The 113,213-nt window shown below is 73.4% G+C and carries 102 protein-coding genes, 3 tRNA genes and 2 pseudogenes (2 of these 107 cut by a window edge); 67 read left to right on the top strand and 40 right to left on the bottom strand.

Annotated features, from left to right (window positions below):
• On the bottom strand, window positions 1-928 hold the 5' portion of the coding sequence (locus B5Y66_RS02645; protein WP_079571720.1) for an NAD(P)/FAD-dependent oxidoreductase. The gene continues 437 nt to the left of window position 1, outside the view; 928 of the gene's 1,365 nt are visible here — the first part of the coding sequence; its start codon is at window positions 926-928; the stop codon falls past the left edge of the window.
• Between the two features lie 157 nt (window positions 929-1,085).
• Here B5Y66_RS02645 and B5Y66_RS02640 point away from each other — a divergent pair, with 157 nt between their 5' ends.
• Window positions 1,086-1,889, top strand: a complete 804-nt coding sequence (locus tag B5Y66_RS02640; protein ID WP_079570549.1) for a thymidylate synthase — start codon at window positions 1,086-1,088, stop codon at window positions 1,887-1,889.
• Between the two features lie 18 nt (window positions 1,890-1,907).
• Window positions 1,908-2,483: a dihydrofolate reductase gene (locus B5Y66_RS02635; RefSeq protein ID WP_079570546.1), complete on the top strand. Its 576-nt coding sequence runs from the start codon at window positions 1,908-1,910 to the stop codon at window positions 2,481-2,483.
• Here B5Y66_RS02635 and B5Y66_RS02630 read toward each other — a convergent pair.
• A complete protein-coding gene (locus B5Y66_RS02630) occupies window positions 2,473-2,904 on the bottom strand; it encodes a DUF6463 family protein (RefSeq protein WP_079570543.1) in 432 nt (143 codons plus the stop codon). The genes B5Y66_RS02635 and B5Y66_RS02630 overlap by 11 nt on opposite strands.
• Before the next feature lie 256 nt (window positions 2,905-3,160).
• Between B5Y66_RS02630 and B5Y66_RS02625 the strand changes: the two genes are divergently transcribed.
• From B5Y66_RS02625 to B5Y66_RS02595, 7 genes are all read left to right on the top strand, one after another.
• A complete protein-coding gene (locus B5Y66_RS02625; RefSeq protein ID WP_079570541.1) occupies window positions 3,161-4,141 on the top strand; it encodes an ABC transporter permease in 981 nt (326 codons plus the stop codon).
• On the top strand, window positions 4,141-4,812 hold the full coding sequence (locus B5Y66_RS02620; RefSeq protein ID WP_079570538.1) for a YesL family protein: 672 nt from the start codon (window positions 4,141-4,143) through the stop codon (window positions 4,810-4,812). The genes B5Y66_RS02625 and B5Y66_RS02620 overlap by 1 nt, the downstream gene beginning before the upstream one ends.
• Window positions 4,813-4,829: 17 nt before the next feature.
• Complete coding sequence (locus tag B5Y66_RS02615; RefSeq protein WP_079570535.1) at window positions 4,830-6,338, top strand: extracellular solute-binding protein; 1,509 nt, start codon at window positions 4,830-4,832, stop codon at window positions 6,336-6,338.
• Window positions 6,339-6,431: 93 nt separating this feature from the next.
• Window positions 6,432-7,712, top strand: coding sequence for a glycoside hydrolase family 28 protein (locus tag B5Y66_RS02610; protein ID WP_079570532.1), 1,281 nt, complete (start codon window positions 6,432-6,434; stop codon window positions 7,710-7,712).
• Window positions 7,690-8,223, top strand: coding sequence for a hypothetical protein (locus B5Y66_RS02605; RefSeq protein WP_079570529.1), 534 nt, complete (start codon window positions 7,690-7,692; stop codon window positions 8,221-8,223). Before B5Y66_RS02610 ends, B5Y66_RS02605 begins: the two co-directional genes overlap by 23 nt.
• Entirely contained in the window at window positions 8,220-9,146 is a 927-nt protein-coding gene (locus tag B5Y66_RS02600) for a carbohydrate ABC transporter permease (protein WP_079570527.1), read from the top strand. The genes B5Y66_RS02605 and B5Y66_RS02600 overlap by 4 nt, the downstream gene beginning before the upstream one ends.
• A 71-nt stretch (window positions 9,147-9,217) precedes the next feature.
• A complete protein-coding gene (locus B5Y66_RS02595; RefSeq protein ID WP_079571717.1) occupies window positions 9,218-10,750 on the top strand; it encodes an extracellular solute-binding protein in 1,533 nt (510 codons plus the stop codon).
• Window positions 10,751-10,842: 92 nt separating this feature from the next.
• Here the strand turns inward: B5Y66_RS02595 and B5Y66_RS02590 are convergent, their stop codons facing one another.
• The 3 genes from B5Y66_RS02590 to xylA form a co-directional block, all read right to left on the bottom strand.
• Window positions 10,843-12,261, bottom strand: a complete 1,419-nt coding sequence (locus B5Y66_RS02590) for a serine hydrolase domain-containing protein (RefSeq protein ID WP_079570524.1) — start codon at window positions 12,259-12,261, stop codon at window positions 10,843-10,845.
• Window positions 12,262-12,265: 4 nt separating this feature from the next.
• Complete coding sequence (locus B5Y66_RS02585) at window positions 12,266-13,774, bottom strand: FGGY family carbohydrate kinase (protein WP_079570522.1); 1,509 nt, start codon at window positions 13,772-13,774, stop codon at window positions 12,266-12,268.
• Between the two features lie 93 nt (window positions 13,775-13,867).
• Entirely contained in the window at window positions 13,868-15,034 is a 1,167-nt protein-coding gene (xylA, locus tag B5Y66_RS02580; RefSeq protein WP_079570521.1) for a xylose isomerase, read from the bottom strand.
• Between the two features lie 141 nt (window positions 15,035-15,175).
• Between xylA and B5Y66_RS02575 the strand changes: the two genes are divergently transcribed.
• From B5Y66_RS02575 to B5Y66_RS02565, 3 genes are all read left to right on the top strand, one after another.
• Window positions 15,176-16,405 carry an ROK family transcriptional regulator gene (locus B5Y66_RS02575; RefSeq protein WP_245806881.1) on the top strand — a complete coding sequence of 410 codons (1,230 nt, stop codon included), beginning with the start codon at window positions 15,176-15,178 and terminating at the stop codon, window positions 16,403-16,405.
• A gap of 163 nt (window positions 16,406-16,568) precedes the next feature.
• Window positions 16,569-16,641 (top strand) — tRNA-Arg (locus B5Y66_RS02570).
• 80 nt (window positions 16,642-16,721) lie between these two features.
• Window positions 16,722-17,258, top strand: a complete 537-nt coding sequence (locus tag B5Y66_RS02565) for a DinB family protein (RefSeq protein ID WP_079570520.1) — start codon at window positions 16,722-16,724, stop codon at window positions 17,256-17,258.
• Here the strand turns inward: B5Y66_RS02565 and B5Y66_RS02560 are convergent, their stop codons facing one another.
• On the bottom strand, window positions 17,259-18,503 hold the full coding sequence (locus B5Y66_RS02560; RefSeq protein ID WP_245806880.1) for an MFS transporter: 1,245 nt from the start codon (window positions 18,501-18,503) through the stop codon (window positions 17,259-17,261).
• 322 nt (window positions 18,504-18,825) lie between these two features.
• On the opposite strand from B5Y66_RS02560, the gene B5Y66_RS02555 reads away from it, so the two are divergent.
• Both B5Y66_RS02555 and B5Y66_RS22120 read left to right on the top strand, forming a co-directional pair.
• Window positions 18,826-23,409: a hypothetical protein gene (locus B5Y66_RS02555; RefSeq protein ID WP_245806879.1), complete on the top strand. Its 4,584-nt coding sequence runs from the start codon at window positions 18,826-18,828 to the stop codon at window positions 23,407-23,409.
• A 48-nt stretch (window positions 23,410-23,457) separates the two neighbouring features.
• Window positions 23,458-23,661 (top strand): transcriptional regulator, encoded by a 204-nt coding sequence (locus B5Y66_RS22120; protein WP_139820681.1) that lies wholly within the window; start codon window positions 23,458-23,460, stop codon window positions 23,659-23,661.
• Between the two features lie 132 nt (window positions 23,662-23,793).
• On the opposite strand, the gene mscL is transcribed toward B5Y66_RS22120, so the two are convergent.
• Both mscL and B5Y66_RS02545 read right to left on the bottom strand, forming a co-directional pair.
• On the bottom strand, window positions 23,794-24,204 hold the full coding sequence (gene mscL / locus B5Y66_RS02550) for a large conductance mechanosensitive channel protein MscL (protein ID WP_245806878.1): 411 nt from the start codon (window positions 24,202-24,204) through the stop codon (window positions 23,794-23,796).
• 103 nt (window positions 24,205-24,307) lie between these two features.
• A complete protein-coding gene (locus B5Y66_RS02545) occupies window positions 24,308-25,081 on the bottom strand; it encodes an SAF domain-containing protein (RefSeq protein WP_079570515.1) in 774 nt (257 codons plus the stop codon).
• A gap of 159 nt (window positions 25,082-25,240) precedes the next feature.
• On the opposite strand from B5Y66_RS02545, the gene B5Y66_RS23220 reads away from it, so the two are divergent.
• Window positions 25,241-25,420, top strand: a complete 180-nt coding sequence (locus B5Y66_RS23220; RefSeq protein WP_322788689.1) for a hypothetical protein — start codon at window positions 25,241-25,243, stop codon at window positions 25,418-25,420.
• 14 nt (window positions 25,421-25,434) lie between these two features.
• Here B5Y66_RS23220 and B5Y66_RS23215 read toward each other — a convergent pair.
• Window positions 25,435-25,575: pseudogene (locus tag B5Y66_RS23215) on the bottom strand (FmdB family zinc ribbon protein); the annotation flags it as partial.
• 241 nt (window positions 25,576-25,816) lie between these two features.
• On the opposite strand from B5Y66_RS23215, the gene B5Y66_RS02535 reads away from it, so the two are divergent.
• Together B5Y66_RS02535 and B5Y66_RS02530 are read left to right on the top strand one after the other, a co-directional pair.
• Complete coding sequence (locus B5Y66_RS02535; protein ID WP_322788688.1) at window positions 25,817-28,411, top strand: penicillin acylase family protein; 2,595 nt, start codon at window positions 25,817-25,819, stop codon at window positions 28,409-28,411.
• A gap of 83 nt (window positions 28,412-28,494) precedes the next feature.
• Window positions 28,495-28,590, top strand: a pseudogene (locus B5Y66_RS02530) (CGNR zinc finger domain-containing protein); the annotation flags it as partial.
• A 3-nt stretch (window positions 28,591-28,593) separates the two neighbouring features.
• On the opposite strand, the gene B5Y66_RS02525 reads toward B5Y66_RS02530, so the two are convergent.
• A complete protein-coding gene (locus B5Y66_RS02525; RefSeq protein ID WP_079570507.1) occupies window positions 28,594-29,262 on the bottom strand; it encodes a 5-formyltetrahydrofolate cyclo-ligase in 669 nt (222 codons plus the stop codon).
• A 112-nt stretch (window positions 29,263-29,374) separates the two neighbouring features.
• On the opposite strand from B5Y66_RS02525, the gene B5Y66_RS02520 reads away from it, so the two are divergent.
• The 3 genes from B5Y66_RS02520 to B5Y66_RS02510 all read left to right on the top strand — a co-directional run bounded on the left by B5Y66_RS02520 (window position 29,375) and on the right by B5Y66_RS02510 (window position 31,545).
• Complete coding sequence (locus B5Y66_RS02520; RefSeq protein WP_079570503.1) at window positions 29,375-30,016, top strand: GNAT family N-acetyltransferase; 642 nt, start codon at window positions 29,375-29,377, stop codon at window positions 30,014-30,016.
• Window positions 30,017-30,117: 101 nt separating this feature from the next.
• On the top strand, window positions 30,118-31,422 hold the full coding sequence (locus B5Y66_RS02515; RefSeq protein ID WP_139820680.1) for a hypothetical protein: 1,305 nt from the start codon (window positions 30,118-30,120) through the stop codon (window positions 31,420-31,422).
• A 50-nt stretch (window positions 31,423-31,472) separates the two neighbouring features.
• A tRNA-Ala gene (locus B5Y66_RS02510) sits at window positions 31,473-31,545 on the top strand.
• A gap of 76 nt (window positions 31,546-31,621) precedes the next feature.
• Here B5Y66_RS02510 and B5Y66_RS02505 read toward each other — a convergent pair.
• Genes B5Y66_RS02505 through B5Y66_RS02480 form a run of 6 tightly spaced genes read right to left on the bottom strand, consistent with a single transcriptional unit; the run spans window position 31,622 to window position 34,333 of the window.
• The gene (locus B5Y66_RS02505) at window positions 31,622-32,209 is read right to left on the bottom strand and encodes an Asp23/Gls24 family envelope stress response protein (RefSeq protein ID WP_079570496.1); all 588 of its coding nucleotides are present in this window, start codon (window positions 32,207-32,209) and stop codon (window positions 31,622-31,624) included.
• Window positions 32,206-32,766, bottom strand: coding sequence for a DUF6286 domain-containing protein (locus B5Y66_RS02500; RefSeq protein ID WP_139820679.1), 561 nt, complete (start codon window positions 32,764-32,766; stop codon window positions 32,206-32,208). The genes B5Y66_RS02505 and B5Y66_RS02500 overlap by 4 nt, the downstream gene beginning before the upstream one ends.
• Window positions 32,763-33,212: an Asp23/Gls24 family envelope stress response protein gene (locus B5Y66_RS02495; RefSeq protein WP_079570491.1), complete on the bottom strand. Its 450-nt coding sequence runs from the start codon at window positions 33,210-33,212 to the stop codon at window positions 32,763-32,765. The genes B5Y66_RS02500 and B5Y66_RS02495 overlap by 4 nt, the downstream gene beginning before the upstream one ends.
• The gene (locus B5Y66_RS02490; protein ID WP_079570488.1) at window positions 33,205-33,384 is read right to left on the bottom strand and encodes a DUF2273 domain-containing protein; all 180 of its coding nucleotides are present in this window, start codon (window positions 33,382-33,384) and stop codon (window positions 33,205-33,207) included. The genes B5Y66_RS02495 and B5Y66_RS02490 overlap by 8 nt, the downstream gene beginning before the upstream one ends.
• 8 nt (window positions 33,385-33,392) lie before the next feature.
• A complete protein-coding gene (locus B5Y66_RS02485) occupies window positions 33,393-33,779 on the bottom strand; it encodes an Asp23/Gls24 family envelope stress response protein (protein WP_079570485.1) in 387 nt (128 codons plus the stop codon).
• Window positions 33,776-34,333 (bottom strand): Asp23/Gls24 family envelope stress response protein, encoded by a 558-nt coding sequence (locus B5Y66_RS02480; RefSeq protein WP_245806877.1) that lies wholly within the window; start codon window positions 34,331-34,333, stop codon window positions 33,776-33,778. The genes B5Y66_RS02485 and B5Y66_RS02480 overlap by 4 nt, the downstream gene beginning before the upstream one ends.
• Window positions 34,334-34,498: 165 nt before the next feature.
• Here B5Y66_RS02480 and B5Y66_RS02475 point away from each other — a divergent pair, with 165 nt between their 5' ends.
• The gene (locus B5Y66_RS02475; RefSeq protein WP_079570483.1) at window positions 34,499-35,059 is read left to right on the top strand and encodes an RNA polymerase sigma factor; all 561 of its coding nucleotides are present in this window, start codon (window positions 34,499-34,501) and stop codon (window positions 35,057-35,059) included.
• An 80-nt stretch (window positions 35,060-35,139) separates the two neighbouring features.
• Window positions 35,140-35,520, top strand: a complete 381-nt coding sequence (locus B5Y66_RS02470; RefSeq protein ID WP_139820678.1) for a hypothetical protein — start codon at window positions 35,140-35,142, stop codon at window positions 35,518-35,520.
• 47 nt (window positions 35,521-35,567) lie between these two features.
• Here B5Y66_RS02470 and B5Y66_RS02465 read toward each other — a convergent pair whose 3' ends face one another.
• The 3 genes from B5Y66_RS02465 to B5Y66_RS02455 all read right to left on the bottom strand — a co-directional run bounded on the left by B5Y66_RS02465 (window position 35,568) and on the right by B5Y66_RS02455 (window position 37,539).
• On the bottom strand, window positions 35,568-36,212 hold the full coding sequence (locus B5Y66_RS02465) for a YrhK family protein (RefSeq protein WP_245806876.1): 645 nt from the start codon (window positions 36,210-36,212) through the stop codon (window positions 35,568-35,570).
• Window positions 36,213-36,298: 86 nt separating this feature from the next.
• Complete coding sequence (locus tag B5Y66_RS02460; protein WP_079570474.1) at window positions 36,299-36,841, bottom strand: sugar O-acetyltransferase; 543 nt, start codon at window positions 36,839-36,841, stop codon at window positions 36,299-36,301.
• Between the two features lie 35 nt (window positions 36,842-36,876).
• Entirely contained in the window at window positions 36,877-37,539 is a 663-nt protein-coding gene (locus B5Y66_RS02455) for a hypothetical protein (protein ID WP_139820677.1), read from the bottom strand.
• A gap of 87 nt (window positions 37,540-37,626) precedes the next feature.
• On the opposite strand from B5Y66_RS02455, the gene B5Y66_RS02450 reads away from it, so the two are divergent.
• The 3 genes from B5Y66_RS02450 (at window position 37,627) to B5Y66_RS02440 (ending at window position 41,450) form a co-directional block, all read left to right on the top strand.
• Window positions 37,627-38,079, top strand: a complete 453-nt coding sequence (locus tag B5Y66_RS02450) for a MarR family winged helix-turn-helix transcriptional regulator (protein WP_079570468.1) — start codon at window positions 37,627-37,629, stop codon at window positions 38,077-38,079.
• Window positions 38,080-38,179: 100 nt separating this feature from the next.
• Window positions 38,180-39,883 (top strand): hypothetical protein, encoded by a 1,704-nt coding sequence (locus tag B5Y66_RS02445; RefSeq protein ID WP_079570465.1) that lies wholly within the window; start codon window positions 38,180-38,182, stop codon window positions 39,881-39,883.
• Between the two features lie 121 nt (window positions 39,884-40,004).
• Window positions 40,005-41,450 (top strand): family 20 glycosylhydrolase, encoded by a 1,446-nt coding sequence (locus B5Y66_RS02440; protein WP_245806875.1) that lies wholly within the window; start codon window positions 40,005-40,007, stop codon window positions 41,448-41,450.
• A 71-nt stretch (window positions 41,451-41,521) separates the two neighbouring features.
• Here B5Y66_RS02440 and B5Y66_RS02435 read toward each other — a convergent pair whose 3' ends face one another.
• Window positions 41,522-42,526, bottom strand: coding sequence for an NAD(P)-dependent alcohol dehydrogenase (locus tag B5Y66_RS02435; RefSeq protein ID WP_079570459.1), 1,005 nt, complete (start codon window positions 42,524-42,526; stop codon window positions 41,522-41,524).
• Between the two features lie 94 nt (window positions 42,527-42,620).
• Complete coding sequence (locus B5Y66_RS02430; protein WP_079570456.1) at window positions 42,621-43,361, bottom strand: HAD-IA family hydrolase; 741 nt, start codon at window positions 43,359-43,361, stop codon at window positions 42,621-42,623.
• 107 nt (window positions 43,362-43,468) lie between these two features.
• On the opposite strand from B5Y66_RS02430, the gene B5Y66_RS02425 reads away from it, so the two are divergent.
• A complete protein-coding gene (locus tag B5Y66_RS02425; protein WP_079570454.1) occupies window positions 43,469-44,404 on the top strand; it encodes a sugar-binding transcriptional regulator in 936 nt (311 codons plus the stop codon).
• Window positions 44,405-44,455: 51 nt separating this feature from the next.
• On the opposite strand, the gene B5Y66_RS02420 is transcribed toward B5Y66_RS02425, so the two are convergent.
• From B5Y66_RS02420 to B5Y66_RS02405, 4 genes are all read right to left on the bottom strand, one after another.
• The gene (locus tag B5Y66_RS02420; protein WP_217700705.1) at window positions 44,456-45,166 is read right to left on the bottom strand and encodes a glycerophosphodiester phosphodiesterase; all 711 of its coding nucleotides are present in this window, start codon (window positions 45,164-45,166) and stop codon (window positions 44,456-44,458) included.
• A gap of 34 nt (window positions 45,167-45,200) precedes the next feature.
• Window positions 45,201-46,544, bottom strand: a complete 1,344-nt coding sequence (locus B5Y66_RS02415) for an ABC transporter substrate-binding protein (protein ID WP_079570448.1) — start codon at window positions 46,542-46,544, stop codon at window positions 45,201-45,203.
• Window positions 46,545-46,628: 84 nt separating this feature from the next.
• The gene (locus B5Y66_RS02410) at window positions 46,629-47,555 is read right to left on the bottom strand and encodes a carbohydrate ABC transporter permease (protein WP_079570445.1); all 927 of its coding nucleotides are present in this window, start codon (window positions 47,553-47,555) and stop codon (window positions 46,629-46,631) included.
• Complete coding sequence (locus B5Y66_RS02405) at window positions 47,555-48,481, bottom strand: carbohydrate ABC transporter permease (RefSeq protein WP_217700704.1); 927 nt, start codon at window positions 48,479-48,481, stop codon at window positions 47,555-47,557. The genes B5Y66_RS02410 and B5Y66_RS02405 overlap by 1 nt, the downstream gene beginning before the upstream one ends.
• A gap of 220 nt (window positions 48,482-48,701) precedes the next feature.
• Here B5Y66_RS02405 and B5Y66_RS02400 point away from each other — a divergent pair, with 220 nt between their 5' ends.
• Entirely contained in the window at window positions 48,702-49,433 is a 732-nt protein-coding gene (locus B5Y66_RS02400; RefSeq protein ID WP_079570439.1) for an MgtC/SapB family protein, read from the top strand.
• A 99-nt stretch (window positions 49,434-49,532) separates the two neighbouring features.
• Here the strand turns inward: B5Y66_RS02400 and B5Y66_RS02395 are convergent, their stop codons facing one another.
• The gene (locus tag B5Y66_RS02395; protein ID WP_245806874.1) at window positions 49,533-51,344 is read right to left on the bottom strand and encodes a dolichyl-phosphate-mannose--protein mannosyltransferase; all 1,812 of its coding nucleotides are present in this window, start codon (window positions 51,342-51,344) and stop codon (window positions 49,533-49,535) included.
• Between the two features lie 35 nt (window positions 51,345-51,379).
• On the opposite strand from B5Y66_RS02395, the gene rsmI reads away from it, so the two are divergent.
• On the top strand, window positions 51,380-52,273 hold the full coding sequence (gene rsmI, locus B5Y66_RS02390) for a 16S rRNA (cytidine(1402)-2'-O)-methyltransferase (RefSeq protein ID WP_079570437.1): 894 nt from the start codon (window positions 51,380-51,382) through the stop codon (window positions 52,271-52,273).
• Window positions 52,274-52,348: 75 nt separating this feature from the next.
• Here the strand turns inward: rsmI and B5Y66_RS02385 are convergent, their stop codons facing one another.
• Entirely contained in the window at window positions 52,349-52,948 is a 600-nt protein-coding gene (locus B5Y66_RS02385; protein ID WP_079570435.1) for an isochorismatase family protein, read from the bottom strand.
• A 332-nt stretch (window positions 52,949-53,280) separates the two neighbouring features.
• Between B5Y66_RS02385 and B5Y66_RS02380 the strand changes: the two genes are divergently transcribed.
• From B5Y66_RS02380 to B5Y66_RS02360, 5 genes are read left to right on the top strand one after another with little or no spacing between them, the layout of a single operon-like run.
• Complete coding sequence (locus B5Y66_RS02380) at window positions 53,281-54,603, top strand: ABC transporter substrate-binding protein (RefSeq protein ID WP_245806873.1); 1,323 nt, start codon at window positions 53,281-53,283, stop codon at window positions 54,601-54,603.
• Between the two features lies 1 nt (window position 54,604).
• Entirely contained in the window at window positions 54,605-55,585 is a 981-nt protein-coding gene (locus tag B5Y66_RS02375; protein WP_079570429.1) for a carbohydrate ABC transporter permease, read from the top strand.
• A gap of 1 nt (window position 55,586) precedes the next feature.
• Window positions 55,587-56,471 carry a carbohydrate ABC transporter permease gene (locus tag B5Y66_RS02370; RefSeq protein WP_079570426.1) on the top strand — a complete coding sequence of 295 codons (885 nt, stop codon included), beginning with the start codon at window positions 55,587-55,589 and terminating at the stop codon, window positions 56,469-56,471.
• A gap of 27 nt (window positions 56,472-56,498) precedes the next feature.
• Window positions 56,499-57,305 carry an IclR family transcriptional regulator gene (locus B5Y66_RS02365; RefSeq protein ID WP_079570423.1) on the top strand — a complete coding sequence of 269 codons (807 nt, stop codon included), beginning with the start codon at window positions 56,499-56,501 and terminating at the stop codon, window positions 57,303-57,305.
• 27 nt (window positions 57,306-57,332) lie between these two features.
• Window positions 57,333-58,439 carry a mandelate racemase/muconate lactonizing enzyme family protein gene (locus B5Y66_RS02360; protein ID WP_079570420.1) on the top strand — a complete coding sequence of 369 codons (1,107 nt, stop codon included), beginning with the start codon at window positions 57,333-57,335 and terminating at the stop codon, window positions 58,437-58,439.
• A 25-nt stretch (window positions 58,440-58,464) separates the two neighbouring features.
• Here the strand turns inward: B5Y66_RS02360 and B5Y66_RS02355 are convergent, their stop codons facing one another.
• Entirely contained in the window at window positions 58,465-58,644 is a 180-nt protein-coding gene (locus tag B5Y66_RS02355; protein WP_079570417.1) for a hypothetical protein, read from the bottom strand.
• A gap of 105 nt (window positions 58,645-58,749) precedes the next feature.
• Here B5Y66_RS02355 and B5Y66_RS02350 point away from each other — a divergent pair, with 105 nt between their 5' ends.
• The 8 genes from B5Y66_RS02350 (at window position 58,750) to B5Y66_RS02310 (ending at window position 69,240) form a co-directional block, all read left to right on the top strand.
• Window positions 58,750-60,000 carry a PQQ-dependent sugar dehydrogenase gene (locus B5Y66_RS02350; RefSeq protein ID WP_079570414.1) on the top strand — a complete coding sequence of 417 codons (1,251 nt, stop codon included), beginning with the start codon at window positions 58,750-58,752 and terminating at the stop codon, window positions 59,998-60,000.
• Window positions 60,001-60,067: 67 nt separating this feature from the next.
• Complete coding sequence (gene metG, locus B5Y66_RS02345; RefSeq protein ID WP_079570411.1) at window positions 60,068-61,852, top strand: methionine--tRNA ligase; 1,785 nt, start codon at window positions 60,068-60,070, stop codon at window positions 61,850-61,852.
• A 2-nt stretch (window positions 61,853-61,854) separates the two neighbouring features.
• Window positions 61,855-62,766: a TatD family hydrolase gene (locus tag B5Y66_RS02340; RefSeq protein WP_079570408.1), complete on the top strand. Its 912-nt coding sequence runs from the start codon at window positions 61,855-61,857 to the stop codon at window positions 62,764-62,766.
• Between the two features lie 61 nt (window positions 62,767-62,827).
• The gene (locus tag B5Y66_RS02335) at window positions 62,828-64,120 is read left to right on the top strand and encodes an aggregation-promoting factor C-terminal-like domain-containing protein (RefSeq protein WP_079571697.1); all 1,293 of its coding nucleotides are present in this window, start codon (window positions 62,828-62,830) and stop codon (window positions 64,118-64,120) included.
• A 191-nt stretch (window positions 64,121-64,311) separates the two neighbouring features.
• Window positions 64,312-65,631: a resuscitation-promoting factor gene (locus B5Y66_RS02325; RefSeq protein ID WP_245806872.1), complete on the top strand. Its 1,320-nt coding sequence runs from the start codon at window positions 64,312-64,314 to the stop codon at window positions 65,629-65,631.
• 400 nt (window positions 65,632-66,031) lie between these two features.
• A complete protein-coding gene (locus tag B5Y66_RS02320) occupies window positions 66,032-67,375 on the top strand; it encodes an aggregation-promoting factor C-terminal-like domain-containing protein (RefSeq protein ID WP_245806871.1) in 1,344 nt (447 codons plus the stop codon).
• A 54-nt stretch (window positions 67,376-67,429) separates the two neighbouring features.
• Window positions 67,430-68,302 (top strand): 16S rRNA (adenine(1518)-N(6)/adenine(1519)-N(6))-dimethyltransferase RsmA, encoded by an 873-nt coding sequence (gene rsmA, locus B5Y66_RS02315; protein ID WP_079570397.1) that lies wholly within the window; start codon window positions 67,430-67,432, stop codon window positions 68,300-68,302.
• Window positions 68,299-69,240 carry a 4-(cytidine 5'-diphospho)-2-C-methyl-D-erythritol kinase gene (locus tag B5Y66_RS02310; protein ID WP_079570394.1) on the top strand — a complete coding sequence of 314 codons (942 nt, stop codon included), beginning with the start codon at window positions 68,299-68,301 and terminating at the stop codon, window positions 69,238-69,240. Before rsmA ends, B5Y66_RS02310 begins: the two co-directional genes overlap by 4 nt.
• 68 nt (window positions 69,241-69,308) lie before the next feature.
• On the opposite strand, the gene B5Y66_RS02305 is transcribed toward B5Y66_RS02310, so the two are convergent.
• Window positions 69,309-70,304: an acetylxylan esterase gene (locus tag B5Y66_RS02305; RefSeq protein ID WP_079570391.1), complete on the bottom strand. Its 996-nt coding sequence runs from the start codon at window positions 70,302-70,304 to the stop codon at window positions 69,309-69,311.
• Window positions 70,305-70,440: 136 nt separating this feature from the next.
• Here B5Y66_RS02305 and B5Y66_RS02300 point away from each other — a divergent pair, with 136 nt between their 5' ends.
• From B5Y66_RS02300 to B5Y66_RS02255, 10 genes are all read left to right on the top strand, one after another.
• On the top strand, window positions 70,441-71,688 hold the full coding sequence (locus B5Y66_RS02300; protein ID WP_079570388.1) for an ROK family transcriptional regulator: 1,248 nt from the start codon (window positions 70,441-70,443) through the stop codon (window positions 71,686-71,688).
• A gap of 146 nt (window positions 71,689-71,834) precedes the next feature.
• Window positions 71,835-73,196, top strand: coding sequence for an ABC transporter substrate-binding protein (locus B5Y66_RS02295; RefSeq protein ID WP_079570385.1), 1,362 nt, complete (start codon window positions 71,835-71,837; stop codon window positions 73,194-73,196).
• A 4-nt stretch (window positions 73,197-73,200) separates the two neighbouring features.
• Complete coding sequence (locus B5Y66_RS02290) at window positions 73,201-74,139, top strand: carbohydrate ABC transporter permease (protein WP_079570382.1); 939 nt, start codon at window positions 73,201-73,203, stop codon at window positions 74,137-74,139.
• Window positions 74,139-75,050, top strand: a complete 912-nt coding sequence (locus B5Y66_RS02285) for a carbohydrate ABC transporter permease (protein ID WP_079570379.1) — start codon at window positions 74,139-74,141, stop codon at window positions 75,048-75,050. Before B5Y66_RS02290 ends, B5Y66_RS02285 begins: the two co-directional genes overlap by 1 nt.
• A 48-nt stretch (window positions 75,051-75,098) precedes the next feature.
• Window positions 75,099-78,158, top strand: coding sequence for an alpha-mannosidase (locus B5Y66_RS02280; protein ID WP_079570376.1), 3,060 nt, complete (start codon window positions 75,099-75,101; stop codon window positions 78,156-78,158).
• A 99-nt stretch (window positions 78,159-78,257) separates the two neighbouring features.
• Window positions 78,258-79,451, top strand: coding sequence for a glycoside hydrolase family 76 protein (locus B5Y66_RS02275; protein WP_079570371.1), 1,194 nt, complete (start codon window positions 78,258-78,260; stop codon window positions 79,449-79,451).
• Window positions 79,452-79,536: 85 nt separating this feature from the next.
• Complete coding sequence (locus tag B5Y66_RS02270) at window positions 79,537-81,393, top strand: ABC-F family ATP-binding cassette domain-containing protein (protein ID WP_079570368.1); 1,857 nt, start codon at window positions 79,537-79,539, stop codon at window positions 81,391-81,393.
• Between the two features lie 7 nt (window positions 81,394-81,400).
• Window positions 81,401-81,856 carry an Lrp/AsnC family transcriptional regulator gene (locus tag B5Y66_RS02265; RefSeq protein ID WP_079570365.1) on the top strand — a complete coding sequence of 152 codons (456 nt, stop codon included), beginning with the start codon at window positions 81,401-81,403 and terminating at the stop codon, window positions 81,854-81,856.
• A 58-nt stretch (window positions 81,857-81,914) separates the two neighbouring features.
• The gene (gene lat / locus B5Y66_RS02260) at window positions 81,915-83,279 is read left to right on the top strand and encodes an L-lysine 6-transaminase (RefSeq protein WP_079570362.1); all 1,365 of its coding nucleotides are present in this window, start codon (window positions 81,915-81,917) and stop codon (window positions 83,277-83,279) included.
• A 199-nt stretch (window positions 83,280-83,478) separates the two neighbouring features.
• The gene (locus B5Y66_RS02255) at window positions 83,479-84,075 is read left to right on the top strand and encodes an alpha/beta hydrolase (protein ID WP_139820676.1); all 597 of its coding nucleotides are present in this window, start codon (window positions 83,479-83,481) and stop codon (window positions 84,073-84,075) included.
• Window positions 84,076-84,098: 23 nt separating this feature from the next.
• Here B5Y66_RS02255 and B5Y66_RS02250 read toward each other — a convergent pair whose 3' ends face one another.
• The 3 genes from B5Y66_RS02250 to B5Y66_RS02240 are packed head-to-tail and all read right to left on the bottom strand — an operon-like array spanning window position 84,099 to window position 88,188.
• Window positions 84,099-86,825 (bottom strand): ABC transporter permease, encoded by a 2,727-nt coding sequence (locus B5Y66_RS02250; protein WP_079570356.1) that lies wholly within the window; start codon window positions 86,823-86,825, stop codon window positions 84,099-84,101.
• The gene (locus tag B5Y66_RS02245; protein WP_079570353.1) at window positions 86,822-87,553 is read right to left on the bottom strand and encodes an ABC transporter ATP-binding protein; all 732 of its coding nucleotides are present in this window, start codon (window positions 87,551-87,553) and stop codon (window positions 86,822-86,824) included. The genes B5Y66_RS02250 and B5Y66_RS02245 overlap by 4 nt, the downstream gene beginning before the upstream one ends.
• Window positions 87,550-88,188, bottom strand: a complete 639-nt coding sequence (locus B5Y66_RS02240) for a PadR family transcriptional regulator (RefSeq protein WP_079571694.1) — start codon at window positions 88,186-88,188, stop codon at window positions 87,550-87,552. Before B5Y66_RS02240 ends, B5Y66_RS02245 begins: the two co-directional genes overlap by 4 nt.
• Before the next feature lie 204 nt (window positions 88,189-88,392).
• On the opposite strand from B5Y66_RS02240, the gene B5Y66_RS02235 reads away from it, so the two are divergent.
• From B5Y66_RS02235 to B5Y66_RS02205, 7 genes are all read left to right on the top strand, one after another.
• On the top strand, window positions 88,393-90,159 hold the full coding sequence (locus B5Y66_RS02235) for a peptide ABC transporter substrate-binding protein (protein WP_079570350.1): 1,767 nt from the start codon (window positions 88,393-88,395) through the stop codon (window positions 90,157-90,159).
• 92 nt (window positions 90,160-90,251) lie between these two features.
• On the top strand, window positions 90,252-91,256 hold the full coding sequence (locus tag B5Y66_RS02230; RefSeq protein WP_079570348.1) for an ABC transporter permease: 1,005 nt from the start codon (window positions 90,252-90,254) through the stop codon (window positions 91,254-91,256).
• Window positions 91,249-92,181, top strand: coding sequence for an ABC transporter permease (locus B5Y66_RS02225; RefSeq protein WP_079570345.1), 933 nt, complete (start codon window positions 91,249-91,251; stop codon window positions 92,179-92,181). The genes B5Y66_RS02230 and B5Y66_RS02225 overlap by 8 nt, the downstream gene beginning before the upstream one ends.
• A 14-nt stretch (window positions 92,182-92,195) precedes the next feature.
• Entirely contained in the window at window positions 92,196-93,272 is a 1,077-nt protein-coding gene (locus B5Y66_RS02220) for an ABC transporter ATP-binding protein (RefSeq protein ID WP_079570342.1), read from the top strand.
• Complete coding sequence (locus tag B5Y66_RS02215; protein ID WP_079570339.1) at window positions 93,265-94,587, top strand: ABC transporter ATP-binding protein; 1,323 nt, start codon at window positions 93,265-93,267, stop codon at window positions 94,585-94,587. The genes B5Y66_RS02220 and B5Y66_RS02215 overlap by 8 nt, the downstream gene beginning before the upstream one ends.
• A 2-nt stretch (window positions 94,588-94,589) precedes the next feature.
• Window positions 94,590-95,426, top strand: coding sequence for a type 1 glutamine amidotransferase (locus B5Y66_RS02210; protein WP_079570337.1), 837 nt, complete (start codon window positions 94,590-94,592; stop codon window positions 95,424-95,426).
• A complete protein-coding gene (locus B5Y66_RS02205; RefSeq protein ID WP_079570334.1) occupies window positions 95,426-96,223 on the top strand; it encodes a serine hydrolase in 798 nt (265 codons plus the stop codon). Before B5Y66_RS02210 ends, B5Y66_RS02205 begins: the two co-directional genes overlap by 1 nt.
• Here B5Y66_RS02205 and B5Y66_RS02200 read toward each other — a convergent pair.
• From B5Y66_RS02200 to B5Y66_RS02190, 3 genes are read right to left on the bottom strand one after another with little or no spacing between them, the layout of a single operon-like run.
• Window positions 96,220-97,467 carry an MFS transporter gene (locus B5Y66_RS02200; RefSeq protein ID WP_079570331.1) on the bottom strand — a complete coding sequence of 416 codons (1,248 nt, stop codon included), beginning with the start codon at window positions 97,465-97,467 and terminating at the stop codon, window positions 96,220-96,222. The genes B5Y66_RS02205 and B5Y66_RS02200 overlap by 4 nt on opposite strands.
• Before the next feature lie 19 nt (window positions 97,468-97,486).
• Window positions 97,487-97,990 (bottom strand): MarR family winged helix-turn-helix transcriptional regulator, encoded by a 504-nt coding sequence (locus B5Y66_RS02195; protein ID WP_079570328.1) that lies wholly within the window; start codon window positions 97,988-97,990, stop codon window positions 97,487-97,489.
• Window positions 97,991-98,048: 58 nt separating this feature from the next.
• Window positions 98,049-99,581 (bottom strand): MFS transporter, encoded by a 1,533-nt coding sequence (locus tag B5Y66_RS02190; protein ID WP_176168756.1) that lies wholly within the window; start codon window positions 99,579-99,581, stop codon window positions 98,049-98,051.
• 124 nt (window positions 99,582-99,705) lie between these two features.
• Here B5Y66_RS02190 and B5Y66_RS02185 point away from each other — a divergent pair, with 124 nt between their 5' ends.
• A complete protein-coding gene (locus B5Y66_RS02185) occupies window positions 99,706-100,200 on the top strand; it encodes a MarR family winged helix-turn-helix transcriptional regulator (RefSeq protein ID WP_079570323.1) in 495 nt (164 codons plus the stop codon).
• A gap of 90 nt (window positions 100,201-100,290) precedes the next feature.
• On the opposite strand, the gene B5Y66_RS02180 is transcribed toward B5Y66_RS02185, so the two are convergent.
• Window positions 100,291-102,606, bottom strand: a complete 2,316-nt coding sequence (locus tag B5Y66_RS02180; protein ID WP_079570320.1) for an FdhF/YdeP family oxidoreductase — start codon at window positions 102,604-102,606, stop codon at window positions 100,291-100,293.
• The gene (gene fdhD / locus B5Y66_RS02175; RefSeq protein ID WP_079570317.1) at window positions 102,603-103,520 is read right to left on the bottom strand and encodes a formate dehydrogenase accessory sulfurtransferase FdhD; all 918 of its coding nucleotides are present in this window, start codon (window positions 103,518-103,520) and stop codon (window positions 102,603-102,605) included. The genes B5Y66_RS02180 and fdhD overlap by 4 nt, the downstream gene beginning before the upstream one ends.
• 146 nt (window positions 103,521-103,666) lie before the next feature.
• Here fdhD and fdhA point away from each other — a divergent pair, with 146 nt between their 5' ends.
• Window positions 103,667-104,890 (top strand): formaldehyde dehydrogenase, glutathione-independent, encoded by a 1,224-nt coding sequence (gene fdhA, locus B5Y66_RS02170; protein ID WP_079570314.1) that lies wholly within the window; start codon window positions 103,667-103,669, stop codon window positions 104,888-104,890.
• Between the two features lie 48 nt (window positions 104,891-104,938).
• On the opposite strand, the gene B5Y66_RS02165 is transcribed toward fdhA, so the two are convergent.
• A complete protein-coding gene (locus B5Y66_RS02165) occupies window positions 104,939-105,808 on the bottom strand; it encodes an alpha/beta fold hydrolase (protein ID WP_079570311.1) in 870 nt (289 codons plus the stop codon).
• 98 nt (window positions 105,809-105,906) lie between these two features.
• On the opposite strand from B5Y66_RS02165, the gene B5Y66_RS02160 reads away from it, so the two are divergent.
• Window positions 105,907-106,527 (top strand): TetR/AcrR family transcriptional regulator, encoded by a 621-nt coding sequence (locus B5Y66_RS02160; protein ID WP_079570308.1) that lies wholly within the window; start codon window positions 105,907-105,909, stop codon window positions 106,525-106,527.
• Here B5Y66_RS02160 and B5Y66_RS02155 read toward each other — a convergent pair.
• Window positions 106,511-107,110 carry a TetR/AcrR family transcriptional regulator gene (locus B5Y66_RS02155; RefSeq protein ID WP_176168782.1) on the bottom strand — a complete coding sequence of 200 codons (600 nt, stop codon included), beginning with the start codon at window positions 107,108-107,110 and terminating at the stop codon, window positions 106,511-106,513. The two genes, B5Y66_RS02160 and B5Y66_RS02155, sit on opposite strands and share 17 nt — an antisense overlap.
• 347 nt (window positions 107,111-107,457) lie before the next feature.
• Complete coding sequence (locus B5Y66_RS02150; protein ID WP_079570305.1) at window positions 107,458-107,946, bottom strand: DM13 domain-containing protein; 489 nt, start codon at window positions 107,944-107,946, stop codon at window positions 107,458-107,460.
• A 156-nt stretch (window positions 107,947-108,102) separates the two neighbouring features.
• Between B5Y66_RS02150 and B5Y66_RS02145 the strand changes: the two genes are divergently transcribed.
• The 6 genes from B5Y66_RS02145 to B5Y66_RS02120 form a co-directional block, all read left to right on the top strand.
• Window positions 108,103-108,798 carry a response regulator transcription factor gene (locus tag B5Y66_RS02145; protein WP_245806870.1) on the top strand — a complete coding sequence of 232 codons (696 nt, stop codon included), beginning with the start codon at window positions 108,103-108,105 and terminating at the stop codon, window positions 108,796-108,798.
• Window positions 108,798-110,003 carry a sensor histidine kinase gene (locus B5Y66_RS02140; protein ID WP_245806869.1) on the top strand — a complete coding sequence of 402 codons (1,206 nt, stop codon included), beginning with the start codon at window positions 108,798-108,800 and terminating at the stop codon, window positions 110,001-110,003. Before B5Y66_RS02145 ends, B5Y66_RS02140 begins: the two co-directional genes overlap by 1 nt.
• A gap of 143 nt (window positions 110,004-110,146) precedes the next feature.
• Window positions 110,147-110,218, top strand: a tRNA-Gln gene (locus B5Y66_RS02135).
• 132 nt (window positions 110,219-110,350) lie between these two features.
• A complete protein-coding gene (glmU, locus tag B5Y66_RS02130; RefSeq protein WP_079571686.1) occupies window positions 110,351-111,979 on the top strand; it encodes a bifunctional UDP-N-acetylglucosamine diphosphorylase/glucosamine-1-phosphate N-acetyltransferase GlmU in 1,629 nt (542 codons plus the stop codon).
• Window positions 111,976-112,959, top strand: coding sequence for a ribose-phosphate diphosphokinase (locus B5Y66_RS02125; protein ID WP_079570302.1), 984 nt, complete (start codon window positions 111,976-111,978; stop codon window positions 112,957-112,959). Before glmU ends, B5Y66_RS02125 begins: the two co-directional genes overlap by 4 nt.
• 62 nt (window positions 112,960-113,021) lie before the next feature.
• A protein-coding gene (locus B5Y66_RS02120; RefSeq protein ID WP_245806868.1) for a glycosyltransferase crosses the window boundary here: on the top strand, window positions 113,022-113,213 show its beginning. 963 nt of this gene lie beyond the right edge of the window; the window shows 192 of its 1,155 coding nt (coding positions 1-192); the start codon lies at window positions 113,022-113,024; its stop codon lies beyond the right edge, outside the window.

The following is a 113,213-nucleotide window of genomic DNA, read 5'->3' as shown; positions in this document are numbered from 1 at the left end:
CGGCGGCCCACGCGTCGTCCACCGGCGTGTCGTCGGTGCCCACCCGCAGGTCGGGGCGCACGACGACGTACCCGCGGGTGTCGACCGGCAGGTCGGTGTGCGTCGCGACCACGGGGTTCGCGGCGTTGCCCGCGGTCCACACGAGCAGGCCCGACGCGAACGACTCGCCGCTCGAGAGGGTCACGACGCCGCCCGCGGCGGACGTGAGCGCGGTGCCGAGGTGCACGTGCGCGCCGCGCCGCTCCAGCTGCCGCACCACCCAGCGGCCGGGGCGCTCCGTCACCTCCGGCAGGATGCGGTCGCCGACCTCGACGAGGTGGAACCGCAGCTCGGCGGCGTCGATCTCCGGGTAGCGGGGGAGCAGGTCGTGCGCGAGCGACAACAGCTCGGCGAAACCCTCGACGCCGGAGAACCCGCCGCCGACGAACGTCACCGTGAGCAGCCGCTCCCGCTCCGGACCGCGCGGCAGGCTCGCCGCCCGGTCGAACGACGTCAGCAGCCGGTCGCGGATGGCCACCGCCTCCTCGACGTGCTTCATCCCGATGGCGTGCTCCGCGACGCCGGGTACCGGGAAGACGCGCGTCACCGCGCCCGCGGTGACCACCACGACGTCGTAGCGCAGGCGATACGGGGCGCCCGACCGGGGCCGCACGACGACCGCACGGTCCGCGTGGTCGACCCGCGTCACGGACCCGTCCACCAGGCGCGTGCGGCGCAGGTGACGACGGTGCGACACCGCCGCGTGCCGGGCCTCGACCGACCCCGCCAGCACCTCCGGCAGGAACGGCTGGTAGGTCATGTACGGGCGCGGGTCGACCATGACCAGCTCGACCTCGCCCCGCCGCAGCTCCCGTCGCAGGCGCTTCTCCAGCTCACGGGCCGCCGTGAAGCCCGCGTAGCCACCACCGACGATCACGATGCGTCGCATCATTGCCTCCTGTGCCGCGCCCGTCGAGCGCTCTCACCACGTCGACCACGCGGCGTGCCGCTCCGTGACAGCCGCCGGGTGTGACGTCGGAGACGTCGGCGCGGCGACCGCGTCGCGTCTCGCGTCGCGGGCGTCGGCAGGGTCGTAGGGTGGCCGCATGGCCGCGATCCCCACCCCCTACGAGGACCTCCTGCGCGACGTGCTGGAGCACGGCACGCACAAGGAGGACCGCACCGGGACGGGCACGCGCAGCGTGTTCGGCCGCCAGCTGCGGTACGACCTGCAGCAGGGCTTCCCGCTGGTCACGACGAAGCGGGTGCACCTCAAGTCGATCGCATACGAGCTGCTGTGGTTCCTGCGCGGGGACTCCAACGTGCGCTGGCTGCAGGAGCACGGCGTGACGATCTGGGACGAGTGGGCCTCCCCGGAGGGCGAGCTCGGGCCGGTGTACGGCGTCCAGTGGCGATCGTGGCCGACCCCGGACGGCCAGCACGTGGACCAGATCGCGGGCGTGATCGACCAGATCAAGGTCAACCCGGACTCGCGCCGCCTCATCGTCAGCGCCTGGAACGTGGCCGAGCTGGCCGACATGGCGCTGCCGCCCTGTCACCTGCTCTTCCAGTTCTACGTGGCCGACGGGAAGCTCAGCTGCCAGCTGTACCAGCGCTCCGCCGACCTGTTCCTGGGCGTGCCGTTCAACATCGCCTCGTACGCGCTGCTCACCCACATGGTCGCCGCGCAGACCGGGCTCGAGGTGGGCGACTTCGTCTGGACCGGCGGCGACTGCCACGTCTACGACAACCACACCGCGCAGGTGCGCACCCAGCTGGAGCGCGACCCGTACCCCTACCCGACCCTGCGCCTCGCGCCGCGCGACTCGATCCTCGACTACACGTACGAGGACATCGAGGTGCTCGGCTACCAGCACCACCCGGGCATCAAGGCCCCGGTCGCCGTCTGACGGCGCGGTCGAGCTGACGTGATCGGACTGATCTGGGCCCAGGCGCGCGACGCCGCGGGCCGGCCCGTCATCGGCGCCGCCGGCACCATCCCCTGGCGCGTCCCCGAGGACTTCGCGCACTTCAAGGCGACCACCGCCGGCCACCCCGTGGTCATGGGCCGCCGCACCTGGGAGTCGCTGCCGCGCCGGCCCCTGCCCGGGCGGACCAACGTGGTCGTGACGCGGCGCCCCGGCTGGTCGGACCCTTCGACAAGCTCAGGGGGGACCGGACCGGTGGTGGCCGCGTCCGTCGACGAGGCGCTGGCGCTCGCCGCCGCCGCCCCCGGCGGGGACGAGGTGTGGGTGATGGGCGGCGGCGAGGTCTACGCCGCGACACTTCCGCTCGCCGACCGCCTCGTCGTCACCGAGATCGACCTCGACGTCGAGGGCGACGCGTTCGCCCCCGACATCGACGGCGGCTTGTGGGAGGTCGACGACGACCCTTCGGCGGGCTCCGGAGGGACCGGCGCGTGGGCGACGTCGTCCGGCCCGGGCGGCCTGCGTCACCGCGTGCTGACCTACCGCCCGACGCCGGGGCGCGACCTCACCCGCTGACGGCGACGCGGTCGGGCGCTGCCGTCCGACGGGCCGCGCGCCGACCGCGCAGGTCGGCCACGACCAGCAGCGCGACGGGCACGAGGACGAGGGTGAACCCGCTCCCCGGCCCGACGAGCGCGATGCACAGCGCCACCCAGGCGAGCAGCGCCCACGCGACGTAGCCGGGCAGCAGCGCGCCGCGCCGCGCGGCGCCGACCGCGAGCAGCCCCAGGAGCAGCGTGGCCACGCCGAACCCGGCCGGCTGGGACCAGAAGACGGCCACGGACTCGGCGCTCGCGGACCTGTCGCGGAGCTCGCCGGCGAGCCACCTGGGCCAGTGCCTCATGGTGGTGGCGAGGAGGTGCAGCAGGGAGACGGCGACCAGGAGGAAGCCGCCGGTGCGCGCGAGGCCGGTGCCGGGGGAGCGTGTGGTGTCCATGGCCTCGAGCCTCCGCGAGCGGCCCGCTCCGGCGCCTCCCCGGCACGGGTGAACCGCCTCCTCCGGCCGGGGGAGCAGGCCGTCACGTCACGATCTCGACACCGATCTGTGGAAGGCGCTTGCCGTTGGGCGTACCTGTCCGGTACGTTTCCGAGAAACCGGTTACCGGCGCGTTTCACCAGGAGCGCGGACAGCTCGAGGAAGAGCAGAGGGGCACGCCAATGGTGGTTGTGATGAACGACGAGGGGCTCGCGCGATGAGCGCGGTCACCGCCGCGGAGACCGCGGCACCGACGACGCCGACGACCGGCTCTGCCACGCCGTCGCGCCCGCGCCGGAAGCGGGCGTCGGCGCTGTGGAAGCACAAGGCGCTCTACCTCATGGCCGTGCCGGGGATCCTGTACTTCCTGGCCTTCAAGTACGCGCCCATGGGTGGCCTGGTCATCGCGTTCCAGGACTACATGCCGTTCCTCGGCATCGGCGGCAGCCCGTGGGTCGGCTTCGACCACTTCGTGCGGTTCTTCACCGAGGACACGTTCCTGGTGCTGCTGCGCAACACCGTGGTGATCTCGCTGCTGCTGCTGGTCTTCGCGTTCCCGGTGCCGATCATCCTGGCGCTGCTGCTCAACGAGGTCCGCACCAAGGTCTTCCAGCGCAGCGTGCAGACGGTCATCTACCTGCCGCACTTCATGTCGTGGGTCATCGTGGCGTCGATCTTCTACGTGCTGCTCTCGACCGACGGCGGGGCGGTCAACAACCTCATCGTCGAGTGGGGCGGCCAGCCGATCCCGTTCCTCACCGACCCGGACTGGCTCCGGCCGCTGTACGTGGGGCAGGAGATCTGGAAGGGCGCCGGCTGGGGCACCATCGTCTACCTCGCCGCGATGACGGCGGTGGACACGCAGCTCTACGAGGCCGCGGAGCTCGACGGCGCCGGGCGGATGCGCCAGACCTGGCACATCACGCTCCCGGCCATCCGGCCCACCATCATCGTGATGTTCATCCTCGCCATCGGCGACTTCCTGGAGCTCGGTTTCGAGCACATGTTCCTGGTGATGAACTCGCTCAACCGCTCGGTGGGCGACATCTTCGACACCTACGTGTACACGACGGGTATCGAGAACGGGCAGCTCAGCTACGCCGCCGCGGTGGGGCTCTTCAAGGGCCTGGTCGGCCTGGTCCTGGTGATCATGGCGAACCGCCTCGCGAAGAGGTTCGGCGAAGAGGGCGTCTACTGATGTTCTCCTTCGAGGGCTTCGTCCGGATCAACACGTTCCTGACCGGCGTGTACCGGTTCGCCTACCTCAACGTGCTCTGGATCGCGACGACCGTCCTCGGGCTCGGCCTGTTCGGCGCCGGCCCGGCGTCGTACTCCCTCGCGCGGTACGTGGACGGCTGGTTCCGGCGCGGGGAGACACCGCCGGTCGCGCGGACCTTCGTGGCCGGCGTCCGGGAGCAGCCGTGGCGCGCGATGGTCGTCAGCTGGATCCTCGCGGGCGCGGGCGCCGTCATCGTCACCAACGTCTTCGGCGCCTCCAGCTGGACCGTGCAGGCGCTGAACGTCGTCGCGCTCGTGGTCCTCGGCGTCGCCGCCGCGTACGTGTTCCCGGTGATGGTCGCGACAGACGTCGCACCGGTTCACCGGCAGCTCGCGAGCGCACTGCTGATCGGCTTCGGCTCGCTGCACTGGACGATCCTCGGCTCCACCGCCGTCGCCCTCACCGGGTGGTTGCTGTGGCAGTTCGCGTCGCCGCTCCTCGTCCTCTTCGGGGTGGGGATCCCGGCCTGCGCGGTCGGCGTCGTCACCCGCATCGTCTTCCGTCCCCTGGCGCAGGCCCCGGAGCAGCCGGGCACCCTCGCGCCGCACCGCAGTTCCATCGACGCACCTGCGACGGAGCAGGTGGCATGACACGAAGGAGTCACACCATGAGGACAGGCATGTTCGTCAAGGGCGCGGCGGTGGCGGCGGTCGCCGCCCTCGCCCTGACCGCCTGCGGCAACGGGGGATCCGGCGAGGAGGCCGAGGTCGACGACGGCCCCATCAGCTGGATGGCGATGCTCCACACGCCGACGACGCCGGAGAAGGACGGCGTCATCGAGTCGGCCCTCGAGGAGTACACCGGCCAGGAGTTCGACATGCAGTGGGTGCCGGACGCCTCGAAGGAGGAGAAGATCAACTCCGCCCTGGCGTCGGGCAAGCTCGCCGACATCGTCTCCCTCACGATGGGCGACAGCACGCAGGTGCGCCAGGCGCTCGGTTCCGGCCAGTTCTGGGACGTCGAGAAGTATCTGGCCGACTATCCGAACCTCGCGAAGATCGACCCCGAGACGCTCGAGGCGGCGAAGCTGGACGGCAAGCTCTACGGCGTGCCGTTCCAGAAGATCAAGGCGCGCTACGGCGTGCTGGTCCGCCAGGACTGGCTGGACAAGCTCGGCCTCGAGACCCCGCACACGATCGAGGACCTGACCAAGGTCGCCGAGGCGTTCGCCACGCAGGACCCGGACGGCAACGGCAAGGACGACACCACCGGGTTCATCGACCGGGAGGAGAGCTTCCTGGTCGGCTTCCGGTCGCTCACCGGCTACTTCGGCGCCGGGGACAAGTTCGAGGTCACCGGCGACGGCCAGGTCGTGCCCGCGTTCACCACCGACGCCTTCAAGGAGGCGATGGAGTGGTACCGCGGCGTGTACGAGAAGGGCGCCGTGAACCAGGAGTTCGTCACCGTGCAGAAGACGAACCAGCAGGACGCCATCGCGCAGGGCAAGGGCGGCATCGTCGTCACCGGCCTGTTCGAGGCGAAGAACTACCAGGCCCTCGCCGAGAGCGCGAACCCGAAGACCCCCATGAAGTGGGCGCTGGTCAACGACATGAAGACCGCCGACGTCGACCACCGCATCCTCACGGACACGGGCGGCGGCATGGGCGGCTGGCTCGCCTTCCCCAAGAACGAGGTGAAGTCCGAGGCCGAGCTGAAGAAGGTGCTGACCTTCATCGACAAGCTGATGGACGAGGAGGCCTTCGGCCTCATGACCAACGGCGTCGAGGACACGCACTACACGATCGACGGCGACGGCGTCGTGACGATCACCGACCAGACCGCCTGGGAGCAGGAGGTGCAGCCGTACGCGTCCTCGCGGCCGTCGGAGAAGGTCGTGATGTACAAGAGCACGTCGCCGTACGTCGACGAGGCGAACGAGAAGATGGCGGAGCAGGAGCCCGACGTCGTCATCAACCCGGCCCAGTCGCTGTCCTCGGACACGTTCGACCGGCAGTGGTCGACCATCGAGGAGCAGGTGAACGACGCCTACAACCAGTACATCACCGGGCAGATCGAGATGGCCGACTACGACGCCGTGATCGAAGGGCTCCGCAGCCAGGGCCTCGACCAGATCATCGAGGAGTACACCGCGGCGTACGCCAAGGTGAACGGCTGACCTTCCCCGCCGACCCGCCGGTCGAGCTTGTCGGGACCCGTAGCGGTCTCGACAAGCTCGACCGGCGGACCCGACCGACCCGAGAGGCGACACGTGCACACCCTCGACGACACCCTGGCCACGGCCACCCTGCAGGCCGCGATCGACGACGCCGCGGCGACGGGCGGCGGCACCGTGGTCGTGCCCGCCGGCACCCACCGCACCGGGGCGTTGCGCCTGCGCTCGCACGTGGAGCTGCACCTCGAGGCGGGCGCCGTGCTCCAGTTCGTGCCCGACCCGGCGCTGTACCCGCCGGTCGACGCCCGCTGGGAGGGTGCCCCGGCCACGATCCACTCCCCGTGCCTGTACGCGGCGGGGGAGACGGACGTGGCGATCACCGGGTTCGGCACGATCGACGGCGGCGGCGCCCCTTGGTGGGACACGTTCCGGAACGACCGGGCGTCGCTGGCCCACCCCCGGCCCACGCTGGTGGGCCTGCACGACTGCGAGCGGGTCACGATCCGCGACGTGCGGCTGACCAACTCGCCGAGCTGGACGGTGCACCCCCTGCGGTGCGACGGCGTCACCATCACGAACGTCGTCATCGTCAACCCGCCGGACTCGCCCAACACCGACGGGATCGACCCCGAGTCGTGCCGCAACGTGCGGATCAGCGACTGCCACATCGACGTCGGCGACGACTGTGTCGTCATCAAGGCCGGCACCGAGCACGACCCCGAGCGCATCCCTTGCGAGAACATCGCCATTACCAACTGCACGATGGTGCACGGCCACGGCGGTGTCGTCATCGGCTCGGAGATGAGCGGCGGGGTGCGCGACGTCGTCATCAGCAACTGCGTCTTCGAGGGCACCGACCGCGGCATCCGCATCAAGGCGCGACGCGGTCGCGGCGGGGTGGTCGAGGACGTCCGGGTGACGAACGTCGTGATGCGGGGTGTGATGACCCCGTTCGTGATCAACCCCTACTACTTCTGCGGGCCGGACGGCAAGGAGCCGCACGTCGCCGACCGCAACCCGCACCCGGTGGGCGACACGACGCCGGTCTTCCGCCGCATCCACCTGGCGCACATCACGGCGCGCGACGTGCACGCCGCCGCCGGGCACCTCTACGGGCTGCCCGAGCAGCCGCTGACGGACGTCACGCTCGACGACATCACGATCTCCTACGCCGCCGACGCCGTCCCCGGCGTCCCCGCGATGGCGGACGGCGTCCCCGAGATGCGGCGGGCGGGCCTCCACCTCGGCTTCGTCGTCGACTCCGACCTCTCGCGTGTGCGCATCGAGGGCTGCGAGGGGCCCGGCGTCGTCGTCGAGGAGAGCCCCACGCTGCGGCTGACGGAGGTGAGGGTCGATGGCGACCGTCTCGATGCGTGACCACGGGCAGGGCGTGCGCGCCGGTGCGGTGCGGGCCCGTGCGGACGCCGTGCCCACGATCCGCCGCACCGCAGAGACGTGGCTCGCGGTCGTGGGCATGGTCGCCTCGGCGGTGTTCCTCGGCGGCTTCGCGCTCGTGATGAACCGGACCGACGAGCAGGCGTTCCTCGACACCCTGTACCCCGCGATGACGGACGCGGGCGTCGCGGTCGCGTCCGCCGACGCCTACGACGCCGCCCGCACGCTGGCCGCCTGGTTCGGCCTCACGCTCGTCGTCGTGCTGCTCGTCTCCGCGGCCGGGATCTACGTCGCGCGCCGCCGCCCCGTCCGCCGCTCCACCGGCTGGTGGTTCCTCGGGGCCGGGCTCGTGTGCCTGTTCGGCAGCCAGCTCGTGCTGTACCCGATCGCTTTCCTCTTCTTCGTCGCCGCGGGTCTGTTCGCCCTGCGGCGGCCCGACCCGACCGTCGGCCAGACGCCCGACCCCACGTCCGAGACCGGGAGCACCTCATGAGCAAGACCCTCGCAGCGCCGCGAGCGGACCGCGCCACCCGCGAGCCGAGCCGGATCCACCGCCCCACCACGGGGCAGCGCGTCTTCCGCGTGGTGAACGTGATCGTCCTGACCGGCTTCGCGCTGATCTGCGTGCTGCCGTTCGTCAACGTGCTGGGCAGCTCGCTCGCGACGCCGGGCGAGCTCGCGACCCGCCCGTTCGTGCTGATCCCGCAGACGTTCTCGCTGGACGCCTACCGGTACATCCTGTCGACGTCGACGATCTTCCGGGCCATGGGCGTCTCGGTGTTCGTCACCGCCGTCGGCACGTTCGTCAGCCTGCTGCTGACGTCGCTCATGGCGTACGCGCTGTCGAAGCGGTACCTCCGGGGCCGCCGGGTCATCAACTTCCTCGTGGTGTTCACGATGCTCTTCAGCGGCGGCATGATCCCCACGTTCATCGTGGTGAACAGCCTCGGGCTCATCGACTCGCTGTGGTCGCTGATCCTCCCGGTGGCCATCAACGCGTTCAACTTCGTGATCATGCGCAGCTTCTTCCAGGGCATCCCGGACAGCCTGGAGGAGGCCGCGAGGATCGACGGCTGCTCCGACCTGGGCGTGTTCGTGCGGATCGTGCTGCCGCTGGCGCTGGCGTCGATCGCCACCATCGGCCTCTTCTACGCCGTCTTCTACTGGAACACGTACCAGAACGCGATCCTCTACATCAACGACTCCACGAAGTGGCCGATCCAGGTGCTGCTGCGCCAGATCGTCATCGTCGCGAGCGGTATGAACGCCGACGAGAGCGCGGTGGACGTCGTGCCGCCGGCACAGTCGGTCAAGATGGCGGTCATCTTCATCGCGACCCTGCCGATGCTGATCGTCTACCCGTTCGTCCAGCGGTTCTTCGTCAAGGGCGCGCTCATCGGATCGGTCAAGGGCTGACGCCCCGGGCACCGCACGCCCACCCACCCCACGACCTGCGACGAGGCAGGTGCGACGAGAGGAGACGCATGATGCGACGAGTCCAGGGACGAGGCACCAGGAGGTCCGGTCGGGCCGGCGCGGTCGGGGCGGTGGTGGTCGCGGCCCTCGCGCTCACCGCCTGCGGCGGCGGGTCGGGCGAGGGAGGCGAGGAGAGCGCCGACGGTCCGATCACCTGGATGGCCACGCTCCACACGCCGACGACGCCGGAGGCGGACGGCCCGATCGAGTCGGCGCTGGAGGAGCACACCGGCGAGGAGCTCGAGGTGAGCTGGGTGCCGGCGGCGTCGTCGGCGGAGAAGCTCAACTCGGCCCTGTCCACGGGCAACCTGGCCGACATCGTGTCGATGGCCCCCGCAGACAGCGCGACCGTGCGCCAGTCGCTGAAGTCGGGGATGTTCTGGGACGTCGAGAAGTACCTGGCGGACTACCCGAACCTGGCGACGATCGACGAGCAGACCGTGGCGTCCGCCCGGATCGACGGCCACCTGTACGGCGTGCCGGTGCAGAAGAACAAGGCGCGCTACGGCGTGCTGGTGCGGCAGGACTGGCTGGACAACCTGGGCCTGGAGGTGCCGCACACGATCGAGGACCTGACCGAGGTGGCCGAGGCGTTCGCCACGCAGGACCCGGACGGGAACGGCAAGGACGACACGACCGGGTTCCTCGACCGTGAGGAGAGCTTCGACCTGGGCTTCCGCTCGCTGAGCGGCTACTTCGGGGCGGGCGACGACTTCACGGTCGACGACGCCGGCCAGGTGCACGCGGTGTTCGCCAGCGACGAGTTCAAGCGCGCGATGGAGTGGTACCGCGGCGTGTACGAGTCCGGCGCCGTGAACCAGGAGTTCGTCACCATGCAGAAGACGAACCAACTGGACGCGATCGCCCAGGGCAAGGGCGGCATCGTCGTCACGGGCCTGTTCGAGGCGAAGGGCTATCTCGCGACCGCGCAGGACAGCGACCCCGAGACGCCGATGAAGTGGGCGCTCGTCAACGACATGACGTCCGCTGACGTGCCGCGCCGCATCCTCACCGACACGGGCGGGGGCATGGGCGGCTGGCTCGCGTTCCCCAAGGAGTACGTGAAGTCCGAGGCGGAGCTGAAGAAGGTGCTCGGGTTCGTCGACAAGCTGCTGGACGAGGAGGCCTACGGCCTCATGACCAACGGCATCGAGGGCACGCACTACGAGGTCGACGGCGACGGCGCCGTCTCCATCACCGACCAGACCCTCTGGGAGCAGGAGGTGCAGCCGTACGCGTCGTCGCGGCCGTCGGAGAAGGTCGTGACGTACAAGAGCTCCGAGCCGTACGTCGACGAGGGGAACGAGAAGATGGCGGAGAACGAGGAGTATTCCGTCGTCAACCCGACGCAGTCGTTGACCTCGGAGACGTACGACCGGCAGTGGACCACGCTCTACGGCGAGGCCAAGGACGCCTACAACCAGTACCTCGTGGGACAGATCGACATGGCGGGGTACGAGGCCGTCATCGACGGGCTGGGCGGCCAGGGGCTCGACCAGATCCTCGAGGAGTTCACCGCGTCTCACGCCGCGGCGAACGGCTGACCGCACCCGACGGCCGGGCCTGTCGAGACCCCGAGCCGGGTCTCGACAGGCTCGACCACCGATCCGAGGGTGGAGCCTGTCGAAACCCCGGCTCAGCCGGCGGCCGGCGCGAAGGCGGCGTGGAACGTCCAGCGCGGTTCGAGCGTCTCGCCGAAGCCCTGCGACTGGACGGCGAGAGTGCCGTCGTCCGCCAGCGCGAGGCGCAGCCGGATCGTGGCCAGCTCGTCGCCGTGCGCGCCCACGCGGACGTCGAGGGTGCCCGGGCCGGACCAGCCCGCGGTGACGATCGCCGGCTCGCCGTGCACGCTCGTGGCGCGCGCGCCCGCCGTGGCGAGCGCGATCGACCAGCCGTCGGACGACGCGATCGTCCCCCCGGCGGCGTCGACGTCGAGGGTGAGCCTGTCCGGGCCGGAGTCGGGGGTGCGCGTAGCCCAGGTGCCGGTCAGGGGGCGCGCGTGCGCGGCGTCGTGCCGCGGCGCGGGCCAGGCGAGATCCGTGACGGTGGGTGCGGCGTTGGCGCGGGCGTCCCGTGCGAGCGCGCGCGCGGGCTCGACGAGGTGGTCGAGGACGAGGTCGAGCAGCTTCTGGTCACCGCTCGCCGCCGCCTGGGAGTCGGCCGTGACGACGACGGTGACCTGCAGCTCCGGGTCGCCGTAGACGATCTGCCCGCCGAGGCCGAACATCAGCCAGCCGCCTGCGGGCGGCAGCCACAGCTGGTATCCGTACGCCGACCGGAAGGGGCCGCCCCACGTCTGGGTGGCCGGGTCGGACTGCGGCGACGTCGCGGCCCCGAGATAGTCCGCCGGGAGCAGCCGCGCGCCGTCGTGCACGCCGCCGTCGTTCAGCAGGCGGGCCAGCCGGGCCAGGTCGTCGGGAGTGCAGATCAGGCCGGAGCCGCCGTGGCTGAAGCCGTCCGGGCCGGGCAGGAAGCGCAGACCGGGGCTGACGCCGATCGGGTCGAGGACCCGCGGGCGCAGGTAGTCGGCGAGAGCGCCGCCGGTGGTCCGCTCCACGAGCGCGGCCAGCGTGTACGACGCGCTGGTGTCGTAGGTGAACAGCGTGCCCGGCGGGTGCGTGGGCGGCACGCGGAAGTACGACTCGAGCCAGCCGCCCTCGCGCACCTTGTACGTCGTCGAGCGGTGCGGGCCCACCATCGCGAGCATGTGGTGCAACGTCGTGGCCTCGAGCCACGGGTGCGCCGGGACGTCCGCGACGAGGTCGGGGAAGTGCCGGACGACCGGGTCGTCGAGGCTCAGCGCGCCCTCGGCCGCGAGCAGGCCGACGGCGAGACCCGTGATCGTCTTGGACACCGAGTACATCCGCTGCGGGACGTCGTGGCCGCGCGTCGTGGCCCCGGCGGCGAGCAGCCGCTCGCCTCCCGCGCGCACGTCGACGGTGTGCACGGCGACGTCGAGCTCGTGCGCGCGGGCGACGACCGTCGCGAGGCCGTCCGCGAGGACGGGGTGGGCGGGCCGCGCCGTGATGGCGGCGCCGGTCATGGGCTCGGCCACCGGCTCAGACCAGGTCGCGGACGGCGGCGTACTGCTGGCGGACGACGGGCCGGGGGTCGGCGTCCAGCGTGGTCGCGATCGTCGTCGACCATGCCGGCGCGGCGGCGCCCGGGTCGCCCGCGGCTGCGAGCACCCACGCCGCCTGGCGCGCGGCGCCGTCGGCCACGTACTCGCCCGGCTCGGGGACGCCGATCGCGAGCCCGAAGACCTGCGTGGCCACCTGCTGCACCGCGGGGGACTGCGCCGCGCCGCCGATGAGCATGACGCGCTCGATCGGCACCCCCTGGGCGCGCAGGGCGTCGAGCCCGTCGGCCAGGCCGCAGAGCATGCCCTCGACGTAGGCGCGGGCCAGGTGCTCGCGGGTCGACGTCGCCAGCCGGACGCCGTGCAGCGTGCCGGTGGCGTCGGGGCGGTTGGGGGTGCGTTCGCCCTCGAGGTACGGCACGAGCACGAGGCCGTCCGAGCCCGGCGGGGCGGCGAGCGCGAGGTCGGCGAGCTCGTGCACGTCGACGTCGAGCACCGCGCGGGCCGCGTCGAGCACGCGGGCGGCGTTGAGGGTGACGGCGAGCATGAGCGCGTTGCCGGTGGCGTCGGCGAAGCCGTTGATCGCGCCCGAGCCGTCGGCCGTGCGCGCCGGCGCCACCGCGGACACCACGCCGGACGTGCCGATCGAGATCGCGATGTCGCCGGGGGTCATGCCGAGCGCGAGCGCGGCCGCGGCGTTGTCGCCGGCCCCCGGGCCGAGCAGGGCGCCGCCGGAGACGTCCGCGCCGGCGACCGACGCGTGGGCGACGCCGCCGGAGTCCGCCGGGCCGAGCACGCGGGGGAGCGCGACGTCGTCGCGCCCCAGGGCCAGCTTCAGCAGGTCGGGCCGGTACGCACCGGCCCCTCCGTCGGCCTCGGCGTCGTAGTACCCGGTGCCGGACGCGTCGGAGCGGTCGGTGAACAGCGCGTCGAGCCGCGGGCCGAGCGGCGACTCGCCCTCGGGTCCGTACCCGGCGATCCGCCAGCTCAGCCAGTCGTGGGGGAGCGCGACGGCGGCGACGCGCGCGGCGTTCTCGGGCTCGGCGTCGCGCAGCCAGCGCAGCTTGGTGACGGTGAGGGAGGCGACGAGCACCGACCCGACGGCGTCGGCCCAGGCCTGGGCACCCGCGGCGCGGCGGTGTCCTGAGCCTGTCGCAGGGTCGCCGTCGCCGAGCTCGTCGATCAGGTCCTCGGCCGCGGCGGCGGAGCGGGTGTCGTTCCACAGGATCGCGTCGCGGATCACGCGCCCCTCGGCGTCGAGCGCGACGAGCCCGTGCTGCTGACCGCCGACGGCGATCACGGCGACGTCGTCGAGGCCGCCGGCCTCCCGCGCCGCGGACCGGAACGCGTCCCACCAGTGCTGCGGGTCGATCGACGTGCCGTCGGGGTGCTTCGCGGTGCCGGAGCGCACCAGGGCGCCGGTCTCGGCGTCGCGCACGACGATCTTGCAGGACTGCGTGGACGTGTCCACGCCGGCGACGAGGGGCATCGTTGCTTCCTTCTCGGTACGGGCTGTCGCCGGTCGAGCCTGTCCGGACCGCGGCGGTCCGGACAGGCTCGACCGGCAGGGTGAGCGCTGTGCTCAGCCGATGAGGTGACGCAGCGCGAGCTGGTGGAGACGCACCAGACCGTAGTCGCGCTCGGCGACCGCGTCGATGTCGACGTCCTCGTAGGCGGAGCGGTCCGCGAGGAAGGTGTCGAACGACTCGCCCTCGGCCAGCGTCGGCTCGCCCAGCTCGAAGATGCCGGCGTGCTCGAACGCCTGCTGCACCTCGGCGTCCTCGCGGTACGCCTTCGCCTTCGCGGCGAGCATGTCGTACGTCTCCATGTTCGCCTTGGCCGACTCCCACACGCCGTCGAGGTACTCGGTGCGGCTCGGCTTGTAGTCGAAGTGGCGCGGGCCCTCGTAGCGCGGGCCGCCGTTCGGGAAGCCGTTCTCGAGCATGTCCACCGTGAAGAAGGCGCTCAGCAGGTCGCCGTGGCCGAAGACGAGGTCCTGGTCGTACTTCGGGCCGTGCTGGCCGTTGAGGTCGATGTGGAACAGCTTGCCCGCGTACAGCGCCAGCGCGAGGCCGTGCGTGTAGTTGAGGCCGGCCATCTGCTCGTGACCCGTCTCCGGGTTGAGGCCCACGATGTCGCCGTGGTCGAGCGTGTCGATGAGGGCGATCGCGTGGCCGATGCTCGGCAGGAAGATGTCGCCGCGGGGCTCGTTCGGCTTGGGCTCCAGCGCGATGCGCAGGTCGTAGCCCTTCTCCTTGATGTAGGCGGCGACGGTGTCGATGCCCTCCGCGTAGCGGGCGTGCGCGGCGTGCAGGTCCTTGGAGTTGTCGTACTCCGTGCCCTCGCGGCCGCCCCACATGACGAACGTCGAGGCGCCCATCTCGGCGGCCAGGTCGGCGTTGCGCAGCACCTTGCGCAGGCCGTAGCGACGGACCTCGCGGTTGTTCGAGGTGAACGCGCCGTCCTTGAAGATCGGGTGCGTGAAGGTGTTGGTGGTGACCATCTCGCAGACGAGGCCGGACTCCTCGGAGGCCTTCTTCACCGAGTCGATGTGCTTCTGGCGGTCTGCACCCTCGGCGCCGAACGGGAAGACGTCGTTGTCGTGGAAGGTGAAGCCCCACGCGCCGAGGTCGGCCAGCTTGCGGATCGAGTCCGCGGGGTCCAGGTCGGGGCGGGTCGCGGTGCCGAACGGGTCGGCGGCCGGCCAGCCGACGGTCCACAGGCCGAACGAGTACTTGATGTCGCTCATGGGGTTCTCCTCGTCGAGTTCGGGTTGCCGGGTCGGGGGCGTCGAGCGTGCCGGGACGGCGTGCGATCGAGCGACACCGCGTCCGTGCGGCGTTTTGTTGTACGGCTGAACTATTGCGCGTCGCTGGTCTAGAGTCAACACGTGCCAGCCATCTCGACGACGACGCCCGCCGCCGCGCCCCGCGTGCCCGACGGCGGGTCCGCGTCGCGCCAGCACACCCTCCGCGAGCGGAACCTGCGCCTCGTCGCCGCGGCCGTCTTCGAGGCCACCGCACCGCCGTCCCGCGCCGACGTCGCCGCCGCCAGCGGCCTCACCCGCGCCACCGTCTCGACCCTCGTCGACCGGCTCGTGGCCGGGGGCCTCGTGGCCGAGCTGCCGCCCGTCGCCGCCCAGCGGGCCGGACGCCCCGCCGTCCCGCTCGTGCCCGCCGGCCGGTCCGTCGTCGGGCTCGGCCTCGAGGTGAACGTCGACTACCTCGGCGTGCGCGCCCTCGACCTCGTGGGCGACGTCGTGGCCGAGCGCGTCGAGACGGGGTCCCTGCACGACTCCGACCCTCGCGAGGTGCTCGCCCGGCTCCGGGCGCTCGCCGCCGAGGCGATCGCGGAGGTCGAGGCCGCCGGCATGCGGGTGGCCGGGGCGCGGCTCGCGCTGCCGGGGCTCGTCGACGCCCGCGGCGCTCGGCTCGAGGTGGCGCCCAACCTGGGCTGGTCGTCGCTCGAGCCCGTACCCGAGCTCGACCTGCGCGCCGGTGACGGGCGGGCGCTCGACGTCGAGGTGGCGAACGAGGCGAAGCTCGCGGCGCTCGCCGAGCTCGCCGGCGACGTGCCACCGTCGTTCCTGTACGTCTCCGGCGACGTCGGAGTGGGCGCGGGGATCGTCGTCGACCGGCAGCTCTTCCTGGGGGAGCGGGGCTGGAACGGCGAGATCGGCCACGTCGTCGTCGACCCCTCCGGGCCGCGCTGCTCCTGCGGCGCCTCCGGCTGCCTCGAGCAGTACGCGGGCAAGGAGGTGCTGCTGCGCGGATCGGGCCTCCCGACGTCCGCGCCGGTGGACGCGGTGGTCGACCTGCTGCGCGCCGGCGACGTCGCCGCGCTCGACACCGTGCGCCGCGGCGGCCGGGCGCTCGGCGCCGCGCTCGCGACCTTCGTCAACCTCGTCGACGTCTCGACGATCGTGCTCGGCGGCGCGTACGTCGAGCTGTACGGGTGGGTCGGCCACGTCGTGGCGGGGGTGGTGGAGGAGCGCGCGCTCGCCGCGCCCTTCGCGCCGGTCGACGTCCGCCCCGCCGCGGCCGGCAAGCACGCCGCGCTCACCGGCGGCGCGCGGGAGGTGCTGCGGTCGGTGGTCGCCGACCCGGCGCGCTGGGTCTGATCAACAGGCTCTCGTCGGGGCGGCACTTTGAGGTCAGGTCGGCAGTTCGAACTGCCGACGCGAACCGAATCTGCCGCGCTGACCGGTCGCGGTCGGGCTCCAGGTGACGATGGAGGAGCCTCGACGCGCGCTACGCTGTGGGTCGCCTTCTTCGTCGAGGCATGCGCTTGTAGCTCAGTGGATAGAGCAACCCTCTCCTAAAGGGTAGGTCGGAGGTTCGAATCCTCTCAGGCGCACTTTGGTCAGGACTTGGTCATATTTCCAGGTCGCGACATCTGATATCACCGCCACACCCGGTGCGGCATACGCTCGCTTCATGCCCCTCTCCGACGTCGAGCCCCGGCTGGACTCTGCGAACTCCTCCGATCAGTTCGTCGCGTACCTCGACTACTACCGGTCGGTCGTGGACCGGAAGCTGGACGGCATGTCCGACGCGCAGCTGCGCACCAGCCTGCTGCCGTCGGGGTGGACCCTTCTGGAGCTGCTGACGCACCTGGTGCACATGGAGCGTCGCTGGTTCGTCTGGGGTTTCCTGGGCGAGCAGGTGGCTCACCCGTGGGGCGACAACGCCGACGACGTCCCGGAGAGCCCCTGGCACGTGCCGGACGACGTCGGCCGGGCGGAGCTGGTGGCGGCGCTGCACGCGGGGGGCGAGCGGACGCGCGACGTCCTGGCGCACCACGACCTCGCCGAGCGGGCGGCGACGGGCGGCCGGTTCGCGCCCGACGACGCGGTGCACGGCACCCCGCCCACGTTGCTGTGGATCTGCTTCCACGTGCTGCAGGAGTATGCCCGGCACGTGGGTCACCTGGACGTGGTGCGAGAGCTCGCGGACGGGGCGACCGGGGAGTAGTCAGTCCGCCTGGGCGTGCGCGATGTGCGCGAGCTGCCGCCACACGAGCACGAGCGTCAGGCCCGCCCCCACGAAGCCGAACCACATGGGCGCGGTGAGCCCCCAGTGCTCGGCGAGCACGCCGCCGATCGCGTTGCCGACGACGATGCCGCCGAACACGCACATCATGTAGACCGACCCGACGCGGCCCTGGAACCGCGTGGGGGTGGCGCGCTGCCGCACCGTGTTGGACACGGTGCCCCACACGAACGAGTACGCGCCGAAGACGAACAGGATCGCCATCGCGGCCCACCCGGTGGTCGCGAGGGCGAGCGCCAGGTGGAACAGCACCTCGAGCGTCAGGCACACCTTCATCAGGGCGGAGAGCGAGTACCGCCGCTCGAGCGTGCCGTAGGTGAACGTGCCGAGGAGGCCACCGACGGCGGCCGCCGTGGTGAGGAGCCCGTACCCGACGGGCCCCATGTGCAGGTAGTCCAGCGAGTACTTCACGAGGATTCCCCACGGCGCGGCCCAGGTGGCGTTGAAGACGAGGATCACCAGGGCGAGGGTGCGCACGGGCGGGTTGGTCCAGATCCAGCGCAGCCCCTCGGCGATGTCGTGCCGCACCTTGCGAGGCGCGGCCCTGGGGTCGGCGCCCTCGGCCGGGGGCACGGGCGTGAGGACCACCTTGCTCACGAGCAGCACGGCGAAGAGCACGGTCAGTACCTGCGCGGCGAACGGCCAGGCGGCCCCGGCGGCGAACAGCGCCGCACCGAGCGGGGGGCCGACGAGCTGGTTCGCGGTGAGGAAGCCGGCCTGCAGCCGCGAGTTGCCGATGCCGAGGTCGGCCGGTCGCACCAGCATGGGCAGCAGGGTCTGGGACGTGGTGTCGGCGAAGACCTCGGCCACGCCCATGAGCAGCATCGCCGCCAGGACGACGCCGATGTTCACGTGCCCGGTCACGATGACCACGCAGAGCGCGGTGACGACGACCGCCCGCAGCAGGTTGGCGACGATGACGAGGCGCCGGCGGTCGATGCGGTCCGCGAGCACGCCGGCCCACAGGCCGAACACCAGCCACGGCAGGCGCTGCAGCATCGCGGCGAGCGCCACGAGCATCGCGGAGCTGGTCTGCGACGCGACCAGGAGCGGCCCGGCCGCCAGGGCGACGCCGTCGCCGATGTTGCTCACCCACGACGCCGACATCAGCCACCGGAACCCGGTGCCCATCCGGGCGGGGGCCACCGCCTCGACCACTCGTTTCACGGTCGACCAGCCTAGGTGCCCCGGGCAGGCGCCCATCCTCAGAACTTCCTCACACCGCTTGCGACGGTTCGCCCCTGTCGCTTATTGACGTCGACCCTGTCGAGCGGCACACTCTCGGGTGACGGCGCGCATCGCCCGCCCCCTGCGCGGTGCGCGCTGTCCCTTGCCGGGCCGAGCCCGGCCCGACGCCCCTTCGGACCCCCCGCCGAGGGGGCGTCTACGTTCCCGCCCTCGGCGGCTTCGGGTGGATTCGACAGGCGCAACCGCCGTAGGTCGGCGTGCCGGTGCTCCCGACGAGCCGCGGCCGTTCTACCGTGCTGGCGTGAGAGCCGCCCGACGACCCACCGCCACGACCGCGGTCGACCCCTCCACCGGGGCACCCGCCGCGCCGGCCACGTCCCCGCGGACGCGTCCGGACGGCGGACCCGCGGCGCAGGCCGACACCCCCGACCCCTCTGGTGCCGAGGACGGCGCACGGCACGACCCCCGACCGTCCGGGGCGTCGTCCGCGGGCTCGGACGGCCGTCGGACCGCGGAGAGCGCGTCGTCCGCGGCAGCCGCCGCGGTCGAGACGGCCACGCGCCGCTGGCGCGCCTCCCTCGTGGAGATGGTGGGCGGCTCGTCCCTGTCCGACGTCGGCCTGCTCGGCGAGGCGATCGTCGACCTGTCGAAGGCGCACCCGAACGGGGTGGCGGGCCTGTTCGCCGGCCGCCCCACCCGCCTGTCGAACCTGGTGCGCGAGGGCGAGGCCCTGCCGGCCGCGCGCCGTCGCGCACGGGCGGTGGCGGCTCGCGCCGCGGAGCACGCGTCCCGCTACGGCGTGGCGCCCACGTACCTGGCGATCGGCGTCGCCACCTGGACGGAGCACGACGACGGCCCGGAGGTCCCGTTCGGCGGCGGCGGCCCGCAGCGGCACGACGTCGCCGCGCTCGCGCGGGTCGCGTCGTCGGGCACCGCCGCCGAGGTTCCCGGTGCCGCGGACGACGGCGACCTCGCCGCAGAGACCGGGGCTGCGGAGGGTGGCGCCACCGACGGCACGGAGACCGCCGGCGACGGAGCCGCTCCGCACGGGGCAGCGGCGCACGGTGCCGGACCGGGCCGGGCCGCGAGCGACGACGGAGATGCCGAGGGCCCCGCGCTGACGACGTCGATCCCCGTCGTGTCGATGGCGTCCCGCGAGCCGGCCGCCGCGCCGCGCGCGACGCCGTCCGACCCCGACGCCGCGGCTCCCGCGGGCCGTGTGGTGCACGCGCCGGTGGTGCTGCGCCCGGTGACGCTCACCCCGCGGGGCGACGGCGGCGCCGACTACGACCTGACGCTCGAGCCGACGGTCGAGATCAACCCGGTGGTGGCGCGCACCCTGCGCGCGCACGGGGCGCTGCTGGACCCGGCGGCGCTCGCCAAGGCGACGTTCACTCTCGCCGGCTTCGACCCGACGGACGTGCTGGCCCGCGTGGCCGCGCTGGGGGAGGCCGTGCTGGACGACTTCCGCCTGGACCGCCGCGTGCTCGTCGGCACGTTCGTCCACCCCGGCCAGGCCCTCGTGGACGACCTCGACCAGCTGGCGCCGTCGCTGCACCGGCACGAGGTGGTGGCGGCCCTGGCCGGCGTGGACGACGCGGCGCAGCGGCTGTCCGCGCTCGAGCTCCCCGCCCTGCGGCGGGGCGACGCCGACCCGACGCGCGAGCGGGGCGTCGGCGACCTCGACCCGCAGCAGCGTTCGGTGCTGGACGCGCTGGCGACCGGCGGGCACCTGTTCGTCGACGCGCCCGTCGGCTCGGACGTCGCGGGCACGCTCGCGGCCGTCGTCGGCGAGGCGACCGCGGCGGGCCGCTCCGTGCTCTACGTGACGGGCCACCGGCGCGCCGCGGACCGGCTGGCGCTCCGCCTGGAGTCCCTCGGCCTGGAGAGCCTGCTGCTCGACGTGCCGCCCCACCCGACGTGGCGCGAGGACGTGACCCGCCGGCTGCTGTCCGCGATGGCGAGCGAGCCCGAGCAGGTCGACGTGGACGGCGCCGCGCGCGTGCGCGACGCGCTGATCGGCACCCGTTCCCAGCTCACGGGCTACATCGAGGCCCTGCACCAGCCGCGCTCGCCGTGGCAGGTGTCCGCCTACGACGCCCTGCAGGCGCTCGCGAGACTCACCTCCGAGCGGCCGGCGCCCTCGACCACCGTGCGGCTGGCGTCGGAGTCGGTGCTCGCGCTGACGCCGGAGCGGCGCCGCGAGATCGCCGCCGGCCTGGAGCGGGCCGCCGCGCTGGGCGCGTTCACGCTGCGTCCGTCGTCGACCCCCTGGTACGGGGCGCACCTCATGTCCGACGACGACGCGCGGCAGGCGCTGCTGCGGGTGGAGCGCCTGCGCGACGTCACGCTGCCGCAGCTGCGCCGCCAGCTCGCCTACACGGGCGAGGTCACCGGCCTGACGACGCCGACGACGGTGCGCGGCTGGGGCGAGCAGCTCACGATGCTCGGCGGCATGCGCAGCACGCTCGACCTGTTCCACCCGATGGTCTTCGAGCGCACGGCGGCCGACCTGGTGCAGGCGACGGCGTCGCGACGCTGGCGGGCCGAGCACGGCATCGAGATGGGCTGGTTCGCGCGCCGCCGGTTGCGCAAGCGCGCCAAGGACATGGTGCGGCCGGGCGTGCGGGTGCCGAACCTGCACGAGGCCCTGGTGCAGGTGCAGGAGCAGCGGGACGTCTGGGCCGAGCACGCGCAGCGCGGCGGCTGGCCGACGCTCCCCGAGGGTCTCGCGTCCATCGAGGACACGTACGAGGCGGTGCGCATCGACCTGGAGGCGCTCGAGCCGGTGCTGGCGCCGACCACCCTGGGCGGCCACCTGCTCGACCTCGACCTGGACGGCCTGGCCGAGCGGCTGCAGCGGCTCGCGGGCGACGCGGACGCGCTGGCCGTGCTGCCGGAGCGCACCAGCCTGCTGCGCGCGGCGCGCACCGCCGGCGTGGGCGACCTCGTGGACGACCTCACCGACCGGCGGGTGCCCGGCGACCTCGTCGCCGCGGAGCTCGAGCTCGCCTGGTGGTCGTCCGTCTTCGAGCAGCTGCTCGCCGCCGACCCGGTGCTCGCCGGGCAGGACGGCATCGGGCTCGACGCTCTCGCCCGCCGCTTCCGCGACCTCGACCGCGAGCACCTCGCCGCCCTGTCCCAGCCCGTGCGGGTCGCCGCGCGGGCGCATCTCGGGGCGGCCATGCGGGAGGACCGCGACTCCGCGGAGGCCCTGTTCACCGAGCTCATCGAGGGCCGGATGACCACGCTTCGCGACCTCGCGGAGCGGCACGGCGACATCCTGCGCCGCCTGCGCCCCGCCCTGGTCGCCACGCCCACGCTGGTGCCGCACCTGCTGCCGGAGCACCGCACGGCCGACGTCGTGATCCTCGACGCCGTGCAGCACGTGCCCACCGAGGTCGTGGTGCCCGCCGTCGCGCGCGGGCGGCAGGTCGTGGTGGTGGGCGACCCGCGGTCGGCGTCCGGCTCCAGCGTGCACGAGCTGTCCGCGCTGCTGCCCACGGTCACGCTCCAGCCGCACGAGCACAGCCGGGACCCGGAGCTGACGCGGGTGCTCGCCGCGCACGGGTACGAGGGTCTGCTGCGGCCGGCGCCGCTGCCGCGGGCCGAGGCGCTCGTGCACCTCGACGTGGTGGAGGGCACCGGCATGCCGGACCCTGTCTCCGGCACGGTCGAGAGCACGCAGGCCGAGGTGGACCGTGTCGTCGAGGTGTCGATCGAGCACGCGCTGACCCGCCCGGAGGAGACGTTCGCGATCGTCACGGTGACAGCCGCGCACGCCGACCGGGTGCGCGAGGCCCTGCTCGCCGAGGTGCGGGCGAACCCCGCGCTGGCGCCCTTCTTCTCCGGCTCGCGGCCCGAGCCGGTCGTGGTCGCGGACATCACCGGCGTGGCGGGGCTGTCGCGCGACACGGTGCTGCTGTCCGTCGGCTTCGGCCGGACGCCGCACGGCCGCGTGCTGCACCGGTTCGGCGTGCTCGGCGAGGCCGGGGGAGAGGCCATGCTGGTGGGCGCGCTCGGCGCCACCCGCAAGCGGCTGCACGTCGTGTCCTGCTTCACGGCCGACGCGCTCGACCCGGAGCGGCTGCGCAGCGCCGGCCCGCGGCTGCTGGTCGAGACCCTGGAGCTGGCCGAGCGCCGCTCCGGTCTCGCCGACCAGGTGCGGCTCGGCAACGGCGTGGACGTCGGCCGCGCGCCCGACCGGCTGCTCGTCGACCTCGGCGAGCGGTTGTGGAAGCTCGGCTACCTGGTGGAGACCGACTACGGCGCCCCGGACGGCGACCGCATCCCGCTGGTCGTCGGGCACCCCGACCTGCCGGGCGAGCTGCTCGTAGCCGTGCTCACCGACGACGCCGCCTACGTCGCGGAACCGTCCGTGCGCGTGCGCGACCGGCAGCTCGCCGAGCGGCTCGAGCGCCTCGGGTGGGTCGTGACGCAGGTCTGGTCCGCGGCCGCGTTCCTCGACCCCGATGGCGAGGCCGACCGCGTGCGCCGCCTCGTGCAACGCGTGCGCGACGAGCGGATCGGCACCGCCGGCGGCGTGGTCCCCCCGCGCGAGGTCGTCGTGCCGGTGCTCCCGGAGGAGGACGAGACGCCGGTGGACCTCGGTGTCGCGTCCGACGTCGTCGAGGCGGTCGCGGAGGAGGCCGAGGTAGTTCCGGACGACGCCGAGGTAGTTCAGCAGGACGGCGAGGTGGTTCCGGACGACGCCGAGGTAGTTCGGGAAGCCGGCGAGGTAGGCCGGCAGGACGACGAAGTCGTACCCGAGGACCGTGAGGTAGTTCCGGAGGATCCCGAGGCGAGCCTTGAGGTCACCCCGACGACGGACGAGGACCCGACGACGGACGAGGACCCGACGACGGAGCCCCGCACGGAGGCGTGAGCCGCTCCCGCCGGTGCCGGTGGGCGACGTGTGGCGGAGAATGGGCGCGTGAGCGAATCCACCGAACCGGCACGCCCGGCGCCCGGCTCCCCGCCGAACGACGCGAGCGCGCGGCGTCCGCGCCGTCGCGTGGTGCGGCAGGGCGCTGAGCAGGAGACCGTGCTCGGCGAGACCGCCGACGACCGCGGCGGGCACGACGACAACGACGACCGGCTGCTGCGGGACGTCCCGCCGCACTGGGGCCGACGCTGACGACGCCGTCGGCCCGCCTGGAGACACGGTCTCGACGGGCAGGGCCGGCGGCGTCGGACGCCTGAACCCGACGACCGGCTCGATCGCGACGACGAGCGGGTGTCGGTACGGCGGGCGTCAGTCAGGCGGGCGTCAGTACGGCGCGCGGCCGGACTGCGCGGCGAGCAGGTCGCGGATCTCCTGCAGCAGCACGGTGTCCTGGGCGAGCGGCGCCGGCTCCTCCTCCTGGCCACGGGCGCGGCGCGCGGCGAGGTGGTTGAGCGGCGCGACCACGATGAAATACAGGGCGGCGGCGACGATGAGGAAGTTCAGGACGGCGTTGAGGAAGACGCCGATACTGAACGTCGAACCGTTGATGGCAAAAGACCAGACCTCGGAGATGTCCGGTTGGCCGAAGATTGCGGCGATGAGCGGGTTGATGATGCCGTCGAGCAGGCCGGTCACGACCGCGGTGAACGCGCCGCCGATGACGATGCCGACCGCGAGGTCGACGACGTTGCCCCGCATGACGAATTCCTTGAACCCTGCGAGCAGGCTCTTCACGTAATCCCCCTGAGTGAGTGGTGCGCCGGGCGCCCCGGCGCGGGCTGACGGTCGCCGATTCTCGCCGGGGAGACGGCACACTGCAAAGCCTGGCGCGGGCGCGTCATCGCACGAGCACCGCTCCGACGGTGCCCCACCCGGACGCGGCGGACACCCCGGGGGCCTCGTCAGCGGCCACGGCGACGAGGGTGACGCCCGTGCCCTCCGGCGACCCGGTCGCGCCACCCAGGAGGCCGCCGGAGGTGGTGCGGTCGGTGCCCGCCGGCCGGGGGAGGACGAGGGCCCGCCGCGCGAGGTAGGCATGGTCGCCCGCCGCGTCGTCGTCGCCGGTGCCGGCTGCCTCGCCCGTCACGACGAGGTCGACACGGTCGCCGGGGCGCAGCCATCCCGCCGCGACGTCGTCGAGGCGCACGGGCACGACGACGGTGCCCTTCGGGGCCCGTGCCACGACGCCCCCGCCGGGCAGCAGCTCGGGGTGGAGCGGGAGCCCGGCGGGCACGACGGTCGCGGGGGTGAGCCCGACGAGGTCGGCGGGGTCGGTGGCGACGCCGTCGGGGGCGAGCTCGGCGGCGACGGGCACGGTGGTGAGGTCCGCGGCCGTCACAGGCTCGCCCGCCGGGAGCGCGTGCGCGGGGACGACGACGTCCACGGTGGGCGGCGGTGCCGGCCGCACGGCCTGGACGACGGCGGCGGCCGCGAGGCCGCAGCACGCGGCGGCGAGCAGGAAGCGGGTGCGCCACAGGAGGGACCGCAGCCGGCGCGCGAGGGGTCGGCGTCCGCCGGGCGCGCCCTCCTCGGGCCGCCGGCCGGGCGGTCCGGAGGACCCGTCGGGGCGACGTCGGGCGGAGGGGCGGGTGAGCGTGTCGGGCAGGGGCATGCCGCGACGCTAGGTCGCGGGGCCGCTCGGCCTCGCAGATTCGGGGACGACTGTGGACGACGCGTGCCTGGGGGCAGCGCTCGTGGCCCGGCATGCCGCGGTCGCGACCTCGCCCGGGCGGTGCTGCCCGGGCGGAGACCCGGTCAGGAGGAGGCGGCCTTGGACGAGCTCGACGACGTCGACGACCCGGACGACGAGCTGCCGGAGCCGCTCGACGTGCCTGGAGAGCTCGAGGAGGAGGTCGACGAGGAACCGGACCCCTTGCCCGACGACGTGGAGCTCGCCGACGTGGTCGAGGCAGAACCCTTGCCGGACCCGGCGCGCGAGTCCGTGCGGTAGAAGCCCGAGCCCTTGAAGGTCACACCCACCGAGCCGTACTGCTTGCGCAGCTGGCCGCCGCACTCGGGGCAGACGGTCAGCGAGTCGTCGGTGAACGACTGGTGGACGTCGAAGGCGTGGCCGCAGTCGGCACACCGGTACGCGTAGGTGGGCACGTGATCTCCTCGGGGCGGACGCCAGGATCCCGCCGCAGCGGCGCGATGCTGGCACTCAGGTGATGCGAGTGCCAAGCATACGCCGGACGGTAGTCTCGCCTGCGTGTCAGCGACCGCCACCCCTGCAGAGCCCGGAAACCCGTCCGACCCCGACCCCTCGGCGGACGTGACGGAGAGGGAGGAGACACCCCCTCGCCGGTCGCGGCTCCGCAGCGCCGTCGTCGGCGTCGCCGTCGTCGTGGTGCTGGCCCTCGTGGCCACGACGGTCTTCACGGTCGTCACCCTGCGCCGGCCCCTGCCGGAGCACGACGGCTCGCAGCAGGTGCCGGGCCTCACCTCCGCCGTCGAGGTGCGGCGCGACGCGCAGGACGTCCCGCAGGTCTACGCGGACACGTCCGAGGACCTGTTCCGCGCCCAGGGCTACCTGCAGGCGCAGGACCGTTTCTTCGAGATGGACTACCGCCGCCACGTGACGGCCGGGCGGCTCGCCGAGCTGGTCGGCGACGTCCCGGCCGCCATCGAGGCGGACAAGGTCACCCGCACGTTCGGGTGGCGTCGCGTGGCCGAGCAGGAGTGGAACCTCATCTCGGACGAGTCGCGCGCCTACCTGCAGGCTTACGCCCAGGGCGTCAACGCCTACCTCGAGAACCGCGACCCGGAGGAGCTCGGCGTCGAGTACACGGTGCTGGGCGCGCGCGTCGACGTCGCCGAGCCCGAGCCGTGGGACCCGGTGGACTCCCTGGCGTGGCTCAAGGCCATGGCCTGGGACCTGCGCGGCAACTACGACAGCGAGCTCGACCGCGCCCTCGCCTACAGCACCCTCGGCGAGACGGATCTCGTCGACGAGCTCTTCCCGGCCTACGACGAGAGCGGAAACCGCCCGGTGCTGCGCAACCGCGACCTGGCGAACGAGCGCCCCGCCACGTCCGGCACGGAGGGCCAGGACGCCGCCGACACGGCGTCCGAGGCCGAGCTGACCTCGGCGCTCACCGGCCGCGCGACGGGCGAGGTCGGGGGCGGCGAGGCGGCCACCGAGGCGCTGGGCACCGCCGTCGACTCCGCCCGCACGGCCCTGGACGCGGTGCCGGTTCTGGTGGGCCGGGGCGACGCGGCGGGCTCCAACTCGTGGGTCGTGTCGGGGGAGCACACGGCGTCGGGCGAGCCGATGCTCGCCAACGACCCGCACCTCGAGCTGTCCGCGCCCGGCATCTGGTCCCAGGTGGGCCTGCACTGCAACGAGGTGAGCGCCGAGTGCCCGTTCGACGTGGCGGGCTTCTCCTTCGCGGGCTTCCCGGGCGTCGTCATCGGGCACAACGGCGACCTGGCGTGGGGCCTGACGAACATGGGCGCCGACGTCACCGACTTCTTCATCGAGCGGGTGCGCGGCGACACGTGGCTGAAGGACGCCGCCGCGGAGCAGTGGGAGCAGCTCGACACGCGCACGGAGACCATCCGGGTCGCGGGCGGCACTCCGGTCGACCTCACGGTGCGCAGCACGGAGCACGGGCCGATCGTCTCGGACGTGCTCGACGTCGGGGACGTGGTGGGCTCGCCCACCCGAGAAGGCACGGAGTTCGGCGAGTACGCCGTCGCCCTGCAGTGGACGGCGCTGCAGCCGGGCCGTACGGCCGACGCGGTGTTCGCGTTCGACACGGCGCAGGACGCCGACGACATCCGTGCCGCGGCCGCGCAGTTCGAGGTGCCGGCGCAGAGCATCGTCTTCGCCACCACGGACGGGCACATCGGGTACCAGGCGCCGGGCCGCATCCCGGTGCGGTCGACGGTGAAGGGTCCGGTGCCGTCCGACGGCACCTGGCCGCGGCCCGGCTGGGACCCGCGCTACGACTGGCAGGGCTGGGTGGACGGCGACGACATGCCGCGTGCCCTCGACCCCGAGGAGGGGTTCGTCGTCGCGGCCAACCAGGCGGTGCTGCGCGACGGGTCGGGCCCGTACCTCGCGGACGACTGGGACTACGGGTACCGGTCGGAGCGCATCCGCACCCTGCTCTCGGACCAGATCGCGGCGGGCCGGCCGTTCACCGCGCAGGACATGAACCGCATCCAGAACGACGACTGGTCGCCGTTCGCCGAGGCGCTCGTCCCCGCGCTGCTGGACATCGACGTGGACGACTCGTTCGGGGCGGCGGGGCAGGAGCTGCTCGCGGACTGGGACTACCGGATGGACGCCGACTCCCCGGCGGCCGCCTACTTCGCGGCCGTGTGGCGCAACCTCCTGCAGGAGGCGTTCTGGGACGACCTGCCGCCGAGCATGCGCCCCGACGGCGGGTCGCAGTGGCTGATGGTCGTGAGGTCGATGCTCGACCGCTCCGAGGACACGTTCTGGGACGACCGCACCACCGCGAACGTCGTCGAGTCCCGCGACGAGATCCTCACGCGGGCCCTGATCAGCGCCCGGCGCGACCTCACCGTCGAGCTGTCGAAGGAGCCGTCCGACTGGGACTGGGGCACGCTGCACACGCTGCGCCTCGAGCACCCGGTGCTCGGCGGCTCGGACGTGCCGAGCCTCGTGCGCGACCTCGTGAACCCGGACCCGGTCAAGATGCCGGGCGGGTCGTCCATCGTCAACGCGACCGGGTGGGACGCCGGCACCGGCAGCTTTGCCGTGACGACAGGTCCGTCCATGCGGATGGTCGTGGACATGGCCGACCTCGACGCGTCGACCTGGGTCACCGTCACCGGGGTGTCCGGTCACCCGGCGTCGAAGCACTACGACGACCAGCTCGACGAGTGGGCCGCGGGGACGACGTTCGACTGGCCGTTCTCCCGGGAGGCGGTCGAGGAGTCGGCGAAGACGCGGGCCACGCTCGTGCCGTGACCGCCGCGCGGTCGCGGGCGGTGGCCTGAGCGTCGACGAGCCCCGGACGTCCTGACGTCCGGGGCTCGTCGCGCTCGCGGTCAGGAGTCCGCCGCGTGTGGTGCTCGATGGCGACGTGCGGCAGCCGGTTGAAGGCCGCGGCGTACCGCGCGCGACGCAAGGCCGGCGCGGACGCTTGAGGCTCAGGCCCCCGGCGCGGGGGTGGGCAGCTCCCGCCAGCCCTCCGGGGTGACGACGGCGTGCACGGGCACGTCGTGCCCCTCGGCCGGCAGGGGGTGGGTCGCCGAGTCGTAGAACTCCTCGGGGAAGACCAGGGCCACGACGGGCACGCCGGGGCGGCGGATCTTCAGCAGCCGGTCGTACCAGCCGCCGCCCTGACCGAGGCGGACGCCGCGGTCGTCGACGGCGAGGGCGGGGGCGACGACGACGTCGGCCTGCGTGATCGCCTCGGCGCCGAGCGCCGGCCCGCTCGGCTCCGGCGGGCGGCCGGGGGCGCGCTCCAGCAGGTCGTCGGCGTCGGCGTACTCCGCCCAGTCGCGGGCCAGGCCGGCGCCGAGCACGGGCAGCAGGACGCGGGCACCGCGCGCGGCGAGCTGCTCCAGGATGACGTGGGTGCCCGGCTCGGTGGGGCGGGAGACGTAGGTCGCCACGACCTGCGCGTCGCGGACGGCGGGCACGGTGGCGAGGACGTCGGCGAAGGCGTGCGCGGCTGCGTCGCGCAACCGCGGGGAGCGCTCGGCGCGATGGGCACGGATGGCCCGCCGGAGCTCCTCCTTGGCGTCCGCGGCCTCCATCCCGGCGACGACGGGGTACGGCTGGTGTGCTCTCGATCCCTTGCGGTCGCCGTGCATGGGGCCATTGTGGCAGGGTCCCGTCCGGGGAGTCCCGGCGCGCGCCGGTGACGCCGAGAACCGGCTCTCGCCCGCGGGCAGGGGCGGGAGCGTCGGGACGGAACGAGGTGGCATGACGCACAAGCTCGCCCGGGGTTGGGTCGTGTCGCGGCCGTGGCCTGTGACGCTGCGCGAGGACGGGCCCTCCGGCACCGTCGTGCTGCGACCGCTGCGCCGCAAGGACGGGCCCGAGTGGCTGCGCCTGCGGTCGGCGAACGCGAGCTGGCTCGAACCCTGGGAGGCGACCTCGCCGGGGGAGCGGCCCTCCGCCTCGACGTTCGGCGACTACCTGCGCGCCCTGTCCACGCAGGCGCGGGCAGGGACCACGCTGCCGTTCGCCGTCGAGCTCGACGGCGCGCTCGTCGGCCAGCTGACCGTCTCCCAGATCGTCCACGGCTCGCTCTGCTCCGCCAGCATCGGGTACTGGGTGTCGCAGGACGTCGCGGGGCGGGGTGTCACCCCGACGGCGGTCGCCATGGCCGGCGACTACTGCATCGCGGTGCTCGGGCTGCACCGCATCGAGATCAACATCCGCCCCGAGAACGCGCCGAGCCTGCGGGTCGTGGCCAAGCTCGGCTTCCGGGACGAGGGCGTGCGGGAGCGCTACCTGCACATCCAGGGGCGGTGGCGCGACCACCGCACCTTCGCCCTCACGACCGAGGACGTGCCGGAGGGGCTGCTCGCGCGCTGGCAGCGGGTCCGCGACGGCGACTGACGGCGAGGACGGCGGGCTCGACCGGCTCCCGGCCGGTCCGACAACGGACACGCCGCGACGGCGTGCGTCGGCGCGGTCGTCGCGTCCCCTACCGTCGTGACGTGGAAACGTCGGCGGCAGGACTCGCAGTGCTCGCGCTGTTCGTCCTGTGGCTGGGCTTCTGGGTGCCGCACCGGCTGCGGCACCGTCAGCAGCTGCTGGACTCGCGGGTGGACGACAGGTTCTCCGGCGGGCTGCGGGTGCTGGCGGTGGCGGCGGACGCGGGCGGCGCGCGCGGGGTGACGACCCCGGTCGGCGGCGGGCTGCCGCTGCTGGTGCCCGGCACGTCGCCGGAGGGCGGACGAGGGGAGCGACCGATGGGTCTGGACGACGACAGGGGCGTGTCACGTGCCCTGACGGCCCCGCACGCCGCGGTGGGAGACCGCCCTCGTGAGTCCCGCCTCGCCCTGCTCGAGCAGCGCGCCGCCCGGGCGCGCCGCCGGCTCCTGCTGACCGTCCTCGTGCTGCTCCTCACGGTGGGCGCCTGGGTCGTCGTCGGCCTCGGCCTCGTGAGCTGGTACGCGGCGGCGGCGCCCACGGCGCTGCTGCTCGTCGTGCTCGTGCTGGGCCGGGTCGCGGTGGTGCAGGCACGGCGCGCCGACGCGCGCTGGACCGCGGAGCGCAAGGCGGCGCGGCAGCAGGCGACGCAGGCGCGAGCCCTCGCGAACGGCGGGCCGCACGCGCCGCGCAACCGCGCACGGGTGACCGGCCACGCCGTGCGCCCGTCGACGACGCACACGCAGATGATCCCGCGGGTGACCGCACAGGGCGTCGACCAGCAGCCCCCGGCGCGGCCCGCCGCTCGGGCGTCGCGCCGCCCGGAGCCCGCGCCGACGGCCCGCGTGAGCGTCCCGGTGGACGGCGCACGCGGCGGGGAGAGCGCGGAGCCCGAGCCGGCCGACGTCCACCGCGCGTCGTCGGAGCGCGTCGTCTTCGACGTCCGCGCCGACGAGCCGGCGGCACTGCCGGACCCGGTCGTGGTCGTGGACCCGGGGGCGGGCGTCCCGGCCGGTCCGCCGCCCGTCGGCAGCGAGCCGTGGGAGCCCGTGCCCGTGCCGCTGCCCACGTACGTCACCAAGCCTGCGGCCCCCCGGCGCGAGCCGCGGCCGCTCCCGGCGTCCGGCACCGGTCGCACCCTGTCGGCGGGGGACACCGCCCGTGGCGCGGCGCTCGCCTCGACCATGCGGGCGGCGCTCGGACCGACGGTCACGCCGGCCGGCGTGACCGGCGCCGACCGGGCTCCGGGCACGGTCGGCGGGGCGTCGTCGGCGGTCGACCTGACCGCCGCGGACGAGCCGCGGCCCCGCACCGAGACGCTCGGTCTGCCGCTGGACGAGATCCTCGCCCGGCGTCGCGCGGCGGGCTGATCCGATTTGGCGACCTGCCCTGACAGGGTGCTAATGTTGGCACCGCTCTCGGGGCTATGGCGCAGTTGGTAGCGCGTCTCGTTCGCAATGAGAAGGTCGGGGGTTCGAATCCCCCTAGCTCCACCGGCTCAGGGCCGCTGACTTCCGGGTCAGCGGCCCTTCTGCTTTCCCGGGGGCCCGACGAAGGGCGCGAACTCCCTCAGCCGACGCGGGCGGTGCGGTCTCGGCGACGCATGGTCCGGAAGGTGACGGTGGTGCGTGAGCGGAGCCTGTCGTCGGGGAGGACGGTCGCCGCGTCCGCGAGGAGGCCGTCGATGCTGCCCGCGAGCTCGGGCAGGTCGGTGGCCGGGTCAACGGTGACGCGAAGGCTCAGCACGAGCTCGGCCCCTTCGTCGTGGAGGGTGGCGGAGGCTCCGTGCACGGACGGGATCTGCTGGGCGGCGTGGGCGGTCGCCTGGGCGACGGCGCTCCGGGAGATGCGGAGGCGCGCGGCGCGCGTGGATCCGGGCAGATCTTGTTCGTGCGCCGAGCGGGTGGGCAGGTGCGCCAACATCCACCACAGGGAAACGACGGCAAGGAGAACGGCGATCGCACCTGTCGCCCAGGGCCACCCCGCCTGGGAGATGGTGTCGGCGGCGGCGGTGGTGTCGATCGAGGCGGGGACGTCGTCGAGGAGTTGCGCGAGGGTTCCGGTGGTCCACAACAGCGCGACGACGCCGACGGTGATCAGGACGAGGCCCGCCACGGCTAGCAGGACGCGGTCGAGCCGCAGGACGGTGCGGTTCATGATCGTTGCCCTTCGCTCGCTCGCACGGTCAGGCGTGGTGGGCGTTCCAGTGCCGACAGCTGGCGGGTGACCTCGTCGTGGACGTCGGTGAGGATGTCCGGGGATCCGGTCGAACGGACCGTGACCCGCACGGCGCGCCGGTTGACCGTCGTGCTGGTGTCAAGGACGCCGGGCACGTCACGGGCGGTGGCGTCCACCCAGCGGGCGATGGCGCGTGACCGGAGGTGGATGCCGCTGGCCGCGAGGATCCGCCGGGTGGTGCGTGGGCGGGGGCGGACGGCCTGCCACAACAGCCAGAGGCCGAGCAGGGCAAGGATCACGCCACAGATCCCGATCCATGCCTCGGGCCGCAGGCCGTCCAGGGCATCCACGGCCGTGGCTATCCAGCTGGTGCCTTGCCCGCGCGCGGCCACGAGGGAGGCTTGTCCGGCGAGGACTGCGACACCCAGCAGCGCCAGCGCCACGACGAAGGCCCACGATGTCAGGGCGAGCCCGGCCCGAGGGGACCTTGCCGGTACCGGGACCTGCTTGCTGCGCTCTGCGCCGGGTGCGCTCATCGGACTCGCTGCTCCCGGGGTGAGCCGGCCGACCGCTCGAGCTCGGACCGGTCCACGATGCGTGCGACGGTGGCGCGGATCTCGTCCACGCTCACTCCGGCGAGCGTCTCGAGCTGGTCGGTCACCGCTTCGCACACTTGTCGGGCGACCTGCGCGGCCGGGTACGGCCACACCAGCGCGATCTCGAGCAGGACGCGGGCGCGGCCGCTGGATCGGGTGCAGACGACCTGCGGATACGTCCTGCCCAGGGCGCGCCCCAGGGTCCCTGCGGTGGCGGCGACCGGCGCGACGCCAGGGACGCCGAGCACGGCGGTGCGGGCGACCTTCTCGACCACACGGTCGTCGATGCGGAGCTCACCCCGGTCCCGGATGTCGACAGGCTCGGCCGCCGAACCCGCCGGTGGGCCGTCGGCCGGTGCCGTCCGGGTGGTCGACGGATCAGACATGGCGTCGGCCCCGGAAGGCGGCGCCGAGGTCGATGCGCCCTTCGATCTGGGCCGCGACGATCCATCCGACGCCCCCGAGCACGACGGCGAGGACGAACCCCCAGAAGCCTCCGAGGATCGCGGCGATGGCCAGCAGGAGGCCCGTGAAGAGACCGATCGTGGACACAGACATGCGCTCTCCTAAGACGATGCGCGCTCGGGGCGCGGACGGTGGGTGGGTGGGGCCTCGACGTCCTCGACATACACGCGCACCGGTCCGGAGACCAGTTCGCGCACGGCCTCGTGGACGTCGCGTGCGACCGACGGAATGGGGTGCCGAGCGGAGACCACGAGATGCACCTCGGTCTCATCGGGGCGTAGTCGCACCCCGGTGACGGCGCGCCCCGGCAGGTAGGTGGCGACCTCGCCGAACACCCCGGCATGCAGCCGCACCACGCCTGGCACGGCGAGCACCGACGCCGCGACCCGATCCGCCAGATCGGCCTGGTCGCGGTCGCCCTCGTCGAGGTCGAGGTCGGGGACACGGCCGGACGACGACGACCCGAAGCCCGTCGGCGGGGTGGTCATCGAACCCGCCCGCCACCGTCGTCGCCGGCCTGCTCGCGCTGCCCCCGTGGGTCGGGGCGCGGCTCGTCGTCGTCGGGCAGGTGGACGTCGTTGACGTTGATGTTGACCTCGGTGACCTCGAGTCCGGTCATGCGCTCGATCGACGTGATGACGTTTCGCCGGACGGCCTGGGCCAGGTCGGCGATCGAGACGCCGTAGTCGGCGACCAGGTCCAGGTCGACGGCAGCCTGACGCTCCCCGACCTCGACGCGGACGCCGGAGGTGGCGTCGCTGCCGCTACCGGGGATGTACTCGCGGATGGCGCCGAACGCCCTGGACATGCTCCCGCCGAGCGAGTAGACGCCATGGACGTTGTGGGTCGCGATGCCCGCGATCTTGGCGACGACCTGGTCGGCGATCGTCGTGCTGCCATGCGCGGAGGTCAGCGCCGACGTGCGCTCCTCGCCCTGGCGCGGCGGATGCGCCGGACCGTTCTCCCGGACCTGTGGTCCGGCCCCGGGCGTCGGTGATCCCGTCGCCGGTGATCCCATCGTGGGCGCGTTGTGCTCGCTCATCCTTGACTCCTCATGCTCAGGATGGCCTCGCCATCCTCCCGGGCGATCTGCAGCGGTCAGCAGTGAGTGCGGCCGCAGCGACCATCCGTCACACCGAGCGAATGTGATCTAGGTCACATCGCGTCGGCCCATGCGGGGCCATGGGGTCGTCGTTACCGTCGAAAGGTGGAAGCCCACGGGGCCGACGCAGGGAGCGTGACCGACCTGGTGCTCGCGCGCAGGGCTGCCCTGCGCGACCGAGAGGCGTTCACCCTGCTCGTCGACCGGCACGGCCCCGCGCTCTACCGGTACATCCTGCGGATGGTCCGGGATCCCGAGGTCGCGGCCGACTGCGTGCAGGACACTCTCGTGGCGGCGTGGACCGGGTTCGCAGGCTTCCGCGGCGAGTCCACCCCGCGCACCTGGCTGTTCGGGATCGCCACCCGCCAGGCGTATCGGCACCGCAGCCGCGCCGCGCACCTGCCGGGCGCTCTGCCGGACGACGTGGTCGAGGCGTCGGCGCGCCAACCCGACCAGGACGCGGCGGATGCCGCGCTCGTCGAAGCCCTCGACATCGCCTTGCTCGGTCTGCCACCGTTGCAGAGGTCGTGCTGGCTGCTGCGCGAGGTCGAAGGGCTGCAGTACGCGGAGATCGCACACATCCTCGGCACGACGCACGGCACGGTGCGCGGACTCCTCCATCGGGCCCGCGCCACCTTGGCCGACGCGATGAAGGGATGGCGATGAGCGACGACGTCGTCCTCGGGCGCGCCATCGGCGCGTTGCGGCGACACACCGACCAGGGGTGGGTCCTCGTACGGGAGAACGTGCTGCTCAAGGCCCTCTCAGCCTTCCGTCCCTCGGCCCCGGTACGTGGGCGCACCGCCACGCCCACCGGGCCGGTCGACTACTTCGTCGTCGCCGACGTCCTGGTCGCGGCCCTGCGCGAGACTCTCGCTGCGGTGCCGCACGTCGAACCCCTCACGATCACCTGTTCGACCGACGACCACGACCGGCTCACGTCGGTCGTGGTCGAGATCGTCGCCGCGTTCGACGAGCCCCTCCTGCCGCTGGCTGCGACTGCACGGAAGGCCGCTGCCGCCCGCCTGACAGCCCTTCTCGGAGACCTTGCGCCCCACGCCGATGCCATTGCCATCGATGTCGCCATCACGGACGTCACCGAGGACACGAGCGACCCCTGGACGTGAGCGAACCCTGGACGTGAGCGGCCTTCGTCGTCTTCCGAGCGCTCGGGTTACGCCGCGCGGCGCGAGAGCAGCGCCGCGGCGAGGAAGCAGGCAGCCCCGAGGAGGGTCCCGGCCTGGTCCCACCAGGCACTGAGGTAGGCGCCCGTGGACGGCTCGACGTACGCCCCGACGGCCGACGCGCCGAACGCCACGGACCCGACCGCGTTGAGCCAGGTGCCGTGCCAGGTGCGCGCGTCCAGGTCCCACAGGTGCCCGCGGTCGCGGGTCGCGACGATCGCGAACGCCGAGGAGACGAGGAACGCGACCGAGCCGTAGGCGTCGGGGCGCCACCCGGCACCGAGGAGCTCCGGGTCGGTGACAGCGGCGGCCAGGGCGGCGCCCGTGCTCACGTTGAAGCACACGGTGCCGACGAGCTGCACCGCGGCGGCCCACCAGTCCCACCGGTCGGCGGGATGCGTGCCGGCGCGGGGTGGCCGGCGGCCGCTCAGGCTCAGCTGGACCACCGCCGCAGCCGTGAAGAACACCGACCCGACCACGAACGTCGTGCCGACGGCCACCGGGCCCACCGTGTCCGCGTAGGGCGGGAGCGCGCCGACGAGGAAGCACAGCGACCCGACGGCGAAGCCCCAGGCCTCCCGGCGCAGGCGGCGGCGGGAGGTCGTGATGGTGTCGGTTCCGCCCCCGTCGGACACCTCTGCAGCGTAGGAACGTGTTCGGGCCGCCCACAACCGACGGATGGCAATTCACCCGGGGCGCCGCGGCGGTGCTGCTCGCCGGCTCACCAGGTGCGCCGCACGGCCGCCTTCCCGCCGGTGACGAGGCTGCGGGGCGGCACGTCGTCGGCGACGACGGAGCCGGCGGCGATCACGGAGTCCCGGCCGATGCTCACGCCGGGCAGGATGGTGGCGCCCGCGCCGATCCACACGTTCTCCGCGACGTCGATGGGGCCGCCCGTCAGCCACACCTTGCGGTCGTCCGTGTCGACGGGGTGGCCCACGGTGATGAAGGTGACCCGCGGCGCCACCATGACGCGCTCGGCCAGCCGGATACCGGCGTAGTCCAGGAACGTGCAGTTCTGGTTGACGAACACCCCCTCGGCGACGTCGAGGTTCAGCCCGTGGTCGGTGTAGAAGGGCGGGTAGACCGTCACGCGCGGGGGCAGCGGGCGGCCCAGGAGCTGCGCGAAGAGCTCCGCCTTGCCTGCCTCGTCGTCGAACGGCAGCACGTTGAGGCGGGAGGTGAGCTCGGTGGCGCGCAGCACCCGCTCCGACATGGCCCGGAACTCGGGGCCGTGGATACGCATGAGGAGGTGGCTCGGCATCCCCCGATCGTGCCGCGCGGGTGCGACATGCCGGCTCAGGGCGCCGTCGGTGCGGCGACCTCCCACGGGAGTCGCGTGGTCACGGGCTCGGGCGCGGGCAGGGGGGCCGCGCCGGCGCTGCGGGCGAGCGGTCGTGGTGGGGGGCCCAGCCGGAGGACGGACGTGCGGTCGCCGACGCGGACGGCGGCGTACGCGCCCTGGGCGGGGACCTGTTCCGGTACCGGGATCGGGTGCCGCCCCGCGGGGAGGTCCCCGTCCCGGAGGACCACGGCGTGCGGGACAGGGTCGGGCGGGACGGGAACGGCCCAGAGCGCGGTGGCCGTGACACGCGCGGGGCCTCGGAGCGTGACGGTCACGGCGCGGGTCCCGGGATCGTGCTCGACGCCGGGGGCGGAACCTCCGAAGAGCTCCTCCACCTGGGCGGCGAGCAGCCGCGCGACCCCGCCCAGCCCGCTGCGGAGCCGCACCTCCGGGTTGCGGCGTAGCAGCGCGGCCTCCAGGTGCTCCCGCTGCGGGGGCGGCACCTGACCCCCGAGGAGGACGAGGTCGAGGTCGCGGGCGTCGTAGTCCTCGAGCACGCGGTCGAACTGGTTGGTCGCGTTCGCCGCGTACCCGCGGGCCCGCAGCAGCGCGACGGTCTCGGTGAGCGCCCGGGTGCTCCTGCCCACGATCAGCACGCGCTTCGTCCTGTCGGTCATCATCTCTCCTTTGTTGGCAGTACCAAGATTGGTGGCACCAACATACACGGATCGTGGGCCCTGCCAACATCCCGATAGGCTCGGGGCATGCGCGAGCACTCCCGTCCCGAACGCACACCCGACCGGCTCAAGGACCGGCCGACGTGGCTGCTCGGCCGGGCCGCGGCGCGGTCGTCCGCGCTGCTCGCCGCCGCGTTCGCCGGGCGCGGTGACGGCCTGCGCGGGTACCACTACCGGCTGCTCGCCGCGCTCGAGCAGTGGGGGCCCGAGAGCCAGGCCGACCTCGGGCGGGACACCGGCATCGACCGGAGCGACGTCACCGGAGCCCTCCACGAGCTCGAGGCGCAGGGGCTGGTGGAGCGGGAGACCGACCCGGTGAACCGGCGTCGCAAGATCGTGTCGATCACGCCTGCCGGCCGCTCGACGCTCCGGCGCCTCGACGCCGTCCTCGACGAGGTCCAGGACGACCTGCTCGCGCCGCTTTCGGCGACCCAGCGGCGGCAGTACGCGGCGATCATGGCGCGTCTCGCCGACTCGTGACGCGGGGGAGCCGGTCGATCATCGCGAGCTTCCTGCGTGTTCGTGAGGAGCTCATGAAGACCGTCGACCAGCACGTCGGGGATGCGCAAAGATGAGGGGCGTGCCCCTCCGGAACGTCCGATTCGTCCTGCCCGTCGCCGTCCTGTGCGGTGCCCTGGTCCTCACGGGCTGCGCGGGGTCGCCGCCCGACGGGACGGCGGGCCCGTCGACGGGGGCGCCGGCCGTCGCCGTGCGCGACCTGTCGACGCACACGGTCCTCCTCGACGCCGACGACCCCGTCGAGCTCGCGCTGACGACGAGCCAGACGGTGTACGCGCGGTCGGAGGTCGTGGTCCTCGCGGACGCCGACGACGAGGCCGCGCGGGAGGCCCTGGCCGCCACGGCGGTGGCGGTGCACGCCCCGGCGCTGCTGGCCGACACGGAGGGCGCCGGGACGGGCATCGCCGAGGAGCTGGAGCGGCTCGGCGCGCGCGCCGCGGTGGTCGTCACGGGCGAGGAGAGGTCCACCGCGGACGACGACGGGACGGACGCCGGGACCCCGGGCGCGGACGACGGGACCACGGACGCGGACGACGAGCCGGGCGCGGCGTCACGGCGGGTCGCGGACGCCGCGGGCGTCCAGGCGCTGGCCGTCACCCCCGACGTCGTCGAGGGGGAGGACGGTGCGGGGCCGGCGCTCGAGGGCGACGACCTGGAGGACCTCGGCTCCCGGCTCGATGCGATGCTCGGCGACGACCCCGCGGTGTCGGCGTCCGCCCCGGGCGGGGCCGAGAGGGACGGCGCGGACGAGCCGAGGTTGCTGCGCGAGGTGCTCGCGCTGGTCGACCCGACCGACGGGCAGGAGGCCGCCATCGCCTCCCTCCGCGCGGCCGGGGCCGTGACGACCGAGGTGCCGGGCGGAGACCTCGGGACCCGGCACGCCGTGCAGACCGTGGACCGCGCGCAGGCGCTCACGGTGGTGGGGGTGGGGAGCTCGTTCGGCGACGCCGCGACCTTCGCGTGGCGCGTGGCGGCCGCCGAGCGGGCCGCCATGCTCCCCACCGGGTCGCAGCACCTGCTGCCGGCGCGGTACGTGGCCGTGGACGCGACGGTCTGGGACGACCCGGCCGCCGCCGTGGCCCGGGCGCAGGCCGCGGCCGCCGCGTACGTGCCGGTCGACGACACGGCCGCCGAGGGCGAGGACGCCGACGCGCCCGAGGGACCCGTGGTGCCGACGCTCGTGCTGCCGGTCAGCGCCACCGCGGGCGGGCCCGGCGAGGACGGCGACTGGGTGACGCAGGAGGACCTGGACGCCCTGGCGCCCCTGGTCTCCGCGGCACGCGACGCCGGGGTGTACGTGCTGCTCGACGTCGGTGCCGGGCCGGCGCCCGCGGTCGAGCAGGTGCGCGCCGCCGAGGCGCTGCTCCGCACGCCGGGCGTCGGCGTCGCGCTGCACCCCGAGTCCAGGGTGGGGGACGGCACGTCGACCACCTCCCACCAGATGTCCGCCGCGGAGCTGGACGAGGTGACCGCGTACCTGGCCGACCTCGTCTCCCGGGAGGGGCTGCCGCCGAGCCTGCTCGTCGTGCACCAGACGCGGCCCGAGTCGGTGCCCGACCGGTCCCGGCTGCGCCCGGTGCCGCAGGTGGAGGTGGCGGTCCTCGCGGACCTGACCGGGGGTGCGACGACGGGCGAGTGGGTGTGGAACCAGGTGAGCGCCGGGTTGCCCGAGGGTGTGCACCTCGGCTGGTCGGGTCCGGCGTCCGGCGTGGCCGGGTCGCTCGTGCCCACCGACCCGGCTCCCGTGCTGATCGCGACGTCCTGACCGGCGCGCGGCGCCGTTGACAGCGGATCGGCGGATTCGGCAGGATCGCTAACGTAACGTTTCGATCGTCCGTCGGCGCCGACCTCCGGTGCTGTCGACACGCACCTGGAGGCCGATCACCGTGCTGCCCCTGATCCCCTGGCCCACCGTCGTCGAGGGGCAGGACGCCGCGCCGCTCGCCCTGGACGTCGCCCACCTCGTCGCGCCGGACGCCGCCCTGGCGTCCGTGGCCGCCGAGCAGCTGACCGCTGTCGGCGTGCGCGTCGTCACGGACGACGACGCCACCCCGGTCGTGCTGCGCCTCGACGCCGCGGCCGGTCCGCACGGCTCCGACAACCCTGAGCGGTACACGCTGCGCGTCACGATGGCCGGCGTCGAGGCCACCGCGCCGGAGCCGGTCGGCCTGCTGCACGCGGTGCGCACGCTGCGCCAGCTGGTCCCCGTCCCGGGCGACCCGGGCCCGCGCGAGGTGCCCGCCGTCGTCGTGCACGATGCCCCCCGGTACCGCTGGCGCGGGCTGTCGTTCGACGTCGTGCGGCACTGGTTCGGGCCCGACGACATCCGTGCCGTGGTGGACCTGGTCGCCGCGTTCAAGCTGCGGGTGCTGCACCTGCACCTCACCGACGACCAGGGCTGGCGGATCGAGACGCCGTCGCGCCCGGAGCTGGAGAAGGCGTCCGACAGCCAGGTGGGCGGCGGCACGGCCGGCTTCCTCACGGTGGACGACTTCCGTGAGCTGCAGGAGTACGCGGCCACCCGGTTCGTGACGATCGTGCCCGAGTTCGACATGCCGGGGCACATCAACGCGGCCACCCAGGTCTACGGTGCGCTGACGAAGGACGGCCTGCCCACCGAGGCCTACGAAGGCATCGAGGTCGGCTTCTCCCGGCTGTGGTTCGACAACCCCGCCACCGAGCCGTTCCTGCGCGACGTGATCGGGGACGTCGCCGGCATGACCCGCGGCGACTGGGTGCACGTCGGCGGCGACGAGGTGCACACGATGGAGGTCGAGGAGTTCGCGAAGTTCGTCGAGCTCGCCGCCCGTATCGTGCGCGAGCACGGCAAGACGCCGATCTTCTGGCAGGAGGGCGCCCGCGGCCCGGTCGAGCCGGGCACGCTGCTGCAGTACTGGGAGCCCAAGGGCGAGGAGTTCGACCGCTTCGTCGCCGCGGCGCACGCAGGGGCGCGCTTCATCATGTCGCCCGGCGACCACGCCTACCTCGATATGAAGTACACGCCCGAGCACGAGCTAGGCCTGCACTGGGCCGGGTACGTCGAGCTGCGCGACTCCTACGACTGGGAGCCCACCACCGTCATCGACGGCCTGCCCGCCGACTCCGTCGAGGGCGTCGAGGCCGCGGTCTGGACCGAGACGCTCACCACCCGCGACGAGCTGTTCTCCATGCTGCTGCCGCGCCTCGGCGCCGTCGCCGAGGTGGCCTGGACGGCGCCGGAGCGCAAGGACTGGGACGCCTTCCGCGCCCGCACCGCCGCCCAGGCCCCCGCCTGGCGCGCCGGAGGCTGGGCCTTCCACGAGACCCCGCAGGTCGACTGGCCCACCGCCTGAGGGCGCGGGGAGGGGCTTGTCGGGCGGCGCGGCCGGGTCCGGCCCGCCCGCGATGAGCCCCTCCGCCGTGCTCAGACCTGCTGCGGGTAGATGATCGCCTTCATCGAACGGGGGTCGGCTGCCGCGATCTCCAGCGCGGTCGCGGTGTCCTTCAGGGGGAAGGAATGCGTCTGGAGGTCGTCGAGGACCACGCGGCCCGAGGCGACCAGGGAGATGCCGAGCGGCCAGGTGTTCTGGTACCGGTTGACGAGCGCGAGGCTGACCTCCTTCTTGTTGAGGAAGGAGACGGGGAGCTCGACCGGCTGCTTCGGCAGGCCGATCATGGCTGCCCGGCCCGCCTCGCGCAGCCGGTCCATCCCGGCGGCGAGCACACCGGGCGCTCCCGAGCACTCCAGCAGCACGTCGAAGGTGTCCGCTCCGGGCTGGTCGCTCCGCTCCACGGCGAAGCCCAGCCCGCGGGCGAGGTCCAGGCGGAAGTCGGACACGTCGGTGACCGTGACCGAGCGCGCGCCGAGCGCCCGCGCGGACTGCGCCGCGAGCACGCCCACGGGCCCTGCACCGGTCACCAGGACGTCGTCGCCGGGACGCAGCGCGGCGCGCTGGCAGGCCCACAGGCCCACCGAGAGCGGTTCGACCATCGCGGCCTGCTCGTACGTCATCCCCTCAGGGATCGGGAAGAGGGTGCGGGCGTCGAGCGCGACGTACTGCATCAGCGCGCCGTCGTACGGGGGCGTGGCCAGGAACTCGAGGTCCGGGCACAGGTGGTACCGGCCGGCCATGCACTGCGCGCAGCCGCGGCACGGGGTGCCGGGTTCGATCGCGACCCGGTCGCCGACGGCGAGGTCGGTGACGCCGTCGCCGACCTGGACCACCTCGCCGGCCGCCTCGTGGCCGAGGACGATGTCTCCGTCGACCACCCAGTCGCCGATGCGTCCGTGCCGGTAGTAGGTGGTGTCGGAGCCGCACACGCCGACCGCGTGCACCTTGACCACAGCCGTTCCTGGGGCGGCCTGCGGCATCGGCCTCTCCTGCAGCTCGATGTGGCCGATCTCGGTCATCACGGCAGCGATGTTCATGTCGTTCGCCTCGTTTCGTGGGTGGGGGCGGGTGGGCTCGGTGCAGGCCGATCAGGGCTTCGTCGCCGTGGGGAGGGAGACGTCGTAGGCCCGCTCATCCGGGCGTGGACCTCACTCGGAGCCGGTCGCCTTCTGGGCGCACGCGCATCGCCTCGAGGGAGGGCACGACGAGGTGTGCGTGCGGGGCGAGCTCGTCACGGCTGAACGTGCCCACGACGCCGACGGCCAGGCAGCCGGCGGCATGGGCGGACCTCAGGCCGGCGATCGTGTCCTCCAGCGCGATCACGGGGCCGTCGCAGCCGCGGTGTCGCAGCTCCTGGAGGCCCTTCGCGAACGGTTCGGGCGCGGGCTTTCCTGTGACCACGTCGTCCCCCGTCACCAGGAACGTCGGGAAGGGCAGGCGGGTGGCGCCGAACCGTGCCCGGGCGACCGGACGTGCGGCCGAGGTGACGATGCCCCACCGTGACGTGGGCAGCGAGGCGATGAGCTCCGGCACCCCCGGCAGCGGATCCAGCAGCTGCCCGTCGCGTGACTCGATCTCGGTGAGCCGGTCCTCCGCCCGGCGGCGGTCGTCGGCAGGGATGCCGAAGGCCGTGACGACCGCCTGCACGGTGAGGCCGTGCGACCCGATGGTCAGCATCGGCACGCCGAACTCGGACGCCAGGATGCGCCAGGCCTCCTCGACCGCCGGGACCGAGTCGACCAGGGTGCCGTCCATGTCGGACAGCACGCCCCCGATCTCGATCTCCCGCCCGGCGGCCAGGTCGGCGGCGAGGACGTCCCGCGTGTCCGTGGGCGGTCGGCCCGTCGTGCTGTGCATGAGGTCGATCTCCATTCCGAGAGCCGTCGCCGCCCCGGTGCCGGGAGGCCGACTTCTCGTGCTCGTCTTCGGTGTCCGAGCAACCTAGGACGGATGCTCTTACGTTGCCTTAGCATGCTCGTATGAGCAGACCGCTCCCCATTGATCAGCAGGTCCTCCACACGTACGTCGCCATGCAGAACCTTGCTCACGGCCGCGCGATCAACGACATCGCCGAGGAGATCGGCAGGTCGCGGTTCGCCACGGCCCGCATGGTGAGGCGCGCGCGGGAGCTGGACCTCATCGAGGTGAGGGCGAAGTTCCCCGACCCCGTGGACGTCGACCTCTCGGCGCGGCTGGTGCAGCGGTACGGGCTGCGCTCGGCGCTCGTCGTGGCGGCGCCCTCCACGAGCATGTCCGAGGCGCGGGAGGCGATCGCCCGGATCACCGCGCGCTACATCGCGGACGACCTCGAGGAGGACGACGTGGTGGGGATCGCACCGGGGCGAACCCTTGTGCTCGCGTCACGTCTCGTCCCGGAGCTGCCCTCGGCCGACATCGTCCAGCTCACCGGCGTGGGCGCTCCGCGGCTGGAGGACGGCGTCGAGGTGATCTCGAACATGGGCCGTGCGAGCGGCGGCGCGACCTACCCCCTGTACCTGCCGGTGCTGCTCATGAAGGACCCGAAGGCGCGGATGTTCCTCCAGCACCCGTCCATCCAGCGGACGCTGCGCCGGATGGACCACCTCGGGAAGGCCTACCTGACGATCGGCGGCTGGCCCGGGGCGTCGCTGCTGGCGCAACAGCTGACGGATCTCGGCGAGCGCGACGCCTTCGAGAAGAAGGGGGTCGTCGCGGAGATCGGGACGGCGCTGCTCGACCGCGACGGCAGCTCGGTGTCGGGACTGGAGGAGCGGTTGGTCGGGATCTCCGAGGAGAGCCTCCGCCGGGTGCCCACCCGCGTCGGCATCGGTGGGGGCGCGGGCAAGGAGCGTGCGGTCATCGCCACCCTGCGGTCCGGGATCTGCCACGTCCTCATCACGGACGTGCGCTGCGCGCAGGCGGCGCTCGAGGCGTGACCGCTGCGGCTCGACGACCGCAGCGGTCACGCCCCAGCGGGGCGGGTCGGTTCAGGCCCGCGCCGTCTGCTCGGCGCTCACCTGCTCGTACCAGGTCCGCGCGAGCTCCGGATCGTCGGAGGTCGTGCCGTCCGCACCCAGCTCGACGGCCCGTCGCATGTCGTCGGTCGTGCGCATCGGCCAGACATGGAGCTCGAGGCCGAGCTCGTGCACGGAGTCGACGATCTCGGGGGTGAGCCCCTCGAGACCGCAGGCGAAGCGCGTGGAGCGGGTGTGGTCCAGCAACGCCCTCCAGCCGCCCTCGAACCGCTCGGCGACGGCGATCGACGTCACGATGATGCACCGGCCGATCGTCGGCATCAGCTCCGCGGCGTGCCGGAGGGCGTCGGGGTCGAAGCCGGTGAGGATCGTGCGTCCGGCGTCGTCAGGGTGCGTCGAGAAGTACGAGGCGAGGTGGGGCACCGTCGCCGGGTCCTTGATCTCCAGCTGGATGAAGGTGCGCGTCGCGGCGTACATCTCGGCGAGCGTGACGACGCCCCGGCCGGAGTCGAGCCGGGCCGCCTGCAGTTGGGCGAGGGTCAGCTCCGCCGCCGGGCCGAGACCGCGGGCGGAGTCGTCCCCCGCGGTGCGGTCGAGGGTGGCGTCGTGCAGCAGGAAGAGCTCCTCGTCCTTGCTCAGGCGCACGTCGAGCTCGATCTCGTCCACGCCGACCTGCTCGGCGAGGGCGTACGACTCGAGGCTGTTCTCGGGCTTGTGGGTCATCGCGCCGCGATGACCGACGATCGACAGTGGCATCTCAGTTCACTCGTTCCTCGAATTGGGGGCGGATCCGGTCGATCGACAGCTCCAGGTTGGACGCCATCGTCGAGAGGCTGGACTCGGGGTCGGCGCCGCCGGAGTACACGGCCTGGATGGCGTTCTTCGCCTCGGGCAGGCACTCCGGCACGTAGCGGCGGACGATGTCGGGGCCCTGGGCCGTCGCGAGCTGGTCGATCGCGACCTGGTAGTTCTGGTTCTCCGCGGCGCGCCGACGGATCTCGTCGGACTCCTTCGCCACCGTGGTGGTCGGCATGTAGCCGGTGCCGACCGTCCAGTCGACGGAGGCGTCACCGGAGGTGAGGAACTTGATCACCTCCCACGCCGCCTTCTTCCGCTCGTCCGAGGCGTAGCGGAGGACGGCCAGACCGCCGCCGCCGGTCGGCACACCGGTCGTGGCCTGCCCGGGCAGGAAGCCGCACCCGACCTCGAACTCGGCGGCCTCGGTGACGCTGGTGAGGGCTCCCGTGGACTCCAGGATCGTCGCCGTCGTCCCCGCGACGAAGTCTCCGGACGGGTCGTTCGAGAGATACCCGGCGCCGTCGTCGTGGATGAAGGCGCGGTCGAACTCCAGCGCCGCCACGGTGGCGTCCGAGGTGAGCCGCATGTCCAGGCCGTCCGAGTAGCCGCCGCCGAACGCCCAGGTCGATCCCTGGAAGTACCAGTCGTCGCCGCCGGTGTAGGCGCGCATCGACACGGCGTGGCCGTCGGCCGAGTAGCCGGCCAGCTCCTTGCCCCATTCCCGGTACTCGTCGTAGGTCTTCGGTGCGCGGTCGGGGAGGCCGACGTCGGCGAAGAGGTCGCGGTTGTAGTAGAAGAGCGGGGTCGAGCGCCCGAACGGCAGCCACCAGACGTCGTCCTTGACGGTCCCCTCGGCGAGGAATCGCTCGTCGAACGCGTCCGTGCCGAAGCTGTCGTCGAAGTATCCGGTGAGGGGCTCGAGGGCGTCGGCGAGGTAGAAGCGGTTCCAGACGACGTCGCTCAGCACCGAGATGTCGGGGACCTGCCGGGCCTGCAGGCTCGCTGCGAGCTTCGCCTCGACCTTGTCGTAGCCCTCGAAGATCTGGATCTCGCAGAAGATGTCGCTCTGCGCCTCGTGGAAGGCGTCGATGTTCCGTTGCAGCACCTCGGCGTTGTGGGACGTCCAGTTGCTCCACAGCACGACGCGCAACCGGTCCGCGAACTTGGCCGGCACGTCACCGCTGGGTTGCTCCATGACGGCGCCTGGGCCCCGTCCGGCGCCGAAGCATCCGGCCAGGACGGGTGCGGTGGCGGCCATCATGCCCGCGGCGAGCACCTGCCGACGGGTGAGCCCGCGAAGCATGCTTCTGTTCCCTCCTGTGTGAGGGCGTCTCTGGGCGTGCATGATCTCCTTCGATCGTCAGGGGATGGGGAGCGCGTCCAGGGTTCAGCGGCCGCTTCCGGCGGCGGCGCCGGTGAGCCCCGTGACGATGTAGCGCTGGGCGAAGAGGAAGACGAGCAGCATCGGGAGCACGACGATGAGCGTCCCCGACATGAGCACGCCCCACGAGACCATGCCGTCGTTGGCCTTGAGGTACATGAGGCCGATGGGCAGCGTGCGCATGTTGACGGAGTTGGTGATGATCAACGGCCAGACGAAGCTGTTCCACTCGTCGATCACCGCGACGAGGGCCACCGTCGCGATGGCGGGGACCGACATCGGCAGCACCATCGAGCCGAGCTTGCGGAGGTGCCCCGCCCCGTCGACCTCGGCGGCCTCGAACACCTCCGTCGGCAGCGACATGAAGTGCTGGCGCAGGAGGAAGGTGCCGAACGCCGAACCGACGCCGGGCAGGATGATGCCGGCGTACGTGTTGATCAGGCCCATGTTGCCGATGGTGATGTAGTTGACCAGGAGGGTCACGTGCCCCGGGACCATGAGGGCACCGAGCATCACGAGGAACAGGACGTTCTTGCCGGGGAACGGCAGGAAGGCGAAGGCGTAGGCCGTGAAGACGGCGAGCACGACCTTGGCGACCGCCCCGACGACCGTGACGATCACCGAGTTCTTGATGAACGCGCCGAACGGTGCGAGCTGCCAGGCGGTCGTGAGGTTGTCCCGGGTGAGGTCGGTGGGAAGGACCTTCGGGGGCCAGGTATAGATGTCGGAGTTCGTCTTGAACGCGGTCGTCACGAGGATGAAGAGCGGGACGACGAACACGAGGGCTGCGGCGGCGAGCAGGAGGATCCCCCACCAGTGGTGGCGGAGGTTCCCGAGGCGCCGGGCGCCGTTCGTCGGCTGCTGCCGTGCGGTGCGGGCCTGCACGGTGCCCTCGTCCCGGGAGGCGGTCGGCCGCGTGGTCGTGGCGGGCATCAGTAGTGCACCTTCCTCTCGACGTACCGGAACTGCAGCATGGTGATGACCATCAGGATCACGAACATCACGGTTCCCGCGGCGGCCGAGTAGCCCACGTTGGAGCGCTGGAAGGCCTGCTCGTAGATGAACCAGCTCAGCGTCGTGGTCGCGGAGGCCGGTCCGCCGCCGGTCATGATGGCGATGATGTCGAAGGCCTGGAAAGCGGCGATCGTCTGCGTGATCACCAGGAAGAAGGTGGTCGGCGACAGCAGCGGCAGGACGATCCGGGTGAAGAGCCGCCAACGGTTCGCGCCGTCCAGGCGCGCGGCCTCGAGCACCTCCGAGGGCAACCCCTGCATCCCGGCCAGATAGACGATCGCCACGAAGCCCACCCCCTTCCAGATCGAGACGATGAGCAGGGCGGGCAGGGCCCAGCTCGCGTCGGTCGTCCAGCTGGGCGAGGTCAGCCCCACGGCTTCGAACAGGGTGCGGGCGAGGCCGTAGTTCGGGTCGAAGATGAACAGCCACACCGCGCCGATCGCTGCCCCGGCGATGACGTGCGGGGCGAAGACGATCCCCGTGACGGCAGCCGTCCCGGGGAGCTTCATCGAGAAGAGCGAGGCGAGCGCGATCCCGAGGACGAGGCTCGCGCCGACGACCACGACGACCCACGTCACCGTGGTCACCATGACGTCGAGGAACGTGGACGACGTGAACAGCTGGGCGTAGTTGCTGAGCCCGATGAAGATCGGCTCCGGCGAGATGAAGTCCCAGTTGGTGAGGCTGAGGTAGAGGTTCTCGAGCACCGGCCAGTAGGCGAAGACCGCGATCAGGGCCAGGTTGGGAAAGGCGAACAGCGCGAAGAGTGCGGCCCCCCTGCGCTGTCGGCGCTGATGAAGGACCGAGTGCCTGCGTGGTGGGCTGGGGTGGGGGGTCCTCTGCACGCCGACGTGTTCTTCGGCCACGGTCGCCATCGCTCGCCGTCCTTTCTCCCGGGTGCCTCTTTGCGTTCGGGCGCCCGACTGCTGTGTCGGAAGCCGCCAAGGTAGCCGCGGCTCTCTCGGGTCCGGCACGGGCGCTCGAATGAGCACAGGCGGCCCGCATCCGAGCGGAGGGTGAAGGGTGGGATCGCGGAAGGGCTGCAGCCGGTGGAGGTGATCGCGCATCGAACCGTTCGTCGGGATCGTCACCGGCACCAGCCTCGTCGAGGCCGAGCTGCTCCTGGCGACCTTCGTGCTGTGCTCCCTCATCGGGGTCGAGCGTCAGCTCCGCCAGAAGGCCGCCGGGTACCGCACCCATGTGCTGGTCGGGCTCGGGTCCTGCGCCTTCACGCTGGTCTCCGCCTACGGCTTCTCCGCCGTGCTCGGCAGCGACGTCAATCTCGACCCCTCGCGCATCGCCGCCCAGATCGTCTCCGGGATCGGCTTCCTGGGTGCCGGCGTGATCTTCAAGGGGCGCAGCGTCGTCCGGGGGCTGACCACGGCGGCCACGATCTGGGTCGCTGCGGCCGTGGGCATGGCCTGCGGTGCCGGGATGCTCTCGCTGGCGATCGCCCTGACCGCGGTCCACCTCGCGACCCTGTTCGTCGTGGCCCCCCTGGTCCGCAGGCTGCCCGACCCTGACCGCAAGCGCACGCTGCGAATCACCTACGCCGACGGTGCCGGTGTGCTCCGCGACGTCCTGTCCGTCGCCACGTCCTCCGGCTTCACGAGCTCGATCGAGCGCAGCCGGCGGATCGCCGCCGGCGGGCGGCGTTTCGTCGTCATGGACATCCGGTTCCACGGCAGCCCACCGGTGCGCGACCTCGTCCCGCAGCTCGTCGAGGTCCGGGGCGTCGACCGGGTGGCCCTCCGGCACGACACCACCGACCTCGACGACGACGTCGACCGCGCCTGAGCGCGCCCGCGAACCACGAGATCGACGAGGTGGAGCACGTTGGCCTCGGGGGGCGTGGAGCGTCCTCGCCCGCGGCGACGTCGTGCGGGCCGAGGCGGCCTAGATCCAGGACTCCAGCCGCATGACGTTCTGCCAGTACGGGTACGGCACCTGCATGCCCGTCCAGAGCGGGTAGAAGACCGCCGACACGGCGAGGATCACGACCAGGACCGCGACGATCGCCGCGACGACCCGGCCGCGCGCGCCCGGCCGCCCCTCGGTGCGTTCCAGCGCCACCACCAGGGGGTAGACGAGCGTGAGCACCACGAACGGCGTGAAGACGATCGAGTAGAACGTGAAGATCGTCCGGTCGCTGAACGGCGGCGCGTAGGCGAACCACGGAAGCCACCCGGCCGCCGTGCCGCTGAGCACGGCGAGCGCACGCCAGTCGCGCAGCCGGATCCCCAGCCAGATCGTCGCGACGATCGCGAACGCGGCGAGCAGCCACAGCAGCGGGTTGCCCAGGGACGTGACGGCGCGGGCGCAGGCGTCGGCGGCGTCGGCGGGACAGGTGCCCTGACCGGGCGCCTCCTTCTCCCAGAAGAACGACGTCGGCCGCCACTGCACGATCCAGCCCAGCGGGTGCGACGCGTAGGGGTGGTCGGAGGAGAGCCCCGTGTGGAAGTCCCACATCTGCCGGTGGTACTCGAGCAGGCTGCGCAGCGGGTCGGGCAGCCAGGTGACGCCCTCGCCGGGATGCTCGACCGCCCACTGCCGCAGGTACGCGCCCTGGTTCGCGAACCACGACCACCACGACGCGAGGTACACGACGAACGCGGTGGGCACGATCGTGAGGAACGCGGGCACGGCGTCGACGACGAGCGAGTCCTCCCACCAGCGTCCGACACCGGCCGCCCGGCGGGCCGTGAGGTCCCACAGGACGGTGAGGATGCCGAAGACGGCGACGAACCACAGCCCGGACCACTTGGTGCCGCAGGCGAGGCCGAGGCTGACACCCGCGGCGAGGCGCCACCAGCGGAAGCCGAGCCGCGGGCCGTAGCGCGCCACGGTGCCGCCGGCGTCGAGGATCTCCGCGACCCTGCCGGCGAGCCGTCGTCGGGCCTGCTCCCGGTCCATGACCAGGCAGCCGAACGCCACCAGCACCCAGAGCATGAGGAACTGGTCGAGCAGGGCCGTGCGCGAGTGCACGATCGCCTCGCCGTCGACGGCGAGCAGCAGCCCCGCGACGATCCCCATCGTGGACGACGCGAACAGCCGCCGCGCGATCCGGATCAGGAGGAAGACGGCGAGGATGCCCACCACCGCGCTGGCCAGACGCCACGCGAAGGAGCTCGTCGCGCCGCCGCCGGCCTCCATGCCGAGCCAGATCATCCACTTGCCGACGGGCGGATGGACGACGTACGCCGCCTTGTCGAGGTAGGTGAGGACGTCGCCGGCCTCGAACGCCGGGTTCGGCTCGTCGGGCCACTGCGCCTCGAAGCCGAGCCGGCCGAGCGTGAACGCGTCCTTGACGTAGTAGGTCTCGTCGAACACGAGCTTGTGCGGCTGGCCCAGCTGCCACAACCGGGCCGCCGCGGCCAGCAGCGTGACCACGATCGTGCCGAACCACCCCCAGAACCGGTCCCGGCGGCGCAGGTCGAGTCGCACCCGCCGGACGCCGAGCAGCCGCTCGAGCAGTCGCGCCTGCGTGGTGCGGCCGTCACCGTCGCGGGGCGTCGGCGGGAGCTCGGGCGTCGGGCTGCCCGGGAACGCCGGCGGCGGCGCCGCCCCGTCGTGCGCGGCCTGGGCGCGGGCCCCGCCGCCCGGCAGTGCGGACGAGTCGTCGTCCGCACGGTGGCGGGCGTGGCTCGGCGGCGTGCCCGCGGGCGCGGGATCGCCGGTGGTGGTGGCGTCGGCGTCGGGGGCGGTCACCGGGTCATCGTAGGGGCCGTGCGACGCTGGTCACCATGACCTCCGAGCCTTCCGCCGCACCCCGTCCCGCCCCGCACGCCGAGGCCGGTGCGGTCGTGCTCGCGGCGACGCCCATCGGGAACACGGAGGACGCGTCGCCGCGGCTGCGCCGGCTGCTCGCGGAGGCGGACGTCGTCGCGGCCGAGGACACGCGCCGCCTGCACGCGCTGGCCGCGCGCCTGGGGGTGACGGTGGCCGGTCGCGTGACGTCGTACCACGAGCACAACGAGGAGGCGCGCGCCGACGAGCTGCTCGACGTCGTCGCCGACGGCGGCACCGTGCTGGTGGTGTCCGACGCCGGCATGCCCGCCGTGTCCGACCCGGGCTACCGCGTCGTGGCCCGCGCCGTCGAGCGGGACCTGCGCGTGACCGCGGCGCCCGGGCCCTCGGCGGTGCTCACCGCGATCGCGCTCTCCGGGCTGCCGACCGACCGCTTCACGTTCGAGGGGTTCGCGCCGCGCAAGGCGGGGGAGCGGTCGCGCTGGCTGGGGGCGCTCGCCGCAGAGCCGCGCACGATGGTGTTCTTCGAGGCGCCGCACCGGATCGCGGAGACCCTGCGCGCGATGGCGGAGGCGTTCGGCGCCGACCGGCCCGCCGCCGTCTGCCGCGAGCTCACCAAGACGTACGAGGAGGTGCTGCGCGGCCCGCTCGCGGACGTCCTCGCGGAGGTCGACGCCCGTGCTGCCGACGGCGACGGTCTGCGCGGCGAGATCTGCGTCGTCGTCGGGGGTGCGCCGGCCGGGGCGGCGCCCCGCGTCGAGGACCTGGTGCCCGAGGTGCTGGCCCGCGTCGAGGCGGGCGAGCGGCTCAAGTCCGCCGTCGCGGACGTCGCGACCGCCGCGGGCGTGCCCAAGCGCGACCTCTATGCCGCGGCCCTCGCCGCCAAGTAGGCGTGTCCTGCCGAGATAGAGCGCACGCCGCGCCGAGATCGTGGTCCGGTCCTCGATCTCGGCGCGGCGCGCGCTCTATCTCGCGACCGAGGGGACCAGCTCGACGCCCGCAGCAGTGAGCTCGGCGCGGGCCTGCTCGCCCTGCTCGGGGGTGACGGGGATGGTGAGGTCGGTGAGGACGCGCGTCTCGAGCCCGAGCCCGACGGCGTCGAGCGCGGTGCGCTTCACGCAGTGCGACTCGACCAGGCCGACGACGTCGACGGCCTCGACGCGGGCGTCGCGCAAGGCCTGCTCCAGGGTGCGGCCGTCGGCGTCCGTGCCCTCGAAGCCCGAGTAGCCATGGGCGTACTGGCCTTTCTTCACGGAGACGTCGGGGCGCAGGTCGGCGAGGGCGGGGTGCAACGCGGCGTTCGGGGTGTCGGCGATGCCGTGCGGCGGCCACGAGCCGACGAAGTCGGGGTGGTCGCTGAAGTGCTCACCGGGGTCGATGTGCCAGTCCTGCGTGGTCACGACGATCTCGTACCGGTCGCGGTGCGCGGCGGCGTAGGCCGCGACGTCCTCGGCGACCTGGTTCCCGCCGTCGACGGCGAGCTCGCCGCCCTCGCAGAACGTGGGCTGGACGTCGACGACGATCAGGGCGCGCACGGACGGCGCGGCGCTCGCGGCAGCACTCATGGTGGCCAGCCTGCCACGGCGCGCGGCGGCTCAGGGTCCGCCGCCGCCGCCGTCGAAGAATCCACCACCGTCCATGTAGCCCATGCCGAACGTGTCCGCCGAGCGGCGGTGGCGCATGTCCATCTTGTCGGGCTCGAGCCGCGGGTCCTCCGCCCAGGAGGGCAGGCGGCGAGCACCGCGGGGCGGCGCTGATCACCCGTGACCTCCGGGCGCCCGCAGGTCCGAGCCGCGGACGACCTCTTGACGCTCCCCGCCCGCCATCGCTAGCGTTCCCGTTCATCGACACAGTAGTCCCGATCATCGGGACAACACGACGAAGTGGGGACGTGGAGATGAGGTCGCTGACGCGACGCGCGGTGCTCCGCGCGCTGGGGGTGGCAGGGGCGACGGCGGCAGTCGCCGGGTGCGCGCCCACGATCGGCACGGCACGGATGCCGCAGGTCGCCGGCACCTACGACGGGCCGCCGGTCACGCTGCGGTTCTGGAACGGGCTCACGGGCGGCGACGGCCCGGTGATGCGCACGTTGATCGAGGAGTTCACCGCCGCGCACCCGAACGTGCGGATCGACATGTACGCCCTGCCGTGGCCGGACTTCTACCAGAAGTTCCCGGCGGCGGTCGTGAGCGGCCTGGCGCCCGACCTCGCGCTGATGCACAACTTCCAGGTGGCGACGAGCGCCGCGCGGAACGTGATCATGCCGGTGGATGAGGTGCTGGGCGCGGTGGGCCTGGCGGAGGCCGACTACCTGCCGGTGGTGTGGGGCTCGGGCGTCTACCGCGGCCAGCGCTGGTCGCTGCCGCTCGACATGTGGCCCGACTCCCTGTTCTACAACCGCCGGGTGCTGGAGAAGGCCGGCCTCGACCCGGACGCCCCGCCGGTCGACCGCGCCGGGTACGAGGCGGCCCTCGACACGCTGGCGTCGAGCGGCGTGCGCGGGCACTGGCTGCCCGCCATCGACCCCCAGGGCGTGGGCCGCGGCTTCGACTCCCTGCTGTGGCAGCTCGGCGGTACCCACTACGACGACGCCGGCCGGTCCGCGACGTGGGCCGGGCCCGAGGGCGTCGAGGCGCTCGCGTGGCAGCAGTCGCTGGTCCGACAGGGGTGGAGCCCGAACGACGTCAGCGGCTCCGACGCCAACGTGGCTTTCAAGAACGACCAGAACGCGTTCCTGTGGGGCGGCCCCGGCGCCCTCATCAACGACCTGGGGCAGGTCGAGAGCCTCGACTGGGACGTCTCGCCGCTGCCGCGCATCGGTACCCAGCGGGCGGCGTTCTCGGGCTCGCACCAGTTCGTCGTCGCGCGGCAGCAGTCGTTCGACGCCGACCGGCTGGCCGCCGTCGTGACGTTCCTCGGCTGGATCCTCGAGAACTCGCTCGGCTGGGCGTCTGCCGGTCCGGTGCCGGCACGGCTGCCCGTGCTGCAGTCCCCGGAGCTGCAGGACCTGCCCGCCCAGGCGCACGTCGCGCAGGGCGTGGAGCACATCCGGTTCTACCCGCTGGTGCCGGGCATCGCGGAGGTGCAGACGACGATCCTCTATCCCGCGGTCGGCGACGCCCTGCTCTCGCTCGGTGACCCGCGGGCCGCGCTCGAGACCGCTGCTGCCCAGGCGTCGTTCCTCCTGACGGAGAACGCTGAGAAGTACGGAGAGGCCTGACATGACCACCGTCTCCGCCGCCGACACCGCCCGCCGCGGGCCGCTGGTGCCCGCCGCGACCACGACAAGGCCGGCCACCGACCGTCGCACCCGTTCGCCGCACCGTCCGCGCTGGTGGACGCCGTACGCGTTCCTCGCGCCGTTCCTGCTGATCTTCGGGACGTTCGTCCTGGTCCCCGCGGTGTCGGGCGTGTGGATGAGCCTGCACAACTGGGACTTCTTCCTCCCGGACCGTCCGTTCGTCGGGCTGCAGAACTACGTCGACCTGTTCACGCCCGGGGCGCTCGTCGCGCAGCAGTTCTGGGAGAGCATGCGCGCCACGGGGATCTTCGTGGTGCTCAGCGTGCCGCTGCTCATGACGATCCCGCTGGCGCTCGCGCTGCTGCTCGACCAGCGCTTCCGCGGTCGCACGTTCTTCCGTGCGGTCTTCTTCGCGCCCTACGTGCTGGGCGTCAGCGTCGTCGGTCTGCTGTGGCAGTACCTGCTCAACGGCAACACGGGGCTCATCAACGGCTACCTCGCGGAGCTCGGCGTCACCGAGGCCGTGCCGTGGCTCACCGCGACCCCGTGGGTCTGGGTCTCCCTCGTCGGCGTCACGCTCTGGTGGACCATGGGCTTCAACTCCGTCGTCTACCTGGCGGGCCTCCAGAGCGTCGACGAGGCGCTGTACGACGCGGCGAAGGTCGACGGCGCCGGCCGGTGGGCCCGGCTGTGGCACGTGACGCTGCCGCAGCTGCGCCCGGTCATCCTCTTCGTCCTCACGATGACGGTGCTGGCGTCGGCGAACATGTTCGGGCAGTCGTACCTGCTCACCGGTGGCAACCCGTCGAACGAGACGCGCACGGCGATCATGTTCATCGCCGAGGTGGGGCTCGAGCAGTTCCGCATGGGCCTCGCCGCCGCGATGAGCTATCTGCTCGCCCTCCTGCTGATCGTGGTCAGCGCCCTGAACTTCCTGTTCCTGCGTCAGAAGGAGAGCTGAGATGGCGACCGCCGTCGAGCACGCGAGCCTTGTCCGCACCCGGGCGACGTCGCCCGCCGGACGCGGGGTGGTCGGCACCCTGCTCCTGTACGCGCTGCTGCTGATCCTGTCGGTCGTCGTCCTGGCGCCGCTGCTGTGGATGCTCTCGACGTCCTTCAAGACGACGGGTGACGCCACGGCGCTGCCGCCGCAGTGGGTGCCGCCGGAGCCCACGCTCGAGGGCTACCGCACCTTGTTCGCCGACGCCCAGGCGCCGCTGCTGCGGTGGTTCGGCAACTCCGTCCTGGTCGGGGTGCTGCACACGCTGCTCGTCCTCGCGACGGCGTCGGCCGCCGCCTACCCCCTCGCCCGCATGCGGTTCCCCGGACGGCGCGTCGTCTTCGCCGTCATCGTCGCGACCCTGTTCGTGCCCGGTTTCGTGTTCCTCATGCCGAACTACCTGATCGTGGACGGGCTGGGCTGGCTCGACACGGTCTGGGCGCTCGTCGTCCCCGGCGCGGCCGGCGCGTTCGGCGTCTTCTTCCTGTGTCAGTTCTTCGCGAGCCTGCCCGCGGCCCTCGAGGAGGCTGCGCTCATCGACGGCGCGAACCGATGGCAGATCTTCGTGCGCGTCGTCCTGCCGCTGTCGAAGGCGCCGCTCGCGACGCTGGGCCTGCTCACCTTCCTCGCCAGCTGGAACGACTTCCTGTGGCCGCTGTACGTGCTGTTCAACCCTTCGCAGCTGACGTTGCCCGCCGGCCTCGCGACGCTGCGCGGCGCGTACGCGACCGACTTCCCGGCCGTCATGGCCGGCGCGGCGGTGGCGAGCGTGCCCGTGCTCGTCCTGTTCGCGTTCGTCCAGCGATACGTCATCGCCGGCGTCGCACGATCGGGGCTCAAGGGATGACGGCGGGATGCGAGGGAGGATGGCGAGGTGAACGCCACCAGCAACGTCAACGCCGCCGAGGGCGGAGCGGCCGGAACTCTCGCCCGCGGCCTCGACATCATCGAGTGGATCGCCGCCTCGCCGGGAGTGACGGTGCAGCAGCTGGCGACGGACCTGGGGCTCAGCCGCAGCGCCGCCTACCGGATCGTGGGGACCCTGCGCGAGCGCGGGTACGTGGTCGGCGAGACGGAGCTGCGGCTCGGGCCGGTCGTGCTGCGGCTCGGGCTGCGCGCGACGGACGGCCTGGACGTGTTCGCCGTCGGCCCGGACCACCTGCGCGACCTGGTCCGGGAGACGGAGGAGACGGCGTTCATCGCCGTCGTCGACGACGACCAGATGTGCTACGTCATGCAGGAGGAAGGGCCGCAGGTGGTGCGGGTGCTGTCGAAGCTCGGCAGCCGCGCCCCGCTGCACGCCTCCGGCCTCGGCAAGGCCTGGTTGTCGGCGCTGCCGCCGGCCGAGGCCGACTCCGTCCTCGCCCGCATCCCGAGGCCGCGGTACACCCCGACGACGCTCACCTCCGTCGCCGACCTGCGCGCCGAGCTCGGCCGCATCCGCGACCAGGGTTGGGCGCTCGACGACGCCGAGCGCGAACCCGGGGTGCGCTGCATCGCCGCAGCGCTGGTCGGCCCGGACGGCCGGCCGGTCGCCGCCGTCAGCGTCGCGGGCCCGCGGGACCGCATCGTCGACGCCCAGGCCGACATCGTGGCGGCCGTGCGTCTCACGGCCGCGAGCATCTCCACGGCGCTCGGCGCCGAGCCGTCGCCCGGTTCCGCCCGGAACCCCGACCTCTGACCGTCCACCACCTGCCTGAAGGGCCTCATGACCTCCGCAGACCCCCGCATCAGCTCTGTCCGCCTCGCCCGTCTCGGGACGCGCTACCCCCGCACCGTGGGGCGCAACGCACGCCTCGGCAGCCACGGCGGGGGACCGGACTCCGACGTCGCGGTGCTCGTCACCGATGACGGGCGCACCGGCTGGGGGCTGGTGGAGGGCCCGCCGGGTGACGTCTCCCGCGTCGTGGGTCGCCGGCTGTCCGAGCTCGTCGACCCTGCGGTGGGCGTGCTCGATCCCTCGGACCGCTGGCTCGACATCGCCCTGCACGACCTGCTCGGCGTCGTGCACGGCGCTCCCGTCCACGCCCTGCTCGGCAGCCGCGGGACCACGGACGTCGAGGTCTACGACGGTGCGCTCTACTTCGACGACCTCGACCCGCAGGAGTCGCCACGCGGGGTCGACGTGCTGCTCGACGAGTGCCGCGCCGACGCGGCCCTCGGGTTCCGCGACTTCAAGCTGAAGATCGGCCGGGGGAACCGGTGGATGGACCGGGCCGCGGGAGACGCGCGCGACGTCGACGTCACGCGCGCGGTCCGTGACGCCTTCCCCGACGCTCGCATCCTCGTCGACGCCAACGACGGCTACGACCTCGACGGCTTCCTCGCCTACCTCGACGCCGTCGTCGACGTCGGTCTCTACTGGGTGGAGGAGCCGTTCCTCGACGACCCGGGCGATCTCAAGGCCCTGCGCGCCTGGCTCGACGAGCGTTCTCCGGGCACGCGTGTCGCCGAGGGAGAGACGTCGCCCGACGTGGACGCCCTGCTGCCGGTCGCTGCCGGCGGGGCGATCGACGTGCTGCTCATGGACGTCATGTCGTTCGGCCTGACCGCCTGGCGCGGCCTCATGCCCCAGCTCGTGGAGGCGGGCGTGCACGCTTCCCCGCACGCGTGGGGCCGCCCGCTCAAGACGCGGTACGCCGCGCACCTCGCCGCCGGCCTCGGCAACGTCGATGTCGTCGAGGGAGTGCCCGGCGAGGTGGCGGGAGTCGACCCGGCGTTGCTGCTGCCCCGGGACGGAGTGCTCCGTCTCGACGACGCCCCCGGCTTCGGCCTGCCGCTGCCCGACGACGCCCACCTGCGCCCGGTCGGCTGAGCCCGGCCGGAAGGGGGCTCGTGCGTCAGCAGTAGCCGCCGCCCGACGAGTCGGGACAGTAGAGCGGCTGGACGGCCATGGTGCCGGCGGCGGGCCGGCCCAGCTCCCGCGTGAGCGAGACCGGTGGCAGGTCGCGCGGCCGTTCGAGCGACGGCAGCTTCGCGGGCCGCCGGGTCAAGCGTCGAAGGCGTTCCGTGATCGACATGGCAGTCTCCTTTGACCGTCTCTTGGGGTGATCATGCCAGTGCCGCGGCGCGCTGTCGACGGTGAGGGTGTCGACGGTGGCGGCCCGGCACAGCAGGATGGGGGCATGTCCCGGCACCTGCTCCGCCGTGCGTCGGTCGCCGCCCCGGCCATGGGCCTCATGATCGTGCTCGCCGCCTGCGGCGGGACCGGCGGCGAGCCCTCGGCGGGGCCCGGGACGTCGGCGACGTCCGGCACGGGCGGCGGCCCGACGGCGACCGTCCCGCCGTCCCCGGCCGCGACGCCGCAGGTCACGGTCGAGACCGTCGTCGACGACCTCGACGTGCCGTGGGGCCTTGCCCCGCTGCCGGACGGGACGCTGCTGATCAGCCTGCGCGACGAGGCCCGGCTGGTGGTCGTGGACCCCGAGGCGGGCACCACCACGGACGTCGGCGGACCGGGCGCGGAGGCTCTGGCGACGCAGACCACCCCGGACGGCGAGGGCGGGCTGCTGGGCGTGGCGCGTGACCCGGCCTCGGGCGACGTCTTCGTGTACCGCACCGGCGCCGACGACAACGCCGTGCTGCGGGGCACGCTGGAGGGGACCGTGCTCGGCGAGCTCACGACCGTCCTCGACGGCATCCCCCGCGCCGGGCACCACGACGGCGGGGGCCTCGCGTTCGGGCCCGACGGGTTCCTCTACGTCGGCACCGGGGACGCGGGCGACGGCGAAGCGTCCCAGGACCCGGCGTCGCTCGCCGGCAAGATCTTGCGCGTCACCCCGGACGGCGAGCCCGCGCCCGCCAACCCCGACCCGGCGTCGCCGGTCTGGACGCTGGGGCACCGCAACGTCCAGGGCCTGGGGTGGGACGCGGCGGGCCGGATGTTCGCGAGCGAGTTCGGGCAGAACACCTGGGACGAGCTCAACCAGATCGAGCCGGGCGGCGACTACGGCTGGCCCGACGTCGAAGGGCCGGACGGCGCGGGCGACGGCACGGTCGCCCCCGTGCGGTGGTGGTCCACGGCGGACGCGTCGCCGTCGGGCCTCGCCGTGACCGACGACGCCGTGTACCTCGCCGGGCTGCGCGGGGAGCGGCTGTGGCGCGTGCCGTTCGGCGGGACCGCGTCCGGCGCCGACGAGGAGGGCGACGAGGCGGGGGGCCCCAGCAAGGGCGCCGTCGACGCCGACGGCAGCGTCCGCCCGCTGGGCGAACCGCGGGCGCTGCTCGAGGGCGAGCTGGGCCGGCTGCGCAACGTGGCGCCCGTCGTGCCCGGGGGCGGCGACGCCGACGGCCTGTGGGTGCTGACCAACAACACCGACGGTCGCGGCTCCCCGCGCGACGGCGACGACCGGCTGGTGCGGGTCACGTTCGGCTGACGCGGCGGGCCCGGTCGGGCCGCGGACGGCTCGGACGCCTCGTCGTGCGGGCCCTAGAATCGCCCGCATGACCCACATCCTCTCGGCCGTGGCGTGGCCCTACGCCAACGGCCCGCGGCACATCGGCCACGTCGCCGGCTTCGGCGTTCCCTCCGACGTCTTCAGCCGGCACATGCGGATGGCGGGTCACGACGTGCTGATGGTCTCCGGCACGGACGAGCACGGGACGCCGATCCTCGTGCAGGCGGAGCAGGAGGGGGTCACCCCGCAGCAGCTCGCGGACCGCTACAACCGCGTGATCGTCGAGGACCTCACGTCGCTCGGGCTGTCCTACGACCTGTTCACCCGCACGACCACGCGCAACCACTACGCCGTCGTGCAGGAGATGTTCCGCACGGTGTACAAGAACGGCTACATGGTCGAGAAGACCACGATGGGCGCGATCTCGCCGTCCACCGGACGCACGCTGCCCGACCGCTTCATCGAGGGCACCTGCCCCATCTGCGGGTACGACGGTGCGCGCGGCGACCAGTGCGACAACTGCGGAAACCAGCTCGACCCGATCGACCTGAAGAACCCGCGCAGCCGGATCAACGGCGAGACGCCCAAGTTCGTCGAGTCGAACCACTTCTTCCTCGACCTGCCCGCGCTCGCGGACGCGCTGGGCGACTGGCTGCGCACGCGCGACGGGTGGCGGCCGAACGTGCTGAACTTCAGCCTCAACCTGCTCGACGACATCCGGCCGCGCGCCATGACGCGTGACATCGACTGGGGTATCCCGGTGCCGCTCGAGGGCTGGGAGGAGAACCCGACCAAGCGTCTGTACGTGTGGTTCGACGCCGTCATCGGCTACCTGTCGGCGTCGATCGAGTGGGCCCGTCGTACCGGCGACCCGGAGGCGTGGCGCGCGTTCTGGAACGAGGAGACGGCCCGCTCCTTCTACTTCATGGGCAAGGACAACATCACGTTCCACTCCCAGATCTGGCCGGCGGAGCTGCTGGCCTACGACGGGAAGGGCTCCCGCGGCGGGGAGCCGGGGCCCTACGGGACGCTGCAGCTGCCCACCGAGGTGGTCAGCTCGGAGTTCCTCAACGTCGAGGGGCAGAAGTTCTCGAGCTCGCGCGGCGTGGTCATCTACGTGCGCGACATGCTGGCCCGTTACCAGCCGGACGCCTTCCGCTATTACGTCGCGGCCGCCGGACCGGAGACGCAGGACGTCGACTTCACGTGGGACAGCTTCCTGCGCCGCACGAACGACGAGCTCGTCGCGGGCTGGGGCAACCTGGTGAACCGCACGGCGAGCATGGTGCACAAGAACTTCGGGCAGGTCCCGACGCCGGGCGAGCTGGCCGACGTCGACCGCGGCGTCCTCAAGGCCACCGGCGCGACGTTCGGCACCGTCGGCGGGCTCATCGAGGCCAACCGACAGCGCGCGGCGATCGCGGAGGCGATGCGCGTGGTCGGCGACGTCAACCGCTACGTGTCGGAGACCGAGCCCTGGAAGCTCAAGACCGACCCGGACCGCCTGGCGACCGTGCTGCACACGGTCACCCAGGCCGTGAGCGACTGCAACACGCTGCTCAGCCCGTTCCTGCCGCACTCGGCGCAGCAGGTGCACGAGACCATGGGCGGCACCGGCACGTTCGCGCCCCAGCCGCGCATCGACGAGGTCACCGACCTCGACGACGAGTCGCGCCGGTACCCGGTGATCACGGGCGACTACGACTTCCCGTCGTGGGAGTCGCGGCCGGTCGTGCCGGGCACCGAGGTCGCCAAGCCCACCCCCGTGTTCACCAAGCTCGACGACTCGATCGTCGAGGAGGAGCTCGAGCGGCTGCGCGAGAAGGCCTGAGGGTGGCGCGCAAGCGCGAGCGGGGCTTCCCGCCGGACCTGGAGCCCCTGCCCGTCCCGGTCGCCGACAACCACACGCACCTCGACGCGATCGCCGGGATCCTCCCGGAGGACCTCGTGCCGCCGACGACCGCGGAGCACCTCGCGCGCGCTGCGGCGGCGGGCGTGGACCGCGTCGTGCAGGTGGGCTGCGACCTGCCCGGCATCGACTGGACCGTCGACCTCCTCGCCGTGGGTCACCCGGGCGTGCTCGCGGCCGTCGCGATCCACCCGAACGAGGCGGTGCTGCACGCGGGCGTCCGCGAGATGGGCCCCGACGGCCTGGAGCCGGCCCCCGACGCCCACCACGACGTCTCGCTCGGCGATGCCCTGGCCCGCGTCGCGGAGGCCGCCGCGCACCCGCGGGTGCGGGCGATCGGCGAGACCGGGATGGACCTGTTCCGCACCGGTCCGCAGGGCGAGGCCGTGCAGCGGGAGGCGTTCCGTGCGCACGTCGCCCTCGCCAAGGAGCTCGGCCTGGCGCTGCAGATCCACGACCGCGACGCGCACGCGCAGGTGATCGACGTCCTGCTCGCCGACGGCGCGCCCGAGCGCACGGTGTTCCACTGCTACTCCGGCGACGAGGAGATGGCCGCGCTGGCGGCGGAGCACGGCTGGTTCCTGTCGTTCGCCGGCCCGGTGACGTACCCGAGGAACGACCACCTGCGCGCCGCGCTGCGCACGGTGCCGCTCGAGCTGGTGCTGGTGGAGACCGACGCCCCGTACCTGCCGCCGCACCCGTACCGGGGGCAGCCGAACGCCCCGTACGTGGCGGCGCACACGGTGCGCGCGATCGCCGACGTGCTCGAGCTCCCGCTGGACGAGGTCTGCCGGACGATCTCGGCGACGTCCGATCGCGTGTACGGCGCCTGGTGAGCGACGAGTGAGCGGGCCGGGGCTTCCGCCCAGGTCACGGTTCCGTTACGGTCTGGTGCTCGTGCGGAGGTCGAGGGCGAAGCAGGCGTCGGACGGGTCGACGGGTCCCTCGTCGTCCACCCCCGAGGGCCCGGTCCGGGCCCCGGTCCAGGACGCCGCCGCGACCCGGTCGCGCCGGTCGGCGAAGGCGGGCCCGCGCCGCGGGCCGCTCGCGGGGCCGGCCCGTCACGTGGTGCACGGCACGGTGGTCCTCGCCCTGGTGGGCGGCACGGTCGCCGTCACGCAGGTGCACAAGACCATGACGATCGACTACGACGGCCACGTCGCGACGGTCGACGCCTACGGGGCGTCGGTGGCCGACGTGCTCCGCTACCACCACATCACTCCGGGCCCGGACGACCTGGTGCAGCCCGCGGTGTCGGCGGCCGCCGCGGACGGCGGCCAGGTGGTCGTCCGCTCGAGCCGCGACGTGACCGTCGAGATCGACGGCGAGGTCACCACCTTCCCGACGACGGCGCACACGGTGGGCGAGCTGCTGGCGGCGCTCGGGCCGCGGGGCACGGACGCGGTGACGTCGGCGTCGCGCACCGCGCCGCTGGACCGCTCGCCGGTGCGGGTGTCGACGACCAAGACGGTGCAGGTGGCCGTGGACGGCCTGGTGCTACCGATCCGCACCGCGCAGTCCACGGTGCGCGACGTGCTGTCCACCGCCGGCATCACGCTCGGGGAGCACGACCGCACCTCGGTGCCGCTCGGCGCGGCCGCGGTGGACGGCATGGTCGTCATGGTCAGCCGGGGCGACACGGACGCCGACCGCAAGACCGAGGTCATCCCGTTCGAGACGGAGCGGGTCGAGTCCGACGAGCTGCCGAAGGGCTACGAGGTGGTGCGCACGGCCGGCGTGCCGGGGGAGCGCGTCACGACCTACGAGATCCGCACCCTCGACGGCGCGGAGGTGGAGCGCACGGTGCTGGATCGCGAGGTGACGCGGAAGCCGGTCGACGAGGTGGTGGTGGTCGGCACGCTCGAGGTGTCGACGGCGAACCCCGATCCGGGCTCCGCGAAGGCGATCGGCAAGGCGATGGCCGCCGAGCGCGGCTGGGGCTCCGACCAGTACGCCTGCCTCGAGCAGCTGTGGGACAAGGAGTCCGGCTGGCGCTGGAACGCGGAGAACCCGTCCAGCGGCGCCTACGGCATCCCCCAGGCCCTGCCGGGCACGAAGATGGCGACCGCGGGGTCGGACTGGCGCACCAACCCGTCGACGCAGATCGAGTGGGGGCTGGGTTACATCTCCGGCCGGTACGGCACCCCGTGCGGGGCGTGGAGCCACTCCGTGTCGGTGGGCTGGTACTGATTTCCTCGCTGGTCGAGCCTGTCGAACCCTGTGAGACGGCTCACGCGTCTTGTCCCGACTTTTCGGACACCGGGGGACAGACGCGGGCATCCTTACCATAGCCGGGCTTGGCCGATGATCACGATCCGGTTACGGTCTTCGGAGCCACCGGATCGACCACGGACCCGACCCCCAGCCGGGACCCCGTCGCCGTGACCGGACCGCACGACGACTGGACCTGTGTGAACTCCTCGAACGAGACTCCCCATCCTTCGGCCGAGTCGATGCCCGAGGCGTCGGACGCCCCCGCGACGACCGCCACGCGCCGTCGCCGTCGGCTCCCGCTCATCGCGGGTCTCGCCGCCGGTGCGCTCGTCCTCGCGGGCGGCGCGGCCACGGCCTACGAGAGCGCGCGCAAGAGCGTGACGCTCGACATCGACGGCGAGACACGGACCGTCCAGACCTTCTCCGGGTCGGTCGCCGGCCTGCTCGACGCCCAGGGCGTCGAGGTGGGCGAGCGTGACGCCGTCACCCCCGGTGCCGACGCCGCGCTGCGCGACGGCTCGCAGATCGTGGTCCGCTCCGGGCACCAGCTCACGGTGGACGTCGACGGCGAGCAGGGCGACGTGTGGGTCACCGCGCTCGACGCCGAGGAGGCGCTGCGCGGCCTCGACGCGCGCGGCTCCGACGTCTCGCTCGTCGCCTCCCGCTCCGGCGACCGCGCGTCGCTGCCGCTGCAGCTCGATGCCGACCAGCCGGTCGCGGTCGTCGCGGACGGCACCACGACGGTGGTCGACGACGGCTCCGTGGGCCTCGACGCGATCCTCCAGGGCCTCGGCCTCACGGTGGACGACGACGACCACGTCTTCGTCGAGAGCCAGGCCGCGAAGGCCGACGGCGACCCCGCGGTGCGCATCGTCATCGAGCGCGTCGAGACCAAGAAGGTCACCAAGAAGGTCGCGGTGGACCACAAGTCGCGCACCGAGCAGGACGCCGACCGCTACGCCGACCTGGGCAGCAAGGTCGCCCAGAAGGGCAAGGAGGGCGAGCGGACGCTCACGTACCGCGTGACGACCGTCGACGGCGACGTCGTCGCCAAGAAGAAGCTCTCGGACAAGGTGACGACCAAGCCGGTCACGGAGGTCGTCGTCGAGGGCACCAAGGAGCGCCCCGAGCCGGAGCCCGAGCCCGCGCCGGAGGAGAGCTCCAGCAGCTCGTCCTCGGACTCCTCGTCGGACTCGTCCTCGGATGACTCGTCCTCGGGCGACTCGTCCGCCGCGACCGGCTCGGCGCCCGCGGGCGTGTGGGCCGACCTCGCCCAGTGCGAGTCGGGCGGCGACCCCGCCACGAACACCGGCAACGGCTACTACGGCCTGTACCAGTTCTCCGCGGAGACCTGGCACGCGATGGGCGGCTCCGGCCTGCCGTCGGAGAACTCGGCCGCCGAGCAGACGCGCCTCGCGCAGAAGCTCCAGGCACAGTCGGGCTGGGGCCAGTGGCCCGGGTGCGCGGCCAAGCTCGGCCTGCTCTGACCTGACGCCACCGCGAGCCCGGTGGTCGAGCTGGTCGGAACCTCGTTCCTGGGTTTCGACGAGCTCGACCACCGGGCTCTCTGGTGCGCGGAGTCGGCCGACCGGGCGCCGCTGTCGGGGCTCGACCACCGGGCCCCTTCGTCGAGTGGGGCTCGTCACGATGGCGCCGGAGGATTAGGTCGCCGATAACGAATCGGTTACGGTCGGGTGTCCCGCGTGCGAACCGTGCTCATCAGGTGTATGCGACGCGGGGCCTGGACCGCCGGATCGGTGGGTCGGTACTCGGCGCCTCCTGGCGCAGGGGCCGGGAGCGAGGCGCGACCGCGCCGCCCCGGTGCGTGACGGGTCGTCGAGGCCCGCCCCGACGACCGTGCCCGGACAGCACGACGACTGGACTCTCGTGACCCGCACACCCCAGACCTCTCCCGTGCCCGCCGTGCCGGACGCCCCCGAGGCGTCGGCCACGACCCGCTCCCGCCGCCGCTGGCCGTTCCTGGCCGCCGCGACCGTCGCCGCGGTCGCCGTCGCCGGTGGCGCCGTCGCCTACGCGGACGCCCGCAAGACCGTCACGCTCGACGTGGACGGCGACGTGAAGACCGTGACCTCCTACTCCGGCTCCGTCGACGACCTGCTCACCTCCCAGGGTGTTGTCGTGGACGACCGTGACCTCGTGACCCCCACCGCCGGCGCCTCCCTCGAGGACGGTGCCGACGTCGTGGTGCGCTCCGGCAAGGAGCTCAGCCTCCAGGTGGACGGCAAGGACACCGACGCCTGGGTCACCGCGCTCGACGCGGCCGAGGCGCTCGACACGCTGACCGCCCGGGGCGGGGACGTGCGCATCGTCGCGTCCCGCGACGGCGAGCGCGCCTCGCTGCCCGTGGACGTCGACACCGACGGACCCGTGGCCGTGGTGCACGACGGCACGACCGACGTGATCGACGGCGCCGACGACGTCGAGGCCGTGCTGGCCGAGGCGGACGTGGAGCTCGGGGCCAAGGACCGGGTGCACGTCACCGACGCCGCGAACGGCGAGGTGAAGAAGCACGTCGCCGCCGCCGTCGCGGACGAGCAGAAGCAGGCCGAGAAGCAGGCGACGAAGGACGGCGCGCAGACCGAGCAGGTCGCCGCGACCGAGGCCGCCGCGCCGCAGGTCGCCGTCGTCGTACAGCGCGTCGAGACCAAGAAGGTCACCACGACCACGTCGATCGACCACGAGACGAAGACCAAGAAGTCGTCCGACCGGTACGCCGACCTCGACCCGAAGGTCGCGAAGAAGGGCAAGGACGGCGAGCGCACGATCGTCCACCAGGTCACGACGATCGACGGCAAGGTCGTGAAGAAGACCAAGGTGTCGGACGACGTCACCACGAAGCCCGTGACGGGGGTGCTGGTGAAGGGCACCAAGGAGCGCCCGGAGCCCGAGCCCGAGACGCCGACCTACTCCGGCTCCACCCGGTCGATCGGCCAGCAGATGGCGGCCGCGCGCGGCTGGTCCGGCTCGGAGTGGACCTGCCTCGAGTCGCTGTGGACCAAGGAGTCGGGCTGGGACGCCTCCGCGGCCAACCCGTCGTCCGGCGCCTACGGCATCCCGCAGTCGCTGCCCGGCTCCAAGATGGCGACGGCCGGCTCCGACTGGCAGACCAACCCCGCCACGCAGATCGAGTGGGGCCTCGGCTACATCGCGGACGTGTACGGCACGCCGTGCGGTGCGTGGGGCCACTCGCAGTCGGTGGGCTGGTACTGAGCCGCCCCGTGGATGTGGGTCGCCCGGCGCGAGCCGCCGAATAGACTCGCCCCCATGACGAACAGCCCTGGCGCCCTGCTCGGCCCTGCGGAGATCCGCGAGCTGGCAGGGCGCCTCGGCGTCCGCCCCACCAAGACGCTGGGACAGAACTTCGTGCACGACGGCGGCACGGTGCGCAAGATCGTCCGTGCGGCCGGGCTGCGGCCGGGGGAGCGCGTCGTCGAGATCGGCCCCGGGCTGGGGTCGCTGACCCTCGGGCTGCTCGAGGCGGGGGCGTCCGTCGTCGCCGTCGAGATCGACCGGGCGCTGGCGGGGCAGATCTCCGAGACCGTCCGGGTGCACGCGCCCGACGCGGACTTCACGGTGGTCGCTGCCGACGCCCTCGAGGTCACCGAGTTGCCGGGCGAGCCGCCGACCGCGCTCGTGGCGAACCTGCCCTACAACGTGGCGGTCCCGGTGCTCCTCACCTTCCTGCAGCGGTTCCCGTCGCTGGAGCGCGTGCTCGTGATGGTGCAGGCCGAGGTGGCCGACCGGCTCGCGGCCGGGCCCGGGTCGCGCACCTACGGCGTGCCGTCCGTGAAGGCGGCCTGGTACGCCGACACCCGCCGGTCGCTCAACGTCAGCCGGCACGTGTTCTGGCCGGAGCCCAACGTGGACTCCGCGCTCGTGGCGCTCGAGAAGCGGGAGCCTCCGGTCACGACCGCGACGCGCGAGCAGGTGTTCGCCGTCGTCGACGCCGCGTTCGCGCAGCGCCGCAAGACGCTGCGGGCCGCCCTGTCCGGCACGTTCGGCTCCGGCGTCGCCGCCGAGGAGGCGCTGCGCGCCGCGGGCGTGGACCCGGGTCTGCGCGGGGAGCGGCTCGAGGTCGCCGACTTCGCGCGCATCGCCGAGCAGCTTCCGGTCGCCGCTGGCACGGTAGACGCGTGACGCATCTCGCCGCCGCCCCGTCGCCGTCGGTCCGCGTGCGCGCGCCGGGCAAGGTCAACCTGTCGTTGCGCGTCGGCGCGGTGCAGGACGACGGGTACCACCCGCTGGCGACGATCTTCCAGGCGGTCGCGCTCTACGAGGAGGTCACCGCCACGCAGGTGCCCGAGGGCGCGGGCGTGACCATCACGGTGGACGGCCCGCAGGCGGACCGGGTGCCGGTGGACGGGACGAACCTCGCCTGGCGGGCGGTCGAAGCCCTGGCCGCGCGGGTCGGGACGGCGCCGGACGTCGCGCTGCACCTGGCCAAGGGCGTGCCCGTGGCCGGCGGCATGGCGGGCGGGTCGGCGGACGCCGCGGCCACGCTGGTCGCCTGCGACGCGCTGTGGCAGACCGGCCTGAGCCGCGAGGACCTCGCGGAGCTCGCCGCGGACCTCGGCTCCGACGTGCCGTTCGCGCTCCTGGGACACACCGCCGTCGGCACCGGGCGCGGGCACCTGCTGACGCCCGCGATGACGCGCGGCGAGTTCCACTGGGTGTTCGCCGCCCAGGCGGAGGGGCTGTCCACGCCCGCCGTCTACGGCCGCTTCGACGAGCTGGGCGGCCCGGGCGACGCGGCGGACGACCCGGGGCTGGCGGAGGACAACGGGCTCATGCAGGCGCTGCGAGCCGGCGACCCGCACGCCTTGGGGCGGGCCCTGCACAACGACCTCGAGCCGGCGGCGCTCTCCCTGCGCCCCGAGCTGGAGCGCACGCTCGTCGTCGCGCGCGACGCGGGCGCCCTCGGCACGATCGTCTCGGGCTCCGGGCCCACGGTCGCGGCGCTCGCCCGGTCGCGCCAGCACGCGCTGGCCCTCGCCGCCTCCTGGACCGCCGAGGGTGCCGCCGACTCCGTGTGGTGCACCGCCGGCCCCGCGCACGGCGCCCGCCTGCTGCCCTGACGCCGAGGTAGTGCGGGTCGCGCCGAGGTAGTTCGAACTACCTCGGCGCGACCCGCACTACCTCGCGGTCAGAGGTGCTTCGCCAGCCAGGAGAGGGCCGGGGCGAAGCGGTAGCCCTGCCCGCCCTCGTGGCGGTTGTAGGGGTAGACGTCGATCGCCTTGTCCGGTGCCGTCTCGCCGAGCGCGCCCCACTGGTTGTAGGCGGCGTACACGGTGGACGGCGGGCAGACGTCGTCGCGCAGGGCGGTCGAGAAGAGCCCGGCCGCGCGGGCGCGACGCGCGAACGACACGCCGTCCAGGTAGGAGAACGTGCGCCAGACGGCGTCCTCGTGCTCGCGGTGCACGGCCAGGTACTGCGTGATCTCGCCGTACGGGAACGCGTCGGAGATCTGCACGGCGCGGCGGTAGTGGCACAGGAACGGCACGTTCGGCACGGCGGCGGCGACGTCGGGCACCAGGCCTGCGACGGCGATCGCGATGCCGCCGCCCTGGCTCGTGCCGGCGACGGCGACGCGCGCGGGGTCGATGCCCTCGACGCGGCGCACGGCGTCCACGGCCCGCACCCCGTCGGTGAAGACGCGGCGGTAGTAGTGCGTCGCGGGGTCGAGGACGCCGCGGGTCATGAAGCCGGGGGAGGCCGGCCCGCTGCCCACAGGGTCGGGGGTGTCGCCGCCGTGGCCCCAGCCCGAGCCCTGGCCACGCGTGTCCATGACGAGGTGTGCGTAGCCCGCGGCGGCGAGGCTCAGGTGGTCGTGCGCCAACCCGCGCCCGCCGCCGTAGCCGACGAACTCGACGACCGCGGGCAGCGGGGCGTCGGCCGCGGCGTCGTGGCGCGCCGGCCGGGTCAGCCACGCCTTGACCGGCTGCCCGTCGAAACCAGGGAAGGTCAGGTCGTCCACGACGAGCTCCGTGAGGCCGGTGTCCGCCCGCTCCAGCGTCGGGGCGGCGTCGTGCGCGCGGCTCTCGACGAGCGTCTGCGACCAGAACGTGTCGAAGTCGGCGGGCTCGTCGATCTCGGGGGCGTAGGCCTCGAGCTCGGGCACGGGCAGGTCGAACTGGGCCATCGGGTTCCTCCGGGACTGCCGGCAGCACTGCGGGGTCGGGCTGCACTGTAGCGGCCCGGAGGATGGCCGTGGAGAACGTTTCCCCGCGCCGGACGTCTACGCTGCAGGCACGTCGGACGGGCGAGGTGAGGACACGGTGCGACGCGGGACCAACCTGCCGCGGGTGGGCGGCTTCAACCAGATGGTGGTGCTCGACCAGGTGCGGCGGTCGCCGGACGGCTCGAGCCGCAGCGAGCTCGCGGCGAGCACCGGGCTGTCGCTCCAGGCGGTGTCGAACATCGTGGCCCGGCTGATCGCGCTGGGGTACGTCGTCGAGGGGGAGCGGCGCGCCGAGGGTCGCGGCAAGCCCCGCACGATGCTCTACCTCGAGGCGCAGGGCGCGTTCGCGCTGGGAGTGCACATCGACCCGGTGGTCGTGACGTCGGTGCTGGTCGACCTCGACGGGCGCACCATGGAGAAGGTCGTCGAGCCGACCCCCGACGGCCCCGGAGCGGTGGCCGACGCCGTCGCCGGAGCGACCGCGGCGATGCTCGACCGGGCGGGCGTCGACCGGTCCGCCGTGCTCGGGCTGGGCGTGGCCGCCCCCGGGCCGGTGGACCTGGCGGCAGGCACGGTGATCCGCCCGCCCCTGCTGGACGGCTGGGACGAGGTGCCCGTGCGCGACCTCCTGGCCGCCGCGACCGGGTTCGACGTCGTGCTCGACAAGGACGTGTCCGCGGCGATGGTGGCCGAGCTGTGGCGCGGCAACCGGATGCTGCGCGGCACCTCCCTCTTCTTCTACACGGGCTTCGGCGTCGCCGTCGCGGTGGCGCACGACGGCGAGCTGCTCGCGGGTTCGTCGCGCAACGCGGGCGAGGTGGGGCACCTGGTGGTCGACAACGACGGCCCGCTGTGCGGCTGCGGCAACCGCGGCTGCATCGGGATCTCCGCGGCGCCGTCGACCCTGGTCGCGGAGGCCGTCGCGGCAGGCGTGCTGCCCCGGGGCACGCCCGCGTCGACGCCGAGCGAGCTCGACGCCGCCCTCACGAAGCTGTGCCGCGCCGCCGCCGACGGGGACGCGGTCGCCTCGGGGATCCTCGCCGTGTCCGCGCGGCGGGTGGCGCGGGGGATCACGGTGGTGGCCGACCTCGTCGACGCGGGAGTCGTGGTGTTCGGCGGGCCGGCGTGGGCACGGCTCGCCCCGCACTACCTGCCCGTGGTGCGGCGCGAGCTCGCGCTGCAGGCGACGCTGCGCGAGGTGCACGCCGTCGAGGTGCTGGGCTCCGCCGTCGGCGAGCACGTCGGTGCCGTGGGCGCGGCGAGCCTGGTGCTGGACGGGCTGTTCACGCCGAGGCCGTCGGGGCTCGTCGGTGGCGTCGCGACGCGCGCCGTCGCCCACCCGTAGCCCACACGTAGCCCGGCCGGAGCAACCCGGGAACCGGACCTCGAGACGTCGCGCGCGGGCCCTTGACACGAATAACTCAATTCGCTTGAGTTATTCCGTCAGCCGGCCCGGCGTCGTCGGGCCACTCATGTGGGCAAAGGAGCACCATGCGACTGGCACGACCCCTCGCCGCAAGCACCGCGGTCACGGCGCTCGTCCTCACCCTCGGAGCCTGCGGCTCGGGGAGCGGCGAGGGCGCCGACGGAGACGCGACGATCAAGATCGCCTACCAGAAGTTCGGGAACTTCACGCAGGCCGACGAGCTGTTCAAGGACGTCAAGGCCGAGTACGAGAAGGAGAACCCGGACGTCACCATCGAGCTCGTGCCGATCGAGGCCAGCCAGAACGACTACTTCACCAAGCTCGCGCTCATGAACCGGGCCCCCGGCACGGCGCCCGACCTCATGTACGAGGACACGTTCATGATCAAGTCGGACGTCGAGGCCGGGTACCTCCTGCCGATGGACGACTACCTCGCCGAGTGGGAGGACTGGGGCCAGTTCGTCGACCAGGCCAAGCAGGCCGGGCTGGGCGACGACGGCAAGACCTACGGCGTCCCCATGGGCACCGACACGCGCGGGCTGTGGTTCAACAAGGAGGTGCTCGCCAAGGCGGGCCTGCCCGAGGACTGGGCGCCGAAGACCTGGGACGAGCTGCTGGAGGCCGCGCGCGCGATCAAGAAGGCCGACCCGGACGTCATCCCGCTCAACGTGTACTCCGGCAAGCCGATGGGCGAGGGCTCCACGATGCAGGGCTTCGAGATGCTGCTGTACGGCACGGGCGGCACGCTCTACGACACCGGGTCGTCGAAGTGGACCGTCGGGTCGCAGGAGTTCGTCGACTCGCTCGACTTCATCAAGACCATCTACACCGAGGGTCTCGCACCGACGCCGCAGCAGGCGCTCGACCCGAACGTCGGCAACACGGTCTCGGCCGAGTGGCTGCCGCAGGGCAAGCTCGGTATCTCCCTGGACGGCTCGTGGATGCCGGGCACCTGGCTCGAGGCGGGCACGGCGCCCTGGCCCGAGTGGACCGACGTCATGGGCACGGCCGCGATGCCCACCCAGGAGGGCCAGGCCCCCGGCGCGGTGAGCATGTCGGGCGGGTGGACGATGGCGATCGGTTCCGGGTCGAAGAACCCCGACGTGGCGTTCGACGTCCTCACGCACGCGCTCGACAAGGAGAACTCGCTGCGGTTCGCGATCGACAACAGCCAGATCGCGGTGCGCACGGACGTCGCCGAGGAGCCGTCGTACTCCGAGGCGAACCCGACGGTGCCGTTCTTCTCCGACCTCGTCGAGGTGACGAACTTCCGCCCCGCCACCTCCGACTACGCCCAGATCTCCAACGCGATCCAGGTCGCGATGGAGTCGGTGATGACCGGCCAGCAGTCGCCCGAGGAGGCGGCCGCCGTCTACGACAAGGCCGTGATCGCCCAGGTCGGCGAAGAGAACACGACGAACGGCTGACGACATGACCACCACCCTCGCCCCCGCTCCCGCCGGGGGGCCGGGGGCGGGGCCGTCGCCGGCGCGCCGCACTCCCGTGCGCCGCACCGCCGGCCGCCTCGTCCCGATGCTGCCCGCCGTCGTCCTGCTCGCGCTGTTCATGCTCGGCCCCGTGGTGTGGTCGTTCTACGGCTCGTTCACCAACGCCGCGCTCACCGGCCCGAACGCCCTCGCGCCCGAGTGGGTCGGGCTCGACAACTACGTCGCGCTGCTCAGCGACCCCGACTTCCCGAAGGCCCTGTGGCTGACGGTCCTGTTCGTCATCGCCTCGGCCGTGATCGGGCAGAACGTGGCCGGGCTCGGCCTGGCCATGCTCATGCGCTCCGCGCGGGGGCCCGTGCGGAGCGTCGTCTCGACGCTGGTCGTGACGGCGTGGGTGCTGCCCGAGATCGTGGCCGCGTTCGCCGCCTACGCGTTCTTCCACGCCGAGGGCACCCTGAACTCCCTGCTGGCGGGCGTCGGGATCACCGGCCCCGACTGGCTGTTCCAGTACCCGATGCTCGCTGTCATCCTCGCCAACATCTGGCGCGGCACGGCGTTCTCGATGATGGTCTACTCCGCAGCGATCGCGGAGGTGCCGCCCGAGATCACCGAGGCCGCGACGGTGGACGGCGCGAACGCCGTGCAGCGCCTGGTGTGGGTCACGCTGCCCACCATCCGGCGCAGCATCTCGACCAACCTCATGCTCACGACCCTGCAGACGCTGTCCGTGTTCACGCTCATCTACGTGATGACCGGCGGCGGCCCCGGCACCGACAGCTCGACGCTGCCGATCCTCGCCTACCAGGAGGCGTTCAAGTTCGCGCAGGTGGGCTACGGCACGGCGATCGCCACGGTGATGCTCGTCATCGGCGCCGTCTTCTCCGTCGTGTACATCCGCAGCCTGAAGCCGGAGGTCGACTGATGGCCCAGACCGTCCCCGCGCCCTCGCCCGTGCCCGACGTCGCCGCCGCGCCGCCCGCACGACGACGGCCCACGCCGTCCGTCGCCGCCCCCGGGCCGCGCGCCGCGCGGGTCCTGTCGAACGCCGTGCTCGTCGTCGTCGGCGTGTGCTTCCTGCTGCCGCTGGGCTGGATCGTGCTCGCGTCGCTCGACGCGAGCGCCACCCTCGCCGTCCGGCTCCCCGACGAGTTCACCCTCGCGAACTACACGGCCGTCATGACGCCCGAGCAGACGTGGGTGCCGCTGGCGAACTCGTTCCTGCTGTCCGCCGGCACCGGCCTCATCACCGTGGTCGCGTCGGTGCTGGCGGCGTACCCCCTGTCGCGCTACCGGATGCGCTTCAACAAGCCGTTCCTGTACGCCGTGCTGTTCGGCACCTGCCTGCCGATCACGGCCATGATGGTGCCGGTCTACTCGCTGTTCGTGCGGCTCAACCTGCTCGACTCGCTGCCGGGCACCACGTTCTTCATGGCCGCGACGTCGCTGCCGATGGCGATCTGGATGACCAAGAACTTCATGGACTCCGTGCCGATCTCCCTCGAGGAGGCGGCGTGGACCGACGGCGCGTCGGCCATGACCACGCTGCGCACCATCGTGCTGCCGCTCATGCGGCCCGGCATCGCCGTCGTCTTCATCTTCGTGTTCATCCAGGCGTGGGGGAACTTCTTCGTCCCCTTCGTGCTGCTGCTGACCCCGGAGAAGCAGCCGGCGGCCGTGAGCATCTTCGCGTTCTTCGGCCAGTACGGCTCGGTGGCGTACGGCCAGCTCGCGGCCTACTCGATGCTCTACGCGCTGCCGGCCGTCGCCCTGTACGTGCTCGTCTCCCGGCTGTCCGGCGGCTCGTTCGCGCTCGCCGGCGCCGTCAAGGGCTGACGCGCCCCCTGTTCCATCTGCCCGACCCCGTCACCAGGAGCCTGATCCATGCACGACACCACCACCCGTACCACCATGCGTCTCGAGCGCTTCGTGAAGGACTGGCTGGAGCCCGCCGTCCTGCGCGAGACCCGGCCGCTCGACGTCGAGGCGTGGACCGTCGGCGGGGAGCCGGTGCCGTTCGCCGAGGCCGTCGCGGCGACCTACGAGCCCTTCGCGCTCGGTACCCCGTGGGGCCGCCCGTGGGACACGACGTGGTTCCACGTGACCGGAACCGTCCCCGCGGAGTGGGCCGGGGACGCCGCTCCCGCCGGGACCCGCGTCGAGCTCGTCGTCGACCTCGGCTTCACCGGCGCCGGCCCCGGCTTCCAGGCCGAGGGCACCGCGTGGACCCCCGACGGCCGGATCGTCAAGGCCGTCGAGCCGCGCAACCAGCACGTGCCGCTCGTCGCCGGGCAGGCGCTCGACGCCGCCGGCCGCGTCGACCTCTACGTCGAGGCCGCCGCCAACCCCGACGTGCCGGGCGGTGCGTGGACGCGGCCCACGCCGATGGGCGCCTGGGAGACCTCGGGGCCCGCACCGATCTACGCGCTGCGCACCATGCACGTGGCCCTCGTCGACCAGACCGCGTGGGAGCTGCTGCAGGACGTGCGCGCCCTGCACGGCCTGGTGCGGGTGCTGCCCGCCACCAGCCCGCGCGCCGCCGAGGTGCTGCGGGCGCTCGAGGACATGCTCGACGCCGTCGACCCCGACGACGTGGCCGGTACCGCCGCGGCGGGGCGCGCGGCGGTCGCGACCGCGCTCGCCGCCCCGGCCACGACGTCGGCCCACCGGGTGCATGCCGTCGGGCACGCCCACATCGACTCCGCGTGGCTGTGGCCCACCCGGGAGACGGTGCGCAAGTGCGCCCGGACGTTCTCCAACGTGCTGTCGCTCATGGACGAGGACCCGGACGTGAAGTTCGCCTGCTCCTCGGCGCAGCAGTACTCGTGGGTGCAGGAGCACTACCCCGAGCTGTTCGAGCGGATCCGCGAGCGGGTGGCCGAGGGCCGGTTCGTGCCGGTGGGCGGCATGTGGGTCGAGTCCGACACCAACATGCCGGGCGGCGAGGCGCTGGCGCGCCAGCTCGTGGCCGGCAAGCGGTACTTCATGGAGGAGCTCGGCGTGGAGCCCCAGGAGGTGTGGCTGCCCGACTCCTTCGGGTACACGGCCGCACTGCCGCAGCTCGCCCGGCTGGCGGGCAGCGACAACTTCCTCACCCAGAAGATCTCGTGGAACGACACCAACCGGATGCCGCACCACACGTTCTGGTGGGAGGGCATCGACGGCAGCCGCGTCTTCACGCACTTCCCGCCCGTGGACACCTACAACTCGGACCTGTCCGCCGAGGAGCTCGCCCGCGCCGAGCGGCAGTACGCCGAGAAGGGCCGCGCCAACACGTCGCTCGTGCCCTTCGGCTACGGCGACGGCGGCGGCGGCCCCACCCGTGAGATGGTCGCGGCCGCGCGGCGCACCCACGACCTCGAGGGCTCGCCGCGGGTGGAGCTGTCCGACTCGCAGTCGTTCTTCGACGCCGCGCGCGCCGAGTACGCCGCGCCCGCCACGTGGACCGGGGAGATGTACCTGGAGTACCACCGCGGCACGTACACCTCGCAGGCCCGCACCAAGCGGGGCAACCGCCGCAGCGAGCACCTGCTGCGCGAGGCGGAGCTGTGGGCCTCGACCGCCGCGGTGCGCACCGGCGCCGAGTACCCGGCCGCGCGGTTGCAGCGCCTGTGGCGCACCGTGCTGCTGCAGCAGTTCCACGACATCCTGCCCGGGTCGTCCATCGCCTGGGTGCACCGCGAGGCGGAGCGCAACTACGCCGACGTGGCGCGCGAGCTCGAGGAGATCATCGACGAGGCGCTGCGCGCGCTGGTCGGCGACGGCGACCGACCGGTCGCCGTCAACGCCGGGCCGTTCGCGCGCGACGGCGTCGCGGCGCTCGGCGCGACGGCCCTCGACGCGGCGCGCGGCGCGGCGACGGTGGCCCCGGTTCCCGGGCCGGACGGCGACGGCTGGGTGCTGGAGAACGACCTGGTGCGCGTCGTCGTGGACGGCGGCGGCCACGTCGTGTCCGCCGTCGACCGCGCGAGCGGCCGCGAGGCGATCCTGCCGGGCACCCGCGCCAACCTGCTGCAGCTGCACCGCGACGTCCCCAACGAGTGGGAGGCGTGGGACATCGACGAGCACTACAGGCACAGCACCACCGACCTGGCCGACGCCGCGAAGGTCGAGGTCGTGGACGGCGCGTCCGGCCCCGCGCTGCGCGTGCTGCGGGAGTTCGGGTCCTCGCGCGTCGAGCAGGACCTCGCGCTCGCGGCCGACGGCCGCGGGCTGCGCATCAGGACCCGCGTCGACTGGCACGAGCGGCAGAAGCTGCTCAAGCTCGCGTTCCCGCTCGACGTCCGCGCCGATCGCGCCACGTCCGAGATCCAGTTCGGGCACGTGCACCGGCCCACGCACGTCAACACGTCGTGGGACCACGCGCGGTTCGAGACCGTCGCGCACCGCTGGGTGCACGTCGGCGAGCCCGGCTTCGGCGTCGCCGTCGCGAACGACTCGACCTACGGGCACGACATCACGCGCACCCGCGCCGACGACGCGACGGACGCCCAGGGCGCGCGCGGCACCACCGTGCGCCTCTCCCTGCTGCGCGCGCCGATGTTCCCCGATCCCGACGCCGACCAGGGCGAGCACGAGCTGACCTGCGAGCTCGTGGTGGGTGCCGGCATCGACGACGCCGTCCACGCGGGCTACGCGCTCAACCTGCCCGAGCGGGTCGTCGCGGGGGACCACGGCGTCGAGCCGCTGGTCGTCGTCGACGACGACGCGGTGGTGGTTGAGGCGGTCAAGCTCGCCGAGGACGGCAGCGGCGACGTCGTCGTGCGGCTGTACGAGAGCCTCGGCGGCCGGGCGCGCGCCCGTGTCACCCCGGCGTTCGCGCACACGGACGTCGAGGTGACCGACCTGCTCGAGCGGCCGGTCGCCACCCCGGAGCGTGACGGTGGCGACGTGCTCCTCGAGCTGACGCCGTTCCAGGTGGTCACGCTGCGCGTGCGCCGCTGAAGTCATCCACCGCGAAGGAGTGCGAGTCTCCGCGAGGTAGTCCGCGGAGACTCGCACTCCCTCGCGAGGCCCGAGCACCACCGAGCAAAGGAGAGAACGATGAGGTTCACCAGAGCAGCCGGGGCGAGAGCGGTCGGGACGGTCGCCGCGCTGGCGTGCGTCCTGGGCGCGGCAGTGCCCGCGTCCGCGGCGGAGGGCGGGAGCGGCACGTCGCCGCGCACGCAGCAGGCCCGGGCCGTGGCCAGCTACGAGGCGATGCAGGAGCACCTGTACACCGGCGACGGGTCGGGGCTCTACCGCGAGCGCTACCCGTCCGGCGCCGAGGACCGCCCCTACTCGTACGAGTGGCCGTTCTCCCAGGCGCACGTCGCGACGCTCGACCTCACGGGGCTGCCCGGGGCCGCGGGCCGGTCGTTCGTCGACGACCTCGCCGACAGGGCGGCGGGCCAGGAGCGGTTCTGGAACGCCGGCGGCGGCACCACCGGGCTCCCGGCGTACGACTCCTACGCGCGCGCGCCGTACGGGGACGGAGGCGACATCTTCTACGACGACAACGAGTGGGTCGCGCTGGCCAAGGTGCAGCAGCACCTGGCCACGGGCGACCGGGCGGCGCTCGAGCGGGCCGAGGAGATCTTCGAGCTCGTCGTCTCCGGCTGGGACACCGACCCGGGTCACCCGGCGCCGGGCGGCGTCTTCTGGACGCAGGCGCCGTGGAGCACCGACCGCAACACCGTGTCCACCATGCCCGGGGCGCAGCTCGCCACGCGCCTGTACATGCTCACCGGCGAGGAGCGCTACCTCGACTGGGCCGAGCGGATGGTCGGCTGGACGGACGAGCACCTGCTCGCGCCGAACGGCCTGTACTGGGACAACGTCAAGCTCGACGGGTCGATCGACCGGACGCAGTGGTCGTACAACCAGGGCGTCCCGCTGGGCACGTACACGCTGCTGTACGAGGCGACGGGCCAGGAGCGGTACCTGGAGAAGGCCGAGGCGATCGCGGCGGCCTCGTACCGCTTCTACGTGACCGAGGGCCGGCTCGCCGGACAGCCGATGTTCTTCAACTCCATCTGGTTCAAGAACCTCCTGCTCCTGGAGTCGGTGACGGGCGGGCACACCTACCGCGACGCGATGGCCGACTACGCGGACACGCAGTGGCGCGAGGCGCGGGACGCCGGGACCGGGCTCTTCAACGCCGGCGACGAGCACACCGAGCTGCTGGAGCAGGCGGCCATGGTGCAGATCTACGCCACCCTCGCGTGGCCGCGCGAGAAGGCGTCGATCCTCTACTGAGCACTCCCTCGGCCGGGCCGGTCGGGACCACCGGGTCCCGACCGGCCCGACCGGAGGGGTCCCCGACAGTGACTACCCTCGTGGAGTGGCACATCTCCTCGGCGCCGACGGCATCGCGCTGACCATCGGCACCCGCACCCTCCTCTCCGGCGTCTCGCTCGGGCTCGACGACGGCGACCGCATCGGCGTCGTCGGGCCCAACGGCGCGGGCAAGTCGACCCTGCTGCGCCTGCTCGCGGGCACGCAGGCGCCGGACGCCGGTCGCGTCACGCGCGTGGGCGGCTCGCGGCTGGGCATGCTCGTCCAGCGCGACGTCGACGACGACGCGGCGACGATCCGCGACCTCGTGCACGGCGACGACGCGACGCACGAGTGGGCGTCCGACGCCCGCATCCGCACCGTGCACGCGGGGCTGCTGGCCGACCTCGACCTCGACCAGCCGGCGACGACGCTCTCGGGCGGGCAGCGCCGCCGCGTCGCGCTCGCGGCGCTGCTCGTCGAGGACCCCGACGTGCTGCTGCTCGACGAGCCCACCAACCACCTCGACGTCGAGGGCGTCGCGTGGCTCGCCGAGCACCTGGCGGCCCGCTACGGCCGGCCCGGTGCCACGGGCGCGCTCGTCGTCGTCACGCACGACCGCTGGTTCCTCGACGCGGTGTGCTCGCGCACCTGGGAGGTGCGGGGCGACGGGACCGGCGGGGTCGACGGGTACGAGGGCGGCTACGCCGCCTACATCCTGGCGCGTGCCGAGCGCGGCCGGCAGGCCGCGACGGCGGCGGAGAAGCGCAACAACCTGTTGCGCAAGGAGCTGGCGTGGCTCAAGCGCGGCGCCCCCGCGCGGACGTCCAAGCCCAAGTTCCGGCTCGACGCCGCCGCCGCGCTCATCGACGACGAGCCGCCGCCGCGCGACAGCCTCGAGCTCACCCAGATGGCCACGCGCCGCCTCGGCAAGGACGTGCTCGACCTCGAGGACGTCACCGTCGCGGTGCCGGCGCGGGACGGGCACGAGGCGGGCCCGCGCGACGCCGGCGGTCGGCGCGTGCTGCTCGACGACGTCACCTGGCGTCTCGGGCCGGGGGACCGGTACGGCGTGGTCGGCGTGAACGGCGCCGGCAAGACCACCCTGCTCGCGCTGCTGGCCGGGCGGCGCGAGCCCGACTCCGGACGGGTCCGTCGGGGCAAGACCGTGCACGTCGCGGAGCTCACCCAGGACGTCGGCGAGCTCGACGACCTCGGCCATCTCACCGCCGTCCAGGTGGTCGATCAGGAGAAGCGCACCGTCGTCGTCGACGGCAAGGAGCTCACCGCCGGGCAGCTCACCGAGCGCCTCGGCTTCACCCGCGAACGCGCCCACACGATCGTGCGCGACCTGTCGGGCGGCGAACGGCGGCGCCTGCAGCTGCTGCGCCTGCTCGTGTCCGAGCCGAACGTGCTGCTGCTCGACGAGCCCACCAACGACCTCGACACGGACACCCTCGCCGCCGTCGAGGACCTGCTCGACGGGTGGCCCGGCACGCTGATCGTCGTCTCGCACGACCGGTACCTGCTGGAGCGGGTGTGCGACCGGCAGTGGGCGCTGCTCGGTGACGGCGCGCTGCGCGACCTGCCGGGCGGGGTGGAGCAGTACCTGGAGCTCCGGCGCGCGGGCGCGGGCGGCGCCCCGCCGGTCGAGCCCGTCACGACCGGTGAGGTCGCTCGACCGGTGGTACCGGAGGTCGGGGCGTCCGCCGCGGAGGTGCGCGCCGCCAAGAAGGAAATCTCACGGATTGAACGTAGGTTGGCTCGAATCGCGGACGAGGAGAACACTCTGCACGAGCAGATCGCCGCCGACCCGACGGACTACTCCGCGGTGGCAGCCCTCGACGAGCGCCTCCGGGGGCTCGGCGCCGAGAAGGAGGAGCTCGAGATGGCCTGGTTGGAGTCCGCAGAGGTGGCGGGATGAGCGACACATGACCGACAACGTGCTGGACGACGTCGACCGCGCCCTCGTGCGCGCGCTGCGCGAGGACGGCCGCGCGACCCTGGCGGCCCTGGCCGGGGTGACGGGGCTGTCGCAGTCCGCCGTGCAGGCGCGGGTGCGCAAGCTCGAGGCGCGCGCGGTGATCACCGGGTACCGCGCCGTCGTCGACCCCGACGCCGTCGGGCTGCCGATCGCGGCATACGTCGAGATCACGCCGCTGGACCAGTCGCAGGCCGACGACGCCCCCGAGCGCCTGCGTGACGTGCCCGGCATCGAGTCGTGCTGGTCGGTGGCCGGCAACGCGAACTACATGCTGCTGGTGCGCGTCGCGTCGCCGAGCGCGCTGGAGGACCTGCTCGGGGTGATCCGCCGCGAGGCGAGCGTGTCCACCCGGTCCACCGTGGTACTCCGGACATACTTCGAAGGGCGCCCGCTCGCCCGATGACCAAACTTCTTCCGGCTGAACTCTGGTTGCGCAGGAAGTTCTCCTCTACCTTCGGGGTATGACCGAGACAATCTCTCAGCGCACGGCCCCCAGCGTCGGCGGCTCGATCGAGGCCACCGCCGTCCTCGAGTCGCTGCGCGAGCACCTGCTCGTGGACGGCTTCGACCTCGTCCTCGACCTCGAACGCTCGCACGGCTCGACCCTCGTCGACGCCCGCGACGGCCGCGAGTGGACCGACCTGTTCACCTTCTTCGCCTCCAACCCCCTGGGCATGAACCACCCGGCCCTGTTCCGCGACCCGCTGTTCCGCGAAGAGCTCACGCGCGCCGCGATCAACAAGCCGTCCAACTCCGACGTCTACACGGTCGAGCTCGCCCGGTTCGTCGACGCCTTCGCCCGCGTGCTCGGCGACCCCGCCCTGCCGCACCTCTTCTTCGTCGACGGCGGCGCCCTCGCCGTCGAGAACGCGCTCAAGGTCGCGTTCGACTGGAAGTCGCGGCACAACGAGGCGCACGGCCGCTCGCCCGAGCTGGGCACGAAGGTGCTGCACCTGCAGCACGCGTTCCACGGCCGCTCCGGCTACACGATGTCCCTCACCAACACCGAGCCGGGCAAGGTCGCCCGCTTCCCCAAGTTCGACTGGCCGCGCATCAGCGCGCCCTACCCCGGGCGCGACGCCGACGGCACGCCGCACGACGTCGAGGCGCTCGAGGCGCAGGCGCTCGCCGAGGCGCGCGCCGCCTTCGAGGCGCACCCGCACGACATCGCGTGCTTCGTCGCCGAACCGATCCAGGGCGAGGGCGGCGACCATCACCTGCGTCCGGAGTTCCTCCAGGCCATGCAGGCGCTGTGCCACGAGCACGACGCCCTGTTCGTGCTCGACGAGGTGCAGACCGGCGTCGGCATGACCGGCACCGCCTGGGCCTACCAGCAGCTCGGCGTCCAGCCCGACGTCGTCGCGTTCGGCAAGAAGGCCCAGGTGTGCGGCGTGATGGCCGGCGGACGCGTCGACGAGATCGACGACAACGTCTTCCGCGTCTCCTCCCGCATCAACTCCACCTGGGGCGGAAACCTCGCCGACATGGTGCGCTCCCGCCGCATCCTCGAGGTGATCGAGGCCGAAGGGCTGATCGAGCGTGCCGCGAGCGTCGGGGCCGGTCTGCTCGCCCGGCTCGAGACGCTGGCCGTCGCCCACCCCGCCGTCGTCACCGACCCGCGCGGACGCGGGCTGATGTGCGCCGTGTCCCTGCCCTCCCGCGCGGCGCGCGACGCCGTCCTCGCCGGGCTGCACGCCGAGGGGTTCCTGATCCTCGGGTGCGGGGAGCGGTCCGTGCGGTTCCGGCCGGCGCTGACGGTCGACGAGTCCGTGCTGGACGACGCCGTCGCCGCGCTGGACCGGGTGGTGGCGCGGGTCGCTGGGTGAGCCTGTCCCGCCGATCCGCCGGTTGAGCCTGTCGAAACCCGGTCACGGTGGACGGCGGGACGGGGAATCGCGCGCACGGTAGCGTTCTCGGGCGCCAGGGCGCCCTCCACTTCGGGTTTGACTACCGTGCGCGCGATTCCCCGACCTGCCGCTTCTTGCCTTCCGGCCGTGGTGGGTCGGGTCGTGACAGGCTCGACCGGTGACTGATCATCGTGTGGTGCTGGACGCCGGCGACCAGGGGCTGGTGCTGACCGTGCTTCCGGGCGTCGGGTACACGGCGCAGGGGCCGGTGCTGGCGCAGCCGGCCGCTGCCCTGCGTGCCGCCGGCTGGACGGTGCGGACCGTCGTCTGGGACGGCGGGCGCCCGGACTTCGACGACGCGCGGCGGGTGTACGCCGACGTGCTGCGAGACGGCGTCGCTGCCGCACCGGCACCGGCCGTGCACCTGGTGCTGGCGAAGTCGCTCGGCACGCTGGCGCTGCCCGTCGCCGTCGAGCTGGGGCTGCCCGGCGCGTGGCTGACGCCGCTGCTCACCGCGGACCGGGCGCCGGAGGTGCGTGCCGCCGTGGCCGGGCTCGGGGCCACGGGCGCACCGGCTCTCCTGGCCGGCGGCACGGCCGACGCGCTCTGGGACGGCGGTCTGGCCGCGACGTCCGGCGCGCGGGTCCTCGAGGTGGACGGCGGCGACCACTCCCTGGAGGTCGACGGCGACCCCGAGCGCACGGCGCGGGTGCTCGACGACGTGACGGCCGCCGTCGTCGACCTCGCCCGTGAGCTGCACGCGGGCCGCGACTGACCACGGCGGCAGTCCGACGGGTGTCAGCTCGCCAGGCGACGGGTGAGCACCAGCCGCGAACGGGTGACCAGCCACGCCGCCGTCACGGCGAGCGAGGGCAGCACGACCAGCGTCGCGCCCAGCACCGGCCAGGGCACCTCGACCGTCCAGCGCGGGTCCGGCTCGGCGTACCGGAACCGTTCGAACAGGACGAACGCCGCCCCCAGCGCGACGCCCGACGCGCCGCCGAGCACGCTGCCGATCACCGCCACCGTGCCCGCCTGGGCGGCCACGATCCGTTTGCGCGTGGTCGGGGCGGCGCCCACCGCGGCCAGTGTGGCCAGGTCCGGGCGCGACTCCGTCGCCGCGAGCGCCGCCACGATCCACGCCGCCGCGAGGGCCAGGATGCCTGCACTGCCGAGGATGAGCAGCGTGCTGAGCCACTGCGGGGACCCGTACGGCTGCGGGTCCGCGCCGACGGACACGCACACCGTGCAGCTCCCCACGTCGGTGCCGGGGAACTCCTCGTCCAGCGCGGCCTGGAGGGTCTGGCGCTCGGCCTCCCCGGGCGGCGTGCCCGGCATCGCGACGAACCCGCCCAGCGCGGGGGAGGTGCCCGTGGCCTGGGCCGCGGACGCCGGAACGACGGGGAAGTTGGCGTTGGAGGGCCCGAGCGGGTCGCCCACGCCGGTCGCCGGGACACGCACGGAGCGGTGACCGGTCGGCTCCTGCGCATCGGTGTCCCACGTGACGACGTCGAGCGCGGCGGTGCCGTCGTCGTCCTCCGTCCCGGCCAGGACGACGGCCCGGCCCGCGGCGAGGGCGGCCGCGGCGACGTCGGGCGACGGCAGGCCCAGCAGGGGGACGAGGGTGCCGTCGTCGACGACCGGCCCGACGATCCCCGTCGTGAGCTCGTGGTACCCGCCCTCGGGGGAGCCGGACGCGGCGACGCCGACGCTCGTCGCCGTCGAGCCGTCGTACGGCCCGCGCAGCACGGTCACGGGATAGAGCCGGCCGACGTCGGGCAGGACGTCGTGCACCACGTCCTGCACCCGGTCGCCCTGCTCGCGGGTGAGCTGCGAGTCGGTCTCGGGGTCCGCGGCGCCGATCACCAGGACGTCGGGCGCCGCGACGGGAGCCTGCGAGCGCTGGTCGTGCGCGGTCTGGGAGGACGAGTACACCAGCCCGCCGCTGGCGCCGGCGACGGCGACCAGCACCGCCGCCAGCGCGGGCGCGGTGCGGCCGCGGTGGCGCGCGGCGTCGCGCAGCGCGAAGCGCCAGGTCAGCGGCAGGTGCCGCGCCAGACGGCCGAGAGCGGCGACGATCCCGCCGCACGCGAAGACCAGGCCGAGCTCGCCGACCACGACCCCCGCCGCGACGCCCATGGCCTGGCCCGCGAGACCTGCCGCGAGCGCGCCCGCGAAGCCCACGACGCCCAGTGCGGTGCCGACGACCACCGGCCAGCGCCGGTACGACGTCTCCCCGCGCCGCCCGGCCAGGACCGCGACCACGTCGGCCCGCGACGCCCGCCGCGCCGGCAGCCAGGCGGCCCCCGTGGCCAGGACGACGCCGACGGCGAAGATCGAGGTGATCGGCGCCCACGGGACGGCGAGGGCGGCGTCCGTCCAGCGCACGACGACGAACGCGGCGGCACCGACCCCCACCAGGGTTCCCGCCGCCGAGGCGCCGACGCCGATGACGACCCCGGTGCCCAGCACGACGGCGCGCAGAGACCGGCGGGTGCCCCCGGCCGCCGCGATGAGTGCCAGCGAGCGGGCCGACCGGCGCGCGCCCACCGCGAACGCCGGCCCGATGAGCAGCACCACCTCGAGCAGCGCCACCGCGACGACGGCCGCGAGCGGCGCCCACTGCTGGAGCTGGTCGGACGTGCTCTCCGGCGGTCGGCCGTCGTAGAACTCCACGGCCTCGACGGGTGGCGGGGAGAACAGCACGTCACGGCTCACGACGACCGCGCCGAGCTCGTTGAGAGCGAGCACGTCGTCCCAGGTGACGGGCACGTCGCCGGCGACGAACCACAGCGGCCCGTCGGCGTCGTCGTAGCCGTCCTCGCCCGGCGCGGTGGCGGGCAGGGCGAGCGGGCCGGCCGCCGGGAAGAGGAGATCCGTCTGCTGGGGCGCGGGGTCGTCGAGCAGGCCCGACACGGTGGCCGGCAGCTCGTCGTCCTCCGCCCGCGCGAGCGTGACCCGATCTCCGACGGTGACGTCGAGCTCGCGTGCCTTCGACGCCGACAGCGCGACCTCGCCCTCGGACGGGAGCGCGCCCTCCCGCAGTCGGAACGCGCGTCGGACGTCGGGGTCGGTGAGGTCGCCCTGCAGGACGGCGGGAGTCGAGAGCTGCAGGCCGCCGGCGTGGACGTCGAACCCGGCGTCCTGGGTCCGCAGGAACCGGACGAGCCGGTCCCCGTCGGGCAGCTCCGCGGCCAGGTCGGCCTCGACCGCCGCCACGGGACGTGGCCCGATCACCGCGCCGCCGGTCCCGCCGTGGCTGGTCGCATCCGGCGTCTGCGACATCGGGATCCCCGTCACGGACAGCGCCGCCTGGAAGTCGGGGCCCAGCTCGCGCTGCGCGACGGTCTCCGGCGTGTCGCGCGCCGACCACAGCGCGGTCGTCGCGAACGACCCCGCCGCGACGGGCAGCGCCACCATGATCGCGACGAGCGTCGTCCGGCCGCGGTGGCGGCGCGCGTCGCGCCATCCGTAGCGCAGCGCGACGCGCCACCGTCCGCGCCACCGCGCGACGGGGCCGCTCACGCGCGCACCGCGCGGTGCAGCAGCGAGTCCGGGCCGGCTGCGGCGCCGGTGGAGTCGATGACGACGCCGTCGCGCAGGAAGACGATGCGGTCCGCCCAGGCGGCGTGCCGCGCGTCGTGCGTGACGAGCAGGCCGGCAGCCCCGGCGTCGACGCGCTGGCGCAGCACGCGCATCACGGCCTCGCCGGTGACGGAGTCGAGCGCGCCCGTGGGCTCGTCGGCGAGCACCAGGCGGCGCGGGCCGACGAGGGCGCGGGCGATGGCGACGCGTTGCGCCTGGCCGCCGGACATGTCGTCGGGGAAGCGGTCGGCGAGGTCGTCGAGCCCGACGGTCGCGAGCGCGGCGGTGGCCTTCGCGCGGGCGCGGCGGGCGGACGACCCGTCCAGCTCGAGCGGCAGCGTGACGTTCTCCAGCGCGGTGAGCGCGGGGACGAGGTTGAGGTCCTGGAACACGTAGCCCACGTGCTTGCGGCGCAGCCGGGCGCGCGCCTTCGCGTCGAGGGTGCCGACGTCGTCGCGCCCCACCGTGACCGTGCCGGACGTCGGGGTGTCGAGCCCGCCGGCGAGGTTGAGCAGCGTCGACTTGCCGGATCCCGACGGCCCCATGACGGCGACGAGCTCGCCCATACGCACCTCGAGGTCGACGCCGCGCAGCGCGTGCACCTCGGCGGCCCCCTGCCCGTGCACCCGGGTCACCGACGTCATCCGGAGCATCACCGGGGCATTCATCGCGCACCGCCCCGGACCCGCCGGGCGAGCTGGTCGGGACCGGACCTGCGGGCGTCGGAGGGGGCAGGCTCGACGGGCTCGGTCACCGGAGGGGTGTCGCGTCGTGCAGCGGCCTGGGCGACGGTCGACTCGACGTGGTCCAGCCACCGCACCTCCGCCTCGACGGCGAAGACCAGCGAGTCGAGCACCAGGGACCAGGCGAGACCGTCGGGGTCGTCGCCGGCGTCGCGCTTGAGCAGCGTGTAGTCGCGCAGCGCGCGCAGCGACTCGGTGCGCTGGTGCTGGACGACGGCGGCGACGTCGACGCCGTGGCCCTCCGGCTGCACGGTGACGGCGAGCGCGAGCTTGATCGCGAGCTCGTCGCGGGCCGGTGCCCTGCGCTCCACCGGGCGCAGCCACCAGGCGTCGGCCTCGGCGCGACCGGCGTCGGTGAGTCGGAAGCGCTCCGGTCCCTCGTCGTCGTCGGGCACGGGCGCGACGAGCCCGTCGCGCTGCAGTCGCTGCAGCGTGGTGTACGCCTGGCCGATGTTGAGCGGCCACGTGCCGCCCGTGCGCGCCTCGAACTCCTGCCGGAGCTGATAGCCGTGCATGGGGCGCTCGGACAGCAGCGCGAGGAATCCCTGCCTGACGGACATCCTGACCTCCATGATTACCGAGTAAGCAACTCGTCTGGCGGCATGCTTGCCGAGTAACTAGAGGGCGTCAAGGGCGCGACCCGCAGTCGTGACCAAGCCGTGACAGCGCGCCACGCGACACGCGATCGATCGTTACTGATCCTTAACAGTGATTTTCACCACGGACGGCCATGATGGCGATATGTTCCACGGCAACGTCGTCGTGTGCCCCAGGAGCGGGTCGCGGTCGACGGGCACGACGACGTGAACACGGCATGGCAAGGGCGCCTGGAGCGACCACGACGTGGGGAGAAGCCGGTGACGATGGGGCGAAGGGCCGCGCTGGCGGCCGCGGCGACAGCGGTGACGCTGGTGCTGGCGAGCTGTTCGGGCGGCGGTGGCGGTGACGACGAGGGCGGCGACGGTGCGGACGGCGGCGGGGGGAGCGACGCGGACGCGACGCTCCGGCTGGCGCTCGCGCAGGACGTCGAGACGCTGCTGCCGATGGACTCGAACGTGGGGGACAACATCTCGGTGCTGGACGTCGTGTACGACGGGCTGGTCCGGTACGACCCGGAGACCACGGAGCCGTACAACTACGTCGCCGAGAGCATCGAGAGCGACGACAACACGGTCTGGACCATCAAGCTCAAGCACGACCTGACGTTCCAGAACGGGGAGCCGGTCGATGCGGAAGCGTTCGCGCGGGCGTGGAACTACGCCGCCTACGGCCCGAACGCGATGGCGAACAACTACTTCTTCGAGCGGATCGCCGGCTACGACGAGATGCAGGGCGAGACCGACGACGACGGGAACGTGACCGAGGAGCCCGCCGCCGACACGCTGTCGGGCCTCGAGGTGGTGGACCCGCAGACGCTCGAGGTCACCCTGAACGGCCCGTTCGCCGGGTTCGCCACGATGCTCGGCTACACCGGCTTCTACCCGGTCGCCCAGGCCTGCCTCGACGACGTCGAGGCGTGCGCGGTCAAGCCCATCGGCAACGGGCCCTTCCAGGTCGAGCAGTGGGACCAGGGCGTCAGCCTCACGGCCACCCGGTGGGAGGACTACTCGCTGGAGGAGACGCCCACCTACGGCACCATCGAGTGGACCGAGTACGCGGGCACCGAGAACTGGCCCGACTTCCAGGCGGGCAACCTGGACTTCGCCGTCCCGCCGCCCGCCGAGCTGGCGACCGCGCAGAACGACCCCGACCTGCAGGAGCGGTTCGTCGAGGGGCCGGGCGCGGCGCTCACCTACCTGGCGTTCCCGCTCTACGAGGACGGCCCGTGGACGGACATCGAGTTCCGCAAGGCGATCTCGCTGGCCATCGACCGGCAGGGCATCATCGACGCGCTCCTGCCCGGTGAGCGGGTGCCGGCGGACAGCTGGGTGGTGCCGGACGGCGTCCCCGGCGGCGAAGCGGGCACGTGCCAGTGGTGCGAGTTCGACCCCGCGGCCGCGAAGGCGGCGCTGGAGAAGGCCGGCGGCTGGCCCGACGGCGAGAAGATGACCATCCACCTCGGCCAGGACGAGACGGAGCAGGCCCTCTTCAAGGCGATCGGCGACTCCATCCAGGAGAACCTCGGCATCCCGTACGAGCTGGACCCGACGCCGGACTACTTCGACCGCCGCTCGGCCCGCGACTTCTCGGGTCCGTTCCGCGCGAACTGGTTCCCGGACTACCCGCTGAACGAGAACTACCTGGCCCCGGTGTACGCCAGCGGCGACGCGAAGAACGGCAACACCGAGTTCGGGTACTACAGCGAGGACTTCGAGGCCGCCATCGCGGCGGGCGACGAGGCAGCCACGCTCGAGGAGGCGGTGACGCACTACCAGGAGGCCGAGGCCGTGCTGGCCGAGGACTTCCCGACCGTGCCCGTCGTCTTCTCCGTGAACTCGTACTACTACAGCGAGAACGTCTCGAACGTCGTCCTCGACCCGTTCAGCGGCGAGCCCAAGCTGCGCCTCCTCGAGGTCACGAACGGCATGTGACCTCGCTGATTGAGCTTGTCGAGACCATCGCCGCAGCGGTCTCGACAAGCTCGACCAGCGTTCCTTCCCAGCACCACCCAGAAAGACTGTGAATGGGCCGCTACATCCTCCGCCGCTCTCTGCTGGGAGTGGCCACCCTGCTGCTCGTGATGTTCGTGCTGCACCTGCTCACCACGTTCGCGATCCAGATCAACGGCAACCCCGCGCTCGCCTTCTTCGGCGAGCGGGTGCCGACCGCGGCGCAGCTCGCGGCCGTCGAGACGCGGTTCGGCCTCGACGACCCCTGCTACGACCAGACCGGCAACCCGTGCCTGGGGCCGTTCGTGGAACGCCTGGGCGCCTACGCGCAGGGCGACTTCGGCACCAACCTGCGCGGGCGCGAGGTGACCGACATCGTCGCGACCGCGGCTCCGAACACCCTCAAGCTGTTCCTCGTCGTGACGATCGTGTGGTTCCTGCTCGGCATGGGGCTCGGCACGGTGGCGGCGCGGTGGCGCGGGCGCTCGGCCGACCACGGCATCCGGCTGACGTCGGTGCTGATCGACGCGTTCCCCATCTTCGTGCTGCTGCTGGTGTACCGGTACGTGTTCGCGGTGCCGCTGAACGCCTGGGCGACGGAGACCTTCGGGGCCGACAGCCTGCCCGCGCTGTGGTTCCGGCCGTCGTTCGACGACGACCATTCCTGGGCGACGCTGCTGGTGCCCGGCATCCTGCTGGGCCTCGCGGGGTCGGCGGCGTTCATCCGCCTCGTGCGGGCGAGCCAGCTCGAGTCCTATGCGGGGGACCACGTCCGTACGGCGCGCTCGCGCGGGCTGCACGAGCGGCACGTCGTGCTGCACCACGTGATGCGCAACTCGGCCGTACCCGTCGTGACGGCGGTGGGCCTGACCTTCACGGAGGCGCTCGCGGGCGCCGTCATCACCGAGGGGATGATGAACATCTACGGCATGGGCGGGGTGCTGTGGGAGGCGGTCCGCGGCACGGACGTGGCGCTCGTCCTCGGCGTCGTCACGATCCTCGCGGCCGTGACCGTGGCGGTGATGCTGGTGGTCGACATCGCCTACGCCGCCCTCGACCCGAGGATCCGTTATGCCTGAGCCCACAGCGGCAACCGCCACCCCGGACGCGCCGGGCACGGGCGTGTCGGCGTCGCTCGGCGGGGACGCCTGGCGCCGGCTGCGTCGCCGACCGGACGTCATCGTGTCCGCGCTCGTCGTCGTCTTCTTCACGGTGATGGCGGCGTTCCCGACGCTGTTCACCAGCACCGACCCGCAGCGCTGCATCATCGGGGACTCGAAGACCCGCCCCCAGGGCCTCGGCGCCACCCACCCGCTCGGCACCGACGTGCACGGGTGCGACATGCTCGCGCAGCTGGTGCACGGCGCCCGCCCGTCGCTGCTGCTGGCGTTCGTCGTCGTCGGCGCGTCCGTCGTCATCGGCGTGGTGCTGGGCCTGCTCGCCGGGTACTACCTCGGCTGGGTGGACACGGTGGTGTCGCGGACGATCGAGGTGTTCCTCGTGATCCCGTTGCTGCTCGCGGCCCTGCTGCTGCTGTCCCTCTTCCGGAACGTGAGCGTGGGGAGCGGGGCCTTCGACGTCATCCTGCTGCCTGCGCTCGTGCTCACCCTGTTCGGGTGGATGGGGTACTCGCGGTACGTGCGGGCGAGCACGCTGGAGGCGAAGAATCTCGACTACGTCACGGCGGCCCGCGCGCTGGGCGCTTCCGACCTGCGGATCATGGTGCGGCACGTGCTGCCCAACGCGATCGGCCCCGTCACGGCGCTGGTGCCGACGGCGATCGCCGGCGTGATCAGCGCGGAGGCGGTGCTGGCCTTCCTCGGCATCGGCGTCCGCCCGCCCGCGATCAGCTGGGGGATCATGATCACGAACGGCGCCGAATGGGTGACCGGCGGCTACCCGTACCTGCTGCTCATCCCGCTCGGGTGCCTGATCCTCACGGTCCTGGCGCTCGTCGTCCTCGGAGACGCCCTGCGCGACGCCCTCGACCCGAGGCTCCGGTGAGGGGGATGACGGGGATGGAGATCGACATCAGCGGAGCGTTCGACCCGGCCGGGCCCGACGACGACGCGCAGGGGCAGGTGCCGACCGAGCGGACGGCCGGAGCCACCCTGCTCGAGGTGGACGACCTGGCGGTCGAGTTCCGGTCCGACGACGGCGCGGTGCGCGCCGTCGACGGCCTCAGCTACCGGGTCGAGGCCGGGAGGACGCTGGCCCTGGTCGGTGAGTCCGGCTGCGGCAAGTCCGTGAGCTCGCTCGCGGTGATGGGGCTGCTGCCGCCGACGGCGCGCGTCGTGCGGGGGAGCGCGCGCTACCGCGGCACGGACCTGCTGGCGCTGTCGCCGGCCAAGCACCGCGCGCACGCGGGGACGCACGTCGCGATGGTGTTCCAGGACGCGCTGGCGGCGCTCAACCCGGTGCACACGGTGGGCTACCAGCTCACCGAGGCCCTGCGGGCGCGGTCCGGCCTGTCCCGGCGCGAGGCCCGGAGGCGGGCGATCGAGCTGCTCGACCTCGTCAAGGTGCCGAACGCCGCGGGACGCGTGGACGAGTACCCGCACCAGTTCTCCGGCGGCATGCGTCAGCGCGTGATGATCGCGTCCGCGCTGGCCCTCGACCCGGACGTGCTCATCGCGGACGAGCCGACGACGGCCCTGGACGTCACCGTCCAGGCACAGGTGCTGCGCCTGCTCGCGGAGATCCAGGCGGAGCGGCAGATGGGGCTGGTGCTCATCACGCACGACCTCGGCGTCGTGGCCGGGGTCGCCGACGACGTCACCGTGATGTACGCCGGGCGGGCCGTGGAGCACGCCCCCGTGCGCGACCTGTACGCCGCCCCGGCCCACCCGTACACGCGCGCGCTGCTGCGCTCGGTACCGCGACTGGACGCCGGAGCCGACGGCGACCGGCTCCCCGTCGTCCCGGGGCGCCCGCCCGTGCCGGGCCGGGTGCCCTCGGGCTGCCCCTTCCACCCGCGGTGCGACATGGCCCGCGACGTCTGCCGCACCGACGTCCCGCCGCTCGCGGACGCCGCCCCGGAGCGGTCGTCCGCCTGCTTCTTCGCCGCCGAGCTCCTGGGAGGCGCCCGTGCCTGAGAACCCTGCGACGTCCGACGACGCCGTCCTCGAGGTGCGCGACCTGGCCAAGTCGTACCCGGTGCGGCAGGGGCTCGTGCTCAAGCGCACGACCGGTCACGTGCAGGCGGTCGACGGCGTGTCGCTCGCGCTGCGGCGCGGCCGCACGCTCGGGCTGGTGGGGGAGTCCGGCTCCGGGAAGTCCACGCTGGCGCGCGTGCTGGTCGGGATCGAGAAGCCGACGCGCGGGCAGGTGCTCGTGGACGGCGAGGACGTGTCGACGATGTCGCGCGGCGCCCGCCGCGAGCTGCGCCGGAACGTCCAGATGGTGTTCCAGGACCCGTACACGTCGCTGAACCCCCGGATGTCGGTGGGCGAGATCGTCGCGGAGCCGTACCGCATCCACCCCGACGCCGTCCCGCGGACCGGGCGCCGCAAGGCCGTGGCGGAGCTGCTCGCGCTGGTCGGCCTCGACCCCGACCACGTGCACCGGTACCCGCACCAGTTCTCCGGCGGTCAGCGGCAGCGCATCGGCATCGCGCGGGCGCTCGCCGTCAAGCCGCGGGTCCTCGTGTGCGACGAGCCGGTCTCCGCCCTGGACGTGTCCGTGCAGGGGCAGGTCATCAACCTGCTCGAGGACCTGCAGGACGAGCTGGGCCTGTCGTACCTGTTCATCGCGCACGACCTGGCCGTGGTGCAGCACATCGCCGACGAGGTCGCGGTGATGTACCTCGGCCGGGTCGTCGAGGAGGGTGACCGGCCCGCGGTGTATAAATGCGCGCACCACCCGTACACGCGGGCGCTGCTGTCCGCGGTGCCCGTGCCCGACCCGGCCGCCCGGTCCGCCGGCACCGAGCTGCTGCTCGAGGGCGACCCGCCGTCGCCCGCCGACCCTCCGTCCGGCTGCCGCTTCCACACCCGCTGCTGGCTCGCCCGGCGGCTCGCCGCGGAACAGGGCCTGGCCGGCGACGGCCCCGACGACGTGCCCGAACGGTGCCGCACCGAGGACCCGGTGCTCGTGCCGCTCGGGCGGGGCGACGGCGCCCGCGGCGCGGCCGTGCCGCACGCCGCCGCGTGCCACTTCGCCCACCGGGCGGCCGCGTTCGACGGGCGTCCGGCGGCGGTGGTCCCGGAGGACGCCGGTCCCGACGTGGGGCCCGACATCGAGCCCGACATCGAGCCCGACGCCGGTCTCGACGCCGGTCTCGACGCCGACTTCGACCCCGAGGCGACCCTCGACCCCGCGACCGGGCGCGCCGTCCTGCGCCCCACCCGGCCCGACCATGTGACCGAGACCGTGCCCGACCCCGCCGTCCTCGAGAGCAGGGAGCGCTGACCGTGCCCGACCGCCGACCGACCGTCGTCCTCGTGCAGAACTCGCCGCACAGCGGGCCGGGCCGCCTGCCCGACTGGCTGGACGCGGACGGTGCCACCGCCGTCGTCGTCCAGGGCGCCGACCTCGACTCCCGCGTCCCGGCCCTCGTGGGCGGGGCGTGGTCCGACCTGCCCGACGGACCCGTCGACGGGCTCGTCCTGCTGGGCGGCGGGCTGCTGCCGGACGAGGACGAGAGGGCGCCCTGGCTGGCCCACGAGCGGGCGCTGGTGGCCGAGGCCCTGGACGCGGGCGTCCCCGTGCTGGGCATCTGCCTGGGCGGCCAGGTGCTCGCGCACGTCACCGGCGGCACGGTGACGGGCCGGTCGGGCGAGACGGAGAAGGGCCTGTGCCCCGTGCGGCTGCTCGACGACGCGGCCGACGACGCTCTGCTCGGCCCGGTCGGGGAGCTCGCCGTCGGCGGCGAGGTCCGCATGGTCGAGAGCCACGTCGACTCGATCACCGGACTGCCGCCCCGGGCCGTGCTGCTCGCGACGAGCGACGCGTGCGGCGTGCAGGCGTTCCGCGTCGGCGAGGTCGCGTGGGGGCTGCAGTTCCACCCGGAGGCGGAGCCCGAGCGGATCGGCACCTGGGACGCCGACGAGCTCGCCGAGCTGGGCTTCGACCGGGACGAGCTGCTCGCCGCCGCCCTCGAGCGCGCCCCCGAGAACGAGCGGCAGGCCCGCGCGCTCGCGTCCGCTTTCGCCGCAGTCGTCCACGACCGCCGTGGGCGCGAGACGCGCCCTCGACACGCCGGTGCGCCGGGCCAGGATCGCGCCCACGACGACGCGGGGGCGCGCTGATGCCGGCCACGGGCACGCACTCCGACGGCGTCCCCGTCGTCGCGTACCAGGTGCGCCGCGCGGGCGGCGAGGTGCTCGCGGCGCGCGACGCGGACGCCCCGTTCTACGCGGCGTCGACGGTCAAGCTGGCCGTGCTCGTGGCGGCGGCCCGCGCCCTCGACGCGGGCGCGCTGACGCTCGACCAGGAGGTGGCCAGCACCGACACCTTCCGCTCCCAGGTGCCGGGCGCGCCCGACTACCGCATCGAGCCCGACGACCTCGACCCCGGCATGCCGCCCCCGGGCACGGTGCTGCCCGTGGGGCTGGTGATCGAGCGGATGATCGTCGTGTCCTCCAACGAGGCCACGAACATGGTGATCGACCTCGTGGGCCTCGACGCCTGCAACCGGGCGCTCGCCGACGCCGGCGCGGGCGCGAGCGTCGTCGGGCGCAAGTACAGCGACCTCGCCGCCGAGGCGCGCGGCGACTCGCACCGGACCACGGCGGCAGACCTGGCGGCGCTGATGTCCGCCGTCGTCACCGGGGAGCTCGCCGGGCCGGAGCGCACGCTCTGGATGATCGACCTGCTCGCCCGCCAGAGCGACCGGCAGCTCACCGCCGCCGTGCCCGAGGGTGTGCCGTACGGCTCCAAGTCGGGGTGGGTGGACGGCATCCGGCACGACGTCGCGTTCGTCGGCACGCCCGGCCCGGACGCGCTCGTCGTCGCAGTGTGCACCCGCGGCTACGACGAGGCGCACGCGGAGGAGGCGCTGCGGGCGCTGGGCTCCCTCGCGGTCACGCTTGCCGGGATCCGTTAGGAGGCGGGCCGGGCCGACGCCACCCACATCGCCGTGGCCATCGTGGCGAGCACGCCCGCGACGAGGGCCAGCGGCGTCGTCCACCCGTGGGACGCCTCGTGCACGGCGCCCATCACGGTCGGCGCGAGCACCGCGCACCCGTAGCCTGCCGTCTGCACCACGGCCGACGATCGCCGCGCCACCGCGACGCCCGGGCTGCGCTGGGCCACGAGCGTGAAGATCACCGTGAAGTTGCCGCCCTGCGCGGCGCCCGCGAGGCCCACCCACAGCCACCACAGCCCGGGCGCGAGGAGCAGCCCCAGCGGCAGGGAGATCCACATCGCCGCCATGAGGGCCGCGACCGCGCGCGCCGACAGCCCGCGCGAGAACGCCGCCGGCACCAGGAACGACCCCAGCACCGCGCACAGCTGGAACGGCGCCGCCGCGCTGCCCGCTCCGGCGGCGCTCATTCCGAGCCGGTCGTGCAAGATCTCGGGCAGCCACGCGGTCACCGCGTAGTACCCGAAGGCCTGGCCCGCGAAAGCCACCGACAGCAGCACGACCAGCCGACGCACGGCACCCCGGGCCTGCGGGTCGAGGGCGTCCAGCTCCGCCCGGGCCGACGGCGGCCGGACGCGGGCGCCGCCGGCCCCGCGGGGCGCCTGGGCGCGGCCGCGGGCCGCCAGACGGCGGCCCGCCGGGACCCACGCCGCGAGCGCGACCACCGCGAGCACGCCCCAGCCGGCCAGCGCCCACTGCCACCCGAACGCGGTCGCGAGGGGCACGGTGAGCATCGTGGTGAACGTCGACCCGAGGTTCATCGTCGCGCTGTACGCGCCCGTCACGGCTGCGGCGCGGCGGCGGAAGTCGCGGGTGATGACCACCGGCACCGCCACGTTGCCGATCGTGATCGCGACGCCGAGCACGGCGCTGCCGGCCAGCGCCGCGGGGACCGAGCCCGCCGAGCGCAGCAGCGTGCCGGCGAGGATCCCCGCCATCGAGGCGCCGAGGGCGAGCTCCGGCCCGGCCCGTGCCACCAGCACTGACGCGAGCGGCGTGCACAGCGCGAAGCACAGCACCGGGACGGAGGTGAGCAGGCCGGCCCCCGTGGGGGTGAGGGCAAGGGCGGCGGCGACCTCGTCCACGACCGGCGGCAGCGACGTGATCGGGGCGCGCAGGTTGAGCGCGACGAGCAGCAGGGCCGCCAGGAGCAGGCCGGCGCGCGCGCCGTCGTCCCGGGCGGAGGGGGAGGGGTAGGACGTCACGCGGCGGGCATCTCCGTCGTCACTCGTCGAACTGCGCGACGACGGTGCGCAGCAGCGCCGCGAGCTGGGGGCGCACCGCGGCGGGGAGCGCGTCGAGCACGCGCGCCTCGACGTCGAGCAGGTCGCTCATCGCCGCGTCGACGCGCTGCCGGCCGGCGGCGGTGAGCTGGACGAGCACGCCGCGCCGGTCGGACGGCGCGCGGTGGCGCTCCACCAGCCCGCGCTCCTCGAGCCGGTCGATGCGGTTGGTCATGGTGCCGCTCGTGACGAGCGTCTGCGCCACGAGGACGCCGGGGGACAGGCGGTACGGATCGCCGGCGCGGCGCAGCGCGGACAGCACGTCGAACTCCCAGGTCTCCAGGTCGTGCCGTGCGAACGCGCCGCGCCGTGCGCGGTCCAGGTGCCGTGCGAGCCGGCTGACGCGAGAGAACACCGTCAGCGGCTCGACGTCCAGGTCCGGGCGCTCGCGGCGCCACGCGTCGACGATCCGGTCGACCTCGTCGGACCGTGCCTCCACATCCATGCGCCGAGACTACTCCCGGTCTCTCGACGTCAAGAATCTTGACGAGTGTGATCTCGCACTACCTCGGCTGAGGCTTCGGGCGCAGGGTGATGGCCGCGACGACGGCGACGACGAGGGCGAGCGCCGCGGCGACCAGGTAGGCGGCGTGCACGCCGGAGACGTAGGCGTCCTCGGCGGTGCGCGCGGCGACGGCGTCGAGCCCGGCCGGCACGGAGCCCTGCGCGAGGCCCTGGAGCTCGCCGTCGTCGAGGCCGAGGCCACCGGTGCCGGAGCGCACCTGGGCGGCGACGAGAACGGACATGACGGCGGTGCCGAGCGCGCCGCCGATCTGGATGCAGGTGGACTGGAACCCGCCGGCGACCCCCGCCAGATGCACGGGCGCGGAGCCGACGATCGCCTCGGCGCCCGCGGTGATGGTCATGCCGGTGCCCATCGCCAGGACGACGAACGCGACCGCCATGACCCCGTACGGCGAGGTGGTCGACGAGGTCAGCAGCACCAGCAGGCCCGCGGCGGTCAGGCCGAGGCTCAGCGTTCCGGTGGCGCGGGTGCCGATCCGCGCGACGAGCAGCGCGCCCACCGGGGCCGACACGATCGAGACGGCGGACATCGGCAGCAGCATGAGGCCCGCGTCCAGCGCGGTGGCCCCGCGCAGGTTGATGAAGAACATGGGCAGCACGAACGTGGCGCCCATCAGCACGAAGAAGTTGGCGGCGATCATCAGCCCGCCGATGCCGACCGTCGTGCCGCGGAACAGCGACAGCGGCAGCAGGGCGTCGCCCGTCCGCGCCTCGGTGCGGGCCTCCAGGGCCACGAAACCGACGATCACGAGGATGCCGAGCGCGAGCAGGCCGAGGGTGCGCGCGTCGCCCCAGCCCCAGGTCTCGGACTGCACGATGGCGAACACGGTGGCCACCAGCCCGAGCGCCAGCACGACGACGCCGCGCAGGTCGAAACGGCCCGCGGCCGGGAAGCTGGTGCGGGGGAGCAGGCAGAGCCCGTACGCGAGGCCGACGACGGCGACGGGAACGTTGACGAAGAACACCGACTGCCAGCCGGACGACGCCTCGAGGGCACCGGCCAGCGTGGGGCCGACGGCGATCGCGATCGAGGACACGCCGCCCCAGATCCCGACGGCCATGCCGAACTTCTCGCGCGGGAAGGTGGCGCGCAGCATCGCGAGCGTCTGCGGCATGAGGATGCCCGCCGCGACGCCCTGGACCACGCGGAACGCGATGAGCCCGGTGGCGGTGGTCGACAGCCCGATGGCGACCGACGCGAGGGTGAACAGCACGAGCCCGCCCAGGTACAGCGTGCGGTGGCCGTACCGGTCGCCGAGCTTGCCCGCCAGGATGAGTGTGACGGCCAGCCCGAGCAGGTAGCTGTGCGTCACCCACTGCAGCTGCACGAACGTGGTGCCGACGTCGGCGGCGATCGCGGGGTTGACGATCGAGACGACGGTGGCGTCGAGGCCCACGAGGAAGAGCCCGAAGGCGACGCCGACGAGCGTCAGGGCGGGACGTCCGCGCAGCGGGAGGCGCGCGGGCGGATGCGAGGTCTCGTCAGGGGCGGGGATGGTGGCGGTGCTCACGGGGCTCCTCGGGATCGGGCTGCGGGGCGGAAGACGGCGCCGCCGGCAGAGGAATGCCCGGGGTGGAACCCCGAGCATGAATGATTATGAAACTATAACGATAATGAGCGCCTAGGATCGGGCCATGCCCGACGAGACGATCGTCACGCCCGGCCCGGGCCCCGACCGCCGTCCGCCCGGCGCCTGCGACCTCGCCGACCTCGCCGACGTCGTCGTCGAGCTGGCCCGCCACCTGGACGTCCGCTCCCCGGAGCTGCGCGACATCGTGCCGCTGACCGGGACGGAGGTGGCCGTGATCCGCGAGGTCCACCGGTCCGCCCGCCCGACGCCGTCGCGCATCGCTACCGCGACCGGCCTCGCCCGCAGCAACGTCAGCACCGCGCTGCGCACCCTCGAGGCGCGCGGGCTCGTCGTGCGCGAGCACGCCGACGGGGACCGGCGGACCGTCCGGCTCGTCGCGACCTCGCTGGCGGACGAGCACCTCGCCCGCATCCACGAGTTCTGGGGCCGCCGGCTGGGCGGCGTGCCCGACGACGTGCGTGACGCGGCGCTCGACGCCCTTCCGGCACTCGCGGCGCTCGCGGAGGCCCTCGTCGGGCCCCGCGCGCAGGACGCCTGAACTACCTCGCGGGAATCTGAACTACCTCGCCGAGACCTGAACTACCTCGGCACGGTTCGAACTACCTCGGCACGGATCGGAGTACCGCGGTCAGGCCGGCTCGAGGCGGACGACGACGGCCTTGGACACGGGCGTCCGGCTCGTCTCGGCGGTGGCGCCGAGGGGCACGAGCACGTTCGCCTCGGGGAAGTAGGCCGCGGCACACCCGCGCGCCGTGGGGTACGCGACCACGCGCTGCCCGCGCAGCACCCGGTCGACGCCGTCGTGGTACTCGCCGTGCACGTCGACGGTGGTGCCGTCCGCGATGCCGAGCTCCGCGAGGTCGTCGGGGTTGACGAGCACGACGGCGCGGCCGCCCTTGATGCCGCGGTACCGGTCGTCGCGGCGGTAGATCGTCGTGTTGAACTGGTCGTGCGCGCGGACGGTCTGCAGCAGCAGGCGACCGGGCGGGCACTCGACGTGCGCGAGCTCGTTGACGGTGAGGTGCGCGCGGCCGTCGTCGGTGGGGAAGGTGCGCGAGTCGCGCGGTCCGTGCGGCAGCCGGAACCCGTTCGGCCGCCGCAGCTTGGCGTTGTAGTCCTCGCAGCCCGGCACCACCCGCGCGACGTGCTCGCGGATGACGTCGTAGTCGCGCTCCATCGCCGCCCAGTCCACGGGGCCGGGACCGCCGGGCCGGGCACCGAGCACGGCGCGCGCCATCCGCGTGACGATCGAGACCTCGGACAGCAGCCCCTTCGCCACCGGCTCGACCTTCCCGTGCGACGCGTGCACGGCGCACACGGTGTCCTCCACGGAGACCATCTGCTCGCCCGACGCCTGCCGGTCGACGTCGGTGCGCCCGAGCGTGGGCAGGATGAGCGCCTCGCGGCCGACGACGGCGTGCGAGCGGTTGAGCTTCGTGGAGATCTGCACGGTGAGGTCGGCGCGGCGCACCGCCTCCTCCGCGGCGCCCGTGTCGGAGATCGCCCCGACCAGGTTGCCGCCCAGGGCCACGAGGACCCGGACCCGGCCGGCGGCCATCGCCTCGACCGTGCCGACCGCGTCGAGGCCGTGCTCGCGGGGCGACGTGATGCCGAACTCGGCGTCGAGCGCGTCGAGGAAGCTGTCGGGCATCTGCTCCCAGATGCCCATCGTGCGGTCGCCCTGCACGTTGGAGTGGCCGCGGATCGGCGAGGCGCCCGCGCCGGGCCGGCCGATGTTCCCGCGCAGGAGCAGCAGGTTGACGATCTCCTTGATGGTGGGGACGGCCTTGGTGTGCTGTGTCAGCCCCATCGCCCAGGTGACGATGACGCGCTCGGCCCGGACGTAGCGGTCGGCGAGCTCGTCGATCTCGGCGCTCGTGAGCCCCGTGGCGGCGAGCACGGCGTCCTCGTCGAGGTCCGCCAGGTGGGCGGCGAGCGCCTCGAGCCCCGACGCGTGCTCGGCGAGGAACGCGTGGTCCAGCACCGTGCCGGGCGCCGCGGCCTCGGCGTCGAGCACCCGCTTCGACACCGCCTGCAGCAGCGCCATGTCGCCCCCGAGGCGGATCTGCAGGAACTGGTCGGCGAGCTCCGTGCCCCGCCCGGCCAGCCCGCGCGCCGTCTGCGGGTTCTTGTAGCGCTTGAGCCCGGCCTCGGGCAGAGGGTTCACGGCGACGATGCTCGCCCCGTTCCGTTTCGCCTCCTCCAGGGCCGTGAGCATGCGGGGGTGGTTGGTGCCGGGGTTCTGGCCCATGATCACGATGAGGTCGGCCAGGGCGAAGTCGTCGTAGGTGATCGTCGCCTTCCCGACGCCGATCGTCTCGCCCAGGGCGGCGCCGGTGGACTCGTGGCACATGTTGGAGCAGTCGGGCAGGTTGTTCGTGCCGAAGGCGCGCACGAACAGCTGGTAGACGAACGCGGCCTCGTTGGACGTGCGGCCGCTCGTGTAGAACGACGCCTGGTCGGGCGAGTCGAGGCCGCCGAGCCGGTCGGCGAGGATCGCGAACGCCTCGTCCCAGGAGACCGGCACGTAGTGGTCGGAGCCGGCGGGCTTGTGCACCGGTGCGGCGAGCCGCCCCTGCTGCCCCAGCCAGTGCTCCGTGCGCGTCGCCAGGTCGGAGACCGGGTGCTCCGCCCAGAACTCGGGCCTCACGACGAGCGGCGTCGCCTCCCACGTGACCGCCTTCGCGCCGTTCTCGCAGAACTCCGCGGGCTTGCGCCGGTCCGGGTCCGGCCAGGCGCAGCTCATGCAGTCGAAGCCCTCGCGGTGGTTCATCGCGAGCAGCAGGCGCGCGGTGCGGGCCGGCCCCATGTCGCGCAGCGCCGGCACGAGCGCGTGGACGATGCCGGGTACGCCGGCCGCCCAGTCCTTCGGTGGGCGGACCTCGTCGGGCTGCGTGTCCGCGGGGTCGCCCGGCCGCGTCCCTTCCGGCTGCTGCGTGGTCATGCGGCGTCCCCTCTGCGGTCGCGGTGCCTGTCGCCCTCGTGTCCGCGGCCCTCGTGCTCCGGCGCTGCGGGACGACGCTCCTCCACGACGCGGTGGTCCCCGGCGTAGACGACGAGCGACGGGTCGCGCACGAAGCCGACCAGCGTCAGCCCGGCCTCGTCGGCGAGCTCCGCCGCCAGGGACGACGGCGCGGAGACCGCGGCGAGCACCGGCACGCCCGCCATCACCGCCTTCTGCGTGAGCTCGAAGCTGGCCCGCCCGGACACCATGAGCACGGTGCCGCGCAGCGGCAGCCGCCCGGCCGCCGCGGCCCACCCGACCACCTTGTCGACGGCGTTGTGCCGGCCCACGTCCTCCCGGACCACGAGGGCCTCGCCGGTGCCGGCGTCGAACAGGCCCGCCGCGTGCAGCCCGCCCGTGCGGGCGAACACGTCCTGCGCGTCGCGGAGCCGGTCGGGGAGGGAGGCGAGCACCGCGGCGTCCACCCGGACCGGGTCGCCCGCCACCTCGAACGCGCTGCGCGTGAACACCGCGTCGATCGACGCCTTGCCGCACAGCCCGCACGCGCTGGAGGTGAAGAACTCCCGGGCGAGCGCCGGGTCCGGCGGCCGCACGCCGGCGGCGAGGGTGACGTCGAGCACGTTGTAGGGGTTCTCGGTGCCCGGGCCCCCGGGCGAGCCGGCGCAGTACCGGGCGCCGGCCACCTGCGCGCCGTCGGTCACGACGCCCTCCGAGACGAGGAAGCCGGTGGCGAGCTCGACGTCGTGCCCGGGGGTGCGCATGGTGACCGCCAGCGAGCGGCCGTTCACACGGACCTCGAGGGGCTCCTCGCCCGCGAGCAGGTCCTCGCGGCGCGCGGTGCGCCCGCCGATCGTGACGCGCCTGACGCGGCGTCGGACGGTGACGCGGGTCATACCGCAGGCCTAGCAGACCCTCGCGCCGGGCACAACGGCAGCCCTCGTCGCAAGGTCACCCGCGCCCGACCTGCTTGTGCCGCGCGGGACGTCTACGGTCGGGAGACCGGCTCAGACCGGGCCGGACGTGTTCGAGGAGGAGCACCATGGCAGACACCAACCGCGCGGTCGCGTACCAGGGGCCGGGCGAGGTCGCGGTCATCGACATCGACTTCCCGACGTTCGAGCTCAAGGACGGCCCCGGGGTGAACCCGGCGAACGTCGGCAGACAGGTGCCGCACGGCGTCATCGTCAAGACAATCGCGACCAACATCTGCGGGTCGGACCAGCACATGGTGCGGGGGCGCACGACGGCGCCGGCCGACCTCGTGCTCGGTCACGAGATCACCGGCGAGGTGGTGGAGACCGGCCGGGACGTGGAGTTCGTCAAGGTGGGCGACATCGTCTCGGTGCCGTTCAACATCGCGTGCGGGCGCTGCAGGAACTGCAAGGAACGCAAGACCGGCATCTGCCTGAACGTGAACCCGGACCGGCCGGGCAGCGCGTACGGGTACGTCGACATGGGGGGCTGGGTCGGCGGGCAGGCCAACTACGTGCTGGTGCCGTACGCCGACTGGAACCTGCTGCGGTTCCCGGACCGCGACCAGGCGCTCGAGAAGATCATGGACCTGACGATGCTGTCGGACATCTTCCCGACGGGGTTCCACGGCGCCGTGACCGCCGGGGTGGGCGTCGGCTCCACGGTGTACGTGGCCGGGGCGGGCCCGGTCGGGCTCGCCGCCGCGACCGGGGCGCTGCTGCTCGGCGCCGCCGTCGTGATCGTCGGGGACATGAACGCCGACCGGCTGGCGCAGGCCCGCACGTTCGGCTGCGAGACGGTCGACCTCACGAAGGGCGACCCCGGGGAGCAGATCGAGCAGATCCTCGGCGTGCCCGAGGTCGACTGCGCGATCGACGCCGTCGGCTTCGAGGCCAAGGGGCACGGCGCGGACTCCGGCCACGAGGCACCGGCCACCGTGCTCAACTCGCTGATGGACATCACGGCGGCGGGCGGGGCGCTCGGCATCCCGGGGCTGTACGTCACCGGGGACCCGGGCGGGATCGACGAGGCGGCGAAGAAGGGGTCGCTGTCGCTCAGCCTCGGCACGGGGTGGGCGAAGTCGCTGGCGTTCACCACCGGCCAGTGCCCGGTGATGAAGTACCACCGCGGCCTGATGCAGGCGATCCTGCACGACCGCGTGCAGATCGCGAAGAACGTCAACGCGAAGGCCATCACGCTCGACGAGGCTCCGCGCGGGTACGCCGAGTTCGACGCCGGCGCCGCGACGAAGTACGTCATCAACGCGAACGGCTACCTCGACGGGAAGTGACGGCCGCCGCCGTCGCATCGAGCCGCTCGACGCGACGGCGGTGCCGTGTCAGGCGTCGTCGTGCGCCTGGAGGAACCCGTCGACCAGCGGGAGCACCTGGTCGGGCAGCTGCCACAGGACGCCGTGCCCGCCGCCGGGCACGAGCTCGACGCGGGAGCGGCGTACGTGCTCCGTGATGCGCCGACCGGCGGCGACGGGGTCGCCGATCCTCGTGTCCGCGCCGAAGAACGCCAGGGTGGGGGCGGCGATCGCCCGCAGCCGGTCGTCGGTCAGCGGGCTCGGCCACGGGGTGCGACGGCGGTAGCGCATCGCGGCGAGGGCGAGGGCGCGGTCCTCCTCCGACGCGGGCACGCCGGGCATGAGCCAGTCGTCGAGCCGTGCGAGGTTGCGCGCGGTCGGGAACGCGGCGGCCCGGACCATGCGGGTCAGGACCTTCCGCGACGGCTTGACCAAGGCGGAGATGCCCTCGCCCAGGACGAGGCCTGCGACGCGGTCGGAGGCGCCCCCCAGCAGCGCGGCGAACCAGGCGCCCTCGGAGTACCCGAGGACGTGCGCGCGCTCGAGCCCGAGGCCCTCGAGCAGCTCTGCACCCCAGGAGCCGTAGGCCTCGGGCGTGGTCAGCGGCGCGGTCTGTTCGCTCCGGCCGGCCGTGCCGACGACGTCGGGCGCGTAGACGACGCGGCCCGCGGCCAGGGCGGGCACGACGCCGTGCCAGCTCAGGCCGGTGCCGTTGAGGCCGTGCAGCAGCACCAGGGGGGTGCGGGGGCCGTCGCCGCTCCGGCGCACCTGGGTGGGGCCGTAGGTGGTCTCGACCCGGACGTCGGTCGACGGCAGCGGCCAGCGCTCCTCGAGATCGCGGTACGCCGCCTCGTACGCGGTGCGTGCGGCCTCGCTGGTGAATCGGCCTGTCGACGGCATCGGACCTCCTGGTGCGCGGTTGATGGTATGACCATACCATCAACGTGGTACGGTCATACCATCAACGCCACCGACCAGCACCGACGAAGGGAGCGCCCGTGCCGCGACGGGTCGACCACGAGGAACGCCGCCGCCAGATCACCGACGCGTGCCGCCGCGTCGTCGCGCGCGACGGGCTGGAGGCGGCCACGTTCCAGGCCGTCGCCGCCGAGGCCGGGGTCTCCGTGCGGCTCGTGCAGTACTACTTCGGTCACAAGCACGGGCTGCTCATGGCGACCCACCGTGCGGTGATCGAGGACGCGGCCGGCCGGTTCGGTGGCGGGGAGCCCGCCGCACCGCCCCCGCCCCGCGCGGTCCTGCGCGCCGTCCTGGCGGCCCTGCTGCCGCTCGACGACGCCCGCCGTGCGGACGCCGTCGTGCTCGCGGCGTTCCACGCCGCGGCGCTGACGAACGAGGCGGTCGAGCCGGAGGAGCTGCGCGGCGCCCCGCGGGTGCTCGTCGACGTCGTCGCCGCGCAGGTGCTGCGCGCGCGGGGCGACGACGGTGCGGGCGGGGCCGGCACGGTCCGCCTGGACGCGGAGCTCGTGCTCGCGGCGGCGGCAGGGCTGACCCAGGGGATCGTCGCCGGGCACCTCACCGGCGAGACGGCGCTCGCCGTCGTGGACCGCCTTCTCGACCAGCTCGTCGGGGCGGCGCCGGGAGTCAGCGGGACTTCGTGAGCTCCGGCTTCTTGACCATCCCGGACAGGCCGTTCCACGCGAGGTTGGTGAGGTGCGCGGCCACCTCGGCCTTCTGCGGGCTGCGGGCGTCGAGCCAGTACTGCCCGGTGAGCGCGACCATGCCCACGAGCATCTGCGCGTAGAGCGGCGCCGCTCTGCGGTCCAGGCCGTTCGCCTTGAACTGGTCGCCGAGGATGTGCTCGACCTGGGTGGCGACGTCGCCGATGAGGCTGGAGAACGTGCCCGTGGCCTGGGCGACGGGGGAGTCGCGCACCAGGATGCGGAAGCCGTCCTCCGACGCCTCGATGTACCCCAGCAGGGCCAGCGCCGTGCGCTCCACCAGCACCTTCGGGTGGCCGCCCTGCTCGAGGGCGCCGGTCAGCGCGGAGGTCAGCGCGCGCACCTCGCGGTCCACCACCACGGCGTAGATGCCCTCCTTGCCGCCGAAGTGCTCGTAGACCACCGGCTTGGACACCTCCGCGCGCGCGGCGATCTCCTCGACGCTGGTGCCGTCGAAGCCCTTCTCGGCGAACAGGCCGCGGCTGACCTCGAGCAGCTGCTCGCGTCGCTGGCTGGCCGTCATCCGGGCGCGCGGCGGTCGCTTGGGCGCTCGGGAGTCGGAGGGCATGGAGCCCATTGTGCCCGGGCCCGTGGTCAGGGCGCGACGACGCGGGCCCGGGCGGCCCGCCGCCGGAGGACGGCCGGCAGCGACCAGGTGCCCGCGGCGAAGCGGGCAGCAAGGACGGCGGCAGCCAGGACCGCTATGGCGGGGTGCTGCCAGACGAGCTGGTCGGCGAGCCGGTACGTCGCCGGGTCAAGGTCGACGCGACCCCTCGTGCAGCCACAGCAGGCCGAGGGCCACGCGGGTCGCCCCGGCGAGGACCGGGGCGACGCGCGCGGAGGTGGTGGCGGTGCGGGGCACGGCAGCCGTCACATCAGGGTGGCCGCGCCGAAGACGGCCTCGGCCTTGTCGCAGTGCACGACGACGTCGGTGTAGCCGTCGACGTCCATGTCGTCGAGGGTGAACGTCTGGGACTCCTCGTCGAAGGCGACCGTCCCCAGCTCCGTGCCGGCGGAGACGGCCGCCTCGTCCGTGCCCTTCGCGAGGTAGAGGTGCAGGTCGCGACCCTCGTCGGAGGAGAACCCGGAGAGGGTGACCGTGTCGCCCTCGACCGTGACCGTGCCCTCGACGCTCTTGTCGTTCAGGCCGGCGAACGTGCCGTGCTGGGCCATGGGCTCCGCCGAGGCCATGTCGTCGGACTCCATGTCGTCGGAGCCCATGTCGTCGGAGGACATGGACTCCGTGGCGGTGGGGGCCATGTCGCCGGAGCCGGAGCCGGAGCCGTCGTCCGCGCCGCACGCGGACAGGGTCAGTGCCAGGGCGACGAGCCCGGTGGTGGCGAGTGCCTTCGCACGCATGTGAGACGTCCTGTTCGTCCGGGGCCGGCCCTCCCAGGGGCGACCCGATGGCTGATACGACGACGAGGCAAGCACCGCGCCGCCGGGTCCGGGGCCGTTCTTTCAGTCCCGTAAGGAGCGCCGGCACTCCCGCGGCGGCTGCGTACTGTGCTCGGCATGGGCGGCGGACGGGCGCGGGTGATGGTCGTGGAGGACGACGCGGCGGTGCGCACGGTGGTGGGCGACTACCTGCGAGCGGCGGGGTACGACGTCTCCCTGTACAGCGAGGGCGTCAGCGCCCGGGAGGCGCTGCGGGCCGACCTGCCCGACGTGCTGGTCGTGGACCGGATGCTGCCCGGCGTCACCGGGGACGACCTGTGCCGCGAGGTGCGCCGGTCCTCGGACCTGCCGGTCATCATGCTCACCGCCCTCGGGGCCGTGGAGCAGCGCATCCGTGGCCTGGAGCGCGGTGCGGACGACTACGTCACGAAACCGTTCGCGCTCAAGGAGCTGCGCCTGCGGGTCGACGCCCAGCTGCGGCGGCGCACGCCGGCCTCCCCGGCGGACGCGTTCACCGTGGGGGACTTCCGCATCGACCCGGGCCGCCGGCGCGCGTGGCGCGGCGGCGAGGAGATCGCGCTCACGAGCCGCGAGTACGAGCTGCTGCTGTACTGCGTGCAGCACCCCGACCAGGTGCTGGCCCGCGACGACCTCCTGGGCGAGGTGTGGGGGTGGAGCTTCGGGGACACCTCCACCGTCACGGTGCACGTGCGCCGCCTGCGGGAGAAGGTCGAGCCCGAGCCCCGCTACCCGGTCTACCTGCGCACCGAGTGGGGCGTGGGCTACCGGTTCACGCCGCGAGGAGACGCCTGATGACCGGGATGTTCGACGGGATGCTGGACGCCGGGGACGTCGGCCTGATCGTGCTGACCACGACGGCCTGCACGGCCGTGGTCACGGGGCTCGCCCTGGCCGTGCTGCGCTGGAACCGGCGCGGGCCGGTCGCGTCCCAGGTCGCCGTCGTCGTGGCCGCGGCGGTCGCCTCGATCGTCGCCTCGGTCGTGGCGGTCATGGTCGAGATGTTCATCTCCGCCCACGACCTGGTCGTGCTGAGCACGGTGATCGTCGTGTCCACGGTCATGAGCCTGGCCGCGGCCTGGCTGACCACCGCCCGCGCGGTCCGCCGGTCGGTCGGGACCCTCACCCGCTCCGCGCAGCGGATCGCGGACGGCGGCGTCGTCGCGCCCACGGCGGCCGGCTGGAGGGAGTTCGACGACCTGCACACCCAGCTCGTCGACACCTCGGAGCGCCTCGCCGCCACCCGCCTCGAGATCGACAAGCTCGACGCCGCACGCCGCCAGTTCTTCGCCTGGATCTCCCACGACCTGCGCACCCCGCTGGCCGGCATCCGCGCCATGACCGAGGCGCTCGACGACGACGTCGCCCCCGACCGGGACGCCTACGTGCGCACCATCCGCGCCAAGGTCGACACGGTGACCGCGCTCGTGGACGACCTCTTCGAGCTGTCCACCCTGCAGAGCGGCACCCTGCGCCTGGAGCGCGAGCTCGTCGTCCTGCTGGACCTGGTCTCCGACGCCGTCGTCGACGTCCGCGCCGCCGCGACCCGCCGCGGCGTGCGGATCGTCCAGTCCGGGGTCGAGGGCCACCTGCTGTGGGCCGACCCGCGCGAGCTGACCCGCGCGATCGGCAACCTCCTCGCCAACGCCGTCCGCCATGCCCCAGCCGGCACCGACATCCTCGTCTCCGCACACACCCGCGACGACGACCACCTCGTGATCAGCGTCCTCGACCACGGCAGCGGCGTCGACGTCACCGACCTCGGCCACCTCTTCGACGTCGGCTGGCGCGCCAACGACGCCCGCACCACCGAGCCCCCACCCGACACCGGCCCCGACGCCGGCCCGAGCACCGGGCACGGCGCCGGGCTCGGCCTCGCGATCGTGCGCGGCATCGTCGAGGCCCACGGCGGCGAGGTCGCCGCCGCGCACGTCCCCGACGGCTTCGAGCTCGCCGTGATGCTGCCGCGCGGCCGGGCGCCCGCCGCAGCCCGCTCCTGACCCGGGTGTGGCGCGCGCCACGGCGCCAGCGGTCGCCGAGGGCCGGGACGCGTGCCGAGGCGGTCTGTCGGACCTGGCAGACTGAGGACGGACGCCCGACGGTGCCGCGCCCGCTGGGGCGTGAACCCGGCCCGGGGGACCGATCCGCCTTGGTGTAATCGGCAGCACAGAGGTTTTTGGTGCCTTTGGTCCAGGTTCGAGTCCTGGGGGCGGAGCTCGTGCACCATCGACAGAGCACACCCGAGAGAGACGGAGCACTCGTGGTCTCGACCCTTCGACAGGCTCAGGACAACGCCACCGTGAGGCCGGCGGCCGTCGTCGTCCTCGCCGCCGGGCAGGGGACGCGGATGAGGTCCGCGACGCCGAAGATGCTTCACGGCATCGGCGGGCGCACCCTGCTCGGGCACGTCATGACGGCGGCGCGCGAGCTGGAGCCGCTCAGCGTGGCCGTCGTCGTGCGGCACGAACGGGAGCTCGTCGCGGCGGCGGCCCTCGAGGTGGACCCCGACGTGTTCGTCGTCGACCAGGACGACATCCCCGGCACCGGCCGCGCCGTGCAGTGCGCGCTCGACGCGCTCGACGCCCGCGCGCACGCCGGGCGGGCCGCGCAGCTGGTGCACGACGACGCCGTCGACGACGAGCTGCACGTCGACCACGCCAACGGCGGCGACCACCCGCTGGGCGACGGCCTGGACGGCGCCGTCGTCGTCCTCGCCGGCGACATCCCGCTGCTGGACGGCGCCACGCTGGGCCAGCTGCTGGCCGCGCACCACGCCGACGGCAACGCCGTCACGATCCTCACGACCGAGGTCGCGGACGCCACCGGCTACGGCCGCATCGTGCGCGAGGACGGCACCGGCGACGTGCTGGCGATCGTCGAGCACAAGGACGCGACGCCCGCGCAGCGCGAGATCCGCGAGATCAACAGCTCCGTCTTCGTCTTCGACGCCGCGGTGCTGCGCCGTGGCCTCGCCGGCCTGGGCCGGGACAACGCGCAGGGCGAGGTCTACCTCACCGACGTCGTCGCCTCCGCGCGGGCCGAGGGCGGTGCCGTGCGGGCCGTGCTCAGCGACGACCCGATGCTCGTTGAGGGCGTCAACGACCGCGTGGCGCTCGCCACCCTCGGCGCCGAGCTCAACCGCCGCGTGCTGCTCGAGTGGATGCAGGCCGGCGTCACCGTCGTCGACCCCGCGACCACCTGGGTGGACGTCGACGTCGAGCTCGCCGAGGACGTGACGCTGCTGCCCGGCACCCAGCTGCACGGGGCCACCCAGGTGTCCTCGGGCGCGACGATCGGCCCGGACACCACGCTGACCGACGTCGAGGTGGGCCCGGGCGCCACCGTGGTGCGCACGCACGGCTCGCTGTCGGTGATCGGAGCGGACGCGTCGGTCGGCCCGTTCGCCTACCTGCGCCCCGGCACCGAGCTGGGTACCAAGGGCAAGATCGGCACCTTCGTCGAGACGAAGAACGCGCAGATCGGCGAGGGCTCGAAGGTGCCGCACCTGTCGTACGTCGGCGACGCGACGATCGGCGAGCACACCAACATCGGTGCCGCGTCGGTCACGGTGAACTACGACGGCCAGAAGAAGCACCGCACGGTGATCGGCTCGTTCGCGAAGACGGGCGCCGACAACATGTTCGTCGCGCCGGTGACCGTGGGCGACGGCGCCTACACGGCCGCGGGCTCGATCATCGTCAAGGACGTGCCGGCGGGCGCGCTGGGCGTCGCCCGTGCGCAGCAGCGCAACATCGAGGACTGGGTGGAGCGCCGCTGGCCCGGGACGCCGGCGGCCGAGGCGGCCGAGCGCTCCCGCGCCGAGGCGTCGGCCGGCCGGCTCGGCGCCCAGGCGCAGCAGCAGCTCGCCGCGCACAATGCCCTCACCGGCGCCATCCCGGTGGTGCCGCCCGCCGACCAGGCCTCCACCGACTCCGCCGGCAGTTCCGACCCGACCGAAGGAAGCACGCAGCGATGAACAACTTCATCCCCGGAACCGGTGAGCGCACGCTCGTCCTCGCCACCGGCCGGGCGCACCCGGAGCTCGCGGAGGCCGTGGCGAAGGAGCTCGGCATCGAGCTGCTGCCCGTCTCGGCCTACGACTTCGCGAACAGCGAGACGTACGTGCGGTTCAGCGAGTCGGTGCGCGGCTCGGACATCTTCCTGCTGCAGAGCCACACCGCCCCGGTGAACCAGTGGCTCATGGAGCAGCTGCTCATGGTCGACGCCGCCAAGCGGGGCTCGGCGCGCTCGATCACCGCGGTGGCCCCGTTCTACGCGTACGCGCGCCAGGACAAGAAGAGCCGCGGCCGCGAGCCGATCTCGGCCCGGCTCGTCGCCGACATGCTGAAGACCGCGGGCGCGGACCGCGTCCTCAGCGTCGACCTGCACACCCCGCAGATCCAGGGCTTCTTCGACGGCCCCGTGGACCACCTGTGGGCCATGCCCGTGCTGGTCGACTACGTGCGCACCCGCGTGGACCTGTCCAACGTCGCCGTCGTCTCGCCCGACGCCGGCCGCATCCGCGTCGCCGAGCAGTGGGCCGCCAAGCTGGGCGGCTGCCCGCTCGCCTTCGTGCACAAGACGCGCGACGTCACCCGCCCCAACCAGGCCGTCGCCAACCGCGTCGTCGGCGAGGTCGAGGGCCGCGACTGCGTGCTCGTCGACGACCTCATCGACACCGGCGGCACCATCGCCGAGGCCGTCAAGGTGGTCATGGACGCCGGGGCCCGCTCCGTCACCGTGGCCGCCACGCACGGCGTCCTGTCGGACCCCGCCGCGCAGCGCCTGCAGGAGTGCGGCGCCACCGAGGTCGTCGTCACCGACACGCTGCCGATCACGGCCGACAAGCGGTTCGACAAGCTCACCGTGCTGTCCATCGCCCCGCTCGTCGCTCGCGCCATCCGCGAGGTCTTCGACGACGGCTCCGTCACGAGCCTGTTCGACGGCAACGCCTGAGCGACGTCGCGGCCCGGGGTGACACGTCGCCCCGGGCCGCGTCGTCCGCCGAGGGGAGGGACATGACGGTGGACGTGACCGTGGTGGTCCCCACCTACAACGAGGGGCCGAACGTCGCGGAGCTGGTCCGCCGCCTGGCCGCCGCGCTCGGGCCCGACGGCGGCGGGCAGGTCGTGCCCGGGGGCGTCGAGGTGCTGTTCGTCGACGACTCCCGCGACGACACCCCCGCCGTCATCGAGCAGGTCGCCGCCCGG

Source organism: Krasilnikoviella flava (assembly GCF_900167525.1).
Taxonomy (GTDB): domain Bacteria; phylum Actinomycetota; class Actinomycetes; order Actinomycetales; family Cellulomonadaceae; genus Isoptericola; species Isoptericola flavus.
Note: the sequence above shows the minus strand (reverse complement) of the source record. Positions and strands in the feature narration are given on the sequence as shown.

What these genes read in the sequence shown, in the direction of transcription:
- B5Y66_RS02640 (WP_079570549.1), top strand. Translation starts at nt 1,086, where the DNA reads ATGGCCGCGATCCCCACCCCCTACGAGGACCTCCTGCGCGACGTGCTG.
- B5Y66_RS02630 (WP_079570543.1), bottom strand. Translation starts at nt 2,904, where the DNA reads ATGGACACCACACGCTCCCCCGGCACCGGCCTCGCGCGCACCGGCGGC.
- B5Y66_RS02625 (WP_079570541.1), top strand. Translation starts at nt 3,161, where the DNA reads ATGAGCGCGGTCACCGCCGCGGAGACCGCGGCACCGACGACGCCGACG.
- B5Y66_RS02620 (WP_079570538.1), top strand. Translation starts at nt 4,141, where the DNA reads ATGTTCTCCTTCGAGGGCTTCGTCCGGATCAACACGTTCCTGACCGGC.
- B5Y66_RS02615 (WP_079570535.1), top strand. Translation starts at nt 4,830, where the DNA reads ATGAGGACAGGCATGTTCGTCAAGGGCGCGGCGGTGGCGGCGGTCGCC.
- B5Y66_RS02605 (WP_079570529.1), top strand. Translation starts at nt 7,690, where the DNA reads ATGGCGACCGTCTCGATGCGTGACCACGGGCAGGGCGTGCGCGCCGGT.
- B5Y66_RS02600 (WP_079570527.1), top strand. Translation starts at nt 8,220, where the DNA reads ATGAGCAAGACCCTCGCAGCGCCGCGAGCGGACCGCGCCACCCGCGAG.
- B5Y66_RS02595 (WP_079571717.1), top strand. Translation starts at nt 9,218, where the DNA reads ATGCGACGAGTCCAGGGACGAGGCACCAGGAGGTCCGGTCGGGCCGGC.
- B5Y66_RS02585 (WP_079570522.1), bottom strand. Translation starts at nt 13,774, where the DNA reads ATGCCCCTCGTCGCCGGCGTGGACACGTCCACGCAGTCCTGCAAGATC.
- xylA (WP_079570521.1), bottom strand. Translation starts at nt 15,034, where the DNA reads ATGAGCGACATCAAGTACTCGTTCGGCCTGTGGACCGTCGGCTGGCCG.
- B5Y66_RS02565 (WP_079570520.1), top strand. Translation starts at nt 16,722, where the DNA reads ATGCCCCTCTCCGACGTCGAGCCCCGGCTGGACTCTGCGAACTCCTCC.
- B5Y66_RS02545 (WP_079570515.1), bottom strand. Translation starts at nt 25,081, where the DNA reads ATGCCCCTGCCCGACACGCTCACCCGCCCCTCCGCCCGACGTCGCCCC.
- B5Y66_RS02525 (WP_079570507.1), bottom strand. Translation starts at nt 29,262, where the DNA reads ATGCACGGCGACCGCAAGGGATCGAGAGCACACCAGCCGTACCCCGTC.
- B5Y66_RS02520 (WP_079570503.1), top strand. Translation starts at nt 29,375, where the DNA reads ATGACGCACAAGCTCGCCCGGGGTTGGGTCGTGTCGCGGCCGTGGCCT.
- B5Y66_RS02505 (WP_079570496.1), bottom strand. Translation starts at nt 32,209, where the DNA reads ATGAACCGCACCGTCCTGCGGCTCGACCGCGTCCTGCTAGCCGTGGCG.
- B5Y66_RS02500 (WP_139820679.1), bottom strand. Translation starts at nt 32,766, where the DNA reads ATGAGCGCACCCGGCGCAGAGCGCAGCAAGCAGGTCCCGGTACCGGCA.
- B5Y66_RS02495 (WP_079570491.1), bottom strand. Translation starts at nt 33,212, where the DNA reads ATGTCTGATCCGTCGACCACCCGGACGGCACCGGCCGACGGCCCACCG.
- B5Y66_RS02490 (WP_079570488.1), bottom strand. Translation starts at nt 33,384, where the DNA reads ATGTCTGTGTCCACGATCGGTCTCTTCACGGGCCTCCTGCTGGCCATC.
- B5Y66_RS02485 (WP_079570485.1), bottom strand. Translation starts at nt 33,779, where the DNA reads ATGACCACCCCGCCGACGGGCTTCGGGTCGTCGTCGTCCGGCCGTGTC.
- B5Y66_RS02480 (WP_245806877.1), bottom strand. Translation starts at nt 34,333, where the DNA reads ATGAGCGAGCACAACGCGCCCACGATGGGATCACCGGCGACGGGATCA.
- B5Y66_RS02460 (WP_079570474.1), bottom strand. Translation starts at nt 36,841, where the DNA reads ATGCCGAGCCACCTCCTCATGCGTATCCACGGCCCCGAGTTCCGGGCC.
- B5Y66_RS02455 (WP_139820677.1), bottom strand. Translation starts at nt 37,539, where the DNA reads ATGACCGACAGGACGAAGCGCGTGCTGATCGTGGGCAGGAGCACCCGG.
- B5Y66_RS02450 (WP_079570468.1), top strand. Translation starts at nt 37,627, where the DNA reads ATGCGCGAGCACTCCCGTCCCGAACGCACACCCGACCGGCTCAAGGAC.
- B5Y66_RS02435 (WP_079570459.1), bottom strand. Translation starts at nt 42,526, where the DNA reads ATGAACATCGCTGCCGTGATGACCGAGATCGGCCACATCGAGCTGCAG.
- B5Y66_RS02430 (WP_079570456.1), bottom strand. Translation starts at nt 43,361, where the DNA reads ATGGAGATCGACCTCATGCACAGCACGACGGGCCGACCGCCCACGGAC.
- B5Y66_RS02425 (WP_079570454.1), top strand. Translation starts at nt 43,469, where the DNA reads ATGAGCAGACCGCTCCCCATTGATCAGCAGGTCCTCCACACGTACGTC.
- B5Y66_RS02420 (WP_217700705.1), bottom strand. Translation starts at nt 45,166, where the DNA reads ATGACCCACAAGCCCGAGAACAGCCTCGAGTCGTACGCCCTCGCCGAG.
- B5Y66_RS02415 (WP_079570448.1), bottom strand. Translation starts at nt 46,544, where the DNA reads ATGCTTCGCGGGCTCACCCGTCGGCAGGTGCTCGCCGCGGGCATGATG.
- B5Y66_RS02410 (WP_079570445.1), bottom strand. Translation starts at nt 47,555, where the DNA reads ATGCCCGCCACGACCACGCGGCCGACCGCCTCCCGGGACGAGGGCACC.
- rsmI (WP_079570437.1), top strand. Translation starts at nt 51,380, where the DNA reads ATGACCTCCGAGCCTTCCGCCGCACCCCGTCCCGCCCCGCACGCCGAG.
- B5Y66_RS02385 (WP_079570435.1), bottom strand. Translation starts at nt 52,948, where the DNA reads ATGAGTGCTGCCGCGAGCGCCGCGCCGTCCGTGCGCGCCCTGATCGTC.
- B5Y66_RS02380 (WP_245806873.1), top strand. Translation starts at nt 53,281, where the DNA reads ATGAGGTCGCTGACGCGACGCGCGGTGCTCCGCGCGCTGGGGGTGGCA.
- B5Y66_RS02375 (WP_079570429.1), top strand. Translation starts at nt 54,605, where the DNA reads ATGACCACCGTCTCCGCCGCCGACACCGCCCGCCGCGGGCCGCTGGTG.
- B5Y66_RS02370 (WP_079570426.1), top strand. Translation starts at nt 55,587, where the DNA reads ATGGCGACCGCCGTCGAGCACGCGAGCCTTGTCCGCACCCGGGCGACG.
- B5Y66_RS02360 (WP_079570420.1), top strand. Translation starts at nt 57,333, where the DNA reads ATGACCTCCGCAGACCCCCGCATCAGCTCTGTCCGCCTCGCCCGTCTC.
- B5Y66_RS02355 (WP_079570417.1), bottom strand. Translation starts at nt 58,644, where the DNA reads ATGTCGATCACGGAACGCCTTCGACGCTTGACCCGGCGGCCCGCGAAG.
- B5Y66_RS02350 (WP_079570414.1), top strand. Translation starts at nt 58,750, where the DNA reads ATGTCCCGGCACCTGCTCCGCCGTGCGTCGGTCGCCGCCCCGGCCATG.
- metG (WP_079570411.1), top strand. Translation starts at nt 60,068, where the DNA reads ATGACCCACATCCTCTCGGCCGTGGCGTGGCCCTACGCCAACGGCCCG.
- rsmA (WP_079570397.1), top strand. Translation starts at nt 67,430, where the DNA reads ATGACGAACAGCCCTGGCGCCCTGCTCGGCCCTGCGGAGATCCGCGAG.
- B5Y66_RS02305 (WP_079570391.1), bottom strand. Translation starts at nt 70,304, where the DNA reads ATGGCCCAGTTCGACCTGCCCGTGCCCGAGCTCGAGGCCTACGCCCCC.
- B5Y66_RS02295 (WP_079570385.1), top strand. Translation starts at nt 71,835, where the DNA reads ATGCGACTGGCACGACCCCTCGCCGCAAGCACCGCGGTCACGGCGCTC.
- B5Y66_RS02290 (WP_079570382.1), top strand. Translation starts at nt 73,201, where the DNA reads ATGACCACCACCCTCGCCCCCGCTCCCGCCGGGGGGCCGGGGGCGGGG.
- B5Y66_RS02285 (WP_079570379.1), top strand. Translation starts at nt 74,139, where the DNA reads ATGGCCCAGACCGTCCCCGCGCCCTCGCCCGTGCCCGACGTCGCCGCC.
- B5Y66_RS02280 (WP_079570376.1), top strand. Translation starts at nt 75,099, where the DNA reads ATGCACGACACCACCACCCGTACCACCATGCGTCTCGAGCGCTTCGTG.
- B5Y66_RS02275 (WP_079570371.1), top strand. Translation starts at nt 78,258, where the DNA reads ATGAGGTTCACCAGAGCAGCCGGGGCGAGAGCGGTCGGGACGGTCGCC.
- B5Y66_RS02265 (WP_079570365.1), top strand. Translation starts at nt 81,401, where the DNA reads ATGACCGACAACGTGCTGGACGACGTCGACCGCGCCCTCGTGCGCGCG.
- lat (WP_079570362.1), top strand. Translation starts at nt 81,915, where the DNA reads ATGACCGAGACAATCTCTCAGCGCACGGCCCCCAGCGTCGGCGGCTCG.
- B5Y66_RS02245 (WP_079570353.1), bottom strand. Translation starts at nt 87,553, where the DNA reads ATGAATGCCCCGGTGATGCTCCGGATGACGTCGGTGACCCGGGTGCAC.
- B5Y66_RS02240 (WP_079571694.1), bottom strand. Translation starts at nt 88,188, where the DNA reads ATGTCCGTCAGGCAGGGATTCCTCGCGCTGCTGTCCGAGCGCCCCATG.
- B5Y66_RS02230 (WP_079570348.1), top strand. Translation starts at nt 90,252, where the DNA reads ATGGGCCGCTACATCCTCCGCCGCTCTCTGCTGGGAGTGGCCACCCTG.
- B5Y66_RS02225 (WP_079570345.1), top strand. Translation starts at nt 91,249, where the DNA reads ATGCCTGAGCCCACAGCGGCAACCGCCACCCCGGACGCGCCGGGCACG.
- B5Y66_RS02220 (WP_079570342.1), top strand. Translation starts at nt 92,196, where the DNA reads ATGGAGATCGACATCAGCGGAGCGTTCGACCCGGCCGGGCCCGACGAC.
- B5Y66_RS02205 (WP_079570334.1), top strand. Translation starts at nt 95,426, where the DNA reads ATGCCGGCCACGGGCACGCACTCCGACGGCGTCCCCGTCGTCGCGTAC.
- B5Y66_RS02195 (WP_079570328.1), bottom strand. Translation starts at nt 97,990, where the DNA reads ATGGATGTGGAGGCACGGTCCGACGAGGTCGACCGGATCGTCGACGCG.
- B5Y66_RS02185 (WP_079570323.1), top strand. Translation starts at nt 99,706, where the DNA reads ATGCCCGACGAGACGATCGTCACGCCCGGCCCGGGCCCCGACCGCCGT.
- B5Y66_RS02180 (WP_079570320.1), bottom strand. Translation starts at nt 102,606, where the DNA reads ATGACCACGCAGCAGCCGGAAGGGACGCGGCCGGGCGACCCCGCGGAC.
- fdhD (WP_079570317.1), bottom strand. Translation starts at nt 103,520, where the DNA reads ATGACCCGCGTCACCGTCCGACGCCGCGTCAGGCGCGTCACGATCGGC.
- fdhA (WP_079570314.1), top strand. Translation starts at nt 103,667, where the DNA reads ATGGCAGACACCAACCGCGCGGTCGCGTACCAGGGGCCGGGCGAGGTC.
- B5Y66_RS02165 (WP_079570311.1), bottom strand. Translation starts at nt 105,808, where the DNA reads ATGCCGTCGACAGGCCGATTCACCAGCGAGGCCGCACGCACCGCGTAC.
- B5Y66_RS02155 (WP_176168782.1), bottom strand. Translation starts at nt 107,110, where the DNA reads ATGACGGCCAGCCAGCGACGCGAGCAGCTGCTCGAGGTCAGCCGCGGC.
- B5Y66_RS02150 (WP_079570305.1), bottom strand. Translation starts at nt 107,946, where the DNA reads ATGCGTGCGAAGGCACTCGCCACCACCGGGCTCGTCGCCCTGGCACTG.
- B5Y66_RS02145 (WP_245806870.1), top strand. Translation starts at nt 108,103, where the DNA reads ATGGGCGGCGGACGGGCGCGGGTGATGGTCGTGGAGGACGACGCGGCG.
- B5Y66_RS02140 (WP_245806869.1), top strand. Translation starts at nt 108,798, where the DNA reads ATGACCGGGATGTTCGACGGGATGCTGGACGCCGGGGACGTCGGCCTG.
- glmU (WP_079571686.1), top strand. Translation starts at nt 110,351, where the DNA reads ATGAGGTCCGCGACGCCGAAGATGCTTCACGGCATCGGCGGGCGCACC.
- B5Y66_RS02125 (WP_079570302.1), top strand. Translation starts at nt 111,976, where the DNA reads ATGAACAACTTCATCCCCGGAACCGGTGAGCGCACGCTCGTCCTCGCC.